This is a genomic window from Methylobacterium sp. WL120 (assembly GCF_008039465.1).
GTDB lineage: Bacteria > Pseudomonadota > Alphaproteobacteria > Rhizobiales > Beijerinckiaceae > Methylobacterium > Methylobacterium cerastii.
This window is the reverse complement of record NZ_VRUT01000004.1, coordinates 1-81,982: the sequence shown is the minus strand read 5'-3', so window position 1 is coordinate 81,982 and position 81,982 is coordinate 1. Positions and strand designations below refer to the sequence as shown.

General features: G+C 65.6%; 85 protein-coding genes and 6 pseudogenes. 39 read left to right on the top strand and 52 right to left on the bottom strand.

The window, feature by feature from the left end; all coding sequences use genetic code 11:
• Nucleotides 1-826 precede the first annotated feature (826 nt).
• From FV229_RS01955 to FV229_RS01935, 5 genes are all read right to left on the bottom strand, one after another.
• Entirely contained in the window at nt 827-2,515 is a 1,689-nt protein-coding gene (locus FV229_RS01955) for a ThiF family adenylyltransferase (RefSeq protein ID WP_147750315.1), read from the bottom strand.
• A 20-nt stretch (nt 2,516-2,535) separates the two neighbouring features.
• Nucleotides 2,536-3,564: a cyclic GMP-AMP synthase DncV-like nucleotidyltransferase gene (locus FV229_RS01950; RefSeq protein WP_147750314.1), complete on the bottom strand. Its 1,029-nt coding sequence runs from the start codon at nt 3,562-3,564 to the stop codon at nt 2,536-2,538.
• Nucleotides 3,561-4,694: a patatin-like phospholipase family protein gene (locus FV229_RS01945; protein WP_147750313.1), complete on the bottom strand. Its 1,134-nt coding sequence runs from the start codon at nt 4,692-4,694 to the stop codon at nt 3,561-3,563. The genes FV229_RS01950 and FV229_RS01945 overlap by 4 nt, the downstream gene beginning before the upstream one ends.
• Nucleotides 4,695-4,772: 78 nt before the next feature.
• The gene (locus FV229_RS01940; protein WP_246688014.1) at nt 4,773-5,429 is read right to left on the bottom strand and encodes an ImmA/IrrE family metallo-endopeptidase; all 657 of its coding nucleotides are present in this window, start codon (nt 5,427-5,429) and stop codon (nt 4,773-4,775) included.
• 62 nt (nt 5,430-5,491) lie between these two features.
• Nucleotides 5,492-5,806: a helix-turn-helix transcriptional regulator gene (locus tag FV229_RS01935; protein ID WP_147750311.1), complete on the bottom strand. Its 315-nt coding sequence runs from the start codon at nt 5,804-5,806 to the stop codon at nt 5,492-5,494.
• A gap of 223 nt (nt 5,807-6,029) precedes the next feature.
• Between FV229_RS01935 and FV229_RS01930 the strand changes: the two genes are divergently transcribed.
• Nucleotides 6,030-6,293: a hypothetical protein gene (locus FV229_RS01930; RefSeq protein WP_147750310.1), complete on the top strand. Its 264-nt coding sequence runs from the start codon at nt 6,030-6,032 to the stop codon at nt 6,291-6,293.
• A gap of 38 nt (nt 6,294-6,331) precedes the next feature.
• Here FV229_RS01930 and FV229_RS01925 read toward each other — a convergent pair whose 3' ends face one another.
• The 3 genes and pseudogenes from FV229_RS01925 to FV229_RS01915 form a co-directional block, all read right to left on the bottom strand.
• Complete coding sequence (locus FV229_RS01925) at nt 6,332-7,621, bottom strand: Y-family DNA polymerase (RefSeq protein WP_147750309.1); 1,290 nt, start codon at nt 7,619-7,621, stop codon at nt 6,332-6,334.
• The gene (gene umuD, locus FV229_RS01920; protein WP_147750308.1) at nt 7,618-8,046 is read right to left on the bottom strand and encodes a translesion error-prone DNA polymerase V autoproteolytic subunit; all 429 of its coding nucleotides are present in this window, start codon (nt 8,044-8,046) and stop codon (nt 7,618-7,620) included. Before umuD ends, FV229_RS01925 begins: the two co-directional genes overlap by 4 nt.
• 333 nt (nt 8,047-8,379) lie before the next feature.
• Nucleotides 8,380-8,655, bottom strand: a pseudogene (locus FV229_RS01915) (MerR family DNA-binding protein); the annotation flags it as partial.
• A gap of 249 nt (nt 8,656-8,904) precedes the next feature.
• Between FV229_RS01915 and FV229_RS28540 the strand changes: the two are divergent.
• From FV229_RS28540 to FV229_RS01875, 8 genes are all read left to right on the top strand, one after another.
• Entirely contained in the window at nt 8,905-9,135 is a 231-nt protein-coding gene (locus FV229_RS28540; protein ID WP_147750306.1) for an Rmf/CrpP family protein, read from the top strand.
• Between the two features lie 78 nt (nt 9,136-9,213).
• Nucleotides 9,214-9,432 (top strand): hypothetical protein, encoded by a 219-nt coding sequence (locus FV229_RS01905; protein WP_147750305.1) that lies wholly within the window; start codon nt 9,214-9,216, stop codon nt 9,430-9,432.
• Nucleotides 9,433-9,547: 115 nt separating this feature from the next.
• Nucleotides 9,548-11,629, top strand: a complete 2,082-nt coding sequence (locus FV229_RS01900; protein ID WP_147750304.1) for an ATP-binding protein — start codon at nt 9,548-9,550, stop codon at nt 11,627-11,629.
• An 11-nt stretch (nt 11,630-11,640) separates the two neighbouring features.
• Nucleotides 11,641-12,306 carry a response regulator transcription factor gene (locus FV229_RS01895; protein WP_147750327.1) on the top strand — a complete coding sequence of 222 codons (666 nt, stop codon included), beginning with the start codon at nt 11,641-11,643 and terminating at the stop codon, nt 12,304-12,306.
• 133 nt (nt 12,307-12,439) lie between these two features.
• Nucleotides 12,440-12,841, top strand: a complete 402-nt coding sequence (locus tag FV229_RS01890; protein ID WP_187275031.1) for an exopolysaccharide production protein YjbE — start codon at nt 12,440-12,442, stop codon at nt 12,839-12,841.
• A gap of 123 nt (nt 12,842-12,964) precedes the next feature.
• Nucleotides 12,965-14,146, top strand: a complete 1,182-nt coding sequence (locus FV229_RS01885; protein ID WP_147750303.1) for a glycerate kinase — start codon at nt 12,965-12,967, stop codon at nt 14,144-14,146.
• 5 nt (nt 14,147-14,151) lie between these two features.
• Nucleotides 14,152-15,534, top strand: coding sequence for an SLC13 family permease (locus FV229_RS01880; protein ID WP_187275030.1), 1,383 nt, complete (start codon nt 14,152-14,154; stop codon nt 15,532-15,534).
• Nucleotides 15,535-15,697: 163 nt separating this feature from the next.
• A complete protein-coding gene (locus tag FV229_RS01875) occupies nt 15,698-16,903 on the top strand; it encodes a DUF2252 family protein (protein ID WP_147750301.1) in 1,206 nt (401 codons plus the stop codon).
• A gap of 157 nt (nt 16,904-17,060) precedes the next feature.
• Here FV229_RS01875 and FV229_RS01870 read toward each other — a convergent pair whose 3' ends face one another.
• The 6 genes from FV229_RS01870 to FV229_RS01845 all read right to left on the bottom strand — a co-directional run bounded on the left by FV229_RS01870 (nt 17,061) and on the right by FV229_RS01845 (nt 21,480).
• On the bottom strand, nt 17,061-17,948 hold the full coding sequence (locus tag FV229_RS01870; protein ID WP_147750300.1) for a YihY/virulence factor BrkB family protein: 888 nt from the start codon (nt 17,946-17,948) through the stop codon (nt 17,061-17,063).
• 93 nt (nt 17,949-18,041) lie between these two features.
• Complete coding sequence (locus tag FV229_RS01865) at nt 18,042-18,293, bottom strand: hypothetical protein (RefSeq protein ID WP_147750299.1); 252 nt, start codon at nt 18,291-18,293, stop codon at nt 18,042-18,044.
• A 59-nt stretch (nt 18,294-18,352) separates the two neighbouring features.
• Nucleotides 18,353-19,651 carry a DUF2254 domain-containing protein gene (locus FV229_RS01860; protein WP_147750298.1) on the bottom strand — a complete coding sequence of 433 codons (1,299 nt, stop codon included), beginning with the start codon at nt 19,649-19,651 and terminating at the stop codon, nt 18,353-18,355.
• A complete protein-coding gene (locus tag FV229_RS01855; protein ID WP_147750297.1) occupies nt 19,648-20,643 on the bottom strand; it encodes a mechanosensitive ion channel family protein in 996 nt (331 codons plus the stop codon). The genes FV229_RS01860 and FV229_RS01855 overlap by 4 nt, the downstream gene beginning before the upstream one ends.
• A gap of 109 nt (nt 20,644-20,752) precedes the next feature.
• Nucleotides 20,753-21,001 carry a hypothetical protein gene (locus FV229_RS01850; protein ID WP_147750296.1) on the bottom strand — a complete coding sequence of 83 codons (249 nt, stop codon included), beginning with the start codon at nt 20,999-21,001 and terminating at the stop codon, nt 20,753-20,755.
• A gap of 26 nt (nt 21,002-21,027) precedes the next feature.
• Nucleotides 21,028-21,480 (bottom strand): PRC-barrel domain-containing protein, encoded by a 453-nt coding sequence (locus tag FV229_RS01845; RefSeq protein ID WP_246688013.1) that lies wholly within the window; start codon nt 21,478-21,480, stop codon nt 21,028-21,030.
• Nucleotides 21,481-21,864: 384 nt separating this feature from the next.
• Here FV229_RS01845 and FV229_RS01840 point away from each other — a divergent pair, with 384 nt between their 5' ends.
• The 7 genes from FV229_RS01840 to FV229_RS01805 all read left to right on the top strand — a co-directional run bounded on the left by FV229_RS01840 (nt 21,865) and on the right by FV229_RS01805 (nt 29,105).
• Nucleotides 21,865-22,419 (top strand): fasciclin domain-containing protein, encoded by a 555-nt coding sequence (locus tag FV229_RS01840; protein WP_210246575.1) that lies wholly within the window; start codon nt 21,865-21,867, stop codon nt 22,417-22,419.
• 673 nt (nt 22,420-23,092) lie between these two features.
• A complete protein-coding gene (locus FV229_RS01830) occupies nt 23,093-23,629 on the top strand; it encodes a YetF domain-containing protein (RefSeq protein ID WP_147750295.1) in 537 nt (178 codons plus the stop codon).
• On the top strand, nt 23,626-24,696 hold the full coding sequence (locus FV229_RS01825) for an endonuclease/exonuclease/phosphatase family protein (RefSeq protein ID WP_147750294.1): 1,071 nt from the start codon (nt 23,626-23,628) through the stop codon (nt 24,694-24,696). The genes FV229_RS01830 and FV229_RS01825 overlap by 4 nt, the downstream gene beginning before the upstream one ends.
• A gap of 54 nt (nt 24,697-24,750) precedes the next feature.
• Nucleotides 24,751-26,004: a sodium:proton antiporter gene (locus tag FV229_RS01820; RefSeq protein WP_147750293.1), complete on the top strand. Its 1,254-nt coding sequence runs from the start codon at nt 24,751-24,753 to the stop codon at nt 26,002-26,004.
• Between the two features lie 88 nt (nt 26,005-26,092).
• Entirely contained in the window at nt 26,093-27,160 is a 1,068-nt protein-coding gene (cax, locus tag FV229_RS01815) for a calcium/proton exchanger (RefSeq protein WP_147750292.1), read from the top strand.
• A 426-nt stretch (nt 27,161-27,586) separates the two neighbouring features.
• On the top strand, nt 27,587-28,144 hold the full coding sequence (locus FV229_RS01810; protein WP_147750322.1) for a hypothetical protein: 558 nt from the start codon (nt 27,587-27,589) through the stop codon (nt 28,142-28,144).
• A gap of 361 nt (nt 28,145-28,505) precedes the next feature.
• Entirely contained in the window at nt 28,506-29,105 is a 600-nt protein-coding gene (locus FV229_RS01805) for a cysteine hydrolase family protein (protein WP_147750291.1), read from the top strand.
• Between the two features lie 321 nt (nt 29,106-29,426).
• On the opposite strand, the gene FV229_RS01800 is transcribed toward FV229_RS01805, so the two are convergent.
• A complete protein-coding gene (locus FV229_RS01800) occupies nt 29,427-30,311 on the bottom strand; it encodes a radical SAM protein (RefSeq protein ID WP_246688012.1) in 885 nt (294 codons plus the stop codon).
• A 112-nt stretch (nt 30,312-30,423) separates the two neighbouring features.
• Complete coding sequence (locus FV229_RS01795; RefSeq protein ID WP_147750321.1) at nt 30,424-31,842, bottom strand: FAD-dependent oxidoreductase; 1,419 nt, start codon at nt 31,840-31,842, stop codon at nt 30,424-30,426.
• An 82-nt stretch (nt 31,843-31,924) separates the two neighbouring features.
• Between FV229_RS01795 and FV229_RS01790 the strand changes: the two genes are divergently transcribed.
• Together FV229_RS01790 and FV229_RS01785 are read left to right on the top strand one after the other, a co-directional pair.
• Nucleotides 31,925-32,971 carry a methyltransferase domain-containing protein gene (locus FV229_RS01790; protein ID WP_147750289.1) on the top strand — a complete coding sequence of 349 codons (1,047 nt, stop codon included), beginning with the start codon at nt 31,925-31,927 and terminating at the stop codon, nt 32,969-32,971.
• Entirely contained in the window at nt 32,971-34,026 is a 1,056-nt protein-coding gene (locus tag FV229_RS01785; protein WP_187275029.1) for an SDR family oxidoreductase, read from the top strand. Before FV229_RS01790 ends, FV229_RS01785 begins: the two co-directional genes overlap by 1 nt.
• On the opposite strand, the gene FV229_RS01780 is transcribed toward FV229_RS01785, so the two are convergent.
• On the bottom strand, nt 34,019-34,756 hold the full coding sequence (locus FV229_RS01780; protein WP_147750287.1) for a glycosyltransferase: 738 nt from the start codon (nt 34,754-34,756) through the stop codon (nt 34,019-34,021). The two genes, FV229_RS01785 and FV229_RS01780, sit on opposite strands and share 8 nt — an antisense overlap.
• The gene (locus FV229_RS01775; RefSeq protein WP_147750286.1) at nt 34,753-35,337 is read right to left on the bottom strand and encodes a TIGR04282 family arsenosugar biosynthesis glycosyltransferase; all 585 of its coding nucleotides are present in this window, start codon (nt 35,335-35,337) and stop codon (nt 34,753-34,755) included. Before FV229_RS01775 ends, FV229_RS01780 begins: the two co-directional genes overlap by 4 nt.
• 83 nt (nt 35,338-35,420) lie before the next feature.
• Here FV229_RS01775 and FV229_RS01770 point away from each other — a divergent pair, with 83 nt between their 5' ends.
• Nucleotides 35,421-36,272, top strand: coding sequence for a sterol desaturase family protein (locus FV229_RS01770; protein WP_147750285.1), 852 nt, complete (start codon nt 35,421-35,423; stop codon nt 36,270-36,272).
• 118 nt (nt 36,273-36,390) lie between these two features.
• Here FV229_RS01770 and FV229_RS01765 read toward each other — a convergent pair whose 3' ends face one another.
• The 3 genes from FV229_RS01765 to FV229_RS01755 all read right to left on the bottom strand — a co-directional run bounded on the left by FV229_RS01765 (nt 36,391) and on the right by FV229_RS01755 (nt 37,435).
• Nucleotides 36,391-36,609 carry a hypothetical protein gene (locus FV229_RS01765; protein ID WP_147750284.1) on the bottom strand — a complete coding sequence of 73 codons (219 nt, stop codon included), beginning with the start codon at nt 36,607-36,609 and terminating at the stop codon, nt 36,391-36,393.
• A 136-nt stretch (nt 36,610-36,745) separates the two neighbouring features.
• Nucleotides 36,746-37,105 carry a DUF302 domain-containing protein gene (locus FV229_RS01760; protein WP_246688011.1) on the bottom strand — a complete coding sequence of 120 codons (360 nt, stop codon included), beginning with the start codon at nt 37,103-37,105 and terminating at the stop codon, nt 36,746-36,748.
• Between the two features lie 138 nt (nt 37,106-37,243).
• Nucleotides 37,244-37,435: a hypothetical protein gene (locus FV229_RS01755; RefSeq protein ID WP_187275028.1), complete on the bottom strand. Its 192-nt coding sequence runs from the start codon at nt 37,433-37,435 to the stop codon at nt 37,244-37,246.
• A 187-nt stretch (nt 37,436-37,622) separates the two neighbouring features.
• Here FV229_RS01755 and FV229_RS01750 point away from each other — a divergent pair, with 187 nt between their 5' ends.
• The 4 genes and pseudogenes from FV229_RS01750 (at nt 37,623) to FV229_RS01735 (ending at nt 39,747) form a co-directional block, all read left to right on the top strand.
• The gene (locus FV229_RS01750; RefSeq protein ID WP_210246574.1) at nt 37,623-38,426 is read left to right on the top strand and encodes a haloacid dehalogenase type II; all 804 of its coding nucleotides are present in this window, start codon (nt 37,623-37,625) and stop codon (nt 38,424-38,426) included.
• A gap of 218 nt (nt 38,427-38,644) precedes the next feature.
• Nucleotides 38,645-38,878, top strand: a pseudogene (locus FV229_RS01745) (NAD(FAD)-dependent dehydrogenase); the annotation flags it as partial.
• Nucleotides 38,879-38,916: 38 nt separating this feature from the next.
• Nucleotides 38,917-39,378: a DsrE family protein gene (locus FV229_RS01740; RefSeq protein WP_147750282.1), complete on the top strand. Its 462-nt coding sequence runs from the start codon at nt 38,917-38,919 to the stop codon at nt 39,376-39,378.
• A 105-nt stretch (nt 39,379-39,483) separates the two neighbouring features.
• Nucleotides 39,484-39,747, top strand: coding sequence for a hypothetical protein (locus tag FV229_RS01735; RefSeq protein ID WP_147750281.1), 264 nt, complete (start codon nt 39,484-39,486; stop codon nt 39,745-39,747).
• Between the two features lie 366 nt (nt 39,748-40,113).
• Here FV229_RS01735 and FV229_RS01730 read toward each other — a convergent pair whose 3' ends face one another.
• Complete coding sequence (locus FV229_RS01730; protein ID WP_147750280.1) at nt 40,114-40,788, bottom strand: Crp/Fnr family transcriptional regulator; 675 nt, start codon at nt 40,786-40,788, stop codon at nt 40,114-40,116.
• A 211-nt stretch (nt 40,789-40,999) separates the two neighbouring features.
• On the opposite strand from FV229_RS01730, the gene FV229_RS01725 reads away from it, so the two are divergent.
• The 5 genes and pseudogenes from FV229_RS01725 to FV229_RS01705 form a co-directional block, all read left to right on the top strand.
• Nucleotides 41,000-41,800, top strand: a complete 801-nt coding sequence (locus FV229_RS01725; protein WP_147750279.1) for a pentapeptide repeat-containing protein — start codon at nt 41,000-41,002, stop codon at nt 41,798-41,800.
• Nucleotides 41,801-41,841: 41 nt separating this feature from the next.
• Complete coding sequence (locus tag FV229_RS01720) at nt 41,842-42,231, top strand: thioredoxin family protein (protein ID WP_147750278.1); 390 nt, start codon at nt 41,842-41,844, stop codon at nt 42,229-42,231.
• A 44-nt stretch (nt 42,232-42,275) separates the two neighbouring features.
• A complete protein-coding gene (locus FV229_RS01715) occupies nt 42,276-42,857 on the top strand; it encodes a hypothetical protein (protein WP_147750277.1) in 582 nt (193 codons plus the stop codon).
• 287 nt (nt 42,858-43,144) lie between these two features.
• A complete protein-coding gene (locus tag FV229_RS01710; RefSeq protein ID WP_147750276.1) occupies nt 43,145-43,936 on the top strand; it encodes an alpha/beta fold hydrolase in 792 nt (263 codons plus the stop codon).
• Nucleotides 43,937-44,377: 441 nt separating this feature from the next.
• A pseudogene (locus FV229_RS01705) lies at nt 44,378-44,674 on the top strand (SOS response-associated peptidase family protein); the annotation flags it as partial.
• A gap of 775 nt (nt 44,675-45,449) precedes the next feature.
• Here the strand turns inward: FV229_RS01705 and FV229_RS01700 are convergent.
• The 4 genes from FV229_RS01700 to FV229_RS01685 form a co-directional block, all read right to left on the bottom strand.
• Nucleotides 45,450-46,043, bottom strand: a complete 594-nt coding sequence (locus tag FV229_RS01700) for a Crp/Fnr family transcriptional regulator (RefSeq protein WP_246688010.1) — start codon at nt 46,041-46,043, stop codon at nt 45,450-45,452.
• Nucleotides 46,044-46,320: 277 nt separating this feature from the next.
• On the bottom strand, nt 46,321-46,689 hold the full coding sequence (locus FV229_RS01695) for a hypothetical protein (RefSeq protein ID WP_187275026.1): 369 nt from the start codon (nt 46,687-46,689) through the stop codon (nt 46,321-46,323).
• Between the two features lie 178 nt (nt 46,690-46,867).
• Nucleotides 46,868-47,110, bottom strand: a complete 243-nt coding sequence (locus FV229_RS01690; protein WP_147750273.1) for a hypothetical protein — start codon at nt 47,108-47,110, stop codon at nt 46,868-46,870.
• A 46-nt stretch (nt 47,111-47,156) separates the two neighbouring features.
• Nucleotides 47,157-47,357, bottom strand: coding sequence for a hypothetical protein (locus FV229_RS01685; protein ID WP_147750272.1), 201 nt, complete (start codon nt 47,355-47,357; stop codon nt 47,157-47,159).
• Between the two features lie 516 nt (nt 47,358-47,873).
• Here FV229_RS01685 and FV229_RS01680 point away from each other — a divergent pair.
• Together FV229_RS01680 and FV229_RS01675 are read left to right on the top strand one after the other, a co-directional pair.
• Entirely contained in the window at nt 47,874-48,230 is a 357-nt protein-coding gene (locus tag FV229_RS01680) for a hypothetical protein (RefSeq protein WP_147750271.1), read from the top strand.
• Nucleotides 48,227-48,730 carry a hypothetical protein gene (locus tag FV229_RS01675; RefSeq protein ID WP_147750270.1) on the top strand — a complete coding sequence of 168 codons (504 nt, stop codon included), beginning with the start codon at nt 48,227-48,229 and terminating at the stop codon, nt 48,728-48,730. Before FV229_RS01680 ends, FV229_RS01675 begins: the two co-directional genes overlap by 4 nt.
• Nucleotides 48,731-48,749: 19 nt before the next feature.
• Here the strand turns inward: FV229_RS01675 and FV229_RS01670 are convergent, their stop codons facing one another.
• On the bottom strand, nt 48,750-49,133 hold the full coding sequence (locus tag FV229_RS01670) for a hypothetical protein (protein WP_147750269.1): 384 nt from the start codon (nt 49,131-49,133) through the stop codon (nt 48,750-48,752).
• 401 nt (nt 49,134-49,534) lie between these two features.
• Here FV229_RS01670 and FV229_RS27885 point away from each other — a divergent pair, with 401 nt between their 5' ends.
• Nucleotides 49,535-49,786, top strand: a complete 252-nt coding sequence (locus FV229_RS27885; RefSeq protein WP_246688009.1) for a hypothetical protein — start codon at nt 49,535-49,537, stop codon at nt 49,784-49,786.
• A 737-nt stretch (nt 49,787-50,523) separates the two neighbouring features.
• On the opposite strand, the gene FV229_RS01660 is transcribed toward FV229_RS27885, so the two are convergent.
• The 4 genes and pseudogenes from FV229_RS01660 to FV229_RS27880 all read right to left on the bottom strand — a co-directional run.
• Nucleotides 50,524-50,778: a hypothetical protein gene (locus FV229_RS01660; RefSeq protein WP_147750268.1), complete on the bottom strand. Its 255-nt coding sequence runs from the start codon at nt 50,776-50,778 to the stop codon at nt 50,524-50,526.
• A 717-nt stretch (nt 50,779-51,495) separates the two neighbouring features.
• Entirely contained in the window at nt 51,496-51,630 is a 135-nt protein-coding gene (locus tag FV229_RS28375; protein ID WP_281406695.1) for a hypothetical protein, read from the bottom strand.
• A gap of 104 nt (nt 51,631-51,734) precedes the next feature.
• Nucleotides 51,735-51,929 (bottom strand): hypothetical protein, encoded by a 195-nt coding sequence (locus FV229_RS01655; RefSeq protein ID WP_147750267.1) that lies wholly within the window; start codon nt 51,927-51,929, stop codon nt 51,735-51,737.
• A gap of 428 nt (nt 51,930-52,357) precedes the next feature.
• Nucleotides 52,358-52,630 (bottom strand): annotated as a pseudogene (locus FV229_RS27880) (HU family DNA-binding protein); the annotation flags it as partial.
• Nucleotides 52,631-52,820: 190 nt separating this feature from the next.
• Here FV229_RS27880 and FV229_RS01645 point away from each other — a divergent pair.
• Complete coding sequence (locus FV229_RS01645; RefSeq protein WP_147750265.1) at nt 52,821-53,030, top strand: cold-shock protein; 210 nt, start codon at nt 52,821-52,823, stop codon at nt 53,028-53,030.
• A 420-nt stretch (nt 53,031-53,450) separates the two neighbouring features.
• Here FV229_RS01645 and FV229_RS27875 read toward each other — a convergent pair whose 3' ends face one another.
• The 3 genes from FV229_RS27875 to FV229_RS01620 all read right to left on the bottom strand — a co-directional run bounded on the left by FV229_RS27875 (nt 53,451) and on the right by FV229_RS01620 (nt 58,747).
• A complete protein-coding gene (locus FV229_RS27875) occupies nt 53,451-57,692 on the bottom strand; it encodes a GAF domain-containing protein (protein WP_246688008.1) in 4,242 nt (1,413 codons plus the stop codon).
• A 6-nt stretch (nt 57,693-57,698) separates the two neighbouring features.
• A complete protein-coding gene (locus FV229_RS01625; RefSeq protein ID WP_147750264.1) occupies nt 57,699-57,899 on the bottom strand; it encodes a type II toxin-antitoxin system ParD family antitoxin in 201 nt (66 codons plus the stop codon).
• 338 nt (nt 57,900-58,237) lie between these two features.
• Nucleotides 58,238-58,747: a TspO/MBR family protein gene (locus FV229_RS01620; protein ID WP_187275025.1), complete on the bottom strand. Its 510-nt coding sequence runs from the start codon at nt 58,745-58,747 to the stop codon at nt 58,238-58,240.
• 320 nt (nt 58,748-59,067) lie between these two features.
• Here FV229_RS01620 and FV229_RS01615 point away from each other — a divergent pair.
• The 3 genes and pseudogenes from FV229_RS01615 to FV229_RS01605 form a co-directional block, all read left to right on the top strand.
• Nucleotides 59,068-59,508, top strand: a pseudogene (locus FV229_RS01615) (outer membrane beta-barrel protein); the annotation flags it as partial.
• On the top strand, nt 59,508-59,885 hold the full coding sequence (locus FV229_RS01610; protein WP_147750262.1) for a hypothetical protein: 378 nt from the start codon (nt 59,508-59,510) through the stop codon (nt 59,883-59,885). The pseudogene FV229_RS01615 and the gene FV229_RS01610, both read left to right, overlap by 1 nt.
• A 167-nt stretch (nt 59,886-60,052) precedes the next feature.
• On the top strand, nt 60,053-61,555 hold the full coding sequence (locus FV229_RS01605) for a YfjI family protein (RefSeq protein WP_147750261.1): 1,503 nt from the start codon (nt 60,053-60,055) through the stop codon (nt 61,553-61,555).
• Between the two features lie 266 nt (nt 61,556-61,821).
• On the opposite strand, the gene FV229_RS01600 is transcribed toward FV229_RS01605, so the two are convergent.
• The 5 genes from FV229_RS01600 to FV229_RS01580 all read right to left on the bottom strand — a co-directional run bounded on the left by FV229_RS01600 (nt 61,822) and on the right by FV229_RS01580 (nt 65,959).
• On the bottom strand, nt 61,822-62,769 hold the full coding sequence (locus tag FV229_RS01600) for a PDR/VanB family oxidoreductase (RefSeq protein WP_147750260.1): 948 nt from the start codon (nt 62,767-62,769) through the stop codon (nt 61,822-61,824).
• A 5-nt stretch (nt 62,770-62,774) separates the two neighbouring features.
• Complete coding sequence (locus FV229_RS01595; RefSeq protein ID WP_147750259.1) at nt 62,775-63,332, bottom strand: MOSC domain-containing protein; 558 nt, start codon at nt 63,330-63,332, stop codon at nt 62,775-62,777.
• A 32-nt stretch (nt 63,333-63,364) separates the two neighbouring features.
• The gene (locus tag FV229_RS01590) at nt 63,365-63,760 is read right to left on the bottom strand and encodes a Rid family detoxifying hydrolase (protein WP_147750258.1); all 396 of its coding nucleotides are present in this window, start codon (nt 63,758-63,760) and stop codon (nt 63,365-63,367) included.
• A gap of 102 nt (nt 63,761-63,862) precedes the next feature.
• The gene (locus tag FV229_RS01585; protein ID WP_246688007.1) at nt 63,863-65,125 is read right to left on the bottom strand and encodes an MFS transporter; all 1,263 of its coding nucleotides are present in this window, start codon (nt 65,123-65,125) and stop codon (nt 63,863-63,865) included.
• A 222-nt stretch (nt 65,126-65,347) separates the two neighbouring features.
• A complete protein-coding gene (locus tag FV229_RS01580) occupies nt 65,348-65,959 on the bottom strand; it encodes an XRE family transcriptional regulator (protein ID WP_147750256.1) in 612 nt (203 codons plus the stop codon).
• Nucleotides 65,960-66,029: 70 nt separating this feature from the next.
• Between FV229_RS01580 and FV229_RS01575 the strand changes: the two genes are divergently transcribed.
• Complete coding sequence (locus FV229_RS01575) at nt 66,030-66,689, top strand: DJ-1/PfpI family protein (protein ID WP_147750255.1); 660 nt, start codon at nt 66,030-66,032, stop codon at nt 66,687-66,689.
• A 267-nt stretch (nt 66,690-66,956) separates the two neighbouring features.
• On the opposite strand, the gene FV229_RS01570 is transcribed toward FV229_RS01575, so the two are convergent.
• The 10 genes from FV229_RS01570 to FV229_RS01525 all read right to left on the bottom strand — a co-directional run bounded on the left by FV229_RS01570 (nt 66,957) and on the right by FV229_RS01525 (nt 76,219).
• The gene (locus tag FV229_RS01570; RefSeq protein WP_147750254.1) at nt 66,957-67,799 is read right to left on the bottom strand and encodes a Pnap_2097 family protein; all 843 of its coding nucleotides are present in this window, start codon (nt 67,797-67,799) and stop codon (nt 66,957-66,959) included.
• Between the two features lie 161 nt (nt 67,800-67,960).
• Nucleotides 67,961-68,896 (bottom strand): transporter, encoded by a 936-nt coding sequence (locus tag FV229_RS01565; protein WP_187275024.1) that lies wholly within the window; start codon nt 68,894-68,896, stop codon nt 67,961-67,963.
• 335 nt (nt 68,897-69,231) lie between these two features.
• A complete protein-coding gene (locus FV229_RS01560) occupies nt 69,232-70,500 on the bottom strand; it encodes an MSMEG_0569 family flavin-dependent oxidoreductase (protein ID WP_147750253.1) in 1,269 nt (422 codons plus the stop codon).
• 37 nt (nt 70,501-70,537) lie between these two features.
• On the bottom strand, nt 70,538-70,819 hold the full coding sequence (locus FV229_RS01555) for an MSMEG_0570 family nitrogen starvation response protein (RefSeq protein ID WP_147750252.1): 282 nt from the start codon (nt 70,817-70,819) through the stop codon (nt 70,538-70,540).
• Nucleotides 70,812-71,987 carry an MSMEG_0565 family glycosyltransferase gene (locus FV229_RS01550; RefSeq protein WP_147750251.1) on the bottom strand — a complete coding sequence of 392 codons (1,176 nt, stop codon included), beginning with the start codon at nt 71,985-71,987 and terminating at the stop codon, nt 70,812-70,814. Before FV229_RS01550 ends, FV229_RS01555 begins: the two co-directional genes overlap by 8 nt.
• Nucleotides 71,984-72,979 (bottom strand): sll0787 family AIR synthase-like protein, encoded by a 996-nt coding sequence (locus FV229_RS01545; protein ID WP_147750250.1) that lies wholly within the window; start codon nt 72,977-72,979, stop codon nt 71,984-71,986. The genes FV229_RS01550 and FV229_RS01545 overlap by 4 nt, the downstream gene beginning before the upstream one ends.
• The gene (locus FV229_RS01540; protein ID WP_147750249.1) at nt 72,979-73,524 is read right to left on the bottom strand and encodes an MSMEG_0567/Sll0786 family nitrogen starvation N-acetyltransferase; all 546 of its coding nucleotides are present in this window, start codon (nt 73,522-73,524) and stop codon (nt 72,979-72,981) included. The genes FV229_RS01545 and FV229_RS01540 overlap by 1 nt, the downstream gene beginning before the upstream one ends.
• On the bottom strand, nt 73,521-74,624 hold the full coding sequence (locus FV229_RS01535) for an MSMEG_0568 family radical SAM protein (protein ID WP_147750317.1): 1,104 nt from the start codon (nt 74,622-74,624) through the stop codon (nt 73,521-73,523). Before FV229_RS01535 ends, FV229_RS01540 begins: the two co-directional genes overlap by 4 nt.
• Nucleotides 74,578-75,654 carry a Nit6803 family nitrilase gene (locus FV229_RS01530; protein ID WP_147750248.1) on the bottom strand — a complete coding sequence of 359 codons (1,077 nt, stop codon included), beginning with the start codon at nt 75,652-75,654 and terminating at the stop codon, nt 74,578-74,580. The genes FV229_RS01535 and FV229_RS01530 overlap by 47 nt, the downstream gene beginning before the upstream one ends.
• An 82-nt stretch (nt 75,655-75,736) precedes the next feature.
• A complete protein-coding gene (locus FV229_RS01525) occupies nt 75,737-76,219 on the bottom strand; it encodes an MSMEG_0572/Sll0783 family nitrogen starvation response protein (RefSeq protein ID WP_056167628.1) in 483 nt (160 codons plus the stop codon).
• 359 nt (nt 76,220-76,578) lie between these two features.
• Between FV229_RS01525 and FV229_RS01520 the strand changes: the two genes are divergently transcribed.
• Complete coding sequence (locus FV229_RS01520; RefSeq protein WP_147750247.1) at nt 76,579-78,018, top strand: PLP-dependent aminotransferase family protein; 1,440 nt, start codon at nt 76,579-76,581, stop codon at nt 78,016-78,018.
• A 97-nt stretch (nt 78,019-78,115) separates the two neighbouring features.
• On the opposite strand, the gene FV229_RS01515 is transcribed toward FV229_RS01520, so the two are convergent.
• Nucleotides 78,116-79,051, bottom strand: coding sequence for an AEC family transporter (locus FV229_RS01515; protein WP_147750246.1), 936 nt, complete (start codon nt 79,049-79,051; stop codon nt 78,116-78,118).
• A gap of 114 nt (nt 79,052-79,165) precedes the next feature.
• On the opposite strand from FV229_RS01515, the gene FV229_RS01510 reads away from it, so the two are divergent.
• Nucleotides 79,166-80,062 carry a LysR family transcriptional regulator gene (locus tag FV229_RS01510; RefSeq protein WP_246688006.1) on the top strand — a complete coding sequence of 299 codons (897 nt, stop codon included), beginning with the start codon at nt 79,166-79,168 and terminating at the stop codon, nt 80,060-80,062.
• 53 nt (nt 80,063-80,115) lie between these two features.
• Here FV229_RS01510 and FV229_RS01505 read toward each other — a convergent pair.
• Nucleotides 80,116-80,343 (bottom strand): annotated as a pseudogene (locus FV229_RS01505) (transposase); the annotation flags it as partial.
• A gap of 385 nt (nt 80,344-80,728) precedes the next feature.
• Here FV229_RS01505 and FV229_RS01500 point away from each other — a divergent pair.
• A complete protein-coding gene (locus FV229_RS01500; RefSeq protein ID WP_147750244.1) occupies nt 80,729-81,277 on the top strand; it encodes a hypothetical protein in 549 nt (182 codons plus the stop codon).
• 55 nt (nt 81,278-81,332) lie between these two features.
• On the opposite strand, the gene FV229_RS01495 is transcribed toward FV229_RS01500, so the two are convergent.
• On the bottom strand, nt 81,333-81,740 hold the full coding sequence (locus FV229_RS01495; protein WP_147750243.1) for a hypothetical protein: 408 nt from the start codon (nt 81,738-81,740) through the stop codon (nt 81,333-81,335).
• Nucleotides 81,741-81,982: the final 242 nt, after the last annotated feature.

The window sequence follows — 81,982 nt, the reverse complement described above, 5'->3', positions numbered from 1 at the left end:
TTCATGCCAGCCTTCTCCGCTTGGCCGGCTGCGCTCGCCAGACCAGCTCCGCCGGCCAAGCTACCCGTGGCGGAGCGGCCCACCGTGCACTAACTTTACCCTTGGACCACCTCGTGGGGGCCGATCAGTGGGCGGAGGCGATCTCGGCGGCGAACCCATAGCGATTTTTGCTTGGGGGCCAAGAATGATGACGAAGATTGCTTTTTGTGAATCTCAGATGTCGACGATGACATCCATGGGGGAGCCAGCGGAACCTCGCATGAACCTCTTTCTGAATCATGCGCGCATCAAGGCTGGCGTGAATTTCCGTCCTGTCTGGCTGCGTGCATTGCGAGCACCGAACCTGATGGGACTGGCTCGGTGACAATGCCCCGGGTCGCCTCGCCCCGTCGCGAGTGTAGGGACAGCCACAGGCCATCCGGGAACGGAAGGCGTCCTACAATACATAGCAAGAAGCCCGGCAGGTGATGGGTCGACTCACGCACAATGGATGCAATGCTCGTCAAATCCTTGCTTGAAGGGCTTGGCCGGTCCTCCGGATGGGTGTGCCAGTCGCCGAGATATTCGAGGCCACGGGCGTGAAAGGAATGGATGTCTCGTTGTTCGGAAGCCCGATCAGGCCAGAAGCCGTAGAGGCCACGTTGATCGCTCTTACGTGGCCCGGTCGCTTCGAGGATCGTCCAGTTCGACGGACGGATCGATCCGAACAGTTGGCCACCAGCTTCCCGGTGATAGCATCGCTTTTGGCGATGCCCGGCGAACGTAGCCAGGGCCTCGGCGGAAATGCGTACCCGGATGTCGCCCGCCTGCAGGGTTAGCGCGCTCATTAGGCCTGCCACCAGGGGCCCGCTGCCATTCCGCCCAGCGGGTCCGGGGTCCCGCGCGTCGCAAGCCACATCAGCGTCCACGAGCCCTCGGCGTCATCGAGGGTCGACGCATCGACGAGCCAGGATCGCCAGGCGCTCTCGGTCTGCTTGCCCCTGAGGAAATCCAGTGCGAGGCGGCTGGTGAGTGCCTCGGCTTGGGCAAGCTCGATCGCGCCGAACGGGGATGTCAGCGCGCCGCATTCGACCGGCGGAGGTTTTTTGCTTTTGGAGGCGACCATGCGGGCGTTGCCCGCAGCGTCGTATCCGGCGGCGAACGAGGTGCCGGGCATGAGCAATGCCGCATGGGACGCAAGCGCATGGGCTTCCATCCATCCGTACATCGCGGGAATACCGTTCCCCGGGGACGACAGGTGATGATCGAGGAAGGCGTTCGCCGCCCATGAACCCGTGCAGGCAATGACGAGGTCGAGGTCCGCCAAGGCCGTTGGATCGGACGCCAGAAGGGCCTGCAGGGTCGTATCGAATGCCTTGATCGAGCCGATGTCGGGATTCTCGCGAACGAGCGTCCGAGCGAGAGCTGAGGCCTTCGCGCGGTGGACGTCACCGGCCCCCAATTGATGGCGCCGGATGTTTTCCCAACCCAGCGTTTCGGGATCGACAAGGACGAGATGGCCGACGCCGGATTTGGCGATGAGCCGTGCGACACCCGACCCGAGGGCCCCGCATCCGATAATGCCGACGCGCTTACCCGTCAGGAGATCGAGCTTCGCGTAGGGCAGCCGGGTATTGGCCGCATCGAGGGCTTGGCACCTAAGACGCCTCAGATCGTAGCGTGAGCAGAGAACGGAAGCCGGAACCTGACCGCGAGGGTAATCCCGTTCCATGACCTTGCGGTGCACCGTCGGTCGCTTCGGGTCGGGGGAACGCGACAGCATGACGGCAACCGCATGACGTCTGCCGGACAGGGCCGCGCCGGTCAGCACGAGCGGAAGCGCCTTGGGCATCTGAAGGAGCAGTTCGCCCAACATCTCGCATCCCGTGTCGGAACGCTGCTCGACGAGGCTCCAGAGCTCCGCGCCGCTCGTCGGGTATCGATCGGGGCGAGGCAGGGTCGTCAGCTCTATGGTAGCCGTCCGACGGAGATGGACCGGGTCTGCGCCGTGCCGATGCCGCCACCACCTCCGCGCCTCGCCTCCCGATGCGAAGACGTAGGTCGTCACCCCGTTTCCGGTCCATGACGCGGAGGCGGTGCCATGCCCGGGCGGCAGCAGGATCGCAGCCGCGTGATCCGCGACGGCATCCTGCGCCCAGTACAGACCGAAATCTTCCTCGAAGTCGTCTCGCTCGCCACCGGCCGCGACGTCACGGAGCAGCTGCCGGGCTTCGCCCAGGGCCGAGGCCACCGCCATGACGGGATCGGATGGCACTTCCGGGTTGCGCAGGCAAAGCTTCCCGTCGCGTTCGACGTGCGGCATGCGCTCGGTCTCGCCGGCCAGGTGCACCGTCGGCTTCGAGTATGGAAAGTGGCGGTCGACCACCACAACGATTTCAAGGCCGAGGGTGCGGAGGCGCCAGCCCGCGGAGCCGGCGTCGCCGCGGAGGATCGGGTCGTCGGGCCGCACGCGACCGAGATAGTGACGCCCCAACCCCCGGAACCAGGCATCGATGGCGTCGTGGGGCTCGGTCACGACCGGGGGAACATGTACCGTCACGCGTAGCCATGCCCGCCGGATTTGATGACCGCGGGCCCGCTGGTTTTCCCGTCGAGGTCTTTCTCGTCGTCGGGATCGGGTTGAAGACCGAAGAAGTCGGAACGGAAGAACCTATCCCAGGCTCTCATCGCCTCTTGATGGGTACAATCGGAATCGTCGAGGACGCCGAGGTGGGCGAGCTTCTCGAAGATCTTCTTGCGCAGGAACTCCGTCTTGGCGTCCCCGGCCTCGACGATGCGTTCGTTCAGCGTCGGATGGTCGACCGCGCTGTTCCAGGCAAGCCGATCGCGAATGGCGACGAGAACGTCCCTGAGGGCTTCGTCGTCCCGCTTGGGACGCTCGATGAAATGATCGCTTACCAAGCGCGAGAGCGCGAAGCCGCTGGCGATCTTTCCCTTCCAATGCGGCCGGCTGCGGGCAAAGGCCTTGACCAACCGCACCACCCTGACGAACTGCCCACGATCGCCGTTCGTCGAGGAATCGCCGCACGCTTCGTTGTTGCGCCGCTTGAACCATTTTGTGACGTTGAGTGCGTCTGACGGCTTCCAGTCCGCGCCGGCGAGTTCGAAGGTTTCGGTAACGACGCCGGTCCATTGATCCTTCGTGCGGGTCCGACGGTAGACAGGGACGTCCACGTGATAGCCGCCGCTGTAGTAGACGCGGACGCAGTTCGTCCGCACCTCCGGCTTGTCGTTGAAGAAATCGTCCTGCAGGGCCGCGCAGACCATCTTGCGGACGTCCAGCGCGGATCTGTCGGCACCGCGATCGCCGACGAGCGCCGCCTTATCGAAGTAGGCTCCGTCGTCGATGTCGAAGTCCCCGTCCCCATCCTGGATCATGGTCCGCATTGCGTAGGAGCCCTGGGTTTGCGAACCGAACGGCGCCGGCTCGCCATCGCGGATCAGGCCGCGACGGAGGCGCTTACGATTGGTCTTGGCCTTGGACAGGATGTCCGAACGGCCGTCGTCGTCCATCCGCACCCGCTTCTTGTGGAAGCCGCGGACCTCTGCGTTGGCGTTCATCATCGCTTGCTCTCCCAAGTCAGGCCGTCCACCGGCATCGTCGGCAAATCCATCATGAGCGACCGGACCATCTGACCGTCGGGGTTGCGGGGATCGTCGCAGGAGCTTTTCGTGATGTCCGCATCCGAGCAGGCCTGCTGAACAAGCCGTGCGATGGCTCCCTTCCGCGTGTCGTCCAAGGCGAGGAACGGCATCATCTCGGCGGGAACGTCCTTCTTCGGGAAGCGAAGCGTGCGCACCGGCCTGCCCAGGTCTGTGAGGACGTTCGAGAGGAGCCTCGCCATGTTGTCGTAGGCGAATTCCTGCGCGGAGATACTCAACGGGGCCACGTCCGCGCCAAGCTTCCATCCGAGCATGGATCGATGGGCATGCGCGCCGTCTATGTGCTCTCCCTCGGGCCTGGAGCAGGTTCCAAGGGAGAAGATCTCGATCGGCTGGTCCCGCTCGGCTACCATGAGCGCGTCGAGTAGGCCGACCAGGATCGGGTTGTTGGCCCAGAGTCCGCCGTCGGCGAAGACCTGCTTCAGTCCATGCGTCGCCATCGGATCGTCGATGCTCGCGAGGGAGCGATAGATCGGGGCGGCGCTCGAAGCGAGGCAGACGTCGGCCAGGGGGTATTTGTCGTCGCGAACGCCGCTTTTCGGCGTCTTCTTGAAGACCCAGGCGCGATGCGTCTTCATCAGCACGCTGGGGATCGAGAGCGAGATGCCGCGACGCTCGAAGACGTCGAGCATGGTGACGTCCCCCAGGACATCGTGAAGGGCATTCCTGAGGGCGCGGTCCCCGGCGCGGACGAAGGTCCGTCCCCTGAGGGCCCGGTAGATCGCGCTGCCCGTTCCCTTGATCCGGTGCGGGAATATGGCCGCCCCGTGCTTCTCGTAGAGGGCCATCACGTCGCTGAGCGGCTTTCCGATGGCCAGGGCGCACGCGACGATGGCGCCGGTGCTCGTTCCCGTGATGAGATCGAACCCCCCGCCGAGGTCGAGGGCATCCTTTTTTCGCGTAAGCGCGAAATGCGTGACCAGGCGATCGAGGAACGCGGCGGTATAAATGCCGCGCATGCCCCCGCCGTCGAGGCTGAGGACCCTGTACGGCCTCGGCCCATCTCCCTGCGGTTTGTCATCCTCGATCATGCCACATCCCTGCGAATCAGCTAATACGCTAATCAGCATATTTTGCTTTCGCCGAGAGTCAAGGAGACCGTGCGGGCATCAGCCGAACAGCGTCGGCTCCACGGGTCGAGCGGTCAGGTATCGTAGCTGGAGCAACCGAACGCGGGCGGCGTCGCGCGAGACCTGGAAGGTCCGCATCACCACGTCCATCAGCGATGTCGCCGCCGCATCCGCGACGTGGAACGGGGGAAGCGCAGCGATCGCATCGAGACGTGGACGAAGGAGGTCCCGTAATGCGGTGCGGGGCATGAGATAGGCGCCCGAGGCATAGCCGGCCTGCCACTCCATCCAATCCGTGACGGGGGCATCGAGGATGCCGTCGCGCTTGCAGACGATCCGAAGTTCGGCCGCGGCTGGAAGGAGGTCGCCGGACGAGAAATGGGACTGAAACAGCCTATCATGCAGGCGGACGTGGCCGAGCTCGTGTGCCAAAGTCGTCCGATACCGGCTTGCGCGTCGATCCTCGGTGGACAGGCTTTCGGTGATCTCGATGATCGGGGACTTGCCGATGTGGATGCGGGTGACGCCTTCGACGTCCGTCCCATCCGCGGAGAGATCCGAATAGACGTCGAGATGCATGACATGCTGCTCGATCAGGAGGCAAAGATCCTCGGTCGCGAGCGGGTACGCGATCTTGCCGCGATGCTTGAGGAGAAAGGCCGCTGTCAGCGCCTCACACTCGCGATCGATTTCCATGGGTTCGAAATGGGGGCGTCTAGGAAACCGTTTCGTAGCATCGGGCACCCACTGAACCATTGCTACCTCGTCGACTTACGGAAGGCGTTGAATAACTGAACGACATCGTCCTGCTTGGCACCGGCCGAGCGGATGTCTTCAGGAAATGTTCCGACAAGATAGAAAAGATATTCGGATCTTACATTGAGCGCTTTTGCAAATTGCTCAATTATATGGTCCGAGGTCGGATTGCGACGGTTTCTCTCTATATCATTGAGATATTGAGGTGAGATTGGCTTGCCATCTTCTTCTCTCAATATCATCGCCGCCAGTTCCTTTTGACTTATTCCCTTTTCCTTTCGTGTCCCCAAAATAAAGGATCCGAACGTCTCTGGCATGCCCGTGCTCCCTTCGAGCTGATATGCTGATCAGCGTAGCACGCGGAGGATTCGGTGTCCGTTGCGAACATGTCGCGAATTGAAACTCGGTAAGTGCCCCCCGATCGGTAGCGTTGGCTGAGGGCTTGCGAACAATGTCCGCTCTGAGGGCTCCGACGAAGCTCTGAACAAGCGCGCGGATCTCTCGAGTTCTCTCGAACGACAGAAGCAGCACCTGCGGACGGTGAAGGCGCGGGCTTTCTGGCTTCGCGTCATCCAGGCGATCCGGGAGATCCTTCCGAAGCGCGACGCGCTGCATGTGGGCGAGATCACGCTCAGGATCGGCGCCGACCTGGTGCATGAGTCCGAGGAGCACGGTCAGGTCTGGGACATCGACACGGTCAGGGGGGCCATCGACGAGCGGATGTACCGCAACCGGTATTTCGTGAGCGAGGGCGCGGGACGTTATCGGAAGCGCAGGGCGGAGGATGGCGGGGTCCCGGGGTGAGGCAGGCCGCGCATGCGGACGCCGCCAGCCGGTTCCGGTCATGCCGCGGCGACGACCGGTAGCTCGTCGACCCGGGTGGTGTAGCGCGGCGACCGCATCTCGAACTTCGTCGACCAAGCCCGCCTTGGGGCGAACCCGGCGGCGCCCGGGACGACCGCACCGCGTCCGAAGCGGCGATTGCAGGCATCCATCGCCTGCATCAGGGCGGCCCCCATCTCGCGGTCGAGTTGCCCCAGGCCCGGGAAGGCTCGTTGGGAGGCGGCCAACGGCACGAGGTCGGTGGTGACGATCCCGGCCTTGGAATAGCGGTACCCGTCGCGCCAGGTTTTCCGCACCCCGTGGAGGGCGGCCTTAACCAGGACGCGGCTGTCGCTGCTGGCTTCGGGCAGGGAGACCATCGTCGAGACGGATCGCTGCGGCCGGCCGCGGTCGTGCTCCGAGGTGTGGAAGAAGACGGTGATGTGGGATGTCGCCAGACCCCCGGCCCGGAGCTTCTCGCCGAGCCTGGCCGCATGGGTGGCCAGCGCCTGCTCCATGGTCGCGCGGTTCTCGACGCGCTCCGAGAACGAGCGGGTTACCGCGCAGCCCTTCCGCGTCGGGGCGATTTCCTCAAGGTCGAGGCACGCCTCGCCCCGGAGCTCGCGGACGAGGCGTTCGCCGACCACCGTCATCGCCTGCCGGGCGACGCGCGGATCGAGGTCGCGAACGTCGGCAGCGCTGTCGCATCCGAGGGTCTCCAGGCGCCGGGCGTTGGCGGGACCGACGCCCCAGATGTCGGGGACCGGGACGCGGATGATCCAGTGGTCGTACTGCTCCGGATCCGTCAGGTCGCAGACCCCGCAGAGTACGGGATTCTTCTTGGCGATGTGGTTGGCGAGCTTGGCCAGGGTCTTGGTGGGGCCGATGCCGACGCAGGTCGGGATGCCGGTCCAGGCCCGCACGGTCTCGCGCATGTCGCGGGCCAGGCTCTCGCGATCCCGCTCGCGCACGTCGGAGACGTCGAGGAAACTCTCGTCGATGGAGTAGATCTCGATGCGGGGCGAGAACCCCCGGTACACCGCGTTCACCCGGGCCGACATGTCGCCGTAGAGGGCATAGTTCGAGGAGTAGACCCGGACGCCCCGGGCCTTGCACATGTCGCGGATCTTGAACCAGGGCTCGCCCATCCGGATGCCGAGCGCCTTGGCTTCGTTGGTCCGGGCGATGGCGCATCCGTCGTTATTGGACAGAACGATCACCGGCACCTTGGCCAGCCGGGCGTCGAACACCCGCTCGCACGAGCAGTAGAACGAGTTGCCGTCGGACAGGGCGTAGGCCCGGGCGTTCATTCGCAGCGGCGCCGGGCGCACACGGAGCCGGAGACGACACCCCAGACCTCGACGAGGGCATCGGGCGCCAGGCGGAACTCCGGGAAGCGCGGGTTGGCGAAGTGCAGCGTGACCCGGGGACCCTGGCGTTTCCAGACCTTGAAGGAGCGCTCGCCGTCGATGTCGACCACGACGACGTCGCCGGTACGCTGGGTCAGCGACCGATCCACCACCGCGAGGTCTCCATCGTGAAGGTGGGCGAGCAGCATGCTGTCGCCGGCGACACGTACCAGGAAGGTGGCCGGGCGATTGACGACGAGCAGGCGTTGAAGGTCGATTTCCTCCTCGACGAAGTCGTCGGCCGGGCTGGGGAACCCGGCGCGGACGGCCCTGGCGAGGATCGGGACCGGCATCGGGAAGCCGATGACGATGTCGATGGCCTGCATGGTGCTCCTCCGTAGTACGGGAACAAAAGCAGAACATATCCGATGGGTTCCGTATAGCGGCCGAGCTTCGATCCCGTATTTTTTTGGGATCGCTGTGGACGGCTGTGGATAAGTACCGAACGTCATCTCCGCGCCACACGGGTGCACGGTGGCACGGCGGTCGAACGATGAACCGCCTCCATGCGAGCGGCGCTCCGGTGGTCGGCCCACGGGTTTCGCAGAAGGTGGACACCCCATTGCGAAGCAGGCGGCGAGGCCATGGCGGTCGAGAACGACGGGTTTGGATGATCCCGATCCCGGGGCGGATCGGAAGGGTAGGTGTCGAGGCGGCCCCTAATGGTCGTGCCCGAGGCATTCGCCATGGTCGGACAGGACCTCGATGACGCGGCACTCGCCGACGCGGCCGCGGCCGCACTCATCGACCATGCGCGAGAGCTCGGACCTCAGGGCTTTGAGACGCTCGATACGGCCGTCGACCTCGGCGAGGTGACGCCGGGCGATGACGTCGACCTCGGCGCAGGGAAGGTCCGGCCGGGCGTTCAATGCGAGAAGCTCGCGGATGGCATCGACCTCGAAGCCGAGCAGTCGCGCGTGACGTATGGGCGAGAGGTTCTGACGAATCGAGGGCCCGTCAGTGGACGCGGCCCTCGGCTCATGGCTCGTCTTTCTCCCTTCCGGGGGAGCGGTGCCGCCCCTTCGCCACGGTCAAGCGCATTCCGCCGCCCGGCCTGTCGGGATTGCCCCGACACGCGTCGGTGAGACCGGTAGAAGCGGCCCGAAAAGCTTGTCGGTCGAAGCGATCCGGGCGCAACTCGACGGCGTCGAATACGCTTCGGAACAGCGAAAGGGCAGGCGCCGATGATCATGGAAGTCATTCGACAGGGATCTAGGGCCCGAACCACCGGCCGACCGAGGGATGCCTGTCCCTATCCCGTGGATTCGCGCGAGCGGCGGGCGTGGTTCGAGGGTTTCGACGGATCGGCGTGGGACCCCGGCACGAGGGTTCCCCATCCGGCCGTGGCGATCCGAAGCGTCGCCATGGCACGGGACGCCGCTGGGGCCCCGAGCCATGCGTCGGCTTTCGCCTGAGTACCCAGGCACCGAACTATGGGGGTTAAACGTGCGCCATCGCTCCGGGGCCGAAGCCTCGGACGGTTGGAACGGGTGGTGACGGCCTTGGTCGAGGCAGGGCTCGCCGAGGGGGACGCCGTCGCGCCGAACCTTATCGGACGCCTTCGGGACCTGGAGCGGTTCGTGATCGAGGCCGGGGGCGACCGTCAGAGCCTGCAGGTCATCGCATCCGGGCGCCGCCTGCTGGAGATCCGTTCCATGTCGAACCCTCCACCTTCGTCCACCATTACCCCTCCGACCGACAGGTCTTCTTGAGACCCGCGTCCGCGAAAGCCCGCATCTCGGCGACGGGGACGGAAAGCGCTAACGACATGGAGAGCCTTCCGTCCGGGAGCCTTCAATACGACGGACCGGTCGAAGTGCCTGCCGCATGACCACCCGGGAAGAAGCCGCCGAACGCACCCGCCGGCCTCGACGGGGCCGCGGGAACGGTCGCACATTCGTCGCGCTCGCCCTTGCGGCGGCCATCCCCGTGCTGCTTCTCAGCGGCTGGGTCGCCACCCTCATGGCCCAGCAGCAGCGCGACCTGACCCGCGGCGCGGCCGTGGCCAGCGCGACCCGCGTCGCCGAACGGGTCGCCTCCGACATCGCGGCTCAGATCGCCGTCCTCGAAGCCGAGGCCGCATCCGCCACCCTCGACAAGCCGGACCTCGCGGCCTTCTACGCCGAGGCCGTGCGGCTAAAGCGGGCGCGCCCCCTATGGGAGACCGTCGAGCTCGCGAGGCCCGATGGCGTCCAGATCGTCAACCTGCTCCGCACCCTCGACGACGAGCTCGGACCGACCGCGGACCGACGCAGCTTCGACGCCGTCGTCAGGACGCGCCGGCCCGTGGTCGGCGGCATCGGCCCGGTCGGACCGATCTCCGGCAAGCGCCTAGTCGCCCTCCGGGTACCGGTCATTCGGGACGGCGAGCTCCACTATGTCCTCTCCGTCGGTCTCGCCAACGACGCGGTCAGCTCGATCCTGAGGGACGCGGGCGCTCCGGAAGGCTGGGTCGGTACCATCGTCGACGCCGACGGAAACACCATCGCCCGCACCCAAGCCGAGGCCGAGGAACTGGGGCAACCGGCCGACGCCGCCCTCCGAGCGGCGATCCGGCACGCCCCGAACGGGTTCTACACGGGTTCCACCCTGGAGGGCTCGAACGCCGAGGTGGTCTATCGCACGTTGAAGGAGACCGGCGGCTGGTCGGTGCACTTCGGGATGCCGGCCGCGACGTTGAACGCCCCCGTCCTCCGCTCGTACCTCGTCCTGGCCGGCGGCAGCGTGCTGAGCATCGGCCTCGCCCTGGCGCTTGTCGGGCTGGTGGGCCGCGACATGGCGCAACGACGTGCCGGCGAAAGGGCCCGGTTCGCCCTGGCGCTCAGGTCGAGCGAGGAGCAGGGCGCCGTCGCCACCGAGGCCGCGGAGCTCGGCACGCTGAGATGGGACACGGTCCGGGACAAGGTGACTGGGTCGCCGCGCGCCGCCCGTCTCCTGGGTTGGGGGACCGTCGTCCCGGCGGAAGGCGAGACGGAGGCCGATGGCGGCATGGTGATCGGGATGGTGCACCCGGACGACCGCGCCCGGCTTGTCGACGAACTGCGCTGGAGCCTCGCGGACGGAGGGGCGCTCGATGTCGAGTTCCGCGTCGACGGCTCGGCCCCAGAGCCGCGCTGGGTCCGCCTGACTGGTCGTGCGCCCCGGCTGCAGGACCCAGCCTCGGCCGGTCTGGTCTACGGCGTGGTGTCCGACATCGAGCCACGCAAACGGGCCGAGGCGGAACGCCTCGAACTCCTGCGCCGGCTCGGCGAGGCGCAGGAGAACGAGCAGCGCCGCATCGCGCGCGAACTCCACGACCAGGTCGGCCAGACTGTGACGGGCCTCTCGCTCGGACTGAAAGGGCTGGAGCGGCTTCTCGAAGCCGGCGATGCCTCGACGGAAGCGGGTCGCCGGATACGCTGGCTGCAAACCCTCGCCGGCGAGATCGGACGCGACATCCACCGCGCCGCCGTCGACCTCCGCCCGACCGCCCTCGACGACTTGGGCCTCCACGAAGCCCTGGCCACCCTGCTGCGTGAATGGGGTCAGCGTCACGGCGTCAGCGCGGACCTGGAGTTCCTCGGCGAGCCCGTGCGCTTGCCCGCCGCCGCCGAGAGCGCGGTCTACCGGATCGTCCAGGAGGCACTGACCAACGTCCTCAAGCACGCCGGAGCTGAAACGGTCAGCGTCTCGGTCGAGCACCGCCCGGAAGAGGTGCGCGTCATCATCGAGGACGACGGCGTCGGCTTCGATCCCGAGGCGGTTCCCCCGCCCCCTGCGGACGGCTCGCCGTCCAAGCCAAGTCTCGGTCTGTCCGGCATCCGCGAGCGCCTGTCCCTCCTAGACGGCACACTGACGTTGGAAACCTCCCCCGGCGTCGGCACGACGTTGTTCATCCGCATCCCCGTTCCGCAGGCCGCCTGTGCATGAAGGATCTGACCATGGGGCGCATCCGCGTCGTGCTCGCCGACGACCATCCCATCGTCCTTGCCGGCATCCGGTCGCTCCTGAATGCCGATCCCGGAGTGGACGTGGTCGGCGAGGCCACGAACGGGGGCGAGGCGCTGCCGCTGATCCGCTCCGTCGCGCCCGACGTCGCCGTCCTCGACGTCTCGATGCCCGGCCTCAACGGCCTCGAACTGACGGAGCGCGTGACCGTCGAGTGCCCCGGCACCAAGGTCCTGGTACTCACGGTCCACGAGGACGCCGCCTACGTCCAGCCGCTGCTGAAGGCTGGCGCCAGGGGCTACCTCCTCAAGCGCTCGGCCGCCGAGGACCTCCTGCGGGCGGTCCATGCCGTCGCGACCGGGGGCGTCTACCTCGACCCGTCCGTCGCCGGACACGCCCTGGGGGACGGCTCCGCGACGGCGGCAGGCTCCAAGCCGGCCGAGACCGGCGAGGCGCTCAGCCCACGGGAGACGGAGACATTGCGGCTCATCGCCCAGGGCCTCAGCAACAAGGAGATCGCGCGGCGCATCGACGTCAGCGTGAAGTCGGTCGAGACCTACAAGGCCCGGGCCGCCGAGAAACTCGGCCTCAGGTCGCGTGCCGAGATCATCCGCTACGCTGCCTCCCACGGATGGCTGGACGCGCTCACCCTTCGATAGCGCGGCCTGCATCCGCGGCGTCGCTGGGTCGGTACGGTTGCCGCGTTTGCCTGGTGGGAGCCGCACCTCGTTCAGGAACCTGACGCCGCCCGAAGTCTTGTTTGCGAGAATCAAAAAACCTGAGGAAACGCTTATGAGATCGTTCGCCATCGCCGCCGCGGCCACCTTCGCCCTGGCGGTGCCGGCCCTTGCCGCCCCCTGCAACACCGGCACGACCAAGGCCAAGGACCCCACTCCCGGGCAGGTCATGCCGAAGAGCTCGGACGTCGACAAGTCGAGCCAGAACCTGGCCGGTGGCCAGCAGCCCGCCTCGCCCGGCACCATCGGCGCGATGAACAACGCCGGCGCCAATCAGATGGTCGGGCAGAAGCCCGGTTCCGAGGCGAAGAACGACCAGGGCGCGGGCGTGGGCACCTCTAGCAAGAACCTCGCGGGCGGCCAGCAGCCGGCCTCGCCGGGCACGGTCGGCGCCATGAACAACGCTGGCGCCAACCAGAAGCTCGGCGATCAGGCTACCAAGGACGATGGCTGCTGAGGTCAGCCGGACTTGTAAGCAAGGCGTCACAGGGCTCGCTTCGGATTACCGTAGCGGGCCCTTCCCATTTTCGGTCCGTCCCTCGTTGGACGCATGATGCGGTGCGAGGACCGAACTCAAGTCATGAGTATCCGCATTCTCGTCGCTCCCTCCGGCTTCAAAGGATGTCTCGACCCCGAGCATGTTGCGAGTTCGATAGCGACTGGCCTTCGTCGAGCATCGAACGGTGTCGATATCCGCGAACTGGCCTTTGCGGACGGTGGCGAGGGCACTGCCGCGACGCTTGCCCGGATGACGGGCGGTTTACTCCGGCCGACACGTGTCACGGGGCCGCTCGGCGAAACGATGGACGCGTCGTTCGCCGTGCTTGGAGGTCTCCACCGCGGAACCGCCGTCGTCGAACTCGCCGCCGCGGCAGGTTTGAGCCATGTGCCCCGTGACCGCCGCGACCCGATGCGGACGACTACGCGCGGCGTCGGAGAACTCATCCTGGCCGCAATCGACGCCGGGGCAATGAGGGTCATTGTCGGGTGTGGGGATCCCGGGATTAACGACGGCGGCGCCGGTCTAGCGCGCGCGCTTGGCGTGCGTCTTCTTGACCGGACTGGGCGGGACATCCCAGAGGGCGGCCTTGGTCTCGCCGAGCTCGACCGCATCGACCTCGGCGGCCGGGACCTGCGTCTCGCCCAAGTCAGGGTCGATGTTGCCTGCAATATCGAGAACGTTCTGACCGGCCCCCATGGCGTCGCCCGCGTCTACGGCCCGCAGAAGGGGGCGAGCGATGAGGACGTCGAGGCCATGAGCGCGGCGCTCGACCGCCTAGCCGAGGTCGTCGAGCGCGACTGCGGCGTCGATGTCCGCCTCATGCCCGGGGGCGGCGCGTCCGGGGGCGCGGGAGCCGGGCTCCACGCCCTGCTCGGCGCCCGGCTGACATCGCGCTTCGAGATCCTGTTCCCGTTCTTCGACGTCGACGCGGCGGTCGGTTGGGCGGACCTGATCGTCACCGCTGAGGGTGGCCTCGACTACAAGAGCGCCCGCGGCAAGATCCCGGCGGAGATGGGCCGGCGCGGCGCGGCCGCAGGCAAGGCGGTGATCGTGTTGGCCGGCACCCTGGGCGAGCGGTCCGGCGAGGTCTTGGAGGAAGGCGTATGCGCCTACTTCTCCGCCATCGGACGGCCGCAGTCGCTCCAGGAAGCGATGCGAGATGTCGAAAGCCAGCTTGAGCGAACCGCCGAGCAGATGATGCGGACCTTCTTGGCCGGCGCCGCTCTTGGACGTCTCCAGGTCGATGCCGGTCGGGAATGATCAGGATGTCCTCCAAGCGGACCTTGCTGGTCGCCTGCGCGCTCGCAGCGCTATGCGTCGCCGTGTCCCTTCCGGAAAGTCTCGATTGGCCGGCCAGGGCCGCGCTGTTGGCCTTCGGCGGGGCCGCCATCTTCTGGACCCTGACCGAACTGAACGGCGCCTACGTCGCCGTGGCCGCCGCCCTGTCGCTCGTCGCGACGCGCGCAGTCGAGCAACAGGCGCTGATCGATGGGCTGGGTTCGAAGGTCGTGTGGCTCGTGATTGGCACCTTCGTCCTGGGCGCTGCGGTGGCAAAGAGCGGGCTCGCCGGTCGGCTAACGGCGCTGATCACTGGAGGCGGCACGACGGTCGGCGGCCTGATGTGGCGCATGACCTTCGGCATCCTCCCGCTCGCGTTCCTGATCCCGTCGACTTCCGGACGCGCCGCGATCCTCCTGCCGCTCTATCGCAGCCTGATCGAGGCCGACGACGACGAGCGCCTCGCGCGCGCCGTCGGCCTGCTGATCCCCTCCGTCATCGTCATCTCGACGATCTGCAGCCTGACCGGTGCCGGGTCGCACCTCGTTGCGGTCGATTTGCTGGAGCGTCTGTCCGACAAGACCATCGGCTTCGGGCAATGGATGCTCTGGGGACTGCCGTTCGGTCTACTCGCTTGCCTGGTTACGGCCTTCGTGATCGGTCGCCTGTTCCTCGATCGCGAAACGCGGGAGCGGCGGGTGGCTAGAGTCGAGGCCGAGGCCGGTCCCTTATCCGCCGCCGAGTGGAGAACGGGGGTGGTCGTGGCGGCCATGCTGGGCCTCTGGTTGACCGAGGGATACCACCCGTTCGGCATCGCGACCGTGGCGGTCGCTGGCGCAGTGCTGCTCACGATGCCGGTGGTCGGCGTGCTCGACTGGGACGAAGGCGTCGAGGCGGTGAACTGGTCTCTGATCCTGTTCATCGCAGCTTCGCTTGTGCTTGGGCGCGCCCTGATTTCGACCGGCGCCGCCAAGTGGCTGATAAGCTCGGCTTTGACGACGAGTGGGATCACCGATGACAGCCCGACCCTTGTGGTGCTGCTGGCCCTGTCGGCGCTGGGGATGTCGGCCCACCTTTACATGGTGTCTCACACCGCGCGGGTGGCTGCGCTCCTGCCGCCCCTACTCCTCTTGGCGCAGGCGCTCCACCTCAACCCAGTCGCGGTCGCGTTCCTGGCCAATGCCGGCATGGATTACTGCCTGACGCTGCCAATCAGCTCGAAGGCGCTTCTGGTCTTCCAGGGCGGGGAGCGACAAGTTTGGACCTCGACCGACCTACTGAAGCTTAGCGCAATTCTGGCGCCCGCCTACACGGCGCTGATAGTAGCCGCCTACTACCTATTATGGTCGCGAACTGGCTTGGCCCTGTGACGTCGAGAGACCGGTCCCATCGCTTTTGCGCCGAAGAAAATTCGGATTTTGACCGGGCCACCGGATCGAGCGGTGGCCTGACTGATCGAGGAACGATGGTCACCGAACGTATTCCCGTTCGTAGAACGCCGACCGTTCGGCCTCCGGCCGCTGGAGCTGATTCATGTCCAAGTATCGGATCTACGAACCCGGTGAACGCCAGGCGGCTTTGGAGCGCCGGCGACTGCGCAAGATGGCGCGCACCGCCCACGGCTACGTTCGTGGCAACACGCGGCATTTCTACGAGTGGCTCGGACAGATGTCCGACCTCGCCCTGCCTGAGACGCCCCCGATCTGGATCTGCGGTGACTGCCACATCGAGAACCTCGGCGCGCTCGCCGGATCGGATGGGAGCATCGCGGTCCAGATCCGGGATTTTGACCAATCCGTGATCGGCCATCCGGGACACGACCTGATCCGGCTGTGCCTATCCCTTGCGTCGGCCGCGCGCTCGTCGGACCTGTCCGGAACCGTGACCGCGCGCATGGTCGAGGAGGTCGTTCGGAACTATGCCCTGGCGCTCGCTCGGGGACGCCGCGATGAGGTCCCGAAGGCGCCGGAACTCGTCGAAGCGACGCAGCGCTGCGCGTTCGACCGAAGCTGGAAGCACCTCGCCAAGGACCGCTTGAAGCACAAGACGCCTTCCATCGAGCCCGGCAAGAAGTTCTGGCCGATGGCGGCGGAGGAGCGCACGGCGGTCGTCGCGCTGTTCGCCCAGCCGGCGATCCGCGACCTGGTGCTCAAGCTCCACCGTCGCGAAGCCAAGGCGCGGATCGAGGTTGTCGACGCAGCCTACTGGGTGAAGGGCTGCAGCTCGCTCGAACTGCTGCGCTATGCCGCCATCATCGAGATCCGGGACGGCGGCAAAGCCCCGAGCTACGCGCTGTTCGACATCAAGGAGGCCGAGGCTCCCATTGCACCGGCAGCCCGGCCCGAGGCGATGCCCAACGACCCGGCCGAGCGCGTAGTCGCGGGTGCGCGGGCCCTCTCGCCGATCCTCGGCGACCGCATGGGTACCGGCCGGGTCATGGATCGGCCCATGTTCGTCCGCGAGTTGCTGCCCCAGGACCTTAAGATCGAGGTCGATCAGTTCGCTTCGAAGTCCGCGCTCGGCGTGGCGGGCTATCTCGCCTACGTGGTCGGCGACAGCCACGGCCGGCTGATGGACGCGGAGGCGCGCAGGGATTGGCGCCGCGCGGTGCGCCAACGCGGCACCGCGGAAATCGACGCACCGGATTGGCTCTGGAAGTCCGTCGTGGCGCTGTCGGGACGCCACGAGGCTGCCTACCTCGACCATTGCTGCGCACATGACCTGATCTACCGGCATTAGGTCCGCGATGGTGCAACGTGCGTCCGCCATCCGCATGGACGGGAAGTGGCTCGGGTCACGCCTTTTCCACGTAAGGCATCACATCCGCGGTCAGGCAGGGCTCAGGGCGCCTTCGGTATGATCGAGTCGAACGTCCGGCCCTAAGCAGGCTAGTCGATCAATCCCGTCGAACCGAATCCTCTTTGGACCGGTCTTCGGTGGCCCTGTCCCCGTACAAGCCGGTCTCACTGCCGATGGCCGCGTCGAGTTCCGCCCCGCACAGCACGATGACGAAGGACAGCCACAGCCAGAGCAGGAAGGCCACGACCGTGCTGAGCGAGCCGTAGGTCACGGCGAAGCTGGCGAAGCGGCCCGTGAACCACGAGAACAGGCCGCAGGTCAGGAGCAGCAGGAGCGCGGCGACGGCGCCCCCGACGGTGACGAACGGCCAGCCCTCCCGGCCGTTCGAGGGGGCGAGCCGGTAGAGCGTCGCCAGCGCCAGCGCGAGCACTGCGAACAGGACCGGCCAACGCAGGGGAGAGAACGCGGCGTAGAGGCCTTCCTGCGGCAACACGTGCGGCACGAGGTCCGCCAGCGTCATCGCGCAGACCAGTACGACCAAGGTCCCCAACGTGCAGAGCAGGGTGACGACGGTGAAGCGCAGCCAGCCGCGGCCTTCCTCGACATCGAAGATCAGGTTGAGGGCCTTGAACAGCGCGCGCATGCCGCTGTTGGCGCTCCATAGCGTGAAGGCGAGGCCGATGAGCGGCGCGGCCGGACCGAGGAGGTCGCTTCCGCGATCCGCCGGATTCTTCGTCATCGAGGCGCCCACGGCTTGCTGCACGATCTCGCGGGTGCTGTCCGGCACGGCCTGCATCGCGCCCTGAAGGAAGTTGCGGACCTCGTCCGCGCCGAGCAGCCGGCTTCCGAGCCAGACCACCAGCGCAATCGCCGGGAACACCGCCAGCGCGACCCGGAAGGCGACGCCCGAGGCTACGAAACTGACCTGGTCCGCCGACGCCTCGCGTGCGGCATGCCGGGCGATCCGGACCGCGGTTCCGCTCATGGTTCCTCGCACGCCGACATTGAGGGATGGAAGACGACGGATGTCCGTGGCCGGCGACGATGCGACCGCACGCGGCTTTGCCGCCGCGAACGATCAGCGTGGCTTGGCGGCTCCTCCGCCGGTCGATCCGACCGCGCCGGCCTTCGCGCCCGGCTTCCCTTCCCCGGCGCCCGAACCTGCGGTCGTCATATCCGTGCCCGGTCGCGTGACTTCACCGGTGGGGCGGGTCCCGACGCCCATCCCGCCGGTCCGGACGCCGTCATCCTTGGGTGGCTCGGCGACGGGTGCGGCAATCGCCAGCGAGGGAAATACCGCGACGAGGAGCGTGAGCGTGAAACGAGTCATTCGGTCGTCCTTCGATGGATCGGAAACCAGGATGTGGCACCAGGGAATGTCGTGCGACCTCACGCGGGCAGGTCGCCGTCGCACACCTTCACGAAGCGGACATGCCGTGCCTCCAGGTCGGCAAGGTCATGCGGATCGGCGACGTCACGCCTGGCCGCGGCGATGACGAGATCCGCATGGCGACTAAGCTCGTAGGTGCGGTTCGTCAGCCGCTCGACCTCGGCGACACGGGTGAGCACGTCGAGCATCCGGGCGAGCACGTGCACCGAGCCGGCGGCGTTCTGGCGGATCATGTGGAACATGGAATCGCAAAGACCGTCGTAGTCGGTCACCGGGACGACGACCACGACCTTGCCGTCGCGCGCGACCGCCCCGGTCGGCAGGTGCCGCGACGCTACACGGCATAGGGCGTCCCCGAGGTGGTCGACGACGCTGCCGGCCGTGAACGGGTCGTTGATGCCCGGCGAGAGCGCCCGTACCGCGATCTCGACGAGCTGCCGGATCGAGTATTCCAAGTCCTGCATGGCGGCCGGGCGTCGGCCGAACGTCAGTGCCCGGCGAATGGCCGGCTCCGCGCCCTCGACCCCGGCGGAGAGGAACGCGACCGGGAACCCGCTCGGCACGTAATCGCCCGGTCGCACGCGCAGGGCGGCGGTGACGCGGTGCTCGTGAGCCCAGTCGGCCAACCCGTCCTCGTCCACGGCTTGAAGGTAACCGCTGCCATTGGTGAGGACCCCACCACCGGTCGGTAGCCGGGCCGGGAGCGTCATGCCTGCGCCGTCGCGGGTGCGCGCCTCGACGGCGGAGAGGAGGTCGCGATGGACCGCGTCGACCACCGTCTCGACGTTGATGCTGGCGGCGATGTGGTGGACGAACCAGACCAGGGTGGCGAGCGAGAGCAGCGCCAGCACCATCGCTCCGGTGATCGCGAGGTGTGGGACGAACGGGCTCTCCTGCACGGTACGCACGGTTCGCAGGACCATCAGCGCGTAGGCGAAGGTGCCGAGGAAGATGCCCAGGACGATCTGGTTGCGGGCGTCGCGGGTGAAGTTGCGCAGGAGCCTCGGACCCATCTGGCCGGAGGCCAGCGTCAGGGCCGCGATGGTGATGGAGAAGGTCGTTCCGGCGACCCCGATGGTTGAAGAGGCCACCGCGCTGAGCAGAGCCCGCGCCCCCTCGGCCCCACCGGAATAGCCCCAGTTCTGGTTCGGCGAGGAGGCGTCGTAGCCGGCGACGTGGGCCGTCTCCAGCCAGATCCCGAGTTGCGCCAGCGCGATGCAGCCGAGAACGATCAGGGCCGGCCGGAGCCAGAACAGGTCCCCTAGCCACTCGATCCAGGCCTGGAGGCGCGCCTTCATGCCGGGTCTCCCTTCCTTTCGGAGTCCCTGCCCTCGCGCTTTCCGCGTTCGAGGTCGGCACGAGCCTCACGGAGCACTTCCCAGCGGGCGCGGGGTGGGCTCTTGCCGGCGGGCCAGCCTTCGCGCTGGCGGGTGCGGTCGCCATCCGACGCTTCGGTCTGGTCGTGCAGCAGCACCTGGCTCGTGGGATACGGAAGGTCGATGCTGGCGGCGGTGAGCGCGTCCTTCACGTTCGAGATGGCGTGATCGAGCGCGTCCACCGCGTCGCGACGCCGTGGCGGGTCGATCCAGAACCGCGCCGACATGTCGACGCCGGCCGCCCCGAGGCCGGTCACGAGCGCCTCCGGGGGCGGGTCGGCGAGCACGCCTTCGGTCCCGCGCAGGGCTTCGACGATGACGCGGCGGGCCTCCCTCATGTCGTCGCCGTTGCCGATGGTGAGCGGGAAGGCGAGCCGGCGCTTGTCGTGCGCGGTCATGATCGTGATCTTGTCGACGAACAGCGTTGCATTCGGGATCAGGATGCGCTGGTTGTCGTAGGTGCGCAGCACCGTCGCCCTGACCCAGACGTCCTCGACCGTGCCCTCGTGCGAACCGGCGCGGATCTGGTCGCCGATGACGAAGGGGCGGGTCAGCAGGATGAGGATGCCGGCCAGCAGGTTCTGCAGCACGTCCCGGAAAGCGAAGCCGATGGCGACGCCGCCGATGCCGAGGAGGTTGAACAGGTCGGCGGCCGAGACGGAGGGGAAAGCCACCGACGCCGCGACCAGGAACGACACCAGGATCGTCATGCCGCCGGCGATGCGCCCGAGGACGGCGGCCGAGCCGGGGGAGGCCTCCCGTAGTTCCGCCGCCCTGCGAACGGCGGCCCGGACGCCGCGTGCGACCAGCAATCCGACGCCGAACAGGACGAGCGCGATGACGAGCCCCGGCACGAGGGCGGCGGCCGAGCGACCAAGCCCTTCGAGACGTCCCAGCGCTTCCGAGAAGATCATGCGGTGTCCCGATTCATGCGAAAGCCGCCGGTGGCGAATGTGCCAGCCGACGGCGCTTCATTGTTTGCCCGCGAGGACACTTGATCCTCGCGGGCGATGTCGGACCGTCTCAGCGACGCGGGCCGCCCGTGGTCTGGCCGTACTGCTTCGCACCCGGACGGCGCGAAGGCATGTTGGCGTTGCCGCCGCTCCGGCGGTGCCGACGCATCTGCCGGCGGGACATGCGAACCTGGACGAGGTCGGAGCTGGTCGTGGTGCTAAGGCCGGCTGCGTTCATCGGCAAGGCTGCGGACGGCAGGGTCGATGCACCGAGGCCGAGGCCGGCCAGGAGCGCGGTGGCGAGAATAGTATGCTTCATGATCGTGTCTCCTTCCTTGTCCAGGATCACTTCTTCATCTTCGAGTAGGTGAACTTCGGGGCGTTCTTCAGGGTGTCCTTGTCGGTGTCGGCGTAGACCGCCCACTTGCCGTTCATGTCGTGGATGGCGAGGGTCGACGGGTCGAGCACGACGTAGCTCTCGCCCATGCCGAGGAAGCCACCGACGCTGACCACGACGCCGGTCAGGGTCTTGCCGTTCTCGATCACGAGATCCTCGACCTCGCCCACCGTCTCCTTCTTGTTGTTGTAGACGGTCGTGCCGACGAGCTTGGACGACATCACGTCGGCCGGCTTCACGGTCACGTACTTGAGCTTCACCGTCGCGGTGTCGGCCATCTTCATCCCCATGTCGGAGGACGAGCTCATGCCCGTGGTCGGGGTTGCGGGCGCCGTCTGTGCGAGCGCCGGGACTGAGAGGCAAGCGAGCGCGATGGCGGCGGTGATGGTGCGATAGGACAAGACAATCTCCGGGTGGGGGCTTCGAAGGTGCAGGTCGGGATGCCCGACCACGGGGCCAGGCAGGTGCCCTTCCAGGCTGCACGGTTCGGGGCCACAACGTGCTCATTCAGGAAACGTTCAGAAAAATCGTCGGTTACGACATGAACGTTTGGTAAGTCGTCGAGAGGAAACGGAGCGACAAACCAACCTCGGGCGATCGATCATCCCCTCCGGTCTGCAGTACATGGACGCGCTACGTGGCATGAACGAAAATTAATCCCGGACCGTATTAAGCGGATGGATGAATTTCTTGTGATCGTTACGCTGAAACCATGAACGGTGACGGGTCGTAACGCCATCACGAGCCTCGATGATCGAGCCTTGATGACGCCAACAGGACCGTCGATGATGCGTACCACCCTGACCGCCGCCTTCCTCGTCGCCGGCATCGCCGTCGCCGCCCCGGCCTTCGCCGAGACCTCCCCGATGGTCGGCGGCGCGCCGATGATGGCCGACAAGACCATCGTCGAGAACGCCTCCAAGGCCAGCAACCTGACGACCCTGGTCGCCGCGGTGAAGGCCGCCGGCCTCGCCGACACCCTGAGCGGCAAGGGCCCGTTCACGGTGTTCGCCCCGACCAACGCGGCCTTCGCGAAACTCCCCGCCGGCACCGTCGACACGCTGCTGAAGCCCGACATGAAGAAGACGCTGACGGGCGTGCTCACCTACCATGTTGTCCCGGGCAAGCTCGACGCCAAGGAGCTGATGGCCAAGGCGAAGATGGGCGGCGCCGACGCCAACCTGAAGACCGTGGAGGGCCAGGTGCTCACCGTGAAGATGGACGGCGACCGGCTCGCGCTGATCGACCAGAAGGGCGGCGGCGCCTTCGTCGAGCAGGCCGACGTGTTCCAGTCGAACGGCGTCGTGCACGTCATCGACAGCGTCCTGATGCCGAAGTGAACCGGTAACTCGGCTGGCCCGCCCCATGCCTGGGCGGGCCAGCCCGACATACCGTTTTTATTTCCGGGGCCTCGTCGGTCCTGGCAATGGCTGACGCCATTGGATGGATCAGCCGCCCGGGATCGGTATGCCGCCGCCCATGTCGGTTCGGGCGCCCATACGCCCCCAGACAGGAACAATCAGGTCCGGTTGGAGCTTCAGATCGGCAACTTCGACGCCCTGGCTGCCAATAGGACCCCTCCAATGATTTCGATCCACCCATCCGCAAGACAATCTCGTCGCTGCGTCTCGCGTCTCGCAGGCTCCCTTTGCCTCGTCGCTGCCCTGTCGTTCGCTGGTCCCGCAGGAGCGCAGTCCGCCGCCAGCTCCATCGACCAGCCGACGCCCGGGACACTGCCGTCCGGAACGTCGACGGTGAAGGGCGCAGGGGACGCGCGCCACGAGGGCACCGGTCAAGTTGCACCGCCGAGCGCGATCCAGTCCTCGACCGACGTCATGCAGTCCGAGGGCTCGGTGCAGAGTAAGAGCCAGGGTGGCAGGACCGATCCGATCAAACACCTGCCCAGGGATATGCGCTGATCGTCGGTCGAGAGCCTCTGGACGCGTTTCCCGAGGGGGAAGTGGCCATTGCCGATGCCTATCCCTCCGGGGACCACTGCCGGAGTTGCCTACGATGTTTTTCGACACCTGGTCCGGCCTGCTCAGGGTCGTCGTCGTCGGGCCTCTAGCCTACGTCGCCCTGATCCTGTTCTTGAGAATCTCGGGCAAGCGGACCCTGACCAAGCTGAACGCCTTCGACCTCGTCGTCACCGTGGCGCTCGGCTCGACGCTGTCCTCGATCATCCTGACGAAGTCAGTGGCGCTGCTGGAAGGCGTTCTAGCCCTCGCGACCCTCATCGGGCTGCAGTACCTGATCACGTGGTCGAGCCTTCGCTCGTCGCGGATCAGGTCCCTCGTCAAGGCCGAACCGACGTTGATCGCCCACAAGGGACACCTGGTCGAGGGCGCGATGCGACGCCAGCGCCTGACGCGGGACGACGTGCTCTCGGCCCTGCGCTCGGAGGGGCTCGACGACCTCTCGCAGGCCGCCGCCATCGTGCTTGAGACCGACGGCTCGATCAGCGTGCTGAAGAAGCTATCAGAGCGCGACGATGGTTTGACCGGGGTCCCGTCGCCTGAGGATGGCCGACCGATGCCGGCCAGCCCGTGAGGTCTGTGATCTGGTACGCGCTGGTCATCCTGGCCTTGGCCCTTTCGGCCGCCAGCTTGATCCCGTTGATCGAGACCGAGTGGTGGTGGGTCCGACTGCTCGACTTCCCGCGCCTGCCCTTCGCCGCCGGCTTGCTCGCGGTCGGCCTTGGCCTGCTCTTCTTCCTCCGGACGTCACCGAAATCGACCGCGTCGACGCTGGTCCTCGTCGTGGTCGCCCTTGCGGTCGACGGATGGATCCTCCGGCCGTACCTGCCGACAGGGGGCCTGCGGGTCGACACCTGTCCCGTCGAGCGCCGGCTCTCGGTGATGATCGCCAACGTCCAACTCGGAAACCGCAACGCTCAGCCCTTGGTGGAGGCCGTCAGCAGAGAGGAGCCCGACCTTTTCCTCGCGATGGAGACCGACGCTTGGTGGGATCGGGCCCTGAAGCCCGTGCTGGAAACGATGCCCCATGTCCTGCAACGGATCACGGGGTCTTACTACGGCATCCATCTGTTCTCGCGGTTGCCCCTGGTGAACGGCGAGATCCGCCACCTCGCCGGTCAGGACACCCCGGCCATCGTGACCGGCGTCGCCCTCCGCACGGGTGAGGTGGTCGACTTCGTCGGCATGCACCCGAAACCGCCGCAGCTCTGGCAATCCGCCCTCGGTCGGGACGCCCAACTCTACGCGGCTGCCGCCGTGCTGCGCGAACGGGTCGAGCCGGGCGTCCTCGCCGGAGACCTCAACGCCACGCCCTGGGAGATCGCGGTCGAGCGGATGGCCAGACTATCGGGGTTGATCGATCCGCGACGCGGCTACGGCTATGTCGCCACCTGGAACGCCCATTCGTCCTGGCTGCGCTGGCCCCTCGACCACGTCTTCCACGAGGGCGGGTTCGCCACGATGTCTGTCGAGCGCCTCGACGCCTTCGGTTCCGACCACTTTCCCTACCTTGTCCGCCTGTGCCGCCAGGCCGAGGAACGTTCGACGCCATTTCCCCGGCAGCGGGAGGCCGAGAACGTCGGCGCGGCCAACGCGGTGCTTTCGGCCGCCGGGGCGAGTGAACGGCTACAGCCACGTTGAGCGTACGTCCCGAATAACCCTCGCAGCCCGCCGCGTCGTGGGCGGGAGACCGTTGTGATATCGATCTTCGACCTTGCCGCCATGCTTCTGACGCTGTCCGCCCTGTTCGGTTTTCTCAACCGCAGATTCCTGCGGATGCCGCATACCATCGGCCTGCTGGTGATGGGCCTGCTGGCGTCCCTCGCCCTCGTCCTCGTCGACCTCGCCTTCCCGAGGCAGCACCTCTACGAGGACCTCACCCGGGTGCTCGATCAGGTCGATTTCACCGCCGTGGTGATGAACGGCATGCTGGCCTTCCTGCTGTTTGCCGGCGCCATGAGCCTCGACTTGCGCCTGCTGCGCGACCGAGCCTTGTCCGTAGCGACCCTGGCACTGCTCGGAACCCTGATCTCGACCGCGCTTGTCGGCGGGGCCTTCTGGGCCGCAGCGCAGGCCCTCGGCACCCCGGTGCCGTTCGCCTGGGCACTGGTGTTCGGGGCGCTCATCAGCCCGACGGACCCGGTCGCGGTCCTCGCCACCCTGAAGAACGTGAACGTGCCCGAAGCCCTGGAGATCGAGATGCAGGGCGAGGCGCTGTTCAACGACGGCATCGGCATCGTGCTGTTCACCGTCCTCGTCGCCTTCGCGGCGGGATCGGGCGGCGAGGCGATGAGCGTCGGCGGGATCGCGACGCTTCTGCTCCACGAGGCCGGCGGCGGCCTGGTACTTGGCGTCGTCACCGGGTACGTCGCCTACCGCGCGATGCGGGCCATCGACGACTTCCCGGTCGAGGTGCTGATCACCCTGGCGCTCGTCGCCGGGACCTACGCGCTCGCCCAGAAGCTCGGGGCGAGCGGACCGCTGGCCGTGGTTGCGGCCGGCCTGCTCGTCGGCGAGCGCGCGCCGCGCTACGCGATGAGCGACAACACCCAGAAGTATGTCTCGGCCCTCTGGACGCTGATCGACGAGGTCCTGAACTCGGTCCTGTTCCTGCTGATCGGCCTGGAGGTGCTCGTTCTCCGGTTCGAAGTGTCGGGTCTGACGCTCGCCGCCTGCGCCGTACCCATCGTGCTGGTCGCCCGCCTCATCGCGGTGTCGGCGCCGGTCCTGCTGTTCCGTTGGGGCGGCAACCTCTGTCTCGCCAACGTGCCGTTCCTGACCTGGGCGGGAGTACGCGGCGGGATCTCGGTGGCGCTGGGCCTCTCGATCCCAGAGAGCGATGCCAAGCCCGCGATCCTAGCGGCGACCTACGCGGTGGTCCTCTTCACCATCATCGTCCAGGGCTCGACCCTCGGACTTGTGGCGCGACGCACGCTGCGCGACGTCTGATATCGCCCGGCAAAGTTGAGCGCTCGTTCGGGCCAAGACCGGGCGCTCCCACTCTACGACGCCCTCCATAGGACCCCGTATCCCCGTCATGGTCTTCACCGTCCTCCTCGTCCTCATCCCGATCTCGGCGGCGCTGAAGTACCTCGTCGGCGCCTCGCCGCTCCTGGTGTTCGCCTCCAGCGCGCTCGCCATCGCCGTGCTGGCGGAGTGGGTCCGGCGCGCCACAGACCAGCTGGCGGACCGCGTCGGCCCCGCCATCGGTGGCCTGCTCACGGTGAGCTTCGGCAGCATCGCCGAGCTCGTCCTGGCGCTGTTCGTGCTCCTGCGCGGCGAGGCCGCCGTGGTGCAGGCCCAGATCGCCGGCTCGATCATGGGGACCAGCCTGTTCGGGCTCGGGCTTGCCATCATCGTCGGCGGAGTGACACGGGAGCGGCAGAAGTTCAGCGCCGAGCGGGCCGGATTGCTGTCGACCCTGTTGATCCTCGTGGTCATCGCCCTGCTGCTGCCGGCGGTGTTCGACCTGAGCGGGCGAATGTCCGGGCAGGGAGCGTCGCTCGGCATCACCGACGAGGAGGTCAGCCTCGGCGTCTCCGTCGTTCTGCTATTGCTCTACCTTGCCAACCTCGCCTTCACCCTCGTGACCCACCGCGACGTGTTCTCGAACGACAAGGGTAGCGGCGAGGCGGACTGGAGCCTGTCGTTCGCCATCGGGGTCCTGATCGCCGCGACGGTCGCCATCGCCTTCGAGTCCGAGATGCTCTCGGGGACGATCACTGAGGCCGCCGGGAGCCTGCACCTCTCGCCTATGTTTCTCGGCGTGATCGTGCTGGCCCTGGTCGGCACGGCCGGCGACCTGTTCGCGGCGGCGTGGTTCGCCCATGAGGATCGCATGGGCCTCGTGCTGAACATCTGCATCGGTTCGGCCATCCAGGTGGCGCTGGTGCTGGCACCGCTCCTGGTCATCATCTCTTGGGCGCTGGGCCACCCGATGTCGCTGGTGTTCTCGAACCCGCTGCACCTGTTCGGCATCGCGAGCACCGCCTTCATCGTCAACGCCATCGCCCGCGACGGTGAGACGACATGGTTCGAAGGTCTCCTGCTGCTTGGGGTCTACGTCCTGTTCGGCCTGGCCTTCTTCTTCGCGAGCCCGGCCTGACCCCAGTATGGCACCGCGCCATCCAAGGTAGCGGGGGGACGCAAGGCCGACCGGCGTCACCATTCCCATGACGGCGCTGGTGGCCGTGCCGGCGAATGGAGTGCCTACGCGGCGTCGGGATGCCGCCGACAGCGTGCGCCCGTGATCCTGGCCATCGCCGATGCGCTCCGCCAACGTAGTTGATGCCGCCCTGTCAAGCCGTCTCCACGGTCGTTAGGCCGCGTATCCGCGTCACGACCCGCCGTCTGAATGCGTAATGCGTTCACCTCAAGCATCGTGCTTCGCGTAGTCATTCTATACCGGTACAAACCGAGGGCAGTGACTGCATGGTCTGTTACGTAGTGTTTTAGCCTGACGAATATGGAACTGTCGTGGTTCCGACGCCGTTCTTAGCTCATGCAAAACATCTCCGGAAATTCTTTGCGCATGAACAAGATTGCTCTTGTTGCGACGGCAGCCTTGGGCCTTGGCGTATTAGCATCGCCATCCGCTGAGGCTCGTGGCTTCGGTCATGGTGGTGGCTTCGGCCACGGTGGGTTCGGTCACGGCGGCGGCTTTGGCCGTGGTGGGTTCGGTCACGGCGGGTTCGGTCGTGGCTTCGGCGGCGGGTACATGGGAGTCGGTTTCGGTCGCGGCGGGTTCGGTCGCGGCTTCGGCGGGTATCGGGGCGTCGGCTTCGGTGGCGGCTACGGCCGTGGCTACGGCGGGTACCGCGGTGGGTATGGCCGCGGATACTACGGTGGCGGCTACGGGCGCCGGGGTATCGGACCGGGTGCGGTGATCGGGCTTGGCATCGCCGGCCTCGCAGCGGGTGCCATCGCATCGAACGCCTACGGTGGATATGGTTACGGCGGATACGGCTACGCTCGTCCGGTCGGTTATGGCTACGGCGGTGGTTATGGTGGTGGCTATGGCTACGGCCAGCCGGTCGGCTACGGCTACGGCGGCGGCTACGGGTATTCGCCCTACGGCTGCGGGTACTGACCTCCAAACCAAATTCGATATTGGGGTCGCCTTCGGGCGGCCCTTTCTTTTTGCTTAAGACAATCCGATCCACCTCTGTGTCGTTTCGGCTGATGCGTGGCAGGCGGTGTGGTACCCTGCGTATGCCATGCGTCTACTACCGCGTCATTGACGTCTGCGAGGAGCTGTTCAAGTTCACGTTCCTGATTTGCGAGAGTTCGGCCTACCGCCTGGACCAATAGACCCCGAACCGAAGGCGGGATGGACCGAGGTGTTCGCCATCGACTTCTCGCCAAGAGGCCTTCCGTGCGGTGGATGATAGGGTCCGCTCCGCGCCTCGATCCAGTTGCGACGGTCGAGCGTTAACGCCAGGAGAAGTACATTGTCGGATCTTGCAACCTTACGCGCCATCTCAGGCCTCAGCCCGGAGCCTACGTCCCTCAAGGGGGCCGCCCTCGTGATGATCGACCTGCAAGAGACCTACCGGCAGGGCGTGATGCGGCTCGAAGGCGTTGAGGCCGCCATCCGAGAGGCCGCTGCCCTACTCGCACGGGCACGCAACGCCGGCATCCCTATCATCCATGTCCAGCACGATGCCGGACCGGGCTCGCCCTACGACGTCAAGGCCCCCATCGGTCAGATCAGCAGCGAGGTGGCCCCCCAAGGCAGCGAGCCGGTGATCACCAAGGCGTATCCGAATGCTTTCGTCGGGACCGATCTTCAAGCGCAGTTGGAGGCGGCGGGAGTGAAGGACATTGTCCTTGCAGGATTCATGACGCACATGTGCATCAACTCAACGGCACGTGGGGCCTTCAGCCTTGGGTTCCGTCCCACGGTGGTCGCCTCGACGACGGCGACACGAGACCTGCCGGCGCCAGGTGGTTCGATCGTTTCTGCCGCACAGCTTCAAGCGGCGAGCCTAGCAGCACTCACGGACCTTTTCGCCGTGGTAGCGGACAAACAAACCGATCTCCCCGATTAAGGAGCTTCCACATTCCGAGGGTGCGGCATGGCTCCGGGATCACGGTCGGCATGGCATCGTCTAACCATGGCTTTGTCTCTGCCGCCTAAAACTATGGCCGCTCCTCTCAGGAGCAAATGCGGTCCGACCGTTTCCCAGCCAGGCCGGTTGTAAGGCTCCGTTTAATTGGGCTTCTGCATACTGCCCATCCATCTTGCCCAGGGATCGCGAGAAGCGGTCTTGAGGGGCTCCATGGCTCGTTCACTTGCTACGGAGGAATATTTTAGGGGCCTGACGTCGAAAAAACGTGGGCGCGCGTAGGCCGGCAAACCGTGAGGCCCGCTAGCCGCACGTCGCCCCGCCGAGCACGCAGAAACGCGAACAGTTCGGATGATTGAGGGCGACCGAGCCCAGGGCCGCCGATAGGTCCGGCCCGAGGTCAAAGCCCTTATCGTACGGCACCAGCGTACACGCCACGACGGAGGGGCTTACCTCCCCGCGGCGGTGCACGACCATCCGGCTCGTGGCGCACATCATGGCATCGGGCGACTTTCCAACCAGGGCCCAACAAGCCTCCGTGACCTCGGGGACGTCCGCGGTCGCGTCCATCTCGGGGAACAGCACCAGTCGGGTCGGATCGTCCACGTCAAGCCTGATGCCGAGACCGGCGAAAAGTGCGGCGTAGCCGCGCCGCGCCTCGGCATCGGTCTCACCCGCTAGGTGCCGACCGGCGACCGCGAAGCAGAAACCCTCCCGTGCGAGCCAGTCCAAGCCGGAGAGCGCGACTTCCCAGGTCCCAGACCCTCGCTCCGCCTCGTGGACGGACGCGGTGTGGTGGTCGAGGCTGACACGGAGTTCGAGGAGGCTTCCATACCGGTCGCGCAGGCCAAGCAACTCAGCCTCGAAGCGCCGCATCGGCCGCATGGCGTTGGTCAGCACCAGCACCGCATGCCCGTTCCCCAACGCGAGGTCGAGCATCGCCGGGACCTCGCGATTGAGGAAGGGCTCGCCGCCGGTGAAGCCGACCAGGCGCGTGGGCAGTCCGAGCGACCGGATCTCGTCGAGATACCGGGCCACCTCCGACGCACGCAGGTAGACCAGCGCGTCGTTGCGGGGCGTGCTCTCGATGTAGCAGTTGGCGCAGGCGAGGTTGCACAGGGTCCCGGTGTTGAACCAGAGCGTCTCCAGACGCGTGAGGGCGACGCGGGCGCGGGGCGCACCGGTCATCGTCCGGGCCTGATCCCGGAACTTGCCCGGCGCGAGCCTCGGGGCCCGGCTGTCACGGAACGGCGAGCTTGAGGGGCCGGCGGGAGGGGGAGCGGAAGCCATCGGGATCGCCTCAGCCCAGCCGACGCCGAAGCGCGGCGAGGATGCCGGCCCAGAGGCGCGCCGGCCGCGAGAACAGGCGCGGTGCGTATACGGCGAACGCGGCTGCCTTCGTGATCTCGGAGCGGGTCGGATAGGGCAGGATCATGCCCGACAACGCCCACGGCGTCGGTTTGGCACCGCCGATGGAGAGAACCCACGGCATCGTCAGGTCGCCCACCCGCTCGCCCGCCAGGCAGGCGCCGACGACCCGACCATTCCGCCGGACCACCTTCAGGAAGCCCTCCGAGGCTCCCTCGGCGACGGCCCGGTCGTTGTCGGCGAAGGGTTCGCGCATCACCGTGACACGGCCTCCCTTCTTCTGTGCCTCCGCTTCCGTCATCCCGACCTGGGCGAGCTCCGGACTGGTGTAGGCCACCCGCGGCAGTGCGCGGTAGTCGACCCGGGCACGCAACCCGAACCCGACGGCGGCGACGATCCGCGCGCCCTCGTAACCGGCCACATGGGTTAGGCGAGGTCCGTCGCGGCAATCGCCGATGGCGTAGACGCCGCGTGCGCTGGTCCGCAATCGGTCGTCGACGACGATGCCTCCACCAACCGTGCTGACGCCCGCCTCGTCGAGGCCGAGCCCGAGGAGGTTCGCGGACCGACCCAGCGCAACCAGGAGGTGGCTTCCCTCGACGGTGCCGCCGCCATCCAGCTCTACCTGGACGCGGTCCCCGGTAGCCGAGACGCCGCGTATCGTGGAGCGGTGGAACGTGACGCCTTCCGCCTGCAGTCGCTCCGCCACCAGCGCAGCGGCCTCAGGTTCGTCCCGGGATAGGGGTGGCCCCCGGTCGATCACCGCGACCTCGGCCCCGAGGCGACGGAATGCCTGCGCCATCTCCATGCCGACCGAGCCGGCGCCCAGCACGACGAGGCGATCCGGAAGGGCATCGATGGAGAACAGCGTCTCGTTCGTCAGGAAGGGAACGGCGTCGAGACCCGGTATAGAGGGCACGGCCGGGCGGGATCCCACAGCGAGCACGATCCTCGGCGCCCTGAGGGTCCGGCCGGCTGCCAGCAGCGTCCGGGGTGCCGTGAAGCGGGCATGCGCGCTGATCACCTCCACGCCCCAGGCCTCGAAGCGCTCCGGCGCATCGTGCGGGGCAATCTCGGCGATGACGCCGCGCACATGCGCCATGACGGCCGCGAAATCGACCTTCGGCTCCTGCGCGCGGATGCCGAACCGTCCGACCTCGCGGACCGCCTGCGCCCGGGCCGCGGTCGCGAGAAGGGCCTTGGACGGAACGCAGCCCGTGTTGAGGCATTCGCCCCCCATGGGGCCCGCCTCGACCAAGGCCACCCGCAAGCCGAGCTGCGCCAAGCCTCCCGCGGCGGTGAGCCCGGCCGCCCCGGCACCGACAACCACGACGTCGTGCGTCCAGGACATCACGATCCTTCCCTGCGCCAGCCCGCGCGATTGACCGTGCTCCACGCGGCGTGGTCTCCCTCGACCCACAGGAGCGTCCCGCATGAGCCTCGAAAACACCCAGCATTACTATGGTCGGGTCCTGCAAGGATCGGCCGACCTGCGGACGGACGCCTGCTGCACGCTTGAGCCCCCGCCGCCCGCGATCCGCTCGGCCCTGGCGCGCATCCACCCGGAGGTGTCCGCGCGCTACTACGGGTGCGGCCTGGTCGTGCCCGAACGCGTGGCCGGCGCCCGCATCCTCGACCTCGGATGCGGATCGGGGCGGGACGTGTTCCTGCTGTCGCAACTCGTCGGGGCCTCCGGATCGGTGCTGGGCATCGACGCGACCGCCGAGCAGCTCGCGGTGGCGCGCGAGCATCGCGACTGGCACCGGGACGCCTTCGGCTACGCGGCATCCAACGTCGACTTCGTCGCGGGCGACATCGCGCGCCTCGACGAGCTCGACCTGGAGCCTGGATCGTTCGACGTGATCGTGTCGAATTGCGTCATCAACCTCGTGGCGGACAAGGCGGCGGTCTTCGCGGCGGCGCACCGCCTCCTCAAGGAAGGGGGCGAGCTGTACTTCTCGGATGTCTACGCCGACCGGCGCCTTCCCCCCGCCTGGCGGGACGATCCCGTGCTCCACGGGGAATGCCTGGCCGGAGCGCTCTACTGGGGCGACTTCCTGACGGGCGCGCGTGCGGCGGGCTTCGTGGACCCACGCCTCGTCACCGACCGTCCCCTCACCGTCGGCGACGCGGAGGTGGCCGCGAAGGTCGCCGGGACCCGGTTCTTCTCGGCGACCTACCGCCTGTTCAAGCTCGCGGCGCTCGACATGGCCTGCGAGGACCATGGACAGGCGGTGCGCTACCGCGGCGCCCCGGGATCGGTGGAGCCCTTCCACCTCGACAAGCACCATGCCTTCGAGCCCGGTCGAATCATGCCGGTATGCGGAAACACCTTCCGCATGGTGGCCGAGACGCGGTTCGCCCCGGATTTCGACCTGTTCGGAGATTTCACCCGGCACTTCGGGATCTTCTCGGGATGCGGCACCGACCTGCCCTTCGGTGGCCCCGCCGCCGGGCCTTCCTCGACCGCTTGCTGCTGATGGGAGCCCTGCGGGTCCTCGTCACCGGCGCCGCCGGCCTCGTCGGGTCCGAGCTGTGCGGGGCCCTCGCGGAACGGGGGCACGGGGTCGTCGGCCTCGTCCATCGGAACCGCGGCTTCGTCCGGACCGACGGTTCGATGCCCGAGCCCGCCCGGGCCGGTGGCGGTTCGCCCCCGCCGGGGACGTTCACCTGGCTCCAGGGGGACGTCCGCGTCCCGGATCTCGGCCTCGACGACGGGTTTCTTCGCGATGGGCTCGACCTCATCGTCCACTGCGCCGCACTGACCGACTTCGCGGCCTCCGAGGCGCAGTACCGGTCCGTCAACGTCGAGGGCACGGCCAACGTCGCCGCCTTCGCCAAGCGGGTCGGGGCGGGCCTCGTCCACGTCAGCACGGCTTATGTCTGCGGAGAGCGATCCGGGCCGGTCCCCGAGACCTGGACCGAGGGAGCTGCGTTCGCGAACGGCTACGAGGCCAGCAAGGACGCGGGCGAGCGAGTAGCCCGGGCCGGCGGGGCGCCGGTGGCGACGGTCCGGCCCTCCATCGTCGTCGGCCGCGCGGAGGACGGAGCGTTGGGCCGGTTCGAGAACATCTACGCCTTCCTCAAGCTCATCGGGTCGGGACGCATCGGCACGTTACCCGCAACGTCGGGCGCGAGCGTCGACCTCGTCCCAGTCGATCACGTCGTCGGCGGCATCGTCGACGTGGCGGAACGGTTCGAGGACGCGGCGGGCCGGGTCTTCCACCTCGTGTCCGGTGAGCCCACGACGGTGGTCGACCTCGTCGCCCACGACTACCCGGGTTTCAGGGTGCCCCGGTTGGTCGCCCCGGAACGCTTCGACGTGGAGGCCCTGCCGCCGATGGAAGCCTACCTGTACGCCGGCGTCACGGCCCGCTTCGAGAGCTACCTCCGACGCGACCCACGGTTCGTCGCCGAAAACCTTGCGCGGCTGTCGGGCCGAACCTGTCCGCCGACCGGGCCGGGATTCCTGCGCCGCCTCGTCGCCTACGCAGTCCGGGCCGGCTACCTCGTTCCCGATCCGGAACTCATCTGACGTCGGGATAGTGGCGCTCAAGCCCCCGGCGCAGGCCGAGGCCCCAACGGACGCCGACCTTGAGATAGATCCAGTTGGCCTTGATCGGCCCCCAGGCGGCGACGCGACGGTCGGAGGTGATGACGACGCGGTTGACCAGCCGGATGCGCCCCCGCGCGACGAGGCGCAGGCACAGGTCGGCATCCTCCATCAGGGCGAGGCTCTCGTCGCATCCCCCGACGGCCTCGAAGTCGACGCGCCGGAAGAACATCGCATGGTCGCCGAAGAGCAGGCGCCCGCCACGCAGGAACAGATGCGGCCGGAACAGCAGCGGCGCGTACCAGGTCTTCAGCCAGTTGTGCAGGCTGGTCCCCCACCGAACGGTCTCGGGTCCCGAGAGGAGTGGCGTGAAGCCCGCCAGGGCGAGCCGAGGGTCTTCGAGCGTTCGACGGATCACCGAGACGGCATCGTCCGGGAGGAGCGTGTCGGCGTGCAGGACGCAGACGAGCGGCGACCGTACGGCCCCGACGCCGTAATTGATCTGGGCGGCCCGGCCTTGCGTCGGGCACCGGAGGACCTTCACGAGGCCAGAGGCACTCGCGATCTCGACGCTCGCGTCGCGGCTGCCGCCGTCCACCGCGACGATTTCGGCCGGTTGTGGGTCGAGGGCCGCGAGGTGGCGCAGCAGTCGTGGCAGCGCCGCGGCCTCGTCGAGCATGGGAACGACGATGGCGACGTCTTGCGGGCTCATGCCAGGAGGTCCGGAAACCGCGCGATATCCTCCGGTCGATCCAGGTCGGACAGCGTGTCGAGGATGGCCGCCTCGAAGCCGCGCTCAGTGAGACGCGCCAGCGTGATCGCGCAAACCCGGTCGGTGCTCCAGGGCATGTCCTCGAAGAGGAACGGCATCGTCTCGGCGATGCCAAGCGCCCAGTAGCCCCCGTCCTCCGCTGGACCGATTGCGGCCGCGTTCGACGCCAGGGCGTGGGCCAAGGCATCGAGATGGCCGGCGGTGAGTGCCGGCGTATCCGCCCCGAGCAGGATGACCGGGGTCCGCGACGCGGCACGCGCAAGGCGGGCCCCGAGGTCTCCCTCACCTTGGTCGACCACGTCCAGATCCTGCCCGAGCCATTCCAGGAAGGCGTCCTTTCCAGCTCCCGTCGAGCGGATCTCCATCGGCAGGCCCGTGGCGCGCATGGATGCCAGCGTCCGCTCGGTGAGCCGACGATGGAGCGCGGCCGCGCCGTCCGGACCCAATGCGGGGATCAGCCGGGTCTTGGCCTTGCCGGGCTCGGGATAGCGCGTGAACAGGACGAGGCGGGGGGACGTCATCGACCGAGGTCTAGCCGAAGAACGGAAGCCGCGCACGGACCCGCCCGATTGATCTCGACGCGGCCCGCACCACTTCGGATGCTATGCGTCTTGATAGGAACCGCCAATCCGGCTTCCGCCTCGGCCGGTTCGAACTCGTCACCGGGGCCGTCGTGGCCATCGGCGCGCTGGCCATCGTCGTCGCCGAACATCGCCGGCCGCTGAGGCGCCGGACCCAGGCCGAACCGAACCGGGAGCTCGTGAACCTGGCGATGGGGGCCGCCAGCGCCCTCGCCATCATGGCGGCCGAGACGCCCCTGGTCGGACCGCTCGCACGCATCGCCGAGGAGCGTGATCGGGGTCTGGTCCGGCGCCTGCCGCTGCCGGAATGGGGGCGGGACGTCGCCGGCCTCCTTTTGATGGACTACACGTTCTACCTCTGGCACGTCCTCACCCATAAGGTGTCGCTGCTGTGGCGGCTCCACCTCGTCCACCACGTCGACCTCGACCTCGATGCCAGCACCGCGCTTCGGTTCCATGCCCTCGATATGGTCGTCTCGGCGCCCTGGCGCGCCGGCCAGGTCGCCCTGATCGGGCTTTCCCCGCGGGGCCTGCGCCTGTGGCAGCGTTTCTTCTTCCTCTCGATCCTCTTCCATCACTCGAACCTGCGCCTGCCGGAGGGCCTGGAGAGGCGCCTGGCCTGGGTTCTGACGACCCCCCGGATGCACGGCATCCACCATTCGGCGGCCAAGGACGAAACCGAGTCGAACTGGTCGAGCGGTTTCAGCTTCTGGGACCGGCTCCACGGCACCTTCCGCCTCGACGTCGACCAGGATGACATCGCCATCGGGGTCCCCGCCTACCGCGATCCCGCAGACACGGGCATCGGCCGATCCCTGTCGATGCCGTTCCGCTCGCAGCGGGACGCCTGGACCCCGGCGCCCGATCACCCTTGAAGGCTGGGAAGCCTCGGGACGGTACGGATCAGGGGAAGCAATCCAGCCCCGGGTGATCGCTCGGGACGGCGATCCGGTACCAGATGAAGGGCAGCAGCGGATTGGGCACGACGTACATCTAGCCGAGCCCGCGCTCGATGGGGCCGTCCGGGGGCATGTAGTCGAGTGATAGGTAGAGCCCCCTGTAGACGCACAGGCCGGGGACGATGCCGAGGGAGAAGGTCCCGCCGACGAGATGGCGTCGACGGATGTGGATGCCTCCGCCGAACCGGCTCATGCCCCAGCCCGATGGACCTTCCGCAAGCACGGTTCCGCTGCCGCGATGCACGACCTTCATGGTCCGGCCATCCTCCGACATCGGGTCCCGTGTTCGTACACATCGCTAGGCTCGCGCCGGCGGGAGCCGGGGAAGCATCCGCCGCTGCGGCTCGCATCCGGACCGCCCGGCGGCGACCATTGAGCCATCGTCGACCCTACGGCTCCGTCGCCTTGTCCATCAGGCGTACAATGCCGGCGCGCATGGCCTGGATCGGGCCGTCGCATGCGGTTCCGAGATCGTAGCGGCTGCGGAAGGTCTCCGGGTCCGGCATCGCCAGCCAAACCTTGCCGGCGGCGTCTTCCCAAGCAAGGGCCCGCAGCGGAAGGTCCAGGCCGATACGCTGGTCGCACGCCATCAGCGGCGTACCGCCCTTGGGGTTGCCGAAGATCAGCACCTCCGTCGGCCTCAGGTCCACCCCGACGCCCTTGGCGGCCTTCGCGTGCGGGACGCGAGCGACGACGGTGAACCCGCCCTCCGTGACCTGCGTCTGCAATCGGTCGAGCGTCTCCGTCACGGAACGACCGCTCGGGCGCGTGAGGATCTCGGTGGCTTGGGCCGGCACGGCCGCCGCCAACAGCACCGCGAATGAAAGACTTCGTCTTCTCATGCTCTGGACCTCCCCTGCGTCGATCCCGTCGTGGGAGCCGAGCGGTCAGATGCGTGTGGTTAGTCGGATCAGCCAATCTGGCGAGACATCGACGAGGTAGGTCTCCAGCGCCTTGTCGAGGCCGAAGAGGATCAGCATCCCCTTCGCGATCAAGAAGAGGCCGAGTGCGACCTTTGCACCCTTGCCGGTGGACTTCAGGCGGGTTCTCAGACGCGCTGTGGCCTCGCGCGACACCATGCCGAGCAGCAGAGGGCAAGTACAATGTCGAACGGGCTTCGGGTTTCAACCCAAGCCGGGCGACGCACCGGCGCCGAGGGATCGTAACCTATCGTCTGGCTTGTTCGTACCACCCGCTATGTCCGAGGCGAGCACCTCGAAAATTCCGTTCAGGCACCAACCTGCTCAACAGGATAAGGACCAATTGATGAAGCGTCGTGACTGCCTGATCGGCGGCGGAGTTCTTGCCATGACCCTAGCGACCACGATGGCTGATGCCCAGACCGGATCGACGCCAGCCGAGAGCCCTGACGGCCCGGCCCGCAAGACCAAGGGTCGTCGCATCCTGATGTTCGACGTCAACGAGACGCTCCTGGATCTCGCTCCCCTGAAAGGACCTTTCGAAAAGGCCTTCGGTCGTCCTGATGCCTTGAAGACCTGGTTCTCGACCTTGCTCCAGTACGCCAGCGTCGCGACGCTGACCGGCGGCTACCAGCCGTTCGGCCGCCTCGGCATCGCCGCCGCGGAAACGACCGCCAAGCAGTATGGGGTCAGTCTTGATGCCGATGCGATCAAGGGCCTCGTGTCCCGTATTCGCACGCTGCCGCCTCACCCCGACGTGAAGGCCGGCCTCGAAGCCCTGAAGGCCGCGGGTTTCCGCCTTGTGACCCTAACCAACTCGGCACCGGATGCAGCCGAGGCCCAACTGAAACACGCCGAACTGCGGCCCTTGTTCGAGAAGGTCTACACCGTCGAGGTGGTCAAGGTGTTCAAGCCCCATCCTGCGACCTACCGGTCGGTGGCCGACGATCTCGGGGTCGCGACCTCCGACCTTCGGCTGATCGCGGCGCACGGTTGGGACATCGCCGGAGCCCAGGCCGCCGGCTGCGCAGGCGCCTTCATCGCCCGGCCCGGGCAGGAGCTCTATCCCCTCTCTCCGCGTCCTGACGTCGTCGGCCCGGACCTGGGAGATGTGGCTGCCCAGATCATCAAGGTCGAACAACCAGCCTGAGGCCTGAAGCCTGAACCGAGCGGGAGTGCGTCTGTCAGGAGAGCCCACCATCAGACTGGCGAGGCGATGTGCCGGAGCCATTTTGGTGGTCTGAAAGAGTCTTTAAAATTGTCTGTAGGCCCCTCAAAGGCCACGCAGCCGTGGCCGCCCGCAGGTCGGGCTTTCATAGCGGCTGCACGGTCTCCCTGCGCGAGATGGACTTCGTGAAGGGACCCCAGGCCGTCCATGACAGCTACGGCTCGTGCCCGCTGACGGTCGAGCAGGGCAAGATCCTGCTCGCCAAGTTCGGCTACGGCGGCAAGCTCCTCCCGAGCTTCCTGTCCTGGTTCATCGACGGCACGAAACCGAGTCCCGCGGCCTGGTTCCTCAAGCAACGGATGCTCCCGCCCATCTACTGGAACGGGATGCTCAAGGGCCGGGAATGGATGGACAAGATGAAGGCCGCCGCCTGATCCCCCACCACACCACGACCATCGGAAGGAAGATGCCCATGAGACGCCGGACGTTCGCCGCGGCCCTGTCCCTTCTCGCCTTGATGGCGGCCCCCGCCATGGCGGCAAGCGAGGTGCCCGCGGGGTACTACTCCGACCAGAAGGTCGTCTACCAGAACGACGGCGGCGCGCCGGACAACGCCACCTACTTCAAGCACATCCTCGTCAACGTGAAGAACCACATCGAGGCGGTGGGCAAGGACCACATCCAGGTCCGGGTGGTCGACTTCGGCGATGGCGTCGACCTGTTTAAGATGGCCTCGAACGACCCCAAGCTCGCCGGCCAGATTGACGCCCTGAAAGCCGAGGGCGTCAAGTTCCTGATCTGCAGGAACACCCTGACCCAGCGGAAGATCGACTGGCACGAGCTGCACGGCGTGACGGAGGAGGACATCGTCCCCAGCGGGGTCGCCGAGCTCGTCAGGCTCCAGGGGATGGGCTTCACCTACGTCCATCCGTAGGACCGCCTGCTCACCCGTTCCCGGTGGCGCCTCGGAACCACGGCCGAGGCGCCACGGGGCCCAGGCCGCGAGGAGCTGGCCGGGCCCGTCATCCAGGGAGCCTCTATGGATACGACGTTCGAAGTCTGGGCGGACAGGCTCGAACGCCTCATGCCGAACGCGCCCGGCCATGCGGACAGGCTCGACCGCGTCTTGGACCAATTGGAGGCCACCGTCGGCCGGAGGGGGGACCTCATCCTGATCCTCGACGACATCGCGGGTTGCCTGCAACGGAGGGGCCGGCCCAGCCACGATGCGACCGTGGCCGGCAGCAGGAAGCGGCAGGGGCGGTGCGCGACCTTGGACATCGTCGTGGTGGATGGCGCTTGAGATGCCTCGCTCGGTCCCTGGCGACGGTCGGGGGATCGGCTACGGTCGGGCTCGCCCGGAACGCTGAGGTGACTGATGGCGTGCGTGCATCGTTTCGAGCGACCCTTGGGACCCGGACAGCCCGTCTCTTGGGCGGGCGTCCACAAGGGTGGCTTCGCGAGCCGCGAGGAGGCCGCCGGTCACGTCGAGGAGTTCGTCGCGACGTTCCCAATCCACGGCTTCAACGCCGAGGAGGGATACTGGTGGTGCCGATCCGCCAACGATGTTGTCACGACGCTCCTGGCCGTCTGCAGTGACGACCAGGTCCTATTCACTGGGTGAACGTCGACCTCCGTAGTGCCGTCGATGCCTGCGCTCGGAGAACCGTCAGTTCAATCTTCCGGCGGCCAGGCCGGCCCGGTCCATGACCTGGACCTGCCCGCGGCGGATCTCGACCAGACCAGTATCGGCCCATTCACCGAGCAGGCGGCTGACGACCTCGCGGACGCTGCCGACGTCGGACGCGAGTTGCTGGTGCGTCTTCCAGACGATGCCGTCCGCATCGGCCTCGACCAACAGGCGTCTCGCAAGCCTCTGTTCCAGCGGTGCGAAGGCCACCTCCTCGACGAGGTCGAACACGGCGGTCAGGAGCTTGGTGTAGTCGTCGAGGACGAAGTCCCGAAACTCGTCGCTCTCCCGCATCAGCTGCCGGAAGGTGTCGGCCGGCAATGCGGCAAGCTCCGTCCGGGCCTCGGCGACGCTCTGCGCCGGGAAGCCGCCGCCCGACAGGAGGCACTGGGTGGTGAGGACGCAGGTCCCGCCTGCGCCGACCTTGTAAATGAGCATCTCCCGGCCGGTCTCGGACATCCGGAACACCCGGGTCCTCCCATCGATGCACATGAGGTAATTCGCACACGCACCCTGGAGTTCGTAGGCAATCGCACCGGACTCAAGCACGGGGAAATGCACGTTGCCGCGCGCGATCTGGAGATGGCTCGCACTGAAGTTCCGGACCAGTGGAAAGCGCTCGATCCAGCGTTCGATCTGATGGGCGGTCTGCATGGTCGTCCTCCCGGGGCCGGCGGTCGTGGGATGCCGCCATGCCCATGACCCAAGCGTTATAGTTTCGGAATCCGTAGCCTTCGGTGACTTGGGTCACAGACGTTTGCGTCGGCGCTCCATATCACTGTGGTCACTGAACAAAAAACCGTCCGGCAAGACCGTGAGGAAGCGCAGGCTTTCGCCGGGCCGGGGCGAAAAACCGGGAGAAACCATGCGCAGCCTCGCCCCCCTTCTGCTCGCCTCCGTCCTTCTGGCCGCCCCCGCCCATGCCGAGCAGGACCTGCTCCTGGGAGCCGACATGGGCTCGGCCGCGATGACCAAGGCCGAGATGACCCGCGCCGACGTCGAAGCGCTGATCGCCAAAGCTGACGGCAAGCCCATCGACCTCTCCGACAAGGCGCTCGCCGGCCTCGACCTCTCCGGCCTGAACCTGAAGGGCGCGAACCTTCGCACCGCCCGGCTCAACAAGGCCAACCTGCGCGGCGCCGACCTATCCGGCGCGAACCTGGAGCAGGCGTGGTTCATCAAGGCCGATCTCTCGGACGCCAAGCTCGTCGGCGCCAAGATGTTCGGCATCACCGCCCGCGACGTGAACCTCAGCGGGGCCGACCTCAGCCGGTCTATGCCGATCGGCGACTTCAAGGGCGCGAACATGGCCGGGGCGACGCTGGTCGACCTTAAGGGCGGCGCTGACATCAAGAACCAGTCCATGGGCCTGATGCGGGCCGTGTTCGTCTCGGTGAACCTCAAGGGCGCCAACCTGAAGGGGGCGAACCTCGGGCGCTCGCGCCTGGAATACGCCGACCTCACCGATGCGGACCTGACCGACGTGGTGCTGATGGGCTCGGACCTGTCGGGCGCCAATCTCACCGGCGCGACCGTCGCCGGGGCCGACTTCAAGAACGTCGACGTCACCGCCGCCCGTCTCATCGATCTCAAGGGCCAGGACAGCGCCAAGGACTGGTCGGCCCGCGTGAACGTCGACCGCGCCATCACCCAGGTCTCGAACTGAGCCCTCTCCCACCTCGATCCATCCGCGAAGGAAAAACATCCATGACCACCCGTCGCATCCTCCTCGCCGCCCTCGCCGTCGCCCCCATGCTGTTCGGCACCGCCGCCGGCGCCGCCGAGATGGCCTACACGCCCGCCGCCTTCGAGGCCGCCCAGAAGGCCGGCAAGCCGATCCTGGTGCACATCACCGCCCCGTGGTGCACCACCTGCGCCGCCCAGAAGCCGATCCTGTCGAAGCTTGAGGCCGACCCGAAGTTCAAGGACCTGCAGGTGTTCGACGTCGACTTCGACAGCCGCAAGGACGTGGTGAAGCGGTTCGGCGCGACGATGCAGAGCACGCTCATCACCTTCAAGGGCGAGAAGGAAACCGGGCGCTCGGCCGGCGAGACCAAGCCCGAGGCGATCTCGTCGCTCCTCGACAAGGCGATCTGAGCCCGGAGGGTTTCAAGAAGGTCGTCTCGGGAGCCATGCGCGGCGTGCAGGAGATCATCGTCGCGACCACCGGTGGTCCCAACGCCACCGTCGCCACGATGGGCGGCCAGCCCGAGACCAACATCCTCGGCGAGACCTTCTACAGTCAGGTGCCCGTGCGCTTCGGCGACCACGTCGCGAAACTGTGCGTGACGCCGGTCGCGCCCGAACTGACGGCCTTGACCGACAAGCCCCTGACGGAGAACGGAGGCCCGAACGCCATACGCGAGGCGGTCGTCGAGTTCTTCCGCGCGAACGGGGGACTCTGGGAGGTCAGGGCGCAGCTCTGCACCGACCTCGACGATATGCCGGTCGAGAACGCCGCCACGGTCTGGCCCGAGAGCAAGAGCCTGTACCAGACCGTAGCGCGGATCAGGGTGAAGCCGCAGATAGCTTGGAGCGAGGCCCGGTCGAGCGCGGTCGACGACGGTCTGTCGTTCAGCCCATGGCACGGTCTCGCCGCGCATCGGCCCCTCGGCGGCATCATGCGCTCGCGCAAGCAGGCCTACGAGATGGGCAAGCGCTTCCGCGCCGAGCGGAACGGTCATGCCATCGCGGAGCCACGCGAGGCGATCAACCTGCCGTAGGCTGCGTCAGGGCGCACCGATCTCGGTACGACGCATGGAACGGCGGTAGCCGGACGATGCAGGTCGAAAGGTGATTTCCAGGCAAGGGGCTGGCTCGGTAAGCGCCAGCCCGGCCATGGGTTCCTGTACCGATCGCTTCCGGGTTCACCGAATTCTACCGAAGCCCGCTCGACCACGAAGCATCCGACAGGTGTGGCCCGCGTGTCTGACCGGCACTCCCGGGCTGATGAGATCCGCGACAAACCAATGTTCGGACCGCAGCGCGAACATTGAAGGACAATTCGAACATGGTCCTACATTTTGAACGTTCGGGCACCGGCCGGCCGCTGCTGATGGTCCATGGACTCGGGGCCAATCTGCGCACCTGGGATCCGCTCGTGACCGCCTTGTTGAGCGGCTCGCGCGAACTGATCTTGGTCGACCTGCCGGGACATGGCCGATCGGCACCGCTCGCGGGCCGGCAAACAGTGGAGGCCCATGCGGACGCCCTTGCCGGCTTCGTGCAGTCGCAAGGTTTGATGACAGCGGACCTTGTCGGCAGTTCGGTGGGGGGCCGGTTGGTGCTGGAGTTGGCGCGGCGGGGCATCGGTCGGCACTGCGTGGCGCTCGATCCCGGCGGTTTCTGGCACGGGTGGGAGACGCGCTGGTTACACTGGTCGCTCGCGGCATCGATACGCCTGGTGCGGTTGCTGCGGCCCTTCCATGCCGGGCTGTCGCGCCACGCCATCACCCGCACCCTGTTGCTGGCCCAACTGTCTGCCCGTCCGTCGGTGCTGCCACCGCAGCTTGTCGAGAAGGAGCTTCAGAGCTTGGCGGCCACACCGGTGTTCGATGCGATGCTGCGTGAGCTGGCACGCGGTCCGTTGCAGCAGGGCTCAGCAAAGCCCCCCGGCCGGGTCACCATCGGATGGGGCCGCCAAGACCACCTGCTGCTGCCGCGCCAGGCTGCCCGCGCCCTGGTAGACTTCCCAACGGCCCAGCTGCACTGGTTCGAGCGCTGCGGCCACTTCCCGCATTGGGATCAGCCTGCCGAGACTGCGCGTGTTATCCTTGAAACGGTTGGGACGGATGCGTCTTGAAATGTCTTGTCGCACGCCCGAGCGCAAGATCTTCCACAGGTCGTGAGCGTATCGGCCGAGCTTGCCGCCTCGGCGTTGAAGCCGGTCCATGGTTGGGTCTTCTATCACCGTGAAACTGAAGCAGCGCTCCAAAGCTGACTGATAGCGCCCGCATTTCAAGGGTGCGCTGATCGCGAAAGCCGGCTCCGATTTCGCTCCATTAAGCTCAATTCGCGAATGACCGCTTCCGGGGATAATGGAAATCGGCTTCTACGACGTTGTTGGGTCGCTACCCGCCGGTCCGCTCTACGACCGGCTTGGGTGGGTTTGAGACGGTCTGCTGTCGGGAGCAAGAGCTTAGAAGCGGACATTCCCTCAAAAGTAGACCTCAAGCGCGTAGGCCAGACGTAGCCGCGTTCGTACCAGGCAGCACGGCGTGGACGTAGCTCGCTAGGCTTGCGTGAGGACCGGCCGCTGTTCGCCTTCGCCGGGATCTGGCGGCCGTGGACGGGCGTACGCGGTCCAAAGCGCGACGAGCCGGTGGAGGAGGAGCACCGCCTGTACGCGTTCCTCACGACCAAAGCGAACGGCGTCGTTGAGCCAGTCCATCCGAAGGCGATGCCGGTGCTGCTGACGACGCCGGAGGAGTGGCGAACGTGGTTAGAGGCACCGGTGGAAGAGGCGTTGAGCCTTCAACGCCCGTTGCCTGATGACGAGATGAAGAAGATCGCCCGGGGCAAGCGGAGTGATGGGGCTAAGGCTCCGAATCGACCGTCGGAGATGCCCCTACTGCGCGATCTCCCCGTCAGGTTACCGCATTCGGATGCAGCGAGGGAGTACCGCAGTAAAACTTCGGTATCAGGGGGCAACCCGCGTGCTTTACTCGATGAGAAAGCGATCGCTTACCGGAGCCCGTGTAAGTTCCTAGGACCGAGACTGACCCATGGCACATCGAGCATCGCCTCTGACACCCAGCGTATTTCTGTCGCGCCTCGAAGAGGGTTACAGAAATCCAAGCGTCACTGAACTTCACTTGGCAATTTGGCTGAATATTCTCTAACATTTGGTATTGTGCCACGGCTTTCGTGCACGCGCCAGTCCAGCTACCATGCGTCGTTCCCGCCAACCATCCGTACGGTCGCGCCAAGCCGGCCCCGGTCGAAGCCCCTACGAGACATAGCGCTCATCCGCCTGGACGACGCGCACCGGCGCCGGAGTACGCCCTGCGAAGTTCAGATCGCCCCGCACAGCTTGTTCGAGCTGCGACTGCACCGGAGCCATCCGCCAGGACAATGAGGCCGCCCACGGTCGATACAGCGAGGACGCTGCGGGTGAGGATCGAGGTCAGGGTGAGCATGGGGGTGGCGGCTCAACCCCGCGTTGGGCGAGGCCTCGGCATCGGAATCTGAACTGTCTGCCCGGTGAGAGGATTTAGGATCTGGCATACCTGCATGGCAAGCTATCACGGTCGGGGCCCGAACCCGGACCATCAGGACCGTCAGTTCTAGCACCCCGCGTCCGAGGCCCTGTTTGATCAGCGACGACGCAAAGGCGCATCGTCGACGCCGCCCGGAGAGCGGTGCAGGTAGCTCGGGTCGAACTGCGCAAATGCCTGAAGGGCCTCGACGTCCGGGAAGGAGACGTACTTCCCCTTCAGTCTGACGAGGCCCGATCCCCTGAGCTTCTGGAGTGTTCGGTTGACGTGCACGCTCGACATCCCCGTCGCGTCACCCAGGTCCGATTGCCTGAGCGGGAGCTCGTAGTTGTCCCGACCCGCGAGTCCCACCGCCTGGAGGCGGCACAGGAACTCGCAGAGGAGATGTGCGACCTTCCTCTCGGCGGGGTGACGGCCCAAGTTCACGATCCATTCGCGCTGGATCGCCTCGTCCACCAGGCTCGCCCAACGCAGGGCGCGGTTCAGGGTCGGATGGTTGCCCGTGAGGTCGTCCAACACTTGGCGTGGAATGGAGACCACGTCGCAGGCGCCGATGGTACCGATGCTATGGTCCACCGCGCCGAGAAGCGCGACGTTGAGGTCGCAGATGTCTCCGGGGATGACATAGGCGACGATGGAACGGGTGCCCGCCGCCAGGACCTTATAGCGGCACGCGAAACCGCTCCTGATCATCTGGACGTGGTCCGGGAGGTCGCCCTCCCAGACGAGATCCGTCCGAGGGGCCACCCGGCGTCCGTGGCAACTCGCGGATCTGAGTGCCGTCCTGTCGGAGTCCGAAAGCGCGAATCTGCCTTCGAGCTTCTGAATGAGTGGACTGAGCATGTGCCCTCCGTGGGCGTGCTCAATATCCAGCACGAGGGATCAGTACCCGATATTTGACGGCGGTGCGTGAATACCGGGCTAAACTCGGTGGACCGTTCCGTCGGCACGGGGGCGGCCCGGCTCGGCTTCAGGCGAGGGCGCCATTGGTGGAACGCGGGAACGTTCCGACGGCGGTCATGAGGTCCGGTTGCGGGTCGTGGTCATCCCCGCATGCCGAGTGCCTTCCCCTCACGGATGCAAGTCCGGCCTCAACCTCGCGGATGACGTCCGAAAAACTGTACGGCTTGCTGAGCAGGCGTGTGCCCGGCGGCAGGTCATACCGATGGTGCCGTCCGATTGCCGAGGTCACGATGATGCCGACGGATGGCCAACGACGGTGCACGACCTGGGTGAGGCCTACGCCATCACCCACGATGCGGCATCCGGTGATGAGTATTTCAACCGGTGCCGGACCATCGAGGACCGCCAGCGCTTCCGCGGCCGTGCAGACCTCCACCGTCGCGAAGCCGGCATGCTTCAGGGTTTCCGCGATGGCCCACCGAACGATGCGGTCGGTTTCCGCGATGAGGATGGTGACAGGTCCGCTACCGGACCTTCCTCCAGTCCCGACAACTCGGTCGTTGCGAGGAGACCCTCAGGTGCGCATGGACAAGGTGATGCAGCCGCCTTCGGCGTCACTCCCAATCACCACTGTCCAAGGTGCACGCGCCGTTGGTCGCCCCGGCGATGGCCGACATGGCCGCATCAAGGGAGGCGTGTCCCCGTTTCACGTTCTTGAGCACGCCCCACGCCTCGGGCAATATTCGGAAATCATCACCGGTTTCAGTCTCGCCGATACTTCCGAGGCTCCGTCCGAGACGGTCCTTCAACGTCCACGACTTACCCGTTTGGCCCGTAGGTGTGAGAACGACATCCATCAGGTTGATCCTCAATGACTTGGCAAGCCGCTAAAGTATCAAGCCATCAACCAGAGATCCTCGCGGCGATGACGCTCGTCTCGTCGAGCGCAGCCCGGATTATCTCGGCCTGGACGAGTATCCTGTCGGCATCCATCTTGGCGGCAGAGTCCGTCGCCCACCAGAGGCCGTTATCAATTCCGCGGAGCATTCCCGTCAGGCGTTGGTTCTGAAGCGTCAAGGCTTCGATGGCGTTTCGGCTGTTCACGGCGTTTCCTGCTGAGTTCCAGCAAGTGATACGCGTTAATTTCAGAATATGCGAGAAATATCTTCTGGCGTGAAATTTTCGAGAAATTTAAATCATTAAAGTGATTTAAAGATTTATTGCGAGACGAAAACTATAAAAATGCATAGAAACAACAATCGGACAGCGCGATATCATGTTGATGACATGGTTTTCGCATACGGTCAGCTCGTTTTGGGATCGGGATGGTACTTGACCATAGCCCGGCAAGACATGTGCCCTGCGTATACGCTAAGGTATTGATATATAAGCGGCCTAAGATCATATATATCCGCCGAGTACCGTTATTTTACATCATGTTATTGGCCCTATAAGGCATCGTGCGTATCGAGGGTTGAATCCGTACGCGCCGAATGATCCAGCACGCATGTAGGAAGTTATCGCATGCCGATTCCTCAGCGTCAGCTCGCTGCATTGATCAGGACAAGCCCGCATATCGCGGATTGTAACGCAATCGCCGCCTAGGTCTTGGATGAAAGCATGACAGTTTCGCCCTACAATCCGTTCTCGCGAACCAGCATCGGTGCGCAGCGCCAGATTTGGACCGGATCCCAGCGCGAGTTCTACTTCTGGAACGTCGCCTCACTTGGCCTAACGTGTCTGCTGAATGCCTTGGCGGTCGTTGCGATCGTCGAGAGCCAACCTGCGGATGGTCCTGCTTGGAAGGCGTTCCAATCAACCATCCGCAGGAAGGGTGAGGAAGCCTCAGAGGTGGGCGGCAGTGACGTGATGGAGGCTGTGCAGCGCGCTGTCGCCGCGGCCGCTCCGGATTGCGATGAACGCCGTGACGTCATCATTGCCGTGGCATGGGTTGGCCTGCCAGGGTGGTGTTCATGATCCCAGCCGACATCGCTGCGAAGCTCGCCAAGATCCTGCCTCGGCTCGCGAGCGAGCACGATGGAGAGGTGGTGGCTGCGGCGCATGCGATGGGACGGACGTTGGCTGCCGCGGGGCTCGACTGGCATGCTCTTGCGAAGACGATCGAGATTGCGCCCATCCAGTCGGCGCCCTCCTCGTTCCCGCAGCGCTCCTCGACGGCCCCCGACGCCAAGAGCGATGCCCCGAACGCATCATGTCGCCGAGCAGGAATGCGTCTTCGAGATACGCAGACGATTGAGCCTTGGAGCAGAGTCGCGCGCTATGGACTGATGCTCGACTGGACGATGCCGAAGGCGTTCGGCGGTCGCTTCCTGAGCAAGACAGACCGGGACCGCCTTAAAGGCTTCGAGGGGGATGTCTCCGTCACGAACGCCGATGCTGCCTGGATCGAAGCTGTCGTCATCCAGGCGCATCAGGCCGTCGAGGCGTGGCGCAATCGGGAGAAGGCCGCAGCATGACCCTGCCCGATTGGACCACCTACCAACCCAGCCCAAGCGATACCGTGCTTTCGCTCGGCCGTGCACCACGCAAGGTTTTGATCAACTCTAGCAAAGCCGTGAGCGCGGGAGACCGCGGTGGGGTATCGATCGCATCTGCCTGGCTCAGGCTTCTTGCTAGCGCGACGGAGGCTGTTTCGGCTGCGTCGATCGCTATCTCCATTGCAGGTGTCAAAACAAGGCGGCGCCTCAAGCTGTTCGTTGCGCTCTTGGCGTCGGCCGTTACGATCTCGCCCATACCGTATGTGGCCGTCTCTGCCCGATTGATCCAAGGCCGAAGGATCGTCGCGATCAGCGGAGGAATATCGGCCGCGATCAGAATGTTTTGCATCGCGTTTTTACCTTTGACGTTGGGAGCTTCCACGTGCGCCTTCAGAGGCTCGCACCTATGACAGCCCAAGAGCAAGCTGCCTTCATCGTGGGTATCTAGGTCCCCCGGCGCGCTACCAGACTACGGCTCACTTCGCCGACGGAGGTGGCCTTTCAGACCTGGGTTTCGCGGCGGACGATCGCGTCCTCGCTTGTGCCCTTCTGGCTCGGCCCGACGCCAGGACCTTCATTTCATGCATGCCAAGCGAGGCTGTTTCGACCGCGCTCACCCACGGCCTCATCACGGTCATAAGCAGCGGCTGCAGACTAGCTACCTCCAGAGTACCACTCAGCCTGACCCGCCTGCGCCTGGATGCGGCGCTCTACGATCCAGCGCCCCCGAGGCCTCCAGGTACGATCGGACGCCCACGCAAGAAGGGTGCGCGGCGGCTCACCTTGTCCAAAATCCTGACCGAGCCGGGTACCCTCTGGCAGCAGGTGAGCGTGCCGGGCTGGTACGGCATGGGCGAGCGCAAGATCGAGATCGCCGCGGCCACCGCCGTCTGGCATCATTCCGGTCTACCAGCAGTGCCGATCCGCTGGGTTCTGATCCGCGATCCCGAGAGCCGCTTCGATCCCCAATCGCTGCTCTGCACCGACCCCGCACGAGACCCGACCCAGATCGTGACGTGCCTCATCCTGAGCTAGTCGAAGGATCGTCCGGCGCTGGCAGGCGAGGTCTCCTTCCAGGAAGCGCGTGCCCATCTCGGCGTCGAGACACAGCGGCAATGGTCCGACAAGGCTATCGCTCGTACGCCCCCCTGCCTGCTCGCCCTGTTCTCCATCGTCACCCTGCTCGCGACCCGGCTGACAGCACGTGAGAGGCGGCAGGTCGCGGCGACTGCGTGGTACCCCGAACCGCAGCCGACCTTCTCCGATGCTCTCGCAGCCGTCCGTCGAACCATCTGGCGCGAGGAAGCTTCTTCGATGTCAGGCCGCAGGCGCGACCGTAGGAAACGTCGGTTCCGTCTTCCACCAGCCTGGGCCTACGCCCTGTGCCAGGCGGCCTGAATGGCCAAAGTCGAGCTTAGGCAGTCGCTACCATTACACCGAACTCTGCTGCGCTATCTTGAGGCCCAGGCTATGTTGACGTGACCACCCCGCTTTGCGTGTGCGTTCAAAACGACGCCTCCACATTCACGCAGAACCATGACAGTGGTTCTCTCACTGAAACTGTCTCGATCAGCTTGACGGGTATGAGCCTCATCCAGCAATCGGCGGGCAAACAGTTCGATATCGCCGCGACCTTCGCATTCACGGCTATCATCCGCCCAATGCGCGGGTCCGTCGTCGTGAACGTCGAATGTATAACGAGACATAATAGCACCGGGGCGCTGCGCACCTAAACGCGGATGGCAGGACTGCCCTCCGTGCTGTGTATCAAATCATACGTCCACAATGGTTAATGGTTCCTGCGGCCGATCGTCGAGACGTGGAGACTTGGCTGCAAAATACTCGATGTACCGTAGGCCGTCCCATAGTTCTACGGCGTGACCATCCACCATGGCTTCCGCAAGTCTGATGGCTTCGTCGTCGTTGGTGGCCATCAGCGAGTTGGTATCCAACACTCTGCCATCGGGCAGCAGGATCAATGCGCGATACGCGGATGAATTGACGGGTGTTTCTAGCGTGCTGGGCATGTTTGCTTCTCAACCATAAGGCGGGAGCAAATCGCACTCTCAGTCGCTGACGCCTGGTGGTTTCCGGCCAGCGATTGGCAACCTTAGCAGTATCATACAGATCGGCAACCAAATCGAGCCCGAGAGTTCTGCGCGAGATCTAATTCGCGGTTGACAAAAAGCTGCTCCTCGAATGCCTTTGGAAAGCATTCGCCTGTCGAAGGTGCCCAAGCGCTGTCCGCGGATCACGGTACTCCAACTGATCCCTAAACCGAACGTACTCGGTCAGCACTCCTCGCTCCTCCTAAATTGCTTGAGCGGACTGCCAGACGGGTGTGATCTCCCGGAATGCCGTGTCTGCACTTGCCTCAGACGCGTCCTGTGATCCGAAAGAATGGGTCGATTGGCGGACGACCGAATTATCTTTCATGATTGTCCAACCGAAGTGCCCTGTCTCAAATTTGGACGGGGTAATACGTATCGTATGTGGGTTTGGTGTGAAGATAATCATGCCGGCAAATTGGGCGTCGGCGCGTACAACGTTCAGAGCTCGGGTGATGGCGTCGACCCCTGCCTCATAGTCCGTGCTGTGGAGGCAAGGGTCTGCGGGCCATTCGACGTGCTCAGGTCGGATCATAGCCCGGCATGAGGATCCCAGCGTTCACTCACCAGAGCCGCCGGCGGTTCCCGACAGGCCTTACCCTATGTCCGGAATGACCCCATGAGGTGTTCCCGCACCTACTTCTTGGAGTTGGCGGCTTTGACCGCATTGCCAACGACGTCCTTCGTGGATGGGGCGGCCGCGTTGGTCTTAGTAACAGCCTTCTTCGGCTTCTTTGTCTCGCGGTTCCCGCGCTTGTTGTCCTGGGCCATGATGATCCCCTTCGCGCTTAAAGACGCCTACTGTTCGATGATGCGTGCAAGAGAACGGAATGCCTGATGGTGCATTTTGTCCCCCGCCCGACCTTCGATTCCGATCAAGCCCGTACGATCTCGTCCTGAGTCACGGCGCGTTCACCGGCAGCGGACTTGACCCGGTATCCAAGAGCGCCTGCGCGATCCTCCGGCATCAAGCGGATCACCTCGTAGACCTCCCCCCGAGCGTCGCGGTCGGCTGCCTCGCTCGATGGCGCCTGACGGACGCGCTGTCCGATCTTGAAGAGGTGGGACATGGTGGTGTTCCCGTAAGGGCGCGGTCAGAAGGCGCTGCCTTCCTGTCGACGGATGTCGGGCCCAGCGATGGCTTGCGTGGAAGCAGAGCCATTCACGATCTCAGATGGGTGCCCAGGGTGTCCGTCGTAAGGGCACAAGCCGATTGATTGACATTGCGCCCTTGCTAGCGCGACCTTCAGCCCAGGCGAAAGGCATGATCGTTATTTCCTTGGCCTCGACTCGGCCCTCAGCGAAGCCGTCCATCCACGCATGGCAAGATTTCGGAGGATCCAAACCGTAGGGACAATCCCCCCGCAACTTTGGAGCTGACGAGCCCAGCTTCATGGCCCAAGCGCTTCGCCTCTTCGATTTCAGCTTTTGGGGCTTCTGGTATTGCTACCACCATAGGGAGCAGCATCGACGACGTACGAATTCGAAGCGTCTTCAGGTTCACCCGATCTCGCATCTCCTTGCCAGCCTTGAAGACAAGCGCGGTTTTGGCGGGCACAGCTACTGCTGCTCCTGTTTTCGGGTTGCGCCCGTGACGCGCATCTCGACGTGTCACCGAGAACGAGCTGACCTCACGGATCTCCACCCGATCGCCTGCCGCAAGCGCATCCGCGAGGCGGCCAAGAATGGCATCGACCACCGCTTGGCAGTTTCGCTCGTAGAGATGCGGGTTCTGGGCAGCGAGGCGCAGGACGAGGTCGGACCGGATCATCGTATGCGTGTGAGAGCATGAAGCGCTGATGGGCAACCCCTTTGCCTAAAATCAAAGGGTTGATGCCATCGCGGACGATAGCTCGTTCGCCGCCGAGTCGGCCTTCGCTACGTGGTACATCGCATCGAAACCATCTACTTGGCGTGCGGGCGCGCTGCGTTGGCTCGCCTGAGACGTCTAGGAACTTCCTATGAGCATCGGCACCGTAAAGTGGTTCAACGATACCAAGGGCTACGGCTTCATCCAGCCGGATGACGGCGGCAAGGATGTGTTCGTCCACATCTCGGCCGTCGAGCGCGCCGGCATGGGCAACCTGGCCGAGGGCCAGAAGGTCTCCTACGAGGAAGAGACCGACAAGCGCAGCGGCAAGCTGTCCGCTGGTAACCTGAAGGCAGCCTAAGGCTGCACTGTCTCACCCGTGAGATGAGCAAAAAACCTTGAAAGCCCATCTCCGGCAAGGCCGGCACCCCGACGTTACAGTGCTTGGATGCGCTGGCCGGGGTGCATGAGGGTCGTCTTCCGACCAGACACCTTACACACCGGGAACGACCCTTCGCGGACGAACATGACTAACGCTTCGGTCGCTTCCGCGCGGCCCAGGCTGGCTGGGGAAGCTGGACGAGGTGACGCGTACCCATCTTAGCTGTGCGGACCGACGTCCGCTTTCGGCAAAGACGGAATTTGCGCGCTATGGCGTGGTTGGGTCGGGACCCGCCCGTCTGTTCTGCGACCAGGTTGGGTGGGGAGCGGACCCTGACCCTTCGCCCGGAAGCGGACGTTCCGGTCCCACCTCAAAGCAAACGATGCGTTCTGTAGCCCTCTACCGCTTCGCCTCGATCATCGACCGAATGCGCGCAGCCATGGTCTCGATCGGAAACGGCTTGGTCAGCACCGCCATGCCGGGAGTAAGGTGCCCGTTGCCGACGAGTGCATTCTCGGCGTAGCCGGTGATGAACAGTACCTTGAGGTCGGGACGCCTAACGCGCGCCGCATCCGCCATCTGCCGCCCGTTCATGCCGCCAGGCAGGCCGACATCCGTCACCAAAAGATCGATGCGTACATCCGATTGCAGGACCTTCAGCCCCGCCGCGCTGTCGCCCGCCTCGATCGCAAGGTAGCCAAGATCTTCGAGGATGTCGGTGACGAGCATCCGCACGGACGGCTCGTCGTCGACCACCAGCACCGTCTCGCCCTGCTCGGAGCGGGGCAGCACGGTGAGCTTGGCCGTTGGATCATCGGCTTCGACCTCGCCGTAGTGGCGGGGCAGATAGATGCAGATCGTGCTTCCCTCGCCGACCTCGGAGTAGATCCGCACCTGTCCGCCGGACTGCTGGGCAAAGCCATAGATCATGGACAGGCCGAGCCCGGTGCCCTCGCCGATAGGCTTGGTCGTGAAAAACGGCTCGAACACCCGCGCGATGACTTCCGGGCTCATGCCAGTGCCGGTGTCGGTCACGCAGAGCGACAGGTACTGCCCTTCCGGCATATCGAGCTTGCGGGAAGCCCGCTCGTCGAGCCATTTGTTGGCGGTCTCGACCGTGATGCGTCCTCCGTCCGGCATCGCGTCGCGGCTGTTGATGCACAGGTTCAGCAGCGCGTTCTCAAGTTGCGGGGGATCGACCAGCGCGGGCCAGAGGCCGGATGCACCGACCACCTCAACCGGAATGCCCGGTCCGACCGTGCGCTGGATCATCTCCTGCATGCCTGCGACGAGGCGGTTCACGTCGGTGGGCTTCGGATCGAGCGTCTGGCGGCGCGAAAATGCTAGCAGGCGATGTGTCAGGGACGCAGCGCGCTTTGAGGCCCCTTGTGCCACCGCCATGTAGCGCTCGACGTCGTTGAACCGCCCCTGCTGCATTCGGTTCTGCATCATCTCCAGCGAACCCGAGATGCCTGCCAGCAGGTTGTTGAAGTCGTGTGCCAGGCCGCCGGTGAGCTGGCCGACCGCCTCCATCTTCTGGGCTTGGCGCAGCGCTTCCTCGGTGTTGAGAAGGGCCTCGGCTTGCTCCTTCTCCGCCGTGATGTGTCGGCCGCTCGCGTAGATCAGGTCGCCATCGGGCGCAGCCACCCAGGAGATCCAGCGGAAGCCCCCGTCCTTGTGGTGGTACCGGTTCTCGATGACCGGCAGGCTCTGGACGCGGGCATGCTGGAGCGCACGGTCGGTCAAGCCTTCGTCGTCCGGGATGAGGAACTCGAACAGGGGTTTGCCGACCGCATCTTCGGATGTCCAACCGAGGATCGCGGTGAAGGCCGGATTGACGGCCTGGAAGACACCCTTGCCGTCGACGATGACCTGGATGTCCTGCGTGTTGCTCCAGAGCCGATCGCGTTCCTGGGTGCGCTTCTGGACCTGCTGTTCGAGCGTGTCGTTCAACCGCCGGAGCGCTTCCTCCATGCCCTTGCGGTCGTTGATGTCGCTGAAGAAGATCGCGACGCGGTGGTCGGCCGGATCACCGATGCGCAACGCCCGCACGTCGAACCAGCGCCCGAATACGTCCGCCTTGTTCTCGAAGTGCGCCGGTTCGCCCGTGAGCGCGACGCGCCCGTAGGTGTCGAACCAGTGCCGCTCCAGGTTCGGTGCGAACTCCCTGACCCAGAGACCGGCAACCTTGGTGCCGGTCTGCCGCTCGAAGGCCGGATTGGCTTCCACGATGCGATAGTCGACCGCTCGGTCCGCATCGTCGAACTTCATCTCGACGATGCAGAATCCGACGTCGATGCTCTCGAACAGGGTGCGGTAGCGCGTCTCGCTCTCCCGGAGCTGCTTCGAGACCGAGCGCCGCGCGATCTCGACCTCGGTTCGGTCCATCACCCGACGGGCAAAGGCCAACTCCTCGGCGGACCACTCCTGGGCGCGGTCGCGGTGGAGGCAGAACACGACCTTAAGATGCCCGCCTTCCATCAGCGGCAGGTTGGCCAGGGACCCGATGTCGAGTCCTCGGAAGCTATCGACTTGGCCGGCGGTGCGGGGGTCCTCGGCGACGTCCGCGACCACGACATCCTCGCCGCGCCGCAGCGCTTCGCTGAAGGTGCCGTAGTCGGCGAAGCTGTGGCTTCCGGCCGCGCTGAGCTGACCGGACGCCAGCCAGTCCCGTGCGATGACGATGTGCTCGCCCAACTCATCAACGTCGCCGTAGGCCGACCGCGAGAGGCTGAGTGCGAGGCCGACCGTTTCGGCCGCCGCGAGGGCCATCGCCTGCGGCGAGTCCAGCGTGCGCAGCCGCTCGGCCAGCTCAATCAGCATGGCCTCCATGCGGCGCCGCTCGATGTCGATCAGCACGCCCGGGAAGGTCAGCCCCGTACCGTCCGGGGCCAGATCGACGCGCCCGTTCGCCTCGATCCAGTAGTAGCGTCCGTCGGCGCGGCGCACGCGGTACTGGTGGGCGTAGGCGCCGCCACGCGCGATCACCTCCTCGATGGCGGTGGCCAAACCCGCCTGGTCATCGGGATGCACCGTCGCCACGATCTGGGCGAGGGGGATGCCCGTCCGTCCCACGGCGGGATCGAGACCGAAGGACCGGGCGAAGCCCTCGTCGACCGTGAAGCGGTCGGAAGGCATGTCCCAATGCCAGGTGCCGATGATGGCGCCGGCCGCAAGCGCGAGTTGCACGCGCTCGACGTTCTCCCGCGCCAGCGCCTCGCTCTCGCGCAGCGCGTCCTGGACCTGTCGACGCTCGGTGATGTCGGCGATGAGCATCGCCACGCGGTCATCGCCGGCCGGGAAGAGATGGGCGTCGTACCAGCGTCCGAGCGGCACCGCCTCGCCCTCGAACCGCATCGGCAGCTTCGTCTTGGCGACCTGCCCGTAGGCGTCGTGCCAGTGCTGCTCGATGCCGGGTGCGATCTCGGTGGCCCAGCGTCCTACGGCGTCCGTCAGGCCGGTGTGCTTCGCGAAGGCGGGGTTTGCCGACAGCACGCGATGATCGACCGCGCGTCCGTCCCCGTCGAACCTCACCTCACAGATGCAGAAGCCGGCGTCGATGTTTTCGAACAGGGTTCGATACCGCACCTCGCTCGCGTGCTGGGCCTTCTCGCCGTCCAGCCGCTCGTAGACCGCCGACATGAGGCGGGCGAGCGTCTCGAAGAAGGAAAGCGTGTCGGTGTCGAACGAGGGGACCTGGGTCGAGGCGAAGGAGATCACGCCGCGCAGGCTGCCGCGGCTCGTGATCGGGAAGCCGGCGTAGGCATTCAACCCGATGCCGCGGGCGGTCTGGTAGGCGGGTTCCTCGCTGTTCTGGACATCGGTGAGCAGCAGCGGCCGACCCTGCTCGGCAACGATGCCACAGAGCGGTGCGCCGTAGGGCATCCGATGCAGGAATGCCTGCACCTCAACGGTCGCGTTCAGCGAATGGGTGAGGCGTAGGTGCCGGCCGTCCTGCCAGATGTCGTAGATGTAACTGCGGTCGAACCCGAGCGTGCCCGCACTCGCGGACAGGATGGGATCGAGCACGGCGGCGGGGTCGGTGGCGGTCAACAGGGCCTGCGAGGCCTTGGCGAGGACCTCGATGCGCCGGGCCTGCCGCAACTCGGTGCGCTGCCGTTCCAGGACCTGGTCGCGGCCTTCGACGGCGCGGCGCATCTCCAGCAGGTTCGCCACCTGGCGCCCGAGCGCCCTGAGGTCGTCGGCCTGCTCCGGGGTCAATCCGTCGGGCCGGGGCACGGTGTCGATGACGCACAACGAGCCCAGCACGTGTCCTTCGAGGGTGCGGAGGGGCGCGCCCGCGTAGAACCGGATGTGCGGCTCCCCCGTGACCAGCGGGTTGGCCATGGTCCGCAGGTCGGTGGTCAGGTCCGGGATGACAAGGAGGTCGGGCTCGACGAGGGCGAACTTGCAGACCGAGCTGTCGAGGTCGGTCTCGCAATGGGGGAAGCCGACGTTGGCCTTGAACCACTGCCGGTCGATGGCCACCAGGCTGACGAGGGCGACCGGCGCTGCGCATAAGCGCGTCGCGAGCCGCACGACGTCGTCGAAGCCTTGCTCGGGCAGGGTATCGAGGATGTCGAGCGCGGCGAGCGCGGCGAGGCGGGCGGTGTCGGTCACCGCGTTCGGGTTGGTTGCCATCTCGCGTCAGGCCGACTTGTGCCCGGCCTTCGGTCCCGCCACCCCAGCTCGGGGCACGAGGATGGCGCCCTCGCGGTCGATCATCAGGCGCAGGGCTGAGCGGACGACTTCACTCGCGCTGGCATAGCGCCCCGAGGCGACTTGAGACCGAAGGTACGCCTCCAGCTCTTTGGTCAAGGCGATGCAACGGGTGGGCGTGCTGGACATAGGTTTGCCCTCGCACGATCGGCTCGGGCTATCAATCCTTATGCACATCACGGTTGACGGCGCTTACGGTCACGCTGTGCGATCACCGAAACCAGAACGCCTTGAAGCAGACATTCCGAATGACTGGGAAGGGTCGGATGCGGAACGTCCGCTTCAGGACGAAGGGTCAGGGTCCGCTCACCACCCCTTGCCAACCTTCGGAAGGTCCGCTCCCAGGCTGTTGGAATAGAGGCCAACGTCCGAGTTGGGTGGGGAGCAACCTTTGGCTCGATGCTGGAAGTAGACACCCACCACTTTGCAGTCAGGCATTTTCATAACATCAGCATACGGAACAGGGCTTAGTCGTTTTTCCGCCAGATCTCCTCGGTGAGCAGCGTCGCAAATGACACCCACGCGACCAGCGGGATGCCGAGCTGACCAGCGGTCTTGTCGGCCTGACTGGCCGCCGCCACGTAGCCAACTGCGCTCGCGCCCAGCGCGGCCGAGGCGACGGCGCCCCACCCCGTAGAGCGATGACCGAAGAACACCTCACTCCAGCCCGCAATGCCGACCTGGTTCGCCGCCCAGAACGCCAAGGCCGTCGTCCGCTCAGGCGACCCCTCGGCACGCAGCAGCCGGTAGCCGCCATAGGCGAGCGACGCCTGGATGCCGGTCCAAGCGACAGGATAGACAAGGGACGGCGGCGTGTAGTCCGGCTTGTCGAGACGCCGATACCACCGCTGCGTTCGAGGGTGTTCAGGCGTCGGGCTCGCGCGCCGTCCGATCAAAAGCGCCGCCGTGACGGCGCCGATCGCGAGTACCGCGGCCTGGGGCCGGGACAGGCCTCCCGTTCGCGCTTGAATTGCCACGATGACACTCCTCCATCTACCTCAGCCATTGATGTGGCGCGGCAGGGGACATCGGCCCAGGGGGCGGGGAGTCAGCGGTGGTTTTTTATCTTGGTTGGAAGCGGTCGCAAGCACTAGTCTGAGAAAGGCGTACCTTTCCCAGACCACCGTCCCCGGCCGCCTTCGACCCATTGCAGGAGGCCGGAAGGTCCGCTTCCAAGCAAGCCAGTGGGCCGGCTTCGTGTGATCCTGGCCGAAAATGGCTGGTCCGGTTTCCGGCCGCCAGTTGGTCGGAGAAGACGTGAAAGCCTACCCGGCATTAATGCGCCTCCGGTTTCGTCCTTGGCGTTGAGACCGACATCCAGGGCACGGCCTTCGCCAAGGCGGACGCCGCGTATCTCGGCACCACGCCGTATTACAGCGTACGCCCGAGCCTCGATTACTTTGGTACCGTGCGCGGCCGGATCGGCTACGCCTTCGACCAAGTGCTGATCTACGGCACCGGCGGCTTCGCCTATGGCGGCGGATCGCGGACGGCGAACGCGGCCGCCTACCCCTACACACTACCAGACACGACGCGGACCGGCTACGCGGTCGGCGGGGGCATCGAATACGCCTTCACCGAGAAGCTCTCGGCCAAGATCGAGGCGCTCTACCTCAATCTCGGAAAGCGTTACTCGGGGGCGACCTACTACGACGCCACCACCACCGCCTATTATGGCGCAGGCCGCAGCGATGCGGCTTTCGGGCTTGTGCGGGCCGGGCTGAACTACCGCTTCTGATGACCGATCCGACCGACGTATCGGACCGGGCGGATGGCGGGCTACGGAACAGAGGCATCGGATCCCACGGTGCCGACGACCGTAGCCCGCGCAGGCATCCATACTTTGGCGCCTTCTTCCGGACGCGACTCGACTGGTCTACGGTCGCGGCGCTGCTCTATGCCTTCCTGCTGTTGCTCGCCTTGCCGAACCTGTTCGCCCCGACCCATCGCATGGGCGTCGCAGGCGGCTGCGGCGTCCATACATGGCGCAACCCCGTCACCGGACGGGACGAGGTCCTAGGGGGGGCCTTGATGCCTTCGGTCGCTCGGTCTGCCGGGAGCCGCGGTCGCACGCAAAAGCTTCCTGCCTATAAAAATCTCATCGTATTGGTATAATATTAACCAGGATTCCGACATCAAGTTGCCACCTGAGGCAGTCGGTGCCAGTATGACGTAGGCGGTAGCGTTTACCTTCAACGGTTTAATCCGTTGACGTGCGCGTATGTAATTGGTTTTCTTGTCTCAACAGCGCGATCGCTGACGATGCAGACAAGAGAATAGCTTTGCCCAATTTCAAAGAGACGGTGTCAGCACAAGGCGGTCAAGTCGCCTCGTTGGCTGAAGCGAGCCCGTTGCCCCTCGTCGAGATCATCCCCGATCCTCTACCCTATCCTGTAGAATGTCTGGGCGAAGTTCTTGGCCCAGCTGCCGCGGCTATTGCCGCCAAGCAGCAAGTCCCCTTGGAGATGGCTGCGCAATCCGTATTGGCAGCTGCTGCCCTTGTCGCCCAAGGTTTAGCGGATGTTCTTCTTCCTTTCGGTCAGACGCGGCCCCTAAGCCTTTTTGTTGCAACACTAGCAGAAACCGGAGACCGAAAAACGTCAACAGACACTGAGGCTTTTAAGGTTATTGAGCAGGTCGAGAAGGACTCAGCTTCCGATTATCATCGCCAAGAGATTGAGTGGAGCGCCGACTGCGAAGCTTGGCGTGTTGAATATCAAAATATACGAAATGACAAAAATTTAAACCGTGAAATACGGAAGGCGCAATTCATACAGCTTGGTTCTTTGCCAATTAAGCCTCCAAAGAAAGTGTATTCATCCAATGAACTCACATTTGAGGGCTTAGTTCAAGCTTGGCCTGAGCTTCCTGCTTCTTTCGGCATCTTTACTTCGGAAGGCGGTCAGTTTACCGGCGGGTATAGCATGGCGGGCGACGCCCGGATGAGAACGGCGGCCGGCCTTTCAGTACTCTGGGATGGCAAGGCCTACAAACGCCTTCGTGTCAAGGATGGATTAACAGTACTTAACGGGAGACGCCTGTCGATTCATCTTATGATACAGCCAGATCTTGCCGGGGAATTTTTGAACGACGATACTTTGCGCCATCAAGGATTGCTGTCACGCCTCCTAATATCATACCCCAAAAGCTTGATTGGTTCGAGAGGGTATAGGGATCCGCAGAAAGAGGATGAAGATAACATAAGGATTTATCATGACGCTCTACGTGACGTATTCAATAGATCGGCAATGCATGACGCTGATGTAAATATCGGGCTGATATTAAAAGTTATCTCAATGTCCGATGAGGCCACCCAACTTTGGAAATATTTTTACAATTGGGCAGAGTTCGAATCCGGGAAAAACAAAGATCTATATGCTGTTAGAGATATTGCATCGAAATCAGCGGAGCAAGTAGCTCGAATTGCTGCAACCATATCTATCTTTAAAGATCCTGATTGCTCGGTGATCCAAAAAGATGAAATGTTAAATGCGCAACATCTAATGGTTTGGTACCTAAATGAAGCTATCAGGCTTCGGGATATGCACCGTCCTAATCCTGATCTTCAAAAAGCGAACACACTTCTAGAATGGATCCACACACGACCGGATGCGTCGGCAACTCTCAAAGAAATCATGCAAATTGGGCCTGTGAAAACGCGGTTAAAAAAAGATGCCGAGCTCGCTTTAACTCGTTTAATAGCTCACAATCGCATTATAGAAGTGGCGCGCTCTCCGCGCGCTTTTAAGGCACTGGCAGATCTTAAGGACCTCGCTAACTGCTAAAATTGCTAAACTGCGTCGTCGTTTAGCGGATTTAGCGGTTAGCGGCGCGATGCCGTCAGCTCGCCACCCCTTGCGGAACTGGAGAACATCGGCTCTCAAGCTTTCGTTTGTCAGGTTCGAACTACCAGGTTGGGTGGATCTGAGACGGTCCGCTTCCGGATGGGAGTTCGCATGTACGCAAACAGCCGTCGCGACAGCTCACGACCGTTTGCAGATGCCGGTACCGACCGCTTGCCCGCTGCTCGTTTAAGCAGAAACCTACTCTGTCAAAGATCAAGTGTGACGCTGACGCGGGCCCTGGAAACGCAGGGGGTCATCCGGTCCTGTCGGCTCGCCACCGGCAGCACGACGTCGCGGTGGATCACCACGCCGTTCCGGTAGCCGCAGGTGCAGGTCCCGCATACGCCAAGCTCGCAGGAAGAGGCGGTCGCCAATCCGTGGTCGCGCAGCACCTGGAGCAGCGAGCGGTCGGCCGGCACGTGTAGCACCGCGCCGGTCGAGGCGATGCGCGCGTCGAACGGCTCCGGTTTGAAGTTCTCGTCGAGGGTCGACTGGAACACCTCGCTGTGGATTTGTGCCTCCGGCCAGCCCGCGGCGCTCAAGGCTGCCCGCACGGCGTCAAGCAGGCGCTGGGGGCCGCAGGCGTAGACGTGGGTGCCGTCCCGGGGCGGGCCGATCTCCGCCGGTTCGAAACGGCGGCCTTCCGACGAGAACCATTCGCGCAAGTGTCCGCCGCAAACAGCGCGGAGCTCGTTGAGGAGAGGTGCTTGCTCGGGCGATGGCGCGCAATTATGGAGCACGAAGGGTTGGCCATCAGACGCGAGTTGGCGCGCCATGGCTACGAAGGGCGTTATCCCGATGCCGCCGGCGACGAAGATGTGCTCGCTAGCCACGTCCACGAGGGGGAAGTTGTTGCGAGGCGCCGAGACGTGGGCGACGGCGCCGGGCGAGAGGTTCTCATGCGCCCAGGCTGAACCGCCCCTGCCCGCATCCTCGCGCTTGACTGCAATCTCGTACGCCGTGCGGTCGGCCGGATCACCACAGAGCGAGTATTGGCGCACGCGCCCGTCCGGGAGCCGGAGATCAACGTGGGCACCGGGATTCCAGGCCGGAAGCTCCGGGCGTTGCGGGTGAACGAGACGAAGGTGCAGAACCGCGGGCGTTGTCGGCCGGGCCGACGCCACCTTTAGCTTCATGATCATACGAGCGGTCATGGTGTTCAGTCCGCGGTCCCGTCGAGGAGGCTGATTGGATCGCCGGGGCGGATCACGCCGCCGCGTTCGATGCTGCAGTTCAGTCCGGAGCGGTTGTACAGCGGCAGGAAAACCGGGGACCCGAGCAGTTCCTCAAGGTACTTGCAGGGGAAGTTCAGTCGGCCACCCCGGAGGATTACCTCCCCGACCCGGAAGCGGCGGCCGACGAGGTGGTTCAGCGGTACGCCCCGGACCGTCAGGTTGCGGCGGTGGTCGACCGGGAGAAGCTGAATCGGCCCGCCTTGGAGCGGCGGGTCGTTGCGCACGAGGGCATCGAGGGCCTCCTGCTCGATGAGCGTCACCTCGCGCACGTCGGGCTTCGGCGAGTAGGTGCCGGTCCCGAAGAAGTAGCGGTCGCCGACGATGCCTCGGCCGGCTACGCAGGTCGCCTCCCGCAACTCCTCCATCTCGTAGCTCGCCGCGGGGGCGATGTGGATGTGGAGCAACGTGCCGCTCCACGCCATGGCGCCCCCCGGCACCTCTACGGCTACCGATCCGGCGGGATGGGCGAAGGCGTCGACCATGGCAGGTTCAGCGCAGAGAGCGGCGTCAGGGTTCATGCCGAGGCACCCGTCGCGAGGGCGATGGCCTCGATCTCAACGAGGACGTCGCGCGGTAGCCGTGCGACCTCGACGGTCGAGCGGGCGGGCGGTGCCTCGGGAAAGTGCTCGGCGTAGACGCCGTTCATCGCGGCGAAGTCGTCCATGTTCTTGAGGAACACGGTCGTCTTGGCGATAGAGGCGAGGCTCGCACCGCCCGCTGCTAGCACCGCCGCGAGGTTGGCGAGCGATTGCCGGGTTTGGCCCTCGACGCCGTCGGGGATGGCGCCCGTCGCCGGATCAATGGGAAGCTGGCCCGAGGCGAAGACTAGGTCTCCGACCCGCGTGCCCTGCGCATAGGGCCCAACCGCCTTCGCAGCCCCATCGGTGCTGAGTACCGTCCTGTCAGTCATCGATTTTTGCTCTGCCGTTTTGGGGTGTGAGTCTCAGATCGCCATCTATCGTGGACGAAATTCCATCATAATGGAACCTTCGTGGGCGAGGATGCCGTTTTGTCAGGCTCTCGTAATGTCGAGATGCCGGGTCTCCGCGGCAACCATCGTGGCGACGAAGCTCACGACAGCGAGGGTGATGAGGTAGAGGGCAATCGGCCAGGTCGCGCCTGCCCAGGCGAGTAGCCCGGTGGCAATGATGGGCGCGAAGCCTCCCGAGATGGCCGCTGCGACCTGGCAGCCCAGGGAGGCGCCGCTGTAGCGGGTGCGTGTCCCAAACAGCTCCGGCATGAAGGCCGCCTGCGGCCCGAACATCATTGCATGGGTCAAGCTCATGATCACCGCGATGGTGAGCACTACGGTGGTCGGGTCGCGGGTGTCGAGGAGGCTGAAGAGCACGAGCGCGCAGCAAGCGCTGACGGCGGAACCCGCGAAGTACATCGGCCGCCGCCCGACCTTGTCCGAGAGCCATCCGAACAGCGGCATGGTGACGAGTTCGAGGGCTGCCGCCAGCAGGATCGCGTTGAGGATCAGTGAGCGGGGTAGCTCAAGGGTCTTGGTCGCGTAGACGATCGAGAACACGGTCAGGATGTAGACCCAGGCGACCTCCGAGACCTTGAGGCCGACCGCGACAAGGAAGGTGCGCGGCTGCTTCATGATGACGTCCAGGAGGGGCATGTGCGCGACCGCTGCTTCCTCCTTGACCCGAGCGAAGGCGGGTGTTTCGACGAGGCGCAGCCGCACGAACAGACCAATGCCGATCAGGAACGCGCTGGCCAGGAACGGTAGCCGCCAGCCCCAGGACAGGAAGTCTGCCTCGGGCAGGCTCGTCAGCCACAGGAAGGTCGCGGTCGAAGCAGCGATCCCGATGGGGAAGCCGACCTGAACAAGGCTGCCGTATAGGCCTCGCCGGTGCTCGGGAGCGTGCTCGATCACCATCAGGACGGCGCCGCCCCACTCGCCGCCGATGCCGATGCCCTGCAGCAGCCGGAGGGCGACGAGGAGGACTGGTGCCCACAGGCCGATCTGCGCGTAGGTAGGCAGGCAGCCGATCAAGAAGGTGCCGACGCCCATGATTAGCATAGTCAGGGTCAGCATCGCCTTGCGGCCGAGCCGGTCACCGTAATGACCGAAGATCGCGCCGCCGAGCGGGCGTGCCACGAAGCCGACCGCGTAGGATGCGAAGGCCGCCAGCGTGCCGGCGACGGGGTCGAGGCTTGGGAAGAACAGCTTGTTGAACACCAGCGCGGCGGCGGTGCCGTAGATCAGGAAGTCGTACCACTCGATGATGGTGCCGAGCATGCTGGCCAGGATGATCTGGCGCATCTGCCGGTCGTCGGCGGACGCGGCTCGGACGTTCAACGCTGCGACTGCTGGAGTGCTGGTCATGACGTAGCCCGCCTCTCTCTTCAGAGTGGAATGAATTCCACTATCGGGGAGGCAAGAGGTGTGCCATGCTGACTGCGCCCGATGCTTGGCGCGGCTGGTGCAAGCCTTTGCTCTGAATAGGGTGGAACGACCCGAGACCTATTCGGGGCAGTGAGCGCCTCAGCGGAGCCGGGACGCGTCGATGACCAAAAAGTATTCGCAGGGTCCGGAGCCGATGTTGGTGAAGGCGTGGCCGGCGTCGGCCTCGAAATACAGGCTGTCACCCGCGTTCGCCACAAGGATCCGGTCGCCAATGACCGCCTGCAGCCGTCCCTTGAGGACGTAGATGTATTCGGACACGCCCCTACGGTGCGCTACGAACTCGCCCGTGCTCGCCCGTGGCGGGAGGGTGTTGAGCACCCAGTCGATACCGCGCCCTGGCAGGACCGGCGACAGACACCGGCGCAGGAAGCCGGAGGCGTCGTCGCGCAGGACCGGCTGGCGCGAGGCGGGGATCAACAGGACCTCGCGCTCGGTTTCCGGCGCCATCAAGCGTGAGAAGGTTACGCCTAGGGCCTCGGCGAGGCGGGACAGCACGGCCGTCGAGGGCACCGCCTCGCCGCGCTCGATCTTCGAGATCATCGAGCGGCTGACGCCGGACAGGGACGCGAGCGCCTCAAGGGACAGGTCGCGCTGCCTGCGGTGGAGGCGCACTTCGTCCGCCAGGATCGAGAGTTGGGAGCGCGCCTCGCTCTCGATCTGCTCCCGCCGCACCGTCGTTCGAACTGTCATTCCGTCCTGTCCAGCCTGAAGGTCGAAGGTCCTGCGCTAAGACCCGTCCGACGATCAAGAGGAGAATACCATGCGAGACCGGGACGCACCCGCGCGCATTGGCATCATCGTTTATCCGGGCATCGAGCCCATTGATCTCGGCGGGACAGTCGGCGTCCTGTCCATGGCCCGGCGCATCCTGCCGAACCTCGCCGACGCCGTGATCGCGGCCGAGCCGGGACCGGTCCAAATGGCGGGTGGCCTAGCCGTCACGGTGCCCTTCGGCGTGACTGACGCCCCGGATTGCGACGTGTTCGTGGTCTGCGGTGGTCCCGGCTGGCCGCAGGCGTCGGAAGATGCCCGCCTCCTCGCCTTCCTGCGCGGCCGGCGGCCCGAGACACTCGCCTCCGTCTGCACGGGCGCCCTGATTCTTGCGGCGGCCGGCAGCCTCGACAAGCGCATGGCTACCACCCGCCGCGCGGCCGTCGGGGCCGAAACCGTCGCCCCCCTCGACCTGCTGTCCGCGAAAGCCGAGGGCGTCACCGCCCGAGTCGCCGCAATCGTCGACGATGTGGTGGTCACTGGTGGCGGCGTCTCGCTCGCCATCGACACCACCCTGTACCTGATCGGGAAGATCTACGGCCGGGATGCCTGCGAGGACGTAGCACGACTGATTGAGTACGACCGAGCTCTGACGGCGAACGAGAATGCCCTCGGCATAATCACAACCCGTGATTTCAGCTATGGCTAGAGTTCGGAATCCGACGCTGGGCACCCGCAGCGGGAGGCTGCTTACGACCCAACCTCGCCAAATCAGGTAATCCAGATCGTTCACAATAGCGGACGTTCAGCCCCTTGGTCCTCGATGAACATGGAAGCAGAATACATTGGGAGCGAAATCAATGTCCATTGAACGGCGTAAGTTTCTTGGAATGCTGATTGGATGAAAACTGCCAGCAACACGCCGTAGGATTAAGTGGACATATAATAAATTGTCGTTGGTAGGTAGGAAGCTAGATCAGGACATCGTGCGGTGCGTCACCACATCGGCCAAGAGCTTACCATCCACCGAGGCGCTCAGAAGCGCACGATGCCGGCATCCCGCATCATCCTGTGCTGCGAACAACCGCACGGTGATGTCGTCACCTACCTCGATGTTCGCGTGGAACCGCGCTTGACGCCTTTTGGTCGAGAACTGGCCCGACCGTTTGCCGATGAAACGCCACTCAGCCCTATCCACCGCGGCGATGAAGCTGCTGAAATATAGAAGGCCGGCACCGTTGAAGTCCAAATGTGGGCACATCGTGATTGGTGTTGTGCCCAACTCATTCTCATCGACCCACACATCGTGGGCCAACGTCTCATGACAACGATACGCTGGCTGCGATGACACGGTCCCCAGGGAGGGTTCCGCGCTTCCGGTACCCTCGATCCTGACACGGGTGATGGAGCGGTTCATGCCTTCGGCCTGACGCCTGACGAACACGGACGTCATCTCCACATCCGCGATCAACCGGTCCCGACACGCGGCGAAGTGGCGACTGACGACCCGGGTCTCCGAGAGGTGCGTGATCGTCGAGCGTACATCCAAGCTGTCGTTCTCCCGAACGCCGCCAAGGTCGCCACCATGCAGCGAGATGTTTCGGAACGCGGCGTAGATGGGCTGGTCACCCACGGAACCGAACCCGGTCGCCGCCTTGCCGTAGGCCTTGGCGATCAAGTTCCAGTGACGATGTCCGAGCTCCTTCGAGAGCCAATTTTCCGAGAGGCCGTTCGGGCTTAGGTGCGGCATGCCCAGGACGTAGCTGGACGCTTCCGAGAGGGGCAAGCCGGCACCGGCCAACCGCATGTGCAAAGTCATCGACCTTCTCCGTTGCGGAAGGCGGGGCCGGGTGGCGGTAGCTGTTGAGACTGAACCACCCGGCCCCTATCGAAGCGGAGTCCTTGGGAAGGATTTTCACTTCGATTACGGTCACGTCCCCCCTACCTCAGTGAGGGTGATTGGGGGCGCGAATGCCGGAATCAATACTTGCGGACGAGACTGACGGGCATCGGTTCGGCTGCCTTCGGCGCGCTGTATAGCGGGGCGATGAGACGGATGAAGCCGTCGGTGGATTCGGTGCCGCGGGTCCGGACCGCGACGTCGCGGGCGACCATCAATTGCGCGGTGAACGGCCCGAAATCATAGCCGACCAGGCCGCCGACCGCGAAGCGTCCTGCCCGCGTGTAGCCCTGCGCGGTGGCCCGCGCGAAGTCGCGACCGCCGAGAGGCAGGTCCGTCACCCCGTAGGCGACCGCGCCGACTTCGAACTTGCCGAACTTCTTGGTGGCCGTGAGGTCGAGCAGGAGGGCGTCGGCAAGGTATAGGGGACCGATGGCACGACCGACCGGCCCCTCGAACCGACCGGGCGAGTCGTAGATGTTATGGGTCAGGTTGGCCGTGAGGTTCCAGCCATCGCCCGTGTAGCTTGCCGCGAAGCCTTGGCGGTAGGTGTTCGACGAAAATTGCGTCAGGCCACGACCGGCATCAAGATCGTTCAGGTGAACCGCCGCCAAGTAGCTGACGCCGAAGTTGTTTCCCAGGTCCCATGCGAAGATCGATCCGACAAGGGTTCCGACATTGACCGAGAAGTCTCGGTTCGGCACGCCAGCCGGATTATTGGGGAAGCCGAACACCGTGGGCTGTGCGAGCAATGGCTCGACGTTGGCGCCGAACAACTTGAAGCCTGTCGACCAGACCAGGACAGGCACGTTGATCGCGGTATCGGTCGAGAACCGGGTGTCGTTCCGGCGGTAGATGAAGGTGTCGATGGCGTAGATGCCCTCGGGGAGCGGCGCACCGACGGCGAGGCCGACCTGCTCACCCGGAATGGTGGTGGATTGCGCGAACGAGGCGGTCGCGCTGAGGGTGATTGCGGCGAACGCTCCTGCCGCGGCCGCGAACTTCTTCAACATCATCAATCCCCTGCTCGGAACTTCATCGGGCAGCCGCACCCGTCCGCCGGAAGCATCGGCGATGGCGGCGTATCGGCAATTTTAGTAGTTATTTATTTTGATTGATCGGATCTGCACTCAATTTGTATGCATATCCAACAATTATTATATTCTAAGTCTTCAGTCTTCGTAGTCTACTCAATTTTGCTTGGCAGATGCTTGGATTGACGCCTTGTTGCAGGGATAGCACAGGCACACCGTCGTCGGAGCAGTCCCATGGGCTTCGAGGTTGAGCGAGATCGGAGCCGTTGCACCCGACATGCTGGCCGGTGCCATCCGGGCTATCGTCGAGGCCAGCCTCAGACCGCGAACTTCAGGGCGAACCGCTCGGTGCCGAGGCGCTGCTGGATCGCCTGGACGACGTGTTCGGCATCGCGGCCGACCGCGCCGAAACGCCCGGACCCCCAGGTGTTCAGCCAGGGCAACCCGATGAAGTAGATCCCCTCCTCGTTCGTGACGCCGCGCCTATGCTTCGGGCTGCCCGAACCGTTGAAGACCGAGGCGTCGAGCCAGCGGAAGTCCGGCGAGAAGCCGATGCACCAGACCACCGACGTGATGCCGGACCCTTCAAGGGCAAGGCTGGTGATCGGCTCGCCCGGCTCCCAGACCGGCGCGTAGTGTTCCTGCTCCGGGGCCTCGATGCCCTTCTCGGCAATGTACTTGTCGATAGCCGCGTTGATGCCGTTGTAGGTCCGGTCGGCGCCATCGAGCGAGCGCTTGAGGTCGTCGCGGAAGCGCAGGCTGCCGTCACGGTAGTCCTCCATCAGGCCGTAGAGCTTCATGCCCTCGGTGGCGAAGCGGCGCAGGTCGATGTCGCGTCCGCCGTCACGGCCGGTGACGTAGTGGTTGGTGTTGTCGCGGACGCCGTCGCGCAGCGGATGGTTGTCGACGGTCATCTCGTAGTAGCCCATGTCGGCAAGCCAGGTGACGACGTCGCGGCCCCGGTAGAACCGGGCGCAGCGGGGCGCGTCGCCGACCGCGAGATGCACCTTGCGACCGGCCAGATGCAGATCCTCGGCGATCTGCGCACCGGACTGACCCGAACCGACGACAAGCACCTCGCCCTCGGGCAACTGGGCGGCGTTGCGGTACTGGTTCGAGTGGATCTGCGTGATGGAGCCCGGCAGCTTCTCGGCCATGCGCGGTATGATCGGCGTGTGGTAGCCGCCCGAGGCCACGACGATCTCGTCGGCGGTGTAGTCGCCCTCCGAGGTCTGGACCGAGAAGATCCCGTCTTCCCGCCGCTCGACACGGGTAACCGAGACGCCCTCGCGGATCGGCGGGTTCACCTTGGCGACGAAGGCCTTGAGATACGCGACGATCTCGTCCTTTCGCATGAATCCGTCCGGCTCCGGCCCATCGTAGGGATGGCCTGGCAGGTCGCACTGCCAGTTCGGCGTGACGAGGCAGAACGTGTCCCAGCGCTGCGTCGACCAGGTGTGGGCCGCCGTGTTCTTCTCGAAGACGAGGTGCTCGATTCCACGCTGCTTTAGGTGGTAGCTGACCGAGAGGCCGGCCTGGCCGCCGCCGACGACGGCAACGGGAACGTGACGGGGGGTGGACGTCATGGCTCTCACTCCGTGAGTTCGCAGAAAGGGGGGCGGTTCAGGGCTCGAAGGTCTCGACGGTGACCCGACCATCGGAAGGTTGGAGCTTCGCGGCGGCCTCGATCCGGGCGAGTTGGTCCAGGGCGGACGAGCAGGCGAAGCCGTACTTCTCGCGTACGCGCTCGCTCGCGATGTTGAGGGCGGTACGGGTCTTCTCGACAAACTCGTCTACGGCGTAGCTCTCGCCCGGCACGAGGAAGTCTTTCACGACGAGGGACGGCGAGTAGCAGACCTCGCGCCGACCGTCGGGCCAGCGGACGTGGAAGTGCATCTCAGGCATGGGTCGGCTCCTGTCGCATGCGGGCGCAGCCCGCGTAGGCATCGAGGTGGCGCTCGGCGCAGGCCCGCCAGGAATGGGCGGCGGCCCGTGCGAAGCCCGCGAGCCTCAGGCGGTCGTGCGTCTCCGGCACGAGTGCGATTGCCATGGCTCGGGCGATGTCGTCGGGGGCGGCCGGATCGACGAACAGTGCGTCACCCTCGGCGAGGTATTCGGTGAAGGGCGGTCGGTGCGAGACGACGACCGGGGTGCCGCAGGCCATCGCCTCCAGCACGCACAGGCCGAACCCTTCCTTCAGCGAAGGAAACGCCAGCACGTCGGCGATACGGTAGAGGGCCGGCATATCGGCCTGCGGAACCGGACCGGTCTCGATCACGGGACCGCTTGCCCCAGCCGCGAGGCCGTTGGCGGTCAGGGCCGCATGGCATCGCGCGCGGTAGGCGGCGTGATCGAGAAGCGAGGCTCCCCCGGCGATGACGAGCTGGGCCCCGGGATGGCGCTCACGCAAGCGCGCGAACGCCTCGATGATGCCGAGGGTGTTCTTGCGCGCCTCGAAGCCGCCGATGGCGAGGACGATGGGACCGTCGCCCAACCCCCAGCGCCGCCGTACGGCGGCATCCTGCAGGTCAGGCGTGGGTTGATAGGCCGCCATGTCGACGCCGTTGCCGACGACCTCAGGCATCGCACCGAAGTCCGAACGGACCTGGTCGGTCCAGCCCTGACTGACGCAGAGGATGCGCCGAGCCTCCTGGATCGAGCGATCCTGCCAATCGGCAAGCTGCGGGTCGGCGAATGTATCCAAGTGGTGGACCGTCCGAACGAAACCCGGAATCAGACGCCGATGCTTCAGGGTGGCGAGCGCGTTGCCGCCGATGCCGTCATGGGCGTGGAAGACGTCGAAGTCGCAGGCCGCCGGCGACCCGAAATGAACGAGGTAGTCGTTGATGCGGGTCCGCACGAGCTCGACCGTGTCACCGGCAACGGGGCGGGCGGCGACGGACACCGTGGGGCATGCGGCGGCCCGGAAGAAACCACGGCCGGATGGGTCGGGCGCGTGGACCACCGCCTCGTGCCCGAGGGTGCACAGAGCTTCGGCCAGGGCGAGGCAATGGGCGACGCCGCCCCGCGGGTTGGTGGAGTGGGTAAGCAGGGCGATGCGCAGACCGGTCATGCCGAGGCCTCCGCTTCATCCCGGCCGCAGCCGATCAGCGGGCTGGCGACGAAATCCCAGACCACGGCCTCCTCGCCTCCGGCATCGCGGAGGCGGGCGATCCGACTCGCATCGATGGCGCCGATGACGTCGGCCGTGATGCCCCGCCCGGCGAAACGGTCGAGCACGGCCGGGGTGTCGGCGGGGCGGATGCTGAGGAGGTAGCCGTAGCTTGGGAAGGCGGTGAGCCAGCGCGCCATGGGAACGTTGTCGGGCCGCGGGATCGCGGCGAGGTCGATGACGGCGCCGACCTTCGAGCATTCGAGCAGCATCAGCGCCGTGCCGACGACGCCCGCCATGCTGATGTCCTTCGCGGCGCGGCAGAGACCGTCCTCGGCGAGCCCCGGCAGCAGGGCGAGGTCGGCGCGCAGGCGGTCGCCCGGCGACCCGGTCGAAGCGTCCCAGTAGGGATGCGGATCGCGGAAACGGCCGCGCAGGTCTATGGCGGCGACGAGGTCGTCGCCCGGTGCCGCATCGAAGCTCGTCAGCAGGCGGGGACCGGCGCGGCCGAGCACGGCGACCGCCAGGTTCCCGGTCTCCGAACGCGTGTTCGTGTGGCCGCCGACGACAGGCACGCCGTAGAGGGCGGCCGCGTCCGACAGACCGGCCAGGATCGGGTCCGCCGCCGCGGCGTCCCGGCTCCACAGGGCGTCGACGACCGCGAGCGGGCGCCCGCCCATGGCTGCCACGTCGCTGAGGTTCACCATGATCCCGCAATAGCCGGCGAAGTAGGGATCGGCCGAGACGAAGCTGTCGATGAAGCCCTCGATGGCGAAGAGCAGGTGTCCATCCCCATCGGGGATAGCGGCGCAATCGTCTCCGACCGGCACCGCATCATGCCGTGCGCCCAGTCCGAGGCGCGTGACGACGGCATCAATGTCGCGCTTGTGCGAGACGCCCCGTGCATTTCGGATCTGCCCGGCTAGGGCCTGGAGGTCGACGGCCGCGGTCATCACGCCGCCCTGCGGAACGTAACGAGCCCGTGCTCAGGGTCGTGCATCGGAGGGTAGGCGGCGAGATCGGCCTGCATCAGATGGTGAAGGCGACCATGGAGCTCCACCGCATCGAGGCTCGCCCAGTGCAGGGCCTCGAACAGCGGCACGTTTCGGTCCTGCACGTGCGCCAGGAAGCGCGTGCATCCCCGTGCATGGGCCGAAGAGACCGCGACCTGGATCAGCCCGGCCCCGAGCGCCGCCGTGCCGCGGAAGGCTTTGGCAACGGCCAGTCGCGAGCCCCACCACTCGCCAGGACGTTCCGCCACCTCGTGGATGCGCACGGTGCCGACGACTGCGTCGGCATCCCCGCCGAGGGTGGAGAGGGCACAGATCGGGATAGCGTGTCCGTCGATGGCGTCGCGGTCATCATCCGCGAAGATGCCTTGCTCGGTGCAGAACACCTGCCGGCGCAGGGCGGCACAGGCGCGCCGCTCCCAGTGAGAGGTGGCGAACTTCACCCGGAAATGGCTCGGGCGATAGGGCGCGACGGGTTCGAGGATCATGCCGCCACCTCCGTACGCTCGTAGGTGGAGAGGGCCGAACAGGCGCCGCAGCGACCGCAGCCGGCCTTGATGTCGGTGGAGCGCAGGTTCGCCCGACCCAGCATCTCGGACAGGGGCTGCAGGATCGCGTGCATGAAATCCGGCGACGGGGCCGGGTGGCTCTCCAGCGGCGTGCCGGAGATCGGCACGAAGGGCACGACGAAGGGGTAGACGCCCATCCCGATCAGGCGCTCGGCCATGGAGAGGATCGCCTCCGGCGCATCGCCGAGACCGGCGAGGATGTAGGTCGAGACCTGGCCCCGCCCGAAGACCGGCACGGCCGCCGCGAAGGCGTCGTAGTAGCGCTCCAGCGGCACACTCGCCTTGCCAGGCATGATCCTGTCACGGACCTCGGACGTTACTGCTTCCAGGTGCATGCCGAGCGCGTCGACGCCCGACGCCTTCATGCGTTCGAACCAGCGGTCGTCGTCCGGCGGCTCGCATTGCGCCTGGATCGGCAGGTCCACCGCGGCCTTCACCGCGAAAGCACTCTCGCAGAGGATGGCGGCGCCGCGGTCGGTTGCGTTCGGGGTGCCCGTGGTCATCACCATGTGCTTGACGCCGTCCAGCAGAACGGCGGCGCGGGCGACCTCAGCAAGCTGCTCAGGGGTCTTGCGGGATACGGTGCGGCCGGCGGCGAGGGACTGGCCGATAGAGCAGAACTGGCAGGTCTTCGTGCGGCTGGCGTAGCGGATGCAGGTCTGCAGCACGGTGGTGGCGAGGACGTCGCGCCCATGCAGCACGGCGATCTTCGAGTAGGGGACACCGTCGAAGGTCGAGAGCGCGTAGAAGCGCGGTTTGCCCGGGAAGGTCGCCCGGCCGATCACCGCGCCCTCGTGCTCGATCACCGAGACCCCGTCGAGGTCCGGGCGGCGCACCAGGAAGGGCGAGTCGAAGGCCGTCTCGGTGTGGACCGGCACCATCACGGTGCGGCCCGCGATGGTCATCGCCTTATGGTCGGAGGGACCGGCGCCGCCGCGCCGGCTCGGGGCACCGGCGCGGCTGTCGGCGAGCCTAACGCCGTAGGACTGCAACGCGTTGATCAGGCGTTCCGTCGGCATCCCGACCAGGCCCGCCATGCCCGGCGGAAGCGTGGGAAGGCTCGTCGGAAGCGGGGAACTGCTCATGGTCGAGGCTCCGATATTGATGTTGCGAACGGATCGGCTGGTGCACGAACGAGGCCGGGCGGTCGTCGTGGAGAAGGCTGAGGAGTTCCGGACGGGCGTAGTGGCCGACCGAGTCCATCATCCGCTTGCGCTTGGTCACCAGCGCGAGGTCCATGTCGGCGACGAGGATGCCCTCTCCGGTGCCGAGCGGGTCGGCGAGGTGCTTGCCCTCGGGCGAGACGATGGCGGTGCAGTTGCCACCCCGGCAGGCCCCGCGGAGGCGCTCATCCGGGCAGACCTGCGCCACCTGCTCGTCGGTGAGCCAGCCCGTGGCGTTGACGACGAAGCAGGCCGCCTCCAGGGCGTGATGGCGGATCGTCACCTCCATCTGGTCGGCGAAGATCTGACCGACCAGCGAGCCCGGGAACTGCGCGGCGTGGATCTCTTCGTGCCGGGCCATCAGGGCGTAGCGGGCAAGCGGGTTGTAGTGCTCCCAGCAGGCCAGCGCCCCGACGCGCCCGACCGCGGTGTCGACCACCGTGAGGCCGGCGCCATCGCCTTGACCCCAGATCATGCGCTCGTGGTAGGTCGGGGTGATCTTGCGGCGCTTGAGCTTCAGGGTGCCATCGGCGTCGAAGACGAGCTGCGCGTTGTAGAGCGAGCCGTGGTCGCGCTCGTTGACGCCGAGCACGATGACGACGCCGTGCCGGCGCGCGGCGGCCGAGACCGCCTGGGTGACGGGGCCCGGCACCGCCACGGCACGCTCGTAGAGGCGCAGGTGCTCCGCGCCCTGCAGGGCCGGCGGCAGCACGAACGAGAAGTACGGGTAGTACGGCACGAAGGTCTCGGGGAAGACCATGAAGCGCGCACCCTTGGCGGCGGCCTCGTCGATGGCGTTCAGCACCCGTTCCAGGGTGCCCTCCGGCCGGTCGAGATCGGGCGCGATCTGGACGGCGGCGGCCCGCACGATCCGGTTCTCTGACATGGATGATCCTCCGGCGGTGACGGCGGCCGCGTCGCGCGCGGCCGCCGGATGCGACGTCCCGGTCGATGGGCCGAGGGCCCGTTCAGACGGTCCAGGTGTCGATGATCACCGCGTTGTCGCGCTTGTGCAGGAGCATGCAGTCGAGGACGTCGAGGGGGTTGATCATGCGGATGCCCTCGATGAAGGCGGCCTCGCCGTGGCCGTAGAGGGCCTGGGTCGAGAACCGGCAGGCGTAGACCTTGCCGCCCTCGGCCATGAACTTCTCAAGCTGGTTGTTGAAGTTCAGGTGGCCCGGGAAGGCCTCGTCGCCGAGCCGCGGAAAGCCGCGCTGGACACCGAGGGTGATGCCGGGGCCGTAGAGCAGGATCGAGGTCTCGAAGCCCTTGCGCTGCAGGCGGGTGGCCTGGAGCAGGTTCACGAGGCCGATGGAGCCCTCGAAGGCGACCGTGTGGAAGGTGACCAGCGCCTTCTGGCCTGGCTCGGCCTTCACGTCCTCGAAGACCTTCTCCTCGTAGTCGACCAGGAAGTCGCCCTTCTTATGGGGTTCGCGATTCACTGCGGGCATGGATCTCACTCCGTGATGGGTTGGACCGCGTCGACCGAAGCCTCGGGTGGTCACAGCCCGTAATGGCAAGCGACGTGCCAACGAAGGCCGATCAACAAGACCATCAATAGCCCCAGGTTGAATGCATACAATATTGCATTCAATCATCATCACGCCTTAGTTCCGGATGCCTGTTCTCCACTGGCAGTCAGATCGGCATATGCACAACAGAGCATCACGCTATGCCCAGTCTGACTGCATGGATTGATGGTATTGTATGTATAAGTTCTGTATGCCGTTTGGGCGTCCGATACGGTATGGAGCTTGCTACCCATACAATCAGGTATTGATCGCATCTTGATGGTGCGCTTGGAGAACGGATGACCTCAGCAGCGCGAGACGGGCGACCGACGCCTTCGGATGTCGTGAGCGGGACGTGGACGCCCGATCTGAAGCGTTGGGGGAAGCCCCACTACCTCGCCATCGCCGAGGCCTTGGCGGACGACATCCGGACCGGACGCCTGACGGTCGGCACGCGGCTCCCGACCCAGCGTGCCCTGGCCGAGGCCCTCGACCTGAACTTCACGACCGTCTCGCGCGGCTATGTCGAGGCCCACAAGCGCGGCCTGATCGAAGGACGCGTCGGCCAAGGCACCTTCGTGATCGATCCCGTGCGCCCGGGCCGGGCCACGCCTTCGAAGGACGGCTCACGGATCGGGCCGGTCGACTTCACGATGAACCTGCCTCCCGAGCCCGACGCGCCGGCTTTGCAGGCGCGGATGCAGGCCTCGTTCGCCGAGTTGTCCAGCGACCTGTCCAACCTGCTGCGCTACCAGGGTTTCGGCGGAACGGACGAGGACAAGGAAGCCGCCCTGCGCTGGCTGAAGGGCCGGGGCATCGACACGCCGCGGGAGCGCTTGCTCATCTGCCCGGGCGCCCACAGCGCCCTGTTCAGCGTGCTAGGCCAGATAGCCCGCCCTGGTGACGCCATCTGCGCAGAACGCATCACCTACCCGGGCATCCGGTCGCTGGCGGCGCATCTGGGCCTGCGCCTCGTCGACCTGCCCATGGACCGGCACGGCGTCGACCCCGATGGGTTCGCGGCCGTCTGCACAAAGGTCGCGCCGAAGGCGATCTACCTGAACCCGCTCCTGCAAAACCCGACCACCACGACCCTGTCCCGGACGCGACGTGAGGCCATCATCGCGGTCGCCCGCCGGTACGCCGTCACCATCATCGAGGACGATGCCTACGCGCGCATCTGCCCGGCGCCGCCCCCGAGCTTCGCCGAGCTCGCCCCCGAGATCACCTACTACGTGGCCGGCCTCGCCAAATGCCTCGGCGCCGGGTTGCGCCTGGCTTTCCTGGTGGCCCCGAGTGCCCGATCCGCCCTTCCGCTCGCCGGCGCCCTGCGGGCCGCCACCGTCATGGCCTCGCCGATCTCGACAGCGCTGGCGACGCGCTGGATCCTGGACGAGACGGCGGATGCCGTCGTCCAGTTCGTGCGCGAGGAATCCGCGGCGCGCCAGCGCATCGCGACCTCGCTGCTTCCCAGTGGGACCTACACCGCGGACCCGCACGGCTTCCACGTTTGGATCACGCTGCCGGAAGGCTGGACCCGCTCGGCCTTCGCCAGTCAGGGACGTTCCGCCGGGCTCGGCGTCGTCGCCAGCGACCCGTTCTGCGTCGCCGGGACGCCGCCCGAGGCGGTACGCCTCTGCCTCGGCGGCCCCTCCACCCGGCAGCAGATCACCCAGGGCCTGGAAGTGCTCGCCCACGCGCTGGAAGGCTCGCCGGCGCTTGCGTCGTCCTACATTTGAGCGGCTTGCCAGCCTGGCGCCCAGGCCACATCGGCAAGTTGAACGCAGCCAGCATCGTCAGACCTGATGCCCGCAGTCCCCCAGCAGGTCGGTGGGTTCACGCCACGAATGCGAGGTATCCGCTGATGGTCATGACGGACAGGATGGTCGAGGTCAGGACGACGTTCGAGGTGATGGCTGCCTCCCTGCCGTAGAACTCGGCCAGCATGAACGGGCCCGTTCCGGTCGGAAGCGCAGCGAGCAGTACGGCGGCGTGCGTCAGAATCGGCGAGAGCCCGAACACGACCGTTGCCAGGATCCAGGTCACGGCTGGCTGAAGGATCAGCTTGAACCCCACCAAGAGCGCTGCCGAACCTGGGTCGCGATCCGTCGCTGCCCGTTCCGCTGCCAGGAAAAGACCGAGCGCCACCAGCGCGCAGGGCGAGGCTGCCCCACCAAGCAGCTTCAGGAAGGTCTCCGCAGGGGCAGGGACGTCCAATCCGGCGAGCGGAATGAAAGCGCCTAGGACCGGTGCGACAAGCAACGGATTGCGCATCAACGAGCCGCCGACCTTCATGACGAGATCCCTGCGCCGACTCTCGGTCTGCAACCCGATCTCGATCAGCACGATGGCGATGGCGAACAGGATGCAGACCGTTATGATCGTAGCGACGAGCGTCGGGGCGAGAGCCTCCCGGCCGAGTGCTACTAACGCCAGCGGGAACCCGATGAAGCCCGTGTTGGCGTAGCCCGCATTCAGGCCGTCGATGGCGGCGTCGGCCAGATGCCTCGGGCGTTGCAAGCGGACGACGAGCGTGAGGCAGAACACGAGGGCGGCGCCGAGGCCGAAGGCAGCGACGAAGCCCGGCTGCCACACATCGATCCATCGCGCATGCGCGACGATGTCGAACAGCAGCGCCGGAAGCGCGAGGTAGACCACGAACCGGTTGAGTTCCGTCGTCGCTTGAGGGCCTAACACGCCGATCCGACGGGCGAGCCATCCGGCGAAAATAAGCGCGAAGATCGGCAGGACGACGGTGAGCGTGGACAGCATGACAGGGGGTCCCCCGAAGTGATGGGGCAGGCCTATCCTCGAAGCCCCATATCATCCAATGCTGATTGACGCCTTCATTCATACCCTTTCGGTATCATGATCGACATCCGACAGATGCGCTACTTCGTGGCGCTGGCCGAGACGCTTCACTTCGGCCGGGCGGCCGAGCGACTGCGTATCAGCCAGCCTCCCCTGAGCCGGCAGATCGCCAACCTGGAGAAGGAGCTCGGTGTGTGCCTGCTTGAGCGTCACACGCGGCAGGCGGCATTGACCTACGCGGGTCGGCGGTTCCTAGAGGATTCGCGCGCCGTCCTGGCCTCGTTCGACCAAGCCTGCCGTAATGCACGGCTCGCCGACGGGGGCGAACTCGGCGAGCTGTCCGTCGGCTTCATGATGCACGCCGCCCACACGGTCCTGCCAGGGCTCGCGCGGCGGTTCATGGCCAGCCACCCCCAGGTCCAGGTCGAGCTGCGGGAGGTCGTTCCCAACGCACTGGCCGATGCGGTGCTGACCGGGCGGTTCGACGCCGCCATCATGTTCAATCCCGGACCCGTGCGAGGACTGGACGCACACGCGATCTTCCGTGAGCCGCTGTGCCTCGCGGTGCATGCCCGCCATCCCCTCGCCGGACGGGAAGGCATCCAGGCTCACGACCTCGTCGACGAACGCCTGATCGCGGCGCCGGCCGATGTTGCGCCGACATTGCGCGAGGCGGTCGTCGGGTTCTGTCGCTCGGGCGGCTTCGAACCGACCGTCTGCCTTGAGGCGCAACTCCAACAGACCATCGTGAGCCTCGTGGCGGAAGGCCTCGGCATAGCGCTCGTACCGCAATCGCTGCGTAAGATGGGGGTTGCCGACGTGGTCTTCCGCGACCTGCAGGAGGCCCCGACCATCGAGCACGTCGTTGTATGGAGGCCGGGGAACCTCAACCCCGCCCTCCGGCCTTTCCTCTCGGAAGCAGGCATCGTCCCACGGGCGGAAATGACGCTTTCGCACGAAGCCTTGCCGTAGGGCGGACGGACGGGTCCCGACCGAGGCCGTGTGGGAACGCAGATCCCTCAGGTTCAAGGCGAATGTCCTGATGAGAGTGTCGCAGAGCGAAGCGGTGGCCAACAAGCCCGGATGGCCGCCATGAACGGACCGACCCCGAAGATCTGGATTATCCGCTTCATGTTGTAGGCCAGAACCTGCAGGCTCATCTCGGTTCTGACCTTCGCCAAGGTCCGGGTCAGGAAGTGGGTCGCTCCCATCCAGGCCTTCAGCGTGCCGAACGGGTGCTCGACGGTCTGACGGACGACGTTGGGCCGGATGCTCGCCATCGCCCGCAGTGACAGGACGATCAGCCGGGCAACGTCGGCCAAGCGTACGCCCTGCCAGAAGGGTCATCGCGGAATGTCCGCTCTTCAAGGTGCGACATTTTAGACATTCGCTCTCGCGACTGTCTCCGGCGAACGCCTTAAAGCGGCAACGAGCAGAAAAATAGGGCGAGTGGCATAGCCCTACCGCAGGCATCTCAGGAAAGCCTGTAGCCCCCATGCAGAGCGTTCACAGATACGGAATATGCGCAGCCCATAATCCTTAGTATAGGCAGCAGATTAAGCATCGATATTCAGTGATTGATCTTCGAGATTATCGGTATATGTATTTACGCACAGTCAATAATTTCTGGAGTCGATCATGTCTGGTGGGATCAGCTTGTGTACCTCTACGAGTGCTTCAAGGGCCTCCGTCGGCCTCGATGTGCAAAGAAACCAGAGCATCGATCTTTTGGACGCATCACTTGAATGTACAATCAATGTACAAGAGCGTGCCGAAGTAAGAGCCGAAGGCGCACCTACCGTACGCTTGCCTATGATCAACTACATCACGCAAGCAGAGCTTTTTCCCCGTCCTGCACCGTCTGACGATGAGCGGGAATTTCGTTCAATACTTCAAACTGTTTTGCCGGAAAAAGCTCCGGCAATTGTTTCAATTATTAATAATATCGAGCGTAGAGAAAATTCGTTTTTAGTAGAAGGACTGATGTGGGACGGGACCGTCGTGAGTATTGAGTTGGTGGGGCGCTATAGAAGAGGATTGAAAGCTGATCTGCGTTGGTATGCGCGTCCAGACGAGATTCAATTCGGTTGGGAGCCCGGATCAAAGCGTTGGCTTAGACACGCCGGCGACCTTCGTGTCGTTAATACAAATCGTTGTAATTTTCAGCGTATAGACATTGCTGCCTGAGCAGACAAGCGAAACAAATCGAACGAAGCCTATCGCATTCTCCGGCGCTCGAGGGCTAATACATCGAGACAGAAGTCCTGTACAGATTCTGACAGTATGGGACCAGGATACGGCCCTTGGCCAGGCCAACGTCGCCGGGGCGGCGCACCTGCGGGCCCGAGCCAATCGAATACTTCAGGACGATGCTCTGGGACGGCTTGACGAAAAGCTCGGCCTGGACGAGGTCGCCGGTCATCGTGAGGGCCCGGGTGTAGCCCATCGCCTTTCGCATCCATGGCGTGGCGTTGTCGAACGTGTCCTCGATGGCCTCGTCGACGCCGATGCTCGCCGCCTTGGCCGTCTCGGACATGGCCCACGCGCACGCGCGTCGGTATTTGTCGAGCCCGACTTCGGAGATGTAGGCGTCCTGCCAGGCCCCGACGGCATCGCAAATATCTGAGAGGACGTCGAGGGAGAGGGCCATGCCAGGACGGTACCCGACGGTACGTCACGCGTTCGAGGTCACGGGGGATGGCCTGGAAAGACAGAACCCCCCGCCACGGTGGCGAGCGGTCTGCATCGATGTGGTGCATCGCGCCCGGATGAGCCCCTCGAATATACCGGAGGGGTCGAACGCCACAAGGTAAACCAGTCCCGGAACGGTCCAGAAACGAGGTATAGACCACGACGGGCGGCGGGTCGGGGAAGGGTAGAGCTAGACCACGA

What these genes read in the sequence shown, in the direction of transcription:
- FV229_RS01950 (WP_147750314.1), bottom strand. Translation starts at nt 3,564, where the DNA reads ATGATGAACGCCAACGCAGAGGTCCGCGGCTTCCACAAGAAGCGGGTG.
- FV229_RS01945 (WP_147750313.1), bottom strand. Translation starts at nt 4,694, where the DNA reads ATGATCGAGGATGACAAACCGCAGGGAGATGGGCCGAGGCCGTACAGG.
- FV229_RS01940 (WP_246688014.1), bottom strand. Translation starts at nt 5,429, where the DNA reads ATGGAAATCGATCGCGAGTGTGAGGCGCTGACAGCGGCCTTTCTCCTC.
- FV229_RS01935 (WP_147750311.1), bottom strand. Translation starts at nt 5,806, where the DNA reads ATGCCAGAGACGTTCGGATCCTTTATTTTGGGGACACGAAAGGAAAAG.
- FV229_RS01925 (WP_147750309.1), bottom strand. Translation starts at nt 7,621, where the DNA reads ATGAACGCCCGGGCCTACGCCCTGTCCGACGGCAACTCGTTCTACTGC.
- umuD (WP_147750308.1), bottom strand. Translation starts at nt 8,046, where the DNA reads ATGCAGGCCATCGACATCGTCATCGGCTTCCCGATGCCGGTCCCGATC.
- FV229_RS28540 (WP_147750306.1), top strand. Translation starts at nt 8,905, where the DNA reads ATGATCATGGAAGTCATTCGACAGGGATCTAGGGCCCGAACCACCGGC.
- FV229_RS01900 (WP_147750304.1), top strand. Translation starts at nt 9,548, where the DNA reads ATGACCACCCGGGAAGAAGCCGCCGAACGCACCCGCCGGCCTCGACGG.
- FV229_RS01895 (WP_147750327.1), top strand. Translation starts at nt 11,641, where the DNA reads ATGGGGCGCATCCGCGTCGTGCTCGCCGACGACCATCCCATCGTCCTT.
- FV229_RS01890 (WP_187275031.1), top strand. Translation starts at nt 12,440, where the DNA reads ATGAGATCGTTCGCCATCGCCGCCGCGGCCACCTTCGCCCTGGCGGTG.
- FV229_RS01885 (WP_147750303.1), top strand. Translation starts at nt 12,965, where the DNA reads ATGAGTATCCGCATTCTCGTCGCTCCCTCCGGCTTCAAAGGATGTCTC.
- FV229_RS01880 (WP_187275030.1), top strand. Translation starts at nt 14,152, where the DNA reads ATGTCCTCCAAGCGGACCTTGCTGGTCGCCTGCGCGCTCGCAGCGCTA.
- FV229_RS01875 (WP_147750301.1), top strand. Translation starts at nt 15,698, where the DNA reads ATGTCCAAGTATCGGATCTACGAACCCGGTGAACGCCAGGCGGCTTTG.
- FV229_RS01870 (WP_147750300.1), bottom strand. Translation starts at nt 17,948, where the DNA reads ATGAGCGGAACCGCGGTCCGGATCGCCCGGCATGCCGCACGCGAGGCG.
- FV229_RS01865 (WP_147750299.1), bottom strand. Translation starts at nt 18,293, where the DNA reads ATGACTCGTTTCACGCTCACGCTCCTCGTCGCGGTATTTCCCTCGCTG.
- FV229_RS01860 (WP_147750298.1), bottom strand. Translation starts at nt 19,651, where the DNA reads ATGAAGGCGCGCCTCCAGGCCTGGATCGAGTGGCTAGGGGACCTGTTC.
- FV229_RS01855 (WP_147750297.1), bottom strand. Translation starts at nt 20,643, where the DNA reads ATGATCTTCTCGGAAGCGCTGGGACGTCTCGAAGGGCTTGGTCGCTCG.
- FV229_RS01850 (WP_147750296.1), bottom strand. Translation starts at nt 21,001, where the DNA reads ATGAAGCATACTATTCTCGCCACCGCGCTCCTGGCCGGCCTCGGCCTC.
- FV229_RS01840 (WP_210246575.1), top strand. Translation starts at nt 21,865, where the DNA reads ATGATGCGTACCACCCTGACCGCCGCCTTCCTCGTCGCCGGCATCGCC.
- FV229_RS01830 (WP_147750295.1), top strand. Translation starts at nt 23,093, where the DNA reads ATGTTTTTCGACACCTGGTCCGGCCTGCTCAGGGTCGTCGTCGTCGGG.
- cax (WP_147750292.1), top strand. Translation starts at nt 26,093, where the DNA reads ATGGTCTTCACCGTCCTCCTCGTCCTCATCCCGATCTCGGCGGCGCTG.
- FV229_RS01810 (WP_147750322.1), top strand. Translation starts at nt 27,587, where the DNA reads ATGAACAAGATTGCTCTTGTTGCGACGGCAGCCTTGGGCCTTGGCGTA.
- FV229_RS01800 (WP_246688012.1), bottom strand. Translation starts at nt 30,311, where the DNA reads ATGACCGGTGCGCCCCGCGCCCGCGTCGCCCTCACGCGTCTGGAGACG.
- FV229_RS01795 (WP_147750321.1), bottom strand. Translation starts at nt 31,842, where the DNA reads ATGTCCTGGACGCACGACGTCGTGGTTGTCGGTGCCGGGGCGGCCGGG.
- FV229_RS01790 (WP_147750289.1), top strand. Translation starts at nt 31,925, where the DNA reads ATGAGCCTCGAAAACACCCAGCATTACTATGGTCGGGTCCTGCAAGGA.
- FV229_RS01785 (WP_187275029.1), top strand. Translation starts at nt 32,971, where the DNA reads ATGGGAGCCCTGCGGGTCCTCGTCACCGGCGCCGCCGGCCTCGTCGGG.
- FV229_RS01780 (WP_147750287.1), bottom strand. Translation starts at nt 34,756, where the DNA reads ATGAGCCCGCAAGACGTCGCCATCGTCGTTCCCATGCTCGACGAGGCC.
- FV229_RS01775 (WP_147750286.1), bottom strand. Translation starts at nt 35,337, where the DNA reads ATGACGTCCCCCCGCCTCGTCCTGTTCACGCGCTATCCCGAGCCCGGC.
- FV229_RS01770 (WP_147750285.1), top strand. Translation starts at nt 35,421, where the DNA reads ATGCGTCTTGATAGGAACCGCCAATCCGGCTTCCGCCTCGGCCGGTTC.
- FV229_RS01765 (WP_147750284.1), bottom strand. Translation starts at nt 36,609, where the DNA reads ATGAAGGTCGTGCATCGCGGCAGCGGAACCGTGCTTGCGGAAGGTCCA.
- FV229_RS01755 (WP_187275028.1), bottom strand. Translation starts at nt 37,435, where the DNA reads ATGGTGTCGCGCGAGGCCACAGCGCGTCTGAGAACCCGCCTGAAGTCC.
- FV229_RS01750 (WP_210246574.1), top strand. Translation starts at nt 37,623, where the DNA reads ATGAAGCGTCGTGACTGCCTGATCGGCGGCGGAGTTCTTGCCATGACC.
- FV229_RS01740 (WP_147750282.1), top strand. Translation starts at nt 38,917, where the DNA reads ATGAGACGCCGGACGTTCGCCGCGGCCCTGTCCCTTCTCGCCTTGATG.
- FV229_RS01735 (WP_147750281.1), top strand. Translation starts at nt 39,484, where the DNA reads ATGGATACGACGTTCGAAGTCTGGGCGGACAGGCTCGAACGCCTCATG.
- FV229_RS01730 (WP_147750280.1), bottom strand. Translation starts at nt 40,788, where the DNA reads ATGCAGACCGCCCATCAGATCGAACGCTGGATCGAGCGCTTTCCACTG.
- FV229_RS01725 (WP_147750279.1), top strand. Translation starts at nt 41,000, where the DNA reads ATGCGCAGCCTCGCCCCCCTTCTGCTCGCCTCCGTCCTTCTGGCCGCC.
- FV229_RS01720 (WP_147750278.1), top strand. Translation starts at nt 41,842, where the DNA reads ATGACCACCCGTCGCATCCTCCTCGCCGCCCTCGCCGTCGCCCCCATG.
- FV229_RS01710 (WP_147750276.1), top strand. Translation starts at nt 43,145, where the DNA reads ATGGTCCTACATTTTGAACGTTCGGGCACCGGCCGGCCGCTGCTGATG.
- FV229_RS01700 (WP_246688010.1), bottom strand. Translation starts at nt 46,043, where the DNA reads ATGATCAGGAGCGGTTTCGCGTGCCGCTATAAGGTCCTGGCGGCGGGC.
- FV229_RS01690 (WP_147750273.1), bottom strand. Translation starts at nt 47,110, where the DNA reads ATGGATGTCGTTCTCACACCTACGGGCCAAACGGGTAAGTCGTGGACG.
- FV229_RS01680 (WP_147750271.1), top strand. Translation starts at nt 47,874, where the DNA reads ATGACAGTTTCGCCCTACAATCCGTTCTCGCGAACCAGCATCGGTGCG.
- FV229_RS01675 (WP_147750270.1), top strand. Translation starts at nt 48,227, where the DNA reads ATGATCCCAGCCGACATCGCTGCGAAGCTCGCCAAGATCCTGCCTCGG.
- FV229_RS01660 (WP_147750268.1), bottom strand. Translation starts at nt 50,778, where the DNA reads ATGCCCAGCACGCTAGAAACACCCGTCAATTCATCCGCGTATCGCGCA.
- FV229_RS28375 (WP_281406695.1), bottom strand. Translation starts at nt 51,630, where the DNA reads ATGGCCCAGGACAACAAGCGCGGGAACCGCGAGACAAAGAAGCCGAAG.
- FV229_RS01655 (WP_147750267.1), bottom strand. Translation starts at nt 51,929, where the DNA reads ATGTCCCACCTCTTCAAGATCGGACAGCGCGTCCGTCAGGCGCCATCG.
- FV229_RS01645 (WP_147750265.1), top strand. Translation starts at nt 52,821, where the DNA reads ATGAGCATCGGCACCGTAAAGTGGTTCAACGATACCAAGGGCTACGGC.
- FV229_RS27875 (WP_246688008.1), bottom strand. Translation starts at nt 57,692, where the DNA reads ATGGCAACCAACCCGAACGCGGTGACCGACACCGCCCGCCTCGCCGCG.
- FV229_RS01625 (WP_147750264.1), bottom strand. Translation starts at nt 57,899, where the DNA reads ATGTCCAGCACGCCCACCCGTTGCATCGCCTTGACCAAAGAGCTGGAG.
- FV229_RS01610 (WP_147750262.1), top strand. Translation starts at nt 59,508, where the DNA reads ATGACCGATCCGACCGACGTATCGGACCGGGCGGATGGCGGGCTACGG.
- FV229_RS01600 (WP_147750260.1), bottom strand. Translation starts at nt 62,769, where the DNA reads ATGACCGCTCGTATGATCATGAAGCTAAAGGTGGCGTCGGCCCGGCCG.
- FV229_RS01595 (WP_147750259.1), bottom strand. Translation starts at nt 63,332, where the DNA reads ATGGTCGACGCCTTCGCCCATCCCGCCGGATCGGTAGCCGTAGAGGTG.
- FV229_RS01590 (WP_147750258.1), bottom strand. Translation starts at nt 63,760, where the DNA reads ATGACTGACAGGACGGTACTCAGCACCGATGGGGCTGCGAAGGCGGTT.
- FV229_RS01585 (WP_246688007.1), bottom strand. Translation starts at nt 65,125, where the DNA reads ATGCGCCAGATCATCCTGGCCAGCATGCTCGGCACCATCATCGAGTGG.
- FV229_RS01580 (WP_147750256.1), bottom strand. Translation starts at nt 65,959, where the DNA reads ATGACAGTTCGAACGACGGTGCGGCGGGAGCAGATCGAGAGCGAGGCG.
- FV229_RS01575 (WP_147750255.1), top strand. Translation starts at nt 66,030, where the DNA reads ATGCGAGACCGGGACGCACCCGCGCGCATTGGCATCATCGTTTATCCG.
- FV229_RS01570 (WP_147750254.1), bottom strand. Translation starts at nt 67,799, where the DNA reads ATGACTTTGCACATGCGGTTGGCCGGTGCCGGCTTGCCCCTCTCGGAA.
- FV229_RS01565 (WP_187275024.1), bottom strand. Translation starts at nt 68,896, where the DNA reads ATGATGTTGAAGAAGTTCGCGGCCGCGGCAGGAGCGTTCGCCGCAATC.
- FV229_RS01560 (WP_147750253.1), bottom strand. Translation starts at nt 70,500, where the DNA reads ATGACGTCCACCCCCCGTCACGTTCCCGTTGCCGTCGTCGGCGGCGGC.
- FV229_RS01555 (WP_147750252.1), bottom strand. Translation starts at nt 70,819, where the DNA reads ATGCCTGAGATGCACTTCCACGTCCGCTGGCCCGACGGTCGGCGCGAG.
- FV229_RS01550 (WP_147750251.1), bottom strand. Translation starts at nt 71,987, where the DNA reads ATGACCGGTCTGCGCATCGCCCTGCTTACCCACTCCACCAACCCGCGG.
- FV229_RS01545 (WP_147750250.1), bottom strand. Translation starts at nt 72,979, where the DNA reads ATGACCGCGGCCGTCGACCTCCAGGCCCTAGCCGGGCAGATCCGAAAT.
- FV229_RS01540 (WP_147750249.1), bottom strand. Translation starts at nt 73,524, where the DNA reads ATGATCCTCGAACCCGTCGCGCCCTATCGCCCGAGCCATTTCCGGGTG.
- FV229_RS01535 (WP_147750317.1), bottom strand. Translation starts at nt 74,624, where the DNA reads ATGCCGACGGAACGCCTGATCAACGCGTTGCAGTCCTACGGCGTTAGG.
- FV229_RS01530 (WP_147750248.1), bottom strand. Translation starts at nt 75,654, where the DNA reads ATGTCAGAGAACCGGATCGTGCGGGCCGCCGCCGTCCAGATCGCGCCC.
- FV229_RS01525 (WP_056167628.1), bottom strand. Translation starts at nt 76,219, where the DNA reads ATGCCCGCAGTGAATCGCGAACCCCATAAGAAGGGCGACTTCCTGGTC.
- FV229_RS01520 (WP_147750247.1), top strand. Translation starts at nt 76,579, where the DNA reads ATGACCTCAGCAGCGCGAGACGGGCGACCGACGCCTTCGGATGTCGTG.
- FV229_RS01515 (WP_147750246.1), bottom strand. Translation starts at nt 79,051, where the DNA reads ATGCTGTCCACGCTCACCGTCGTCCTGCCGATCTTCGCGCTTATTTTC.
- FV229_RS01510 (WP_246688006.1), top strand. Translation starts at nt 79,166, where the DNA reads ATGCGCTACTTCGTGGCGCTGGCCGAGACGCTTCACTTCGGCCGGGCG.
- FV229_RS01500 (WP_147750244.1), top strand. Translation starts at nt 80,729, where the DNA reads ATGTCTGGTGGGATCAGCTTGTGTACCTCTACGAGTGCTTCAAGGGCC.
- FV229_RS01495 (WP_147750243.1), bottom strand. Translation starts at nt 81,740, where the DNA reads ATGGCCCTCTCCCTCGACGTCCTCTCAGATATTTGCGATGCCGTCGGG.